The 115,343-nt window shown below is 52.5% G+C and carries 102 protein-coding genes and 2 pseudogenes (2 of these 104 only partly in view); 16 read left to right on the top strand and 88 right to left on the bottom strand.

Going from position 1 to position 115,343, the window contains the following annotated elements; genetic code table 11:
• The 12 genes and pseudogenes from rsxE to INF30_RS01535 form a co-directional block, all read right to left on the bottom strand.
• Positions 1–713 carry the 5' portion of an electron transport complex subunit RsxE gene (rsxE, locus tag INF30_RS01590; protein WP_226394019.1) on the bottom strand. 4 nt of this gene lie to the left of the window's left edge, so the window shows 713 of its 717 coding nt (coding positions 1–713); it begins with the start codon at positions 711–713; its stop codon lies off the left edge, out of view.
• 12 nt (positions 714–725) lie between these two features.
• On the bottom strand, positions 726–1,310 hold the full coding sequence (locus INF30_RS01585) for an RnfABCDGE type electron transport complex subunit G (protein ID WP_226394018.1): 585 nt from the start codon (positions 1,308–1,310) through the stop codon (positions 726–728).
• A complete protein-coding gene (locus tag INF30_RS01580) occupies positions 1,310–2,263 on the bottom strand; it encodes an RnfABCDGE type electron transport complex subunit D (protein ID WP_226394017.1) in 954 nt (317 codons plus the stop codon). The genes INF30_RS01585 and INF30_RS01580 overlap by 1 nt, the downstream gene beginning before the upstream one ends.
• 28 nt (positions 2,264–2,291) lie before the next feature.
• Positions 2,292–3,614: an electron transport complex subunit RsxC gene (gene rsxC, locus INF30_RS01575; protein WP_076777457.1), complete on the bottom strand. Its 1,323-nt coding sequence runs from the start codon at positions 3,612–3,614 to the stop codon at positions 2,292–2,294.
• Between the two features lie 199 nt (positions 3,615–3,813).
• A complete protein-coding gene (gene rpsA, locus INF30_RS01570; protein ID WP_226394016.1) occupies positions 3,814–4,914 on the bottom strand; it encodes a 30S ribosomal protein S1 in 1,101 nt (366 codons plus the stop codon).
• Positions 4,895–5,161, bottom strand: a pseudogene (locus INF30_RS14825) (4-hydroxy-3-methylbut-2-enyl diphosphate reductase); the annotation flags it as partial. The pseudogene INF30_RS14825 and the gene rpsA, both read right to left, overlap by 20 nt.
• Before the next feature lie 16 nt (positions 5,162–5,177).
• A complete protein-coding gene (gene cmk / locus INF30_RS01560) occupies positions 5,178–5,834 on the bottom strand; it encodes a (d)CMP kinase (RefSeq protein ID WP_226394015.1) in 657 nt (218 codons plus the stop codon).
• A 26-nt stretch (positions 5,835–5,860) separates the two neighbouring features.
• On the bottom strand, positions 5,861–6,301 hold the full coding sequence (locus INF30_RS01555; RefSeq protein ID WP_076777460.1) for a YcxB family protein: 441 nt from the start codon (positions 6,299–6,301) through the stop codon (positions 5,861–5,863).
• 33 nt (positions 6,302–6,334) lie between these two features.
• The gene (locus INF30_RS01550; protein WP_226394014.1) at positions 6,335–7,564 is read right to left on the bottom strand and encodes a BaiN/RdsA family NAD(P)/FAD-dependent oxidoreductase; all 1,230 of its coding nucleotides are present in this window, start codon (positions 7,562–7,564) and stop codon (positions 6,335–6,337) included.
• Positions 7,557–8,495: a MurR/RpiR family transcriptional regulator gene (locus tag INF30_RS01545; protein WP_076777462.1), complete on the bottom strand. Its 939-nt coding sequence runs from the start codon at positions 8,493–8,495 to the stop codon at positions 7,557–7,559. Before INF30_RS01545 ends, INF30_RS01550 begins: the two co-directional genes overlap by 8 nt.
• A 118-nt stretch (positions 8,496–8,613) precedes the next feature.
• Positions 8,614–9,699, bottom strand: coding sequence for a M24 family metallopeptidase (locus INF30_RS01540; protein ID WP_226394013.1), 1,086 nt, complete (start codon positions 9,697–9,699; stop codon positions 8,614–8,616).
• 28 nt (positions 9,700–9,727) lie between these two features.
• Positions 9,728–11,515, bottom strand: a complete 1,788-nt coding sequence (locus INF30_RS01535) for an aminopeptidase P family N-terminal domain-containing protein (protein ID WP_226394012.1) — start codon at positions 11,513–11,515, stop codon at positions 9,728–9,730.
• A gap of 266 nt (positions 11,516–11,781) precedes the next feature.
• Here INF30_RS01535 and pepI point away from each other — a divergent pair, with 266 nt between their 5' ends.
• Complete coding sequence (pepI, locus tag INF30_RS01530) at positions 11,782–12,675, top strand: proline iminopeptidase (protein WP_076777464.1); 894 nt, start codon at positions 11,782–11,784, stop codon at positions 12,673–12,675.
• 13 nt (positions 12,676–12,688) lie between these two features.
• On the opposite strand, the gene INF30_RS01525 is transcribed toward pepI, so the two are convergent.
• From INF30_RS01525 to INF30_RS01505, 5 genes are all read right to left on the bottom strand, one after another.
• On the bottom strand, positions 12,689–14,677 hold the full coding sequence (locus INF30_RS01525; RefSeq protein WP_076777465.1) for a 2-isopropylmalate synthase: 1,989 nt from the start codon (positions 14,675–14,677) through the stop codon (positions 12,689–12,691).
• A 122-nt stretch (positions 14,678–14,799) separates the two neighbouring features.
• Positions 14,800–16,059, bottom strand: coding sequence for a D-alanyl-D-alanine carboxypeptidase family protein (locus INF30_RS01520; protein ID WP_408639743.1), 1,260 nt, complete (start codon positions 16,057–16,059; stop codon positions 14,800–14,802).
• A gap of 60 nt (positions 16,060–16,119) precedes the next feature.
• Positions 16,120–16,689, bottom strand: a complete 570-nt coding sequence (gene scpB, locus INF30_RS01515) for an SMC-Scp complex subunit ScpB (protein ID WP_076777467.1) — start codon at positions 16,687–16,689, stop codon at positions 16,120–16,122.
• A 1-nt stretch (position 16,690) separates the two neighbouring features.
• Positions 16,691–17,485, bottom strand: coding sequence for a segregation and condensation protein A (locus tag INF30_RS01510; RefSeq protein ID WP_076777468.1), 795 nt, complete (start codon positions 17,483–17,485; stop codon positions 16,691–16,693).
• A gap of 72 nt (positions 17,486–17,557) precedes the next feature.
• On the bottom strand, positions 17,558–18,142 hold the full coding sequence (locus INF30_RS01505) for a TetR/AcrR family transcriptional regulator (RefSeq protein ID WP_076777469.1): 585 nt from the start codon (positions 18,140–18,142) through the stop codon (positions 17,558–17,560).
• A 167-nt stretch (positions 18,143–18,309) separates the two neighbouring features.
• Here INF30_RS01505 and INF30_RS01500 point away from each other — a divergent pair, with 167 nt between their 5' ends.
• Positions 18,310–19,188: a DegV family protein gene (locus INF30_RS01500; RefSeq protein WP_226394010.1), complete on the top strand. Its 879-nt coding sequence runs from the start codon at positions 18,310–18,312 to the stop codon at positions 19,186–19,188.
• Here INF30_RS01500 and INF30_RS01495 read toward each other — a convergent pair.
• Positions 19,185–20,060 (bottom strand): metallophosphoesterase, encoded by an 876-nt coding sequence (locus tag INF30_RS01495; RefSeq protein ID WP_226394009.1) that lies wholly within the window; start codon positions 20,058–20,060, stop codon positions 19,185–19,187. The genes INF30_RS01500 and INF30_RS01495 overlap by 4 nt on opposite strands.
• 119 nt (positions 20,061–20,179) lie before the next feature.
• Positions 20,180–21,376, bottom strand: coding sequence for a D-alanyl-D-alanine carboxypeptidase family protein (locus INF30_RS01490; protein WP_226394008.1), 1,197 nt, complete (start codon positions 21,374–21,376; stop codon positions 20,180–20,182).
• A gap of 146 nt (positions 21,377–21,522) precedes the next feature.
• On the opposite strand from INF30_RS01490, the gene INF30_RS01485 reads away from it, so the two are divergent.
• Entirely contained in the window at positions 21,523–22,668 is a 1,146-nt protein-coding gene (locus INF30_RS01485; protein ID WP_226394007.1) for a DUF4317 domain-containing protein, read from the top strand.
• Between the two features lie 25 nt (positions 22,669–22,693).
• On the opposite strand, the gene INF30_RS01480 is transcribed toward INF30_RS01485, so the two are convergent.
• Positions 22,694–23,236 carry a prolyl-tRNA synthetase associated domain-containing protein gene (locus INF30_RS01480; RefSeq protein ID WP_226394006.1) on the bottom strand — a complete coding sequence of 181 codons (543 nt, stop codon included), beginning with the start codon at positions 23,234–23,236 and terminating at the stop codon, positions 22,694–22,696.
• A gap of 132 nt (positions 23,237–23,368) precedes the next feature.
• On the opposite strand from INF30_RS01480, the gene INF30_RS01475 reads away from it, so the two are divergent.
• Entirely contained in the window at positions 23,369–23,953 is a 585-nt protein-coding gene (locus INF30_RS01475; RefSeq protein ID WP_226394005.1) for a Maf family protein, read from the top strand.
• Between the two features lie 40 nt (positions 23,954–23,993).
• On the opposite strand, the gene rpsU is transcribed toward INF30_RS01475, so the two are convergent.
• The 10 genes from rpsU to INF30_RS01425 form a co-directional block, all read right to left on the bottom strand.
• A complete protein-coding gene (rpsU, locus tag INF30_RS01470) occupies positions 23,994–24,170 on the bottom strand; it encodes a 30S ribosomal protein S21 (RefSeq protein WP_004222305.1) in 177 nt (58 codons plus the stop codon).
• 121 nt (positions 24,171–24,291) lie between these two features.
• Positions 24,292–26,928: an alanine--tRNA ligase gene (gene alaS, locus INF30_RS01465; protein WP_226394004.1), complete on the bottom strand. Its 2,637-nt coding sequence runs from the start codon at positions 26,926–26,928 to the stop codon at positions 24,292–24,294.
• A gap of 124 nt (positions 26,929–27,052) precedes the next feature.
• Complete coding sequence (locus tag INF30_RS01460) at positions 27,053–28,567, bottom strand: 4Fe-4S dicluster domain-containing protein (RefSeq protein ID WP_076777477.1); 1,515 nt, start codon at positions 28,565–28,567, stop codon at positions 27,053–27,055.
• 125 nt (positions 28,568–28,692) lie between these two features.
• On the bottom strand, positions 28,693–31,080 hold the full coding sequence (locus INF30_RS01455; RefSeq protein WP_226394003.1) for a homocysteine S-methyltransferase family protein: 2,388 nt from the start codon (positions 31,078–31,080) through the stop codon (positions 28,693–28,695).
• Positions 31,077–31,727, bottom strand: a complete 651-nt coding sequence (locus tag INF30_RS01450) for a vitamin B12 dependent-methionine synthase activation domain-containing protein (protein ID WP_226394185.1) — start codon at positions 31,725–31,727, stop codon at positions 31,077–31,079. Before INF30_RS01450 ends, INF30_RS01455 begins: the two co-directional genes overlap by 4 nt.
• A gap of 109 nt (positions 31,728–31,836) precedes the next feature.
• Positions 31,837–33,273: a glycogen synthase GlgA gene (gene glgA, locus INF30_RS01445; RefSeq protein ID WP_226394002.1), complete on the bottom strand. Its 1,437-nt coding sequence runs from the start codon at positions 33,271–33,273 to the stop codon at positions 31,837–31,839.
• Between the two features lie 75 nt (positions 33,274–33,348).
• Positions 33,349–34,140, bottom strand: a complete 792-nt coding sequence (spo0A, locus tag INF30_RS01440; RefSeq protein WP_076777480.1) for a sporulation transcription factor Spo0A — start codon at positions 34,138–34,140, stop codon at positions 33,349–33,351.
• Positions 34,141–34,254: 114 nt separating this feature from the next.
• Positions 34,255–35,322, bottom strand: a complete 1,068-nt coding sequence (gene spoIVB, locus INF30_RS01435; RefSeq protein ID WP_076777481.1) for a SpoIVB peptidase — start codon at positions 35,320–35,322, stop codon at positions 34,255–34,257.
• A gap of 92 nt (positions 35,323–35,414) precedes the next feature.
• Positions 35,415–35,996, bottom strand: coding sequence for an ANTAR domain-containing response regulator (locus INF30_RS01430; protein WP_076777482.1), 582 nt, complete (start codon positions 35,994–35,996; stop codon positions 35,415–35,417).
• 36 nt (positions 35,997–36,032) lie between these two features.
• Positions 36,033–37,259 carry a glutamine synthetase family protein gene (locus INF30_RS01425; RefSeq protein WP_330391081.1) on the bottom strand — a complete coding sequence of 409 codons (1,227 nt, stop codon included), beginning with the start codon at positions 37,257–37,259 and terminating at the stop codon, positions 36,033–36,035.
• A gap of 476 nt (positions 37,260–37,735) precedes the next feature.
• On the opposite strand from INF30_RS01425, the gene INF30_RS01420 reads away from it, so the two are divergent.
• Genes INF30_RS01420 through INF30_RS01405 form a run of 4 tightly spaced genes read left to right on the top strand, consistent with a single transcriptional unit; the run spans position 37,736 to position 47,486 of the window.
• Positions 37,736–39,829, top strand: coding sequence for a glutamine synthetase III family protein (locus tag INF30_RS01420; RefSeq protein ID WP_226394001.1), 2,094 nt, complete (start codon positions 37,736–37,738; stop codon positions 39,827–39,829).
• Between the two features lie 45 nt (positions 39,830–39,874).
• Positions 39,875–41,455, top strand: a complete 1,581-nt coding sequence (gene asnB, locus INF30_RS01415) for an asparagine synthase B (protein ID WP_226394000.1) — start codon at positions 39,875–39,877, stop codon at positions 41,453–41,455.
• Between the two features lie 34 nt (positions 41,456–41,489).
• Positions 41,490–46,010: a glutamate synthase large subunit gene (gene gltB / locus INF30_RS01410; protein ID WP_226393999.1), complete on the top strand. Its 4,521-nt coding sequence runs from the start codon at positions 41,490–41,492 to the stop codon at positions 46,008–46,010.
• Positions 46,011–46,031: 21 nt separating this feature from the next.
• On the top strand, positions 46,032–47,486 hold the full coding sequence (locus INF30_RS01405; protein ID WP_226393998.1) for a glutamate synthase subunit beta: 1,455 nt from the start codon (positions 46,032–46,034) through the stop codon (positions 47,484–47,486).
• Positions 47,487–47,717: 231 nt separating this feature from the next.
• On the opposite strand, the gene recN is transcribed toward INF30_RS01405, so the two are convergent.
• The 35 genes from recN to gpr form a co-directional block, all read right to left on the bottom strand.
• Positions 47,718–49,391, bottom strand: a complete 1,674-nt coding sequence (recN, locus tag INF30_RS01400) for a DNA repair protein RecN (protein WP_226393997.1) — start codon at positions 49,389–49,391, stop codon at positions 47,718–47,720.
• 27 nt (positions 49,392–49,418) lie between these two features.
• Positions 49,419–49,868, bottom strand: a complete 450-nt coding sequence (argR, locus tag INF30_RS01395) for an arginine repressor (protein WP_076777488.1) — start codon at positions 49,866–49,868, stop codon at positions 49,419–49,421.
• Between the two features lie 4 nt (positions 49,869–49,872).
• Positions 49,873–50,703, bottom strand: coding sequence for an NAD(+)/NADH kinase (locus INF30_RS01390; RefSeq protein ID WP_076777489.1), 831 nt, complete (start codon positions 50,701–50,703; stop codon positions 49,873–49,875).
• 3 nt (positions 50,704–50,706) lie between these two features.
• Positions 50,707–51,516, bottom strand: coding sequence for a TlyA family RNA methyltransferase (locus tag INF30_RS01385; RefSeq protein WP_226393996.1), 810 nt, complete (start codon positions 51,514–51,516; stop codon positions 50,707–50,709).
• Between the two features lie 36 nt (positions 51,517–51,552).
• On the bottom strand, positions 51,553–53,451 hold the full coding sequence (gene dxs, locus INF30_RS01380) for a 1-deoxy-D-xylulose-5-phosphate synthase (RefSeq protein WP_226393995.1): 1,899 nt from the start codon (positions 53,449–53,451) through the stop codon (positions 51,553–51,555).
• Between the two features lie 12 nt (positions 53,452–53,463).
• The gene (locus INF30_RS01375) at positions 53,464–54,369 is read right to left on the bottom strand and encodes a polyprenyl synthetase family protein (RefSeq protein ID WP_076777492.1); all 906 of its coding nucleotides are present in this window, start codon (positions 54,367–54,369) and stop codon (positions 53,464–53,466) included.
• A complete protein-coding gene (xseB, locus tag INF30_RS01370) occupies positions 54,356–54,595 on the bottom strand; it encodes an exodeoxyribonuclease VII small subunit (protein WP_076777493.1) in 240 nt (79 codons plus the stop codon). The genes INF30_RS01375 and xseB overlap by 14 nt, the downstream gene beginning before the upstream one ends.
• On the bottom strand, positions 54,580–55,815 hold the full coding sequence (xseA, locus tag INF30_RS01365) for an exodeoxyribonuclease VII large subunit (RefSeq protein WP_226393994.1): 1,236 nt from the start codon (positions 55,813–55,815) through the stop codon (positions 54,580–54,582). The genes xseB and xseA overlap by 16 nt, the downstream gene beginning before the upstream one ends.
• 23 nt (positions 55,816–55,838) lie before the next feature.
• Positions 55,839–56,237, bottom strand: coding sequence for a transcription antitermination factor NusB (gene nusB, locus INF30_RS01360; RefSeq protein WP_076777495.1), 399 nt, complete (start codon positions 56,235–56,237; stop codon positions 55,839–55,841).
• Entirely contained in the window at positions 56,238–56,621 is a 384-nt protein-coding gene (locus INF30_RS01355) for an Asp23/Gls24 family envelope stress response protein (protein ID WP_033125536.1), read from the bottom strand.
• 124 nt (positions 56,622–56,745) lie between these two features.
• The gene (locus INF30_RS01350) at positions 56,746–58,350 is read right to left on the bottom strand and encodes a peptide chain release factor 3 (protein ID WP_076777496.1); all 1,605 of its coding nucleotides are present in this window, start codon (positions 58,348–58,350) and stop codon (positions 56,746–56,748) included.
• A 156-nt stretch (positions 58,351–58,506) separates the two neighbouring features.
• Positions 58,507–59,202 carry a lamin tail domain-containing protein gene (locus INF30_RS01345; RefSeq protein ID WP_226393993.1) on the bottom strand — a complete coding sequence of 232 codons (696 nt, stop codon included), beginning with the start codon at positions 59,200–59,202 and terminating at the stop codon, positions 58,507–58,509.
• A gap of 98 nt (positions 59,203–59,300) precedes the next feature.
• Positions 59,301–59,957 (bottom strand): SpoIIIAH-like family protein, encoded by a 657-nt coding sequence (locus tag INF30_RS01340; protein ID WP_226393992.1) that lies wholly within the window; start codon positions 59,955–59,957, stop codon positions 59,301–59,303.
• 12 nt (positions 59,958–59,969) lie between these two features.
• Positions 59,970–60,590 carry a stage III sporulation protein AG gene (locus tag INF30_RS01335; protein ID WP_226393991.1) on the bottom strand — a complete coding sequence of 207 codons (621 nt, stop codon included), beginning with the start codon at positions 60,588–60,590 and terminating at the stop codon, positions 59,970–59,972.
• Positions 60,577–60,954, bottom strand: coding sequence for a stage III sporulation protein AF (locus INF30_RS01330; RefSeq protein WP_226393990.1), 378 nt, complete (start codon positions 60,952–60,954; stop codon positions 60,577–60,579). The genes INF30_RS01335 and INF30_RS01330 overlap by 14 nt, the downstream gene beginning before the upstream one ends.
• A gap of 29 nt (positions 60,955–60,983) precedes the next feature.
• Entirely contained in the window at positions 60,984–62,183 is a 1,200-nt protein-coding gene (locus INF30_RS01325) for a stage III sporulation protein AE (protein WP_226393989.1), read from the bottom strand.
• Positions 62,180–62,566 (bottom strand): SpoIIIAC/SpoIIIAD family protein, encoded by a 387-nt coding sequence (locus INF30_RS01320; protein WP_076777501.1) that lies wholly within the window; start codon positions 62,564–62,566, stop codon positions 62,180–62,182. Before INF30_RS01320 ends, INF30_RS01325 begins: the two co-directional genes overlap by 4 nt.
• Before the next feature lie 35 nt (positions 62,567–62,601).
• A complete protein-coding gene (spoIIIAC, locus tag INF30_RS01315) occupies positions 62,602–62,796 on the bottom strand; it encodes a stage III sporulation protein AC (protein ID WP_076777502.1) in 195 nt (64 codons plus the stop codon).
• A gap of 9 nt (positions 62,797–62,805) precedes the next feature.
• Positions 62,806–63,324 carry a stage III sporulation protein AB gene (locus INF30_RS01310; protein WP_076777503.1) on the bottom strand — a complete coding sequence of 173 codons (519 nt, stop codon included), beginning with the start codon at positions 63,322–63,324 and terminating at the stop codon, positions 62,806–62,808.
• Entirely contained in the window at positions 63,321–64,238 is a 918-nt protein-coding gene (spoIIIAA, locus tag INF30_RS01305; protein ID WP_226393988.1) for a stage III sporulation protein AA, read from the bottom strand. The genes INF30_RS01310 and spoIIIAA overlap by 4 nt, the downstream gene beginning before the upstream one ends.
• 160 nt (positions 64,239–64,398) lie before the next feature.
• Positions 64,399–66,486, bottom strand: coding sequence for a polyribonucleotide nucleotidyltransferase (locus tag INF30_RS01300; RefSeq protein WP_076777505.1), 2,088 nt, complete (start codon positions 66,484–66,486; stop codon positions 64,399–64,401).
• 204 nt (positions 66,487–66,690) lie between these two features.
• Positions 66,691–66,957 carry a 30S ribosomal protein S15 gene (rpsO, locus tag INF30_RS01295; protein ID WP_033125523.1) on the bottom strand — a complete coding sequence of 89 codons (267 nt, stop codon included), beginning with the start codon at positions 66,955–66,957 and terminating at the stop codon, positions 66,691–66,693.
• Positions 66,958–67,089: 132 nt separating this feature from the next.
• The gene (locus INF30_RS01290; RefSeq protein ID WP_226393987.1) at positions 67,090–68,016 is read right to left on the bottom strand and encodes a bifunctional riboflavin kinase/FAD synthetase; all 927 of its coding nucleotides are present in this window, start codon (positions 68,014–68,016) and stop codon (positions 67,090–67,092) included.
• Positions 68,017–68,047: 31 nt separating this feature from the next.
• Complete coding sequence (truB, locus tag INF30_RS01285; RefSeq protein WP_226393986.1) at positions 68,048–68,956, bottom strand: tRNA pseudouridine(55) synthase TruB; 909 nt, start codon at positions 68,954–68,956, stop codon at positions 68,048–68,050.
• Positions 68,957–68,959: 3 nt separating this feature from the next.
• Complete coding sequence (locus INF30_RS01280) at positions 68,960–69,949, bottom strand: DHH family phosphoesterase (RefSeq protein WP_076777508.1); 990 nt, start codon at positions 69,947–69,949, stop codon at positions 68,960–68,962.
• A complete protein-coding gene (gene rbfA / locus INF30_RS01275) occupies positions 69,930–70,316 on the bottom strand; it encodes a 30S ribosome-binding factor RbfA (RefSeq protein WP_226393985.1) in 387 nt (128 codons plus the stop codon). Before rbfA ends, INF30_RS01280 begins: the two co-directional genes overlap by 20 nt.
• A gap of 38 nt (positions 70,317–70,354) precedes the next feature.
• A complete protein-coding gene (infB, locus tag INF30_RS01270; RefSeq protein ID WP_226393984.1) occupies positions 70,355–73,117 on the bottom strand; it encodes a translation initiation factor IF-2 in 2,763 nt (920 codons plus the stop codon).
• 26 nt (positions 73,118–73,143) lie between these two features.
• On the bottom strand, positions 73,144–73,431 hold the full coding sequence (locus INF30_RS01265) for a L7Ae/L30e/S12e/Gadd45 family ribosomal protein (protein WP_456298481.1): 288 nt from the start codon (positions 73,429–73,431) through the stop codon (positions 73,144–73,146).
• A 10-nt stretch (positions 73,432–73,441) separates the two neighbouring features.
• Entirely contained in the window at positions 73,442–73,696 is a 255-nt protein-coding gene (gene rnpM / locus INF30_RS01260) for an RNase P modulator RnpM (RefSeq protein WP_076780855.1), read from the bottom strand.
• Between the two features lie 32 nt (positions 73,697–73,728).
• Positions 73,729–74,997 carry a transcription termination factor NusA gene (gene nusA / locus INF30_RS01255; protein WP_076777512.1) on the bottom strand — a complete coding sequence of 423 codons (1,269 nt, stop codon included), beginning with the start codon at positions 74,995–74,997 and terminating at the stop codon, positions 73,729–73,731.
• Between the two features lie 17 nt (positions 74,998–75,014).
• Complete coding sequence (gene rimP, locus INF30_RS01250; protein WP_226393982.1) at positions 75,015–75,482, bottom strand: ribosome maturation factor RimP; 468 nt, start codon at positions 75,480–75,482, stop codon at positions 75,015–75,017.
• Between the two features lie 218 nt (positions 75,483–75,700).
• Positions 75,701–77,941: a DNA gyrase/topoisomerase IV subunit A gene (locus tag INF30_RS01245; RefSeq protein WP_226393981.1), complete on the bottom strand. Its 2,241-nt coding sequence runs from the start codon at positions 77,939–77,941 to the stop codon at positions 75,701–75,703.
• Positions 77,942–77,957: 16 nt separating this feature from the next.
• Positions 77,958–79,880, bottom strand: coding sequence for a DNA gyrase/topoisomerase IV subunit B (locus INF30_RS01240; protein WP_076777515.1), 1,923 nt, complete (start codon positions 79,878–79,880; stop codon positions 77,958–77,960).
• A 101-nt stretch (positions 79,881–79,981) separates the two neighbouring features.
• A complete protein-coding gene (locus INF30_RS01235) occupies positions 79,982–81,166 on the bottom strand; it encodes a stage II sporulation protein P (protein ID WP_226393980.1) in 1,185 nt (394 codons plus the stop codon).
• A 76-nt stretch (positions 81,167–81,242) separates the two neighbouring features.
• Positions 81,243–82,199, bottom strand: a complete 957-nt coding sequence (gene gpr / locus INF30_RS01230; RefSeq protein ID WP_226393979.1) for a GPR endopeptidase — start codon at positions 82,197–82,199, stop codon at positions 81,243–81,245.
• Between the two features lie 184 nt (positions 82,200–82,383).
• On the opposite strand from gpr, the gene rpsT reads away from it, so the two are divergent.
• Complete coding sequence (gene rpsT / locus INF30_RS01225) at positions 82,384–82,647, top strand: 30S ribosomal protein S20 (RefSeq protein WP_076777518.1); 264 nt, start codon at positions 82,384–82,386, stop codon at positions 82,645–82,647.
• Between the two features lie 70 nt (positions 82,648–82,717).
• Here rpsT and INF30_RS01220 read toward each other — a convergent pair whose 3' ends face one another.
• The 4 genes from INF30_RS01220 to INF30_RS01205 all read right to left on the bottom strand — a co-directional run bounded on the left by INF30_RS01220 (position 82,718) and on the right by INF30_RS01205 (position 87,053).
• On the bottom strand, positions 82,718–83,359 hold the full coding sequence (locus tag INF30_RS01220; RefSeq protein WP_226393978.1) for a type I phosphoribosyltransferase: 642 nt from the start codon (positions 83,357–83,359) through the stop codon (positions 82,718–82,720).
• 191 nt (positions 83,360–83,550) lie between these two features.
• On the bottom strand, positions 83,551–84,570 hold the full coding sequence (gene ilvC, locus INF30_RS01215; RefSeq protein WP_226393977.1) for a ketol-acid reductoisomerase: 1,020 nt from the start codon (positions 84,568–84,570) through the stop codon (positions 83,551–83,553).
• 65 nt (positions 84,571–84,635) lie between these two features.
• Positions 84,636–85,175 (bottom strand): acetolactate synthase small subunit, encoded by a 540-nt coding sequence (gene ilvN / locus INF30_RS01210; RefSeq protein ID WP_076777522.1) that lies wholly within the window; start codon positions 85,173–85,175, stop codon positions 84,636–84,638.
• An 87-nt stretch (positions 85,176–85,262) separates the two neighbouring features.
• On the bottom strand, positions 85,263–87,053 hold the full coding sequence (locus INF30_RS01205; RefSeq protein ID WP_226393976.1) for an ABC-F family ATP-binding cassette domain-containing protein: 1,791 nt from the start codon (positions 87,051–87,053) through the stop codon (positions 85,263–85,265).
• Between the two features lie 219 nt (positions 87,054–87,272).
• Here INF30_RS01205 and INF30_RS01200 point away from each other — a divergent pair, with 219 nt between their 5' ends.
• Complete coding sequence (locus tag INF30_RS01200; RefSeq protein ID WP_226393975.1) at positions 87,273–88,154, top strand: MerR family transcriptional regulator; 882 nt, start codon at positions 87,273–87,275, stop codon at positions 88,152–88,154.
• Here INF30_RS01200 and crcB read toward each other — a convergent pair.
• Positions 88,093–88,455 (bottom strand): fluoride efflux transporter CrcB, encoded by a 363-nt coding sequence (gene crcB / locus INF30_RS01195; protein ID WP_226394184.1) that lies wholly within the window; start codon positions 88,453–88,455, stop codon positions 88,093–88,095. The two genes, INF30_RS01200 and crcB, sit on opposite strands and share 62 nt — an antisense overlap.
• A 143-nt stretch (positions 88,456–88,598) precedes the next feature.
• Complete coding sequence (locus INF30_RS01190; protein WP_076777525.1) at positions 88,599–90,074, bottom strand: carbon starvation CstA family protein; 1,476 nt, start codon at positions 90,072–90,074, stop codon at positions 88,599–88,601.
• 208 nt (positions 90,075–90,282) lie between these two features.
• Here INF30_RS01190 and INF30_RS01185 point away from each other — a divergent pair, with 208 nt between their 5' ends.
• Both INF30_RS01185 and INF30_RS01180 read left to right on the top strand, forming a co-directional pair.
• Positions 90,283–91,188, top strand: a complete 906-nt coding sequence (locus INF30_RS01185; RefSeq protein WP_076777526.1) for an AAA family ATPase — start codon at positions 90,283–90,285, stop codon at positions 91,186–91,188.
• Between the two features lie 23 nt (positions 91,189–91,211).
• Positions 91,212–92,978, top strand: a complete 1,767-nt coding sequence (locus INF30_RS01180) for a vWA domain-containing protein (RefSeq protein WP_226393974.1) — start codon at positions 91,212–91,214, stop codon at positions 92,976–92,978.
• 60 nt (positions 92,979–93,038) lie between these two features.
• Here INF30_RS01180 and INF30_RS01175 read toward each other — a convergent pair whose 3' ends face one another.
• The 4 genes from INF30_RS01175 to INF30_RS01165 all read right to left on the bottom strand — a co-directional run bounded on the left by INF30_RS01175 (position 93,039) and on the right by INF30_RS01165 (position 96,340).
• The gene (locus INF30_RS01175; protein WP_076780860.1) at positions 93,039–94,163 is read right to left on the bottom strand and encodes a DUF362 domain-containing protein; all 1,125 of its coding nucleotides are present in this window, start codon (positions 94,161–94,163) and stop codon (positions 93,039–93,041) included.
• Positions 94,164–94,213: 50 nt separating this feature from the next.
• On the bottom strand, positions 94,214–95,125 hold the full coding sequence (locus INF30_RS01170) for an EamA family transporter (protein WP_076777528.1): 912 nt from the start codon (positions 95,123–95,125) through the stop codon (positions 94,214–94,216).
• Positions 95,126–95,235: 110 nt separating this feature from the next.
• Positions 95,236–95,367: a hypothetical protein gene (locus tag INF30_RS14585; RefSeq protein ID WP_264176825.1), complete on the bottom strand. Its 132-nt coding sequence runs from the start codon at positions 95,365–95,367 to the stop codon at positions 95,236–95,238.
• Positions 95,368–95,467: 100 nt separating this feature from the next.
• Positions 95,468–96,340, bottom strand: coding sequence for a DegV family protein (locus tag INF30_RS01165; RefSeq protein WP_226393973.1), 873 nt, complete (start codon positions 96,338–96,340; stop codon positions 95,468–95,470).
• Positions 96,341–96,525: 185 nt separating this feature from the next.
• Here INF30_RS01165 and INF30_RS01160 point away from each other — a divergent pair, with 185 nt between their 5' ends.
• Positions 96,526–97,872, top strand: coding sequence for a uracil-xanthine permease family protein (locus INF30_RS01160; protein ID WP_226393972.1), 1,347 nt, complete (start codon positions 96,526–96,528; stop codon positions 97,870–97,872).
• An 84-nt stretch (positions 97,873–97,956) separates the two neighbouring features.
• On the opposite strand, the gene INF30_RS01155 is transcribed toward INF30_RS01160, so the two are convergent.
• The 6 genes and pseudogenes from INF30_RS01155 to INF30_RS01130 form a co-directional block, all read right to left on the bottom strand.
• The gene (locus tag INF30_RS01155) at positions 97,957–98,832 is read right to left on the bottom strand and encodes a YitT family protein (RefSeq protein ID WP_226393971.1); all 876 of its coding nucleotides are present in this window, start codon (positions 98,830–98,832) and stop codon (positions 97,957–97,959) included.
• 169 nt (positions 98,833–99,001) lie between these two features.
• Positions 99,002–99,619: a flavodoxin family protein gene (locus tag INF30_RS01150; protein ID WP_076777532.1), complete on the bottom strand. Its 618-nt coding sequence runs from the start codon at positions 99,617–99,619 to the stop codon at positions 99,002–99,004.
• Positions 99,620–99,640: 21 nt separating this feature from the next.
• A complete protein-coding gene (locus tag INF30_RS01145; RefSeq protein WP_226393970.1) occupies positions 99,641–101,536 on the bottom strand; it encodes an extracellular solute-binding protein in 1,896 nt (631 codons plus the stop codon).
• Positions 101,533–102,375, bottom strand: coding sequence for an ABC transporter permease (locus tag INF30_RS01140; RefSeq protein WP_226393969.1), 843 nt, complete (start codon positions 102,373–102,375; stop codon positions 101,533–101,535). The genes INF30_RS01145 and INF30_RS01140 overlap by 4 nt, the downstream gene beginning before the upstream one ends.
• Before the next feature lie 489 nt (positions 102,376–102,864).
• Positions 102,865–103,953 (bottom strand): annotated as a pseudogene (locus INF30_RS14580) (ABC transporter ATP-binding protein); the annotation flags it as partial.
• 27 nt (positions 103,954–103,980) lie between these two features.
• A complete protein-coding gene (locus INF30_RS01130; RefSeq protein ID WP_087172956.1) occupies positions 103,981–104,514 on the bottom strand; it encodes a helix-turn-helix domain-containing protein in 534 nt (177 codons plus the stop codon).
• Positions 104,515–104,728: 214 nt separating this feature from the next.
• On the opposite strand from INF30_RS01130, the gene pepT reads away from it, so the two are divergent.
• On the top strand, positions 104,729–105,952 hold the full coding sequence (gene pepT / locus INF30_RS01125; protein ID WP_226393968.1) for a peptidase T: 1,224 nt from the start codon (positions 104,729–104,731) through the stop codon (positions 105,950–105,952).
• Positions 105,953–106,024: 72 nt separating this feature from the next.
• Here pepT and INF30_RS01120 read toward each other — a convergent pair whose 3' ends face one another.
• Both INF30_RS01120 and INF30_RS01115 read right to left on the bottom strand, forming a co-directional pair.
• Positions 106,025–107,110, bottom strand: coding sequence for a M24 family metallopeptidase (locus tag INF30_RS01120; RefSeq protein WP_226393967.1), 1,086 nt, complete (start codon positions 107,108–107,110; stop codon positions 106,025–106,027).
• A 44-nt stretch (positions 107,111–107,154) separates the two neighbouring features.
• Entirely contained in the window at positions 107,155–108,450 is a 1,296-nt protein-coding gene (locus tag INF30_RS01115; protein WP_226393966.1) for an MFS transporter, read from the bottom strand.
• 371 nt (positions 108,451–108,821) lie between these two features.
• Here INF30_RS01115 and INF30_RS01110 point away from each other — a divergent pair, with 371 nt between their 5' ends.
• Complete coding sequence (locus tag INF30_RS01110) at positions 108,822–109,541, top strand: helix-turn-helix domain-containing protein (RefSeq protein WP_226393965.1); 720 nt, start codon at positions 108,822–108,824, stop codon at positions 109,539–109,541.
• Between the two features lie 121 nt (positions 109,542–109,662).
• Here INF30_RS01110 and INF30_RS01105 read toward each other — a convergent pair whose 3' ends face one another.
• From INF30_RS01105 to INF30_RS01095, 3 genes are read right to left on the bottom strand one after another with little or no spacing between them, the layout of a single operon-like run.
• Complete coding sequence (locus tag INF30_RS01105; protein ID WP_226393964.1) at positions 109,663–111,156, bottom strand: Na+/H+ antiporter NhaC family protein; 1,494 nt, start codon at positions 111,154–111,156, stop codon at positions 109,663–109,665.
• A 57-nt stretch (positions 111,157–111,213) separates the two neighbouring features.
• Positions 111,214–112,263 carry an aldo/keto reductase gene (locus INF30_RS01100; RefSeq protein WP_226393963.1) on the bottom strand — a complete coding sequence of 350 codons (1,050 nt, stop codon included), beginning with the start codon at positions 112,261–112,263 and terminating at the stop codon, positions 111,214–111,216.
• A 27-nt stretch (positions 112,264–112,290) separates the two neighbouring features.
• Entirely contained in the window at positions 112,291–112,632 is a 342-nt protein-coding gene (locus tag INF30_RS01095; protein ID WP_087172952.1) for a TIGR04076 family protein, read from the bottom strand.
• Between the two features lie 683 nt (positions 112,633–113,315).
• Between INF30_RS01095 and INF30_RS01090 the strand changes: the two genes are divergently transcribed.
• On the top strand, positions 113,316–113,615 hold the full coding sequence (locus tag INF30_RS01090; RefSeq protein ID WP_226393962.1) for a hypothetical protein: 300 nt from the start codon (positions 113,316–113,318) through the stop codon (positions 113,613–113,615).
• A 320-nt stretch (positions 113,616–113,935) separates the two neighbouring features.
• Here INF30_RS01090 and INF30_RS01085 read toward each other — a convergent pair whose 3' ends face one another.
• Together INF30_RS01085 and INF30_RS01080 are read right to left on the bottom strand one after the other, a co-directional pair.
• The gene (locus INF30_RS01085; protein WP_157888405.1) at positions 113,936–114,121 is read right to left on the bottom strand and encodes a hypothetical protein; all 186 of its coding nucleotides are present in this window, start codon (positions 114,119–114,121) and stop codon (positions 113,936–113,938) included.
• A gap of 209 nt (positions 114,122–114,330) precedes the next feature.
• A protein-coding gene (locus INF30_RS01080; protein ID WP_226393961.1) for an acyltransferase crosses the window boundary here: on the bottom strand, positions 114,331–115,343 show its 3' portion. 1 nt of this gene lie beyond the right edge of the window; the window shows 1,013 of its 1,014 coding nt (coding positions 2–1,014); its start codon straddles the right edge of the window (only 2 of its three bases are visible, at positions 115,342–115,343); it ends in the stop codon at positions 114,331–114,333.

Below are 115,343 nucleotides of genomic sequence, written 5' to 3'. Positions count from 1 at the left end.
TCCTTATCTTTTCCGGCTGCTGACGGGCATCCGCCGCATGTGGCACAGTCTGCGCCACAGCCAGACTGGATCTTGGAAGCATCTTTGCCCTTCTTCTCCATGTTGATCTTCACCTTGTTCTGAATAGCAGCAAGGAAAGCAAGTACAAGGAACGCGCCAGGAGCCAGGATGAAGATCGTGATAGGCGTGTATCCGGCAGCTCCGGTAGCCTCATCTGCCAGCGGAAGGATCTGATAGCCGAAGATCTGTCCTGCACCGAGGATCTCGCGGACCATACCGATGGCGATCAGAGCCACGGTAAATCCAAGTCCCATTCCAAGTCCGTCGAAAATGGACGGAAGCACCTTGTTTTTGGAGGCATAGCTCTCTGCACGGCCGAGGATGATACAGTTTACAACGATCAAAGGAATGTAAATACCCAGGGAGTCGTAGAGTCCCGGTGTAAAACCTTCCATCATGAAATCTACAATAGTTACGAAAGATGCCACGACTACAATAAACGCAGGCATACGGACAGAGTCCGGTATGATCTTACGAAGCATGGAGATCAGCATGTTGGACATAACAAGTACAAACGTTGTGGAAAGTCCCATGCCGATACCGTTCGTCGCTGAGGTCGTCACCGCAAGTGTGGGACACATACCAAGCATCAGAACAAAAATCGGGTTTTCATCTATGAGACCATTTTTCAGTCTCTCGCCACATTCATTCATCTCAACTACCTCCTAAAACGCATTCTGGAAGTAACCAAGCGCTGCATTTACCGCACCGGTCACTGCCCTTGTTGTGATGGTGGCGCCGCTGATGGCATCGATCGGCTCGCCCTCGCCGCCGTCTTTGGAAACATAAAACTTATCAGTCTGCACACCCACATACTGTCCGTAGAAAGACTCATTCTGAGCATTCATTCCAAGACCTGCCGTCTCGCTGATGGAGAGGAAGGAAATGCCACTGACTGTTCCATCTGCTGTGATGCCGACAACTACCTGTATGTCGCCGCCGTATCCCTCGCTGTCAGTTGCTGTGATGACATAGCCTGTCTCACCGCCATCAACAGTGCAGACCTCATCGATTGTAGCCTCAACGCCCAGGTCAGCAATTACCTGATCAGCCACATCTGTATCTACATCCGCCTCTTCAAAGGCATCCAGGTCCGCATCCGGGAACACAGCCTGCCATGCCTCTTTCTTCGCGTTCTCCTGGGACTGTGCGATAGGAGCTTTTGTCACCTCGTAGGCAAGTCCGAGAAGAAGGCCGGATACCAGTGTAATTACTGTAAGAATAATTGTATTTTTGATGATCTTATTCATTATTTCTCTCCTCCTTTACCGAACGGTTTTGGAAGAGTAACCCTCTCGATCAGCGGAACCAGAAGGTTACTGATGATGATGGCATAGGAAACACCCTCTGCAGATCCGCCGAAGATACGGAACAGACCTGTCAGAACACCCAGGCAGATACCGTACAGGTACTGCCCCTTCTTTGTGATGGGGGATGTGACGTAATCCGTCGCCATGAACCAGGCGCCCAGCATGAGACCGCCGCCGCACAGATGGGCTGTCAGGTAAGTGGGATCAAAAAATCCGATCTCCGGATGTGCCACATGACCAAAGATACCGACAAAGATCACAAAGGTCACAATGTATGTACCCGGTATGCGCAGATCAATAACGCCCATCAGGATCAGGAAGATCGCGCCGATGATAATGGCGATGACAGATGTCTCACCGATGGTTCCGGGAATGGTTCCGATCAGCATGTCCATAGTGTTGACCTGATCCAGAGCTCCGCTCTTCACATAGGAAAGCGGTGTAGGTCCTGTAACACCGTCATAGACAAAGCTTGTCATGGGGCCGGTGAAGGACAGAAGAAGGAAACATCTGGCACCAAGAGCCGGGTTCATAAAGTTCTGTCCAAGTCCGCCGAAAAGCTGCTTTACGATCAGGATGGCAAATACGCTGCCCAGAGCACCCATCCACCAGGGAGCTGTAGGAGGCATATTAAGACCAAGGAGCATACCAGTGACAACCGCACTGAAATCTCCGATCGTGACTTTTTTATGCATCAGTTTTTCATAGATATATTCTGTAAGCACAGCCGCCGCCGTTGTGCTGACCATCATGATCAGGGCGGGCAGTCCAAAGTTGTACACTCCGAATGCAGTTGCCGGAAGCAGTGCAATGACTACCATGAGCATGATATTGCCGGAGGTCACTTTGGAACGTATATGTGGTGAAGATGAAATGTTAAATGAATTCTCCACGTTTGTTCACCTCTTCCTCTCTTATTCTTTATTTCTTTTTCTTGCGGTTAGCAAGCGCAATTTTTCTCATAGAACCAATGGACTGCTTTAACTGACGTTTTGCAGGGCATACATAACTGCAGCAGCCGCATTCCACACACTCGAGTCCGCTGAACTTTTCAAACTTCTCCTCATCGTGATGCTCTGCGTAGTCTGCCAGTCTGGAGGGGATCAGTCTGCTTGGGCAGGCATCCACACAGCGTCCGCAGTTGATACATGCTGAAGGCTCCATTTCTGCCACCGCATCTCTGGAAAGACAGAGAATGGAGGAAGAAGTCTTTGTGACAGGAGTGTCCAGTGTGAACATGGCAAATCCCATCATAGGACCGCCGGAGATCACTTTCTTCGGCTCCCCTTTAAATCCGCCGGCAGCCTCCACCAGCTCTGCCTGGTTTGTACCAAACAGTACTTTAAAGTTGCCCGGCTCGTTTACAGCATCTCCGCTGACTGTCACGATACGCTCCATAGAAGGAAGCCCTTTTACAACTGCCTGGTAAATGTTGATCATAGTTTCTACGTTGTCCACAACGCAGCCTGCGTCCGCCGGAAGCATGGAGGAATTGATGGCTCTTCCTGTGGTAGCATAGATCAACTGACGCTCAGCTCCCTGGGGGTACTTTGTCTTCAGCGCCATCACTTCCATACGGGGCTCATCTTTTACCAGTTCTTTTAGTTTTGCGATACAGTCAGGCTTGTTGTCCTCCACTGCAAAAATACCCTTTGCGTTGTCAAACAGGGAAAGGACTACCTTCATACCGCCGACCAGCAGTTCCGGTGTCTCCATCATCCTGCGGTAATCTGCTGTAATATAGGGCTCGCACTCTGCACAGTTTGCAATAATATAGTCGATCTTCTCAGGCTCCTTCGGTGAGAGCTTTACCCTTGTCGGGAAACCTGCGCCACCCATGCCGACAACACCGGCTTCGCCGATGGCGTTCAAGATCTCCTCTTTTGTCATCTCGCCGAGCGGTTTCACCGGAGCGTACTCCACTTCTGTATACTCACCGTCGTTTTCAATGACAATACAGTTTACTTTTGCCCCTGTGGGGTTGAAATGGGGTTCGATCGCTTTGACTGTCCCTGAGACAGACGCATAGATGGGGGCAGATACAAATCCGCCGGCCTCCGCGATCTTCTGTCCCTTTAATACATGATCGCCCACTGCTACAACTGGAGAGGCCGGGGCGCCAATATGCTGAGAAAGCGGATAAACCAGGTTTCCCTTTGGCTTAATTTCGACAATAGCCTTGTCTTTTGCCAGACTTTTGCCATCATCCGGGTGTATACCACCCTTAAATGTCAACAATGCCATCTCTTTTTTCCTTCCTTCCTACTATAATCTGTATATACTATACAAGAAAAACCCGGCTTCTTCTAGTTTTTCCGGCATTTTTCTTGTATATTTCGAAGTACATCTTGTCGCATTTTTAACAATACTGCACATGAAAAGAAAGAGACTATAACATAGTCTCCATCTTTTTATACATTATATATTTGTGCGAAAATACGCTTTACTCTTCTTCTGTCTCGGCTTCAGCTGATGTCTCCTCTGCCTGCTGTGCACTCTCAAGAGCTTTCATGCTCAGGCTGATCTTCTTCTCTTCCTCGTTGAGATCTACGATCTTAGCTGTGATCTCCTGTCCGACTGTAAGAACATCAGAAGGTTTGTCAACGTGAGCTCTGGAAATCTGTGAAACGTGAAGCAGAGCATCTACTCCCGGTGCAAGCTCAACAAAAGCGCCAAAGTCTGTCATACGGGCAACTTTGCCTGTGATGACTTTGCCCACAGCGTAATCTTCCGCTGCGTTTGCCCATGGATTGGTCTCCGGGAATTTCAGGCTGAGCGCAATCTTCGTGTCATGGATATCCTTCACGAGAACGGTTACCTTCTCGCCAACCTGGAATACCTTCTTCGGATTCTCCACTCTTCCCCATGACATCTCAGAGATGTGGAGCAGCCCATCTACGCCGCCAAGATCGATAAAGGCGCCGAAGTCTGTCACATTCTTGACTGTACCTTCTACCCTGTCGCCAACCTGCAGTTTCTCGAACAGCTCTTTCTGCTTCTCTGCTTTTCTTGCAACGAGGAGCTGTCTTCTGTCACCGATGATACGGTTTCTTCTCGGATTAAATTCGCTGATAACAAATTCGATCTCCTGATCCTGATATTTGTTCAGATCTTTTTCATAAGTATCGGAAACCAGGCTTGCAGGGATAAATACTCTGGCTTCATCGATCACAACGGAAAGTCCGCCGCCGAGGATCTGGGTAACGGGAGCCTTCAGCACTTCTTTGTTCTCAAATGCTTCTCTGAGACGCTCATTTCCCTTCTCAGCCGCAAGCCGTTTATAAGTGAGCAGCACCTGACCTTCGCCGTCATTTACTTTTAATACCTTTGCTGTCATAGTATCGCCCGGGTTTACGATCGTAGTCAGATCCACGTTAGGCTCATTGGTATACTCGCTTCTTGTAATGATGCCATCTGCCTTGTAACCTATATTTAAAATGATCTCATCAGGCTTTACGTCGATGACTGTACCATCTACCACTTCCCCGTTACGTATTGTCTTAAAAGACTCTTCCAACATCTGTTCAAAAGTTAATTCTGACATTATTTTGAACCTCCTCAATTATTTTGTTGGGCGTGGATGCCCTGCTGTAATACCTACTGTTTCCACGGACCTTAATTGATTCATATCAAAATCGTCAAGTGTCTGTATGTAGTACGTATTGTTACATGCATGATCCACAATGCCGTTTTACAGCACAGTAAATCGTATCTAAAACAGTTATATCATACCCCTTTTTCGAGATAATTTCAACTAAATCTTTGAATTTAATGTAATTATATGTCGTTTGGAGTTCTGCGTATATTTCAGCGGCAGAGAGCGAGAATGGCATCTGCCACCTGCCTTATAGTCATGTCCGAACTGTCCACCCGCACAGCGTCTTCTGCCTGACGCAGAGGGGAGATCTCCCGGTTCATATCTCTTGTGTCCCTGTCGATGATGTCTTTCTCGATCTGTGCCAGATCACAGGGGATCCCTTTCTCAGTCAGCTCATCATATCTTCTCTTTGCCCTGGTCCGGCTGCTGGCCGTCAGGTAGACTTTCACGTCTGCGTCAGGCAGGACACATGTGCCGATGTCTCTTCCGTCCATCACCACATCCTGTCTGCGGGCCAGCTCTCTTTGCAGGGAGAGCAGCTTTTCCCTCACTTCCGGGATGGCGGAACTTTTGGAAGCCATATTCCCCACTTCCTCAAGCCGCAGCCTGGAAGTGATATTCTCTCCGTTCAGGTAGATCTGCTGCTGTCCGTCCTCGTAGCCGATGGAGACTTCCGCATCCTGGCACGCTTCTTTGATCTTATCTGTCTCCTCAGGGGAGATACCTCTGTTCAGAAAGTGTACTGCCAGTCCCCTGTACATGGCTCCTGTGTCCACATAGATATATCCTTTTTCTTTTGCCACAAGCCGGGCGATGGTGCTCTTTCCCGCACCTGCCGGTCCGTCGATCGCTATATTGTAACCCATAACTTCTGCTCCTTGTTCTGTCTGTTTTAGAGATGCTCTACGCTGCCGGCCTTTGTGCATTTTTTCAGAAGGAATTCTTTCAGGTCCGCCAGGCTGTGTCCCTTTACGCTTCCCTTTTTCAGAGCGATGAACCCGTCCTTTTTCCTTTTCTTTCCGGCCACCAGAGCAAGGGTGGTATCTGTCTCGTATATGCCTTCTATCTCATCGTAGGTAAACTCCTGAGTAACATCCCCCGTCACACAGGTGAAACGATCCTCATAGAAGCTGACTTTCACAAGACGCTCTTTCCGGCTGATCTTCTTCAGCTCCGCCCAGCGTTTCTTTGCACCCTCGTAGGCCTTTGTCCTGATGTCCTGGATCTTGAAGGGCCCCCAGGCTTTTGTGTTTCTGTATTTATAGAGAGCCGTGTACATTTCGTTCACAATTTTGAAAGATTCGCTGTATTCCATATAGTATATTGGTTCCATAATATCATTCCTTTTCCTGTAGATTCTTTTGTGCTAGGGGATGCTGCTCCCTGCCATGTAGGCAGTGGACCAGGCGATCTGAAGATTAAATCCTCCCGTCACCGCGTCGAGATCCAGCACTTCCCCCGCAAAATAGAGCCCTTTTGTTATTTTTGACTCCATGGTGGCCGGATCGATCTCCCGCACCGAGACGCCGCCCTTCGTAATGATGGCCTCGCTCCAGCCCCGCAGGGACACGACCGTCACCGTCAGATCCTTGATCAGACATACAAGGGCTCTTCTCTCCTCCCGGGAAATATCGTGGATCTTCTTTTCCGGAGGGATGCCTGACAGCTCCACCACCACAGGGATCAGTTTGGAGGGGAGAAGTTTCCCCAGGGAGTTCTTGAACTGTCTGTTCTTCTGTTCCCCGAAATCTCTGAGTATCCTCTGGTCCAGCTGCTCCTGGGAGAGGGCGGGCTTCAGGTCGATGTGGAAGGTCAGGGGACCTTTCTCCAGCCTCGGCCCCACTTCGCTTGTGGCGCTCAGGATGACAGGGCCACTGAGGCCGAAATGAGTAAAGAGCATTTCGCCGAAATCCCGGTACACCTCTTTCTTACCGTCCTTCACAGTCAGCTGTATGTTTCTCAGGGAGAGCCCCATCAGATCTCCCACCCACTTTTCTTTGGCTTCCACCGGCACAAGGGAAGGGAAAAGAGGGGTTACTTTATGTCCCGCATCCCGGGCAAACCGGTATCCGTCCCCCGTGGATCCTGTCAGGGGATAGGAAAATCCGCCTGTTGCCACGATACAGGCGTCACCCTTTTCCTCCCTGCCATCAGCGAGGGTAATACCGGCGACCTGCCCGTTCTCCACAAGAAGACTCTTTACCTCAGCGTGGAGATGAAGGTGTACTTGGAAAGCCTTCATCTGCTGTTCCAGGGTGCGGATCACGTCAGAGGAGTGATCGGAAGAGGGAAAGACGCGCCCGCCCCTCTCTATCTTTACAGGCATGCCGTTCTCCTCAAAGAAACGGATCACATCCTGGTTTGTGTGGGTGTAAAAACTGCTGTAGAGAAATTTCCGATTGCTCTTTACCGCCTGGAGCATCTCTTCTGTATCGCAGTCATTTGTCAGGTTGCACCGTCCCTTGCCTGTAATAAAAAGCTTCCTGCCCGCCCGGTCGTTTTTCTCGAACAAGTGGACCTGATGTCCCTGCCGGGCAGCTGCAAGGGCCGCATACATGCCGGCCGCGCCGGCGCCGATGATCAGAACTTTACTCATGATTTGCCTCTTTGTCCTCATTTCTTCCTGCTGGAGACAGCTCCACTTTGCCGCTTACCTTGTCCAGCTCATCCCCGCTGTACACCTGATATTCGTCCCAGATCTCCTCCAGCATTTCCAGAGTGGAGACCACCTCCTTCTGCTTTTTCATGCACAGAGCAACCACCAGTGCATTGACCACGCTTAAGGGGGCCACCAGAGAGTCCACAATGGAGGCCATGTCGCTCCTGGCGATCAGGTTGCAGGAGGAGTAAAGATTCATGGGTGAGTGGATGCTGTCTGTCAGGGTAATGACCTTTGCCTTCCGGTTGCTGGCAAACTCCAGCGCCTTCAGGGTTCGCATGGAATACCTCGGAAAGCTGATGCCGATAATCACATCCTCCTCTCCGATGCGGATGAGCTGCTCGAAGATCTCACTGGAGCTGTTGGTGCTCACAGCCGTCACATCTTCACAGAGCAGATTGAGATAGAAGCTTAAGAAACTGGCCAGAGGCGCACAGCTCCGTATACCCACCACATACACTTTTCTTGCCTTTAGGATGGTTTCCACAGCCAGCTCGAATGCCTCGTGATCAATACTTTCCATGGTAAGTTTGATTTTTTCGATATCAGACTGAAGGACAGAAGCCAGAATCTCTCCCTGGGTGATACGCCCGTAGGTCACTTCCATGCGCTGGATGGAATTCAGGCGGGTGCGGACCATCTCCTCAAGGGCCTTCTGAAAAGCCGGATAGCCGGAATACCCAAGGGCTGTAGCAAAGCGTACTACGGTAGACTCGCTGACTCCCACTACCTGTCCCATTTTGGCTGCTGTGAGGAAGGCAGCCTTGTCGTAATCCCTGCGAATATAATCCGCCAGCTTTTTTTGTCCCTTGCTGAATTTTGCGTAACCATCATCAATTTTCTGCAGTAATTCGTTGTTTGTTCCCATTTTACAGGTCCCTTTTCTTTATAGTCACAAGAGGACATAGAACCTCCGGTTCCTGTCCTCTGTGTATATTCACTGTACTATTATAAATCCTGTCGGTCCGGTCCGCAAGTAGAAATCCTTACTCTTCCGGCACAACGATCAGATCCTTTGTAAAGCGGTTGAGCACCTCGCAGCCGTCCTCTGTGATGAGGACAAGATCCTCGATGCGCACGCCGATACCCTCATCGGGCAGATAGATGCCCGGCTCCACGGAGAAGCACTGTCCCGGTCTGATGATGTCTGTGTTGACAGATGATACGTCGCCGAATTCGTGGTCCTCCAGACCGATGGAGTGTCCGGTGCGATGTGTGAAGTACTGTCCGTAGCCCTTCTCCTCAATGTAATTTCTCGCGGCAAGGTCCACGTCGCACATCCGGTTGCCCGGCTTCGCGGCGGCGATCCCCCTCAGGTTGGCCTCCAGGACGATGTTGTAGATCTCCCTCGCCCGGTCTGACACCTCTCCGATGAAAACGGTCCTTGTCATGTCAGAAGCGTAGTTGTCCTTGAAGCCGCCGATGTCGATGACCACGCAATCGCCCCGTTTTCCCTTTGTGTCATCTGTGGCGTGGTGGGGGTCCGCCCCGTTCTTTCCGTAGGCGGTGATGGGGTCAAAGGACACGCCCTCACAGCCTGCCTCCTTGTAAATCTCCCGAACCCTGTGATCCAGCTCCATCTCGCTCAGCCCCTTTGCCACAAGGGGAATGACCTTCTCCATCACGCTGTCGTTGATCCGAGAGGAGATCCGCATCAGCTGCTTCTCCTCCTCATCCTTGATCATGCGGACCTGGTCAACGATCCAGGAGGCGTTGACAAAGCCGCTTCCGCCACCCAGCTCCTGGAGGCGGAGGAGAAATCTGGCTGGCCAGTTCTTGTCCACGCCCATGACGGCATCCCTGTCCACGCAACGGCTCAGGATCTCCACCGCATCCTCCACGTCGTCGTACCACACAAGCTCAACGCCCAGATCCCTCTCCTGGGGAAACAGCTTGTTGATGATCATCCTGTGGTTCCCGTTCACATTCAGGTACAGAGCCAGCATCCTCTCGCCCGGATGGATCCACTTTCCTGTCAGGTAGAAGATCGCTACCGGATCAGAGATGATCATCTGAGGAATGTTGTTTTCTTCCATTGACTTTAAGATTTTCTCAATTCTTCCCTTGTTCATACCATACACACCTCTCTATTATTATTGCCTACACAGCTCTTGTGTAATTTTCAAGCCATGCCCTCTCCTCCTCGTCGAGGAAAGGGGAAACCTTCTCATACACCGCACTGTTATAGTTGTTCAAAAGACGTCTCTCCTCTTCTGTCATCATACCCGGCAGGATGGCGTCCAGATCCATCGGGACAAATGTGATTGTCTCAAAATACATGAACTGCCCGTACTCGTTCCGAAGCCCCTTCCGTGTCAGCAGCTCATTCTCCAGTCGGATCCCGTACTCGCCCTCCAGGTAGATACCTGGCTCGTCCGTGACCACCATGCCATCCTCAAAGGGTTGAATCTCACCTGCCCGGAACTGCCAGCGGAAGCCTGTAGGCGGCTCGTGTATGTTCAGAAGATAACCGACGCCGTGACCCGTCCCGTGGTTGAAGTTCAGGTTCCTGTCCCAAAACGGCTTTCTGGCGAGCATGTCCAGCGTCATCCCGGTGGCGCCGTGCAAAAATTTTGCCGATGCAAGCTGAAGGTTGCTGATAGCCGTCAGCGTGAAGTGTTCCTTCATCTTGTCCGTCACGTCGCCCAGAGCATAGGTCCTCGTGATATCGGTAGATCCTTCATAAAAGCCCGCGCCCGTGTCGGTCAGAAGAAAGCTTCCGCCTTCCAGGCGCACGTCTGTCTCTGGCGAGGATGTATAGTGCACGATGGCCCCGTGCTCGCCAAAGGATACGATAGGTTCAAAGCTTGGACGGATAAAATTTCCCTGCTGCGCCCGCAGTTCATCCAGCTTCCTGGAGGCGCTCAGCTCTGTGATCACCTCTTTGTCGTAGTTCTCCTTGACCCATTTCATAAATTTAACGTGGGCAACGCTGTCCTTGAGCTGCGCTTTACGGATATTGTCGATCTCCGTGGGATTTTTGACGGCCTTGAAGAGGATCTCCGGGTTGCGCATCTCCACCTTTCCCATCTTCCCGGGTATGTTTTTCCAGAGCGCGTAGTTCAGTCTTGCCGGGTCGATGAGGACAGTAGCGCCCTCGTCCAGCTTCTTCACATCCTCATAGATGTCGTTGTAGGGGTGGAACACAACGCCGTCCCCCTCCAGCTTCTGCCGCAGCTCATCAGAAAACTTGGACGCGTCTGCATAGAGATCCATCCGATCCATCCCGATCACTGCGTAGGATAGCACCAGCGGGAAAAATTCGATATCGTTTCCTCGGATGTTCAGCGTCCAGCATATATCATCCAGCGTGGTCAAGATATGGCAGTCCGCTCCCACCTCACGCATAAACCCGCGGATCCTCTCAAGCTTTGAGCCGCGGTCCTCACCCGCATACTGGAGCGCAAGCTCCCATGCCGGCTCCTCTGAGAGAGCCGGGCGGTCTTCCCATATGTCCGCCGCCAGATCCCTCTCGCAAAAGACAGATCCCTGCTTTTTAGCGGCGATCTGCTCGTAGAGCTTCCCGTCACCCAGGGAAACGCATCTTCCGTCAAAGGCGATGACGCCCCTCTCCGGAAGACTGTCGTTTAAGAAATGCTCAATGTCCGGCACTCCAGGCTCGCCCATCTTCATGAGCCTGACCGGCGTCCCCTCCAGCTCCTTTGCAGCCTGGATAAAATATCTGCCGTCCGTCCAGAGATAAGCCTCGTCCGCTGTAAAGACGGCCGTGCCCGCAGATCCGGTAAATCCGGTGAGAAATTCTCTTATCTTAAAGTACTCTCCCACGTACTCACTCTGATGGAAATCAGCCGTGGGCACGATGTAGACATCCACCTTGTTCTGACACATGATCTCGTGCAGTTTCCGAACTCTCTCGGTTATATCCATGACCTTTTCGCCTCCATTATTATAATTTTGCATTAATTATCAATCCACTATCTGTCCCCGCAGGGCGGCCTTCAAAGGCGCACCAGGCGCGGACGAGATTATTTTACAGTATAAACCATGGTTTGTAAACTCAAAACCGCCGCCCAAAATTTTTGAAAACATTGACTTTTATGGATCAGATCCCCTTGTCATGCCTTGTCAAACAAAATCCTCTTATGCTATTCTTATGCTGTACTGAACAGACAGATCATCAGGAGGTAAATGACATGAAGATCACAGAAGGATATATGCCTTATCTGGGGTATCAGACCTATTATCGGATCGTCGGTGAATGCAGAGACAAAAGAAAGCCTCTTCTCCTTCTTCACGGCGGCCCTGGATCTACTCACAATTACTTTGAAGTGCTGGACGTCCTGGCAGACACCGGTCGGTCCATCATCTCCTACGACCAGCTTGGATGTGGAAATTCTTATGTGGAAGGTCACCCGGAACTCTGGTGCCAGAAGACCTGGGACAACGAGCTGATAGAGCTGAGAAAACACCTGGGTCTGGATGAAGTCCACCTTCTGGGGCAGTCCTGGGGCGGTATGCTGGCTATCGAGTATCTCTGCGACTATCATCCCAAAGGCGTTGCCTCAGTCATCCTCTCCAGCACGCTTCCTTCTGCCAGTCTGTGGGCAAGGGAACAGCACCGGATGATCCGCCTGCTTTCAGAGGAGGACCAGGAGGCCATCGCAGAAGCAGAGCGGACCGGCCATTTTGATTCGCCCGGATACCTGGCTGCCAACAGTCGTTTTATGGAGCGCCATTGTGATTCTCTCTTCGGCGATGTGCCAGAATGTGTGAGCAGACCCAAGAGGGCCGGGAAGGAGGCCTATCTTTACGGCTGGGGCCCTAACGAGTATAATCCCACAGGTTCCCTTGGGAACTGGGAGTACACGGACAAGCTGGACCGGATCAACTGTCCGGCTCTCATTATCAGCGGTACAGATGACCTTTGTACGCCTCTCATTGCCAAGACTATGTATGACCGCATACCAGACGCAAGGTGGGAACTCTTTGAGGGATGCCGCCACATGTGCTTTGTGGATGATACTGAAAAATATATACGCCTTCTTGCAGAATGGCTGGACCAGACAGAAAAAAACGGCTGCGTGTAAGCAGCCGTTTTTTCTATTTCATGTTCCGGAACTGTACCGGCGTCATATTGTATGCTTTTTTAAAGAGACGGTTAAAATGCTCCACATTCTGATACCCAACAGACAGGGCAATATTTTCCACTGTCATGCTGCTGCTCTTTAAGAGCGCCCTGGCCTTCTTCATTCGGATCTTCTTTACGAGGTCACCGAAGGTCATGCCTGATTTCTCCCGGATGTACTTTGAGAGATAAGGCTTGGAAAGGTAGAACTTATCTGCCAGATCATCCAGTGTCACGTCAATATAGTTGGCCTGTATATAGTTCATGATCTCGATCATGCGGGCGTCCTTCACCGGATCGGTAGTCCTGAGCTCCTCGATCTTATTCACCGCAACGATAAGGGCCTCGATGGACGCGCGGATGATGTCCGCGTCAATGCCCACACCCCAGAAGGTCTTCTCGTGGGAGATGATGCCCACATAGGCAACCGCTTTGGAGGATGATCCTCTTGTGAGAGAGTGCTCCTCATAGTAGCGCAGCTCATAGCTGATATTAAAGTACTGCTTAATGGCGTTGCTGACGGCATCCAGACGCCCGTTTCCGGAGGCAGTCACGATCTGCTCGTCATTTCCATGGTGAATGGTGGCGTCCGCGATGATGCCGTCCGCCTGACGGAAATGGCACTCATCAATGGAAAAGATGGTCTTGGCATTCACATAGTTATCTGTAAAGATCTGGTATACCCACTCCGGCGTCAGCTCTTTGTGGGCTTTGTCGGAAACGCCCTTTACAAGGTAGCCTACTTCCTCGCGCATCTTCTCCGGAAGATTGATGCCGTGGCTCTGCTTCAGAATATAGTTCACGCCGCCTTTTCCGGACTGGCTGTTGATGCGGATAACGTCTGAGTCATACCGTCTTCCCACATCCTGGGGATCGATGGGCAGATAGGGTACTGTCCACTTGTCGCACTTCTTCTCCTCTCTCCAGGACATGCCCTTGGCGATGGCATCCTGATGAGATCCGGAAAACGCAGTGAAGACAAGCTCGCCTGCATAGGGCTGGCGCACATCCACCGTCATCCTTGTCAGACGCTCATAGGCCTCTTTGATCTCCTCCATGTTGGAGAAGTCCAGCTTCGGATCCACGCCGTGGGAGAACATGTTCATACCAAGAGTGATGATATCCACATTTCCTGTCCGTTCTCCGTTTCCAAAGAGCGTACCCTCAATCCTGTCCGCCCCTGCCAGGATACCCAGCTCAGCTGTGGCCACGCCGCAGCCTCTGTCGTTGTGGGGGTGAAGGGAGAGGATCACGTTCTCTCTGTAGGCCAGATGTTTGTGCACGTACTCCAGCTGGGAAGCGAAGACGTGGGGCATGGCGTTCTCCACAGTTGTGGGGATATTGATGATCGCCTTGTTGTCTGCCTGGGGCTTCCACACGTCCAGGACAGCGTTGCACACTTCCACTGCGTAGTCTACTTCTGTACCCGAAAAGCTCTCCGGGCTGTACTCAAAAGTAAAGTTCCCCTCTGTCTCGTCTGCCAGCTTCTTCAGAAGCTCTGCTCCGTCTATGGCAATCTTCTTGATCTGCTCTTTATCTTTTTTGAACACCTGGTCTCTCTGCGCTACAGACGTAGAATTGTAAAGGTGGATCACCGCGTGAGGCGCTCCCTTTACAGCTTCGAAGGTCCGCTTGATGATGTGCTCCCTGGCCTGGGTCAGTACCTGGACCGTCACGTCATCCGGGATCATATTCCGCTCGATCAGAGCGCGCATGAAGTTATACTCTGTCTCGGAGGCAGCCGGGAAGCCCACCTCGATCTCCTTGAATCCCACTTTGACAAGCAGTTCAAAGAACTCCAGCTTTTCATCCAGGCTCATGGGCTCGATGAGAGCCTGGTTGCCGTCCCGCAGATCCACGCTGCACCAGATAGGCGGCTGGTCTATGTATTCTTTTTTCACCCAGTCATAGGTGACTTCCGGCGGCATAAAATACTGCCGTTCATACTTCTCAAAATTTTTCATGTTCCATCTCTTCCTTTCAGCAGCACAAAAGCTGAATATTTATCAACTTTGTTGTTCTTTTTTAATACTCGTCTATCCTATCACACATATACCCAAAATAATAGTGACAAATTTAATCATTTTTATTGACTTATTTTATTCTTTCCTGCAAAAAACCGGACAATAATCTGATCCAGGCACCACAGAAGGTCTCTCTCCGGCACACTGATGGCTGCTTCCACTTTCTGCCGCCCCACCTCGAATTCTCCTATGCGGTAAAGGATCTCCCCCACCTCCTGTCCCTCTTCCACAGGCGCATCCAGTTCTGCCGGGAGTTTGACCTGTGCGGTGACAGCCTCCTCACCTGCCATGAGAAGCTCTTTTTGAAATGGTTCAGAAGACAGGAGGGCCAGTGCATCACTGCCCAGGCTTCCGGAGGGCGGCGCTCCGCCGGATACAGGAAGAGAAGGAAGAGACGGGTCCAGAGTAATGGTCTCATATTGGTAATGATTGATTCCGTACTGCATCAGCTTTTTTGTGTCCTCCCACTTGTACCCTTTGTTATTTGGCCATCCACAGGCCAGAAGTGCTACGATAAAGGTGCGCCCGCCGTTTTCCAGGGCTCCTACATAGCAGTAGCCGGCATCCGTCGTGAAGCCTGTTTTCCCGGTGAGCGCTCCCTCCATCATGGAGAGGAAGGCATTGTGATTCTGAAGTGAGAAGCTCCTCTGCCCTGAGAGGTCTGTAAAAGAGTAGCTGTCTGTTCTTGTGACAGTAAGAAATGCCTCCCTCTTTGGCGATTCCATGATACAGTATCTGAGGATCCGGGCCAGATCCTCTGCCGTTGCAGAGTGGGTTCCCCCTTCGTCGGACGCATCCAGCCCGTTGGGAGTGATAAAATAGGTGTCCTGACAGCCAATCTCCTCCGCCTTTTTATTCATCAGCCCGGCAAACGCCTCCACACTCCCGGCTGTGTTTTCCGCGATCACCACTGCGCTGTCATTGTGGGATTCCAGCATGAGGGAATAGAGTAGATCTTCCAGCAGATAGGTCTCTCCCTCCCGCACATCCAGGCGGACTTCCGGCTGGGAAGCTGCCTTTTCTGACACGGAGCACACCAGATCCGGTTTTCCTTCCTCCAGTGCCAGGATACATGTCATGATCTTTGTGGTGCTGGCTATAGGCCGGGCTGTATTCCCGTCTTTCTCAAATAAAACACGCCCGCTGTCAGCATCCATAAGGACCGCGGACCGGGCGTAGAGCTGTGCCAGTTCCTCCGGCGTCTCCTCTTCATCCGCCTGGGAAGCTGCCCGGCAGAAGCAAGGGCAGGCCGCCAGGGCCAGGGTGAAAAGAACAGATGCCAGAAAAAGACCGGCTTTCTTTTTTCGTTTTATCATATACATCACGACCCGAAGAACATAGACAGTTAACTTATATGTATGTCTTCTGTCCGGGAAATATGTCTATACGTCCAGCTTGAGCTGAGCTTCCTCCTCCGCTTCGTGCTTGAAATTCTCGATCTGTTCCGGATTGAGGCCCGGAAGGTCTTCCAGAGAATGGATGCTGAAACGCCGCAGAAACTCTTCTGTCGTTCCAAACAGAATGGGCTTGCCTGGCGCATCCAGCCTTCCCACCTCACACACGAGATCGTACTCCACCAGCTTGTTCACTGCATGGTCTGACTTGACGCCACGGATCTTTTCGATCTCCAGTTTGGTGACCGGCTGCCTGTAGGCAATGATAGAGAGAGTCTCCAGCTGCACATCTGTGAGCACATATCTTCTTGGCTGCTTTGCCACCTTAATGAGGTACTCGTACATCTGGGGCTTTGTGCACATCTGAAAGGAGTCTTCCAGTTCGATGATGTGGATCCCTCTGTCATCGGTCTCATATTTATCCATCATATTGTGGATCACTTTCCGGGTCGTCTCCTCGTCATGGCCAATGGCTGACGCGATCTTGGAGAGCTCTACCGAGTCCCCCATCGTAAAAAGGATCGCCTCTATGATCCCCTCTAATCTGCTGATCTCCACTTTACACTTCCCCTTCTTCCCTTTGCTCTTCTTTCTGTGTCTCCTTTTTGCCGCATATCATAGAGGTGATAAGGATATCGTCAAAAGGCTGCTCCTGCATAACTTTGATCTTGCCTGTCTTCATCAGCTCCAGCACAGCCAGAAAGGTGACTACCAGCTGCACCTTGGACCCCTGCTTTGAGAGCAGCTGTCGGAAACTGAAGGAGAGGTGGGCCCCAGCGTACTCCTCCACATAGCCCAGCTTCTCCGGCAGAGAGACCTCCTCCTTCTCGATCTTTCCAAAACGGCTTCGGATGGGATCGATCTTTTCCGTCTGCCTGCGCATCATCTCCCGGAAGATCCTGTTCAGCTTTGACAGTGTCAGTCCGTCCAGAAGCCTGTCCAGATCCACCGGCTCCACATAGTCCTGCACCTCCTCCGGTATATCCGGTTCCCGGTACAGGGACCGCTCTCCCTCCACCTGCCTGTCCCGCAGTTCATAGGACATATATTTGTACATCTTGTACTGGAGCAGCTGGTCCACCAGCTCCTGCCGGGGATCTTCCTCTTCCCCCTCCTCATTCACTTCCTTGGGAAGAAGCATCCGGCACTTGATATCCAGCAGCGTGGCAGCCATGAGAAGGAATTCGCTCATCACGTTCAGGTCTTCCTGTTCCATGGCGCGGATATATTCCATATACTGATTCGTGATCTCCACAATAGGAATGTCGTAGATATCTATTTTATTTTTATCAATGAGGTGCAGAAGAAGGTCCAGAGGACCTTCAAACACCTGCAGCTTTACCTCTAATCCCACAGACACCCTCCGCTCTTTTTGAACTTAGCTTTACTATTATATATGACCTTTGCGCTTTTCTCAACAGTTTTTCTAAAGCTGGATCAGCACCCTGGACCGCAGTACGCCCATGAGCAACTCTTTTGCCTCCCGCCTGAGTCTGTCCACAGGAACCTTCTCTGCGTGCCCCTCGTTGAAAAAGCCGATGATGCCATAACAGAGAAAACCAGCGATCTGCTTTGGAGAGAACCGAAGACGGCTCCGGTTTTTCATCCGCTTTGTATGATCTTCTACTGTCTCAAGGACAATGCTGTAAAAGGCAAAAGCCAGGTAGGGATTGTGCTCCGGAGCAGTATAGCGAAAAAAATCATAGTGGCTGTAGTACAGCTCCATAATGGCGTCCAGGATATTGCAGTAGCTGATCACCTCATCCCGGCCCGGATTGTTCTCCTGCTGCATTTTCTCATAGTCTTCCGTGCCCAGGGCAACCATATCCTGGAAGATCTCGTCCACCAGAGCATATTTATCGCTGTAGTGGGAGTAGAAGGTGATGCGGCTGATCTCTGCCCTTGCACAGAGCTCCGTAATGGAGATCTGCTCGAAAGGCTGCTCCGGCAGCATGGAGATAAGCGTGCCTTTCAGATTTCTCTTTGTCTTGGTGATGCGTCTGTCTTCCATAACATTTCCCTCAAACTGTATAAATAACTGACAAAACAGAATGGTCTGTAATTGAGTTTTATTAAACCATCTGCTATAATATTTTAACATCTGTTAAAATATCGGTCAATGTGTAAGATATTTTATGTTTTGTAAAGCTATATCTTGGAACTGCAAAGGAGAATACTATGTCAGACATTGCTATTATGACGGACAGCAACTGCGGGATCATGCCGGGATGCGAGCCTTTTCCCGACATCCATATCATCCCTATGCCTGTCCTGATCGATGGTGAGACTTTTTATGAGGGAAAAAGTATTACAGCCGAAGAGTTTTACCGGCAGCTTGCCTCCGATGCCGCTGTCAGCACTTCTCTCCCCTCCCCCGGGGATGTGATGGATATGTGGTCCTCCCTTCTGCGGGATTACAAAGAATTGGTGTATATTCCCATGTCCAGCGGCCTCTCCACTTCCTGTGCAAGCGCGCTGGCTCTTGCATCTGAAGGAGAGTTTGAGGGGCGTGTGCATGTGGTGGACAACCACCGGATCTCCGTAACCCAGACCCAGTCCGTGCTGGATGCCCACTTTCTGGCGGAAGAAGGAAAGACAGGACGCCAGATCAAGGAGCATCTTGAAGAGGAGGCGCTGGACGCCAGTATCTACATTGCCGTGGACACGCTGAAGTACCTGAAACGGGGCGGACGCATCACTCCTGCTGCGGCTGCGGTGGGCACCGTGTTGAACTTAAAGCCCGTCCTCACGATCCAGGGAGACAAGCTGGATGCTTTCGCCAAAGTGCGTGGCATGAAGGCTGCTTTCCGCACCATGTGCAAGGCGGTAGAAAAAGACATAGACACCCGCTTTTCCCACTTGAGGGACGCCGGTGTCCTCAAGCTGGGCATGGCTGAGACGGCCATGAGCGAGGAGGATTTTTTATTCTGGAAAGAAAAATACAGAGAATATTTCCCGGACATGGAGATCGTCCACTACCCTCTCACCATGAGCATTGGCTGCCATACAGGGGCAGGGGCTCTGGGAGTAGGTGTGTTCCGGGTGCACCGGCCTTAATCCCGTTTTCCGATGAGTGAGAAGCAGACAAGCTCTGCCATATTGTAGAGACGGACATTGACTGTGTGGGTACCCAGCCCCCGGCTGACCACACAGCTTTGCCCGTCTTTTTTTGTGTACATATCCCCCGAATACCTGGGAAAAAGCTGCATCTGGGGTGTGATGACGCCTCCCAGGACGGGCAGGCGCACCACGCCGCCGTGGAGATGCCCGGAAAGGACAAGGTCCGCTCCCCATTCCCAGTACGTATCCATGTAGGCCGGCGTGTGAGCCATAAGGATGCGGTATCCTTTTTTGGGCGACTCTCCGACTCTCTTATTGATTTCCTCCACCTGCAGCTCCTCTCTGCCGAAGTGTCTGTAGCAGGAAAGCGGGATCTCAAGGCCGGTGATAGAGGCCTGAAAGCTGCCCTTCCGGAACAGGCAGGTCTCATTTTCCAGGACACGGATCCCTCCCTCTTTCAGGGCATCCCGGTATCTATCATATCTATCTCCGTACAGCTCCGTGTTCTCCTTCATCTTCTGTTCATGGTTCCCGTTTGCGGCATAGACAGGCGCCACTGAGACAAGGCGACGCATGAGTGCGAGAGCCGTCCTGTCAGTCTCCGGCTGTGTGCGGGTCAGCATGTCGCCTCCTGCCAGGATAAAGTCCGGGCGCTCCTTCTCGATCTGCTCCAGAAGCTTTTTGTTCTCTTTTCCGTATTCTTTTCCGTGCAGGTCAGAGAGGAAGAGACATCTGATCTCTCTGCCGCTTTCCAGCCCTGGCACTTCCATCCTGTAGCGCCTCACACGGAAAGTTGATAATTCTCTCGCCATCTCCCCGGCACATATGAGAGCGGATGTGCCAAGCAGGGCCAAAGGCTTCTTCCACATTTTCCTTTCCTCCGTCGTATGCCCCGTGTCATTCGGGCAGTTCTGGTAATGATTATATAGTCTGTACTGATATTTTGCAACTTATCTTCCGCCGCTCCCGCCTATCCTTTCACTGTTTACTATGCCGGAAAGAACAGCTCCAGCGTCTGTTCCAGACAGTTCAGGTAGCTGGCCTTGGGAACCTCTTTTGCCGCTACAATGTCCACTTTGCCGATCTCGGTGCCATCCAGAAAGTACACGACGCTCCCGGCAAAGTCCCCGGTCTTTACAGGGGCCTTCAGCTTCTCTTCTGTCTCATACTTTTTTTCAATGGCCGCCAGATCAGCTCCGTCAGTGTCCACATACTGAAAGGGCTCCTTCTGCCGGACAGGCACCTGCCTCTCCCGGCCGCCTTCCACATCCACAGGCTCCAATGCCTGTATTCCCTCATCCACATATTTCACAGTCCTTCCAAAACCATAGTCCAGAAGAGTCACTGCATCTTTAAACCGCTCTTTGGACGTCTCGGCTCCCATGACCACTGCAACCATCTCCATATTATTCTTCTTGGCTGTGGCGGACACACAGAAGCCGGCGTCGTCTGTGGAACCGGTCTTAAGGCCGGTGGCGTAGGCGTACTGGCGGATCAGCTTGTTTGTGTTTGCCAGCGTGAACGTGCTGCTTCCCTTTGCTGTTGTATGGGTAATATCCTCCATCCAGATGGAGGCGTAATCCCGGATCTGCGGGTATGTAAGGATCAGTTCTCTGGACATGGCCGCAATATCCCGCGCCGTAGTCAGATGCCCGTCGGCATCCAGGCCATTGCAGTTGACAAAGCTGGTACTCTCCATCCCCAGACCGGCAGCCCTCTCGTTCATATGCCTGACGAACTCCTCCTCGCTGCCCCACACATGTTCTGCCATGGCCACGCAGGCGTCATTGGCGCTGGCCACTGCGATGCACTTGATCATCGTGTCCACGGTCTGCACTTCACCAGGTTCCAGAAACACCTGGGATCCGCCCATGGAGGCCGCATACTCGGATACAGTGACCTGGTCTGCCAGAGAAATCTTACCCTCCGAGAGGGCGTCGAAGATCAAAAGCAGGGTCATGATCTTGGTCACACTGGCAGGAGGGCGCTTTTCATCCGCGTTCTTCTCGTAGATCACTTTCCCTGTAGATGCCTCTGCCAGAAACGCGGAGGGTGAGCTCACCTCAGGTCCGGCTGTATGGGGCTCTTCTGCACCGGCTTCTGTGCCGGCCTCGGGGGCAGCTTTGATAAGGACAGGCTGAAGGAGCAGCGCCCCGCACAGAAGAGCCGTCAAAAATCGCTTCATATGCACATCTCTCCTTGCATATATCGTCTGTTACTAATATATTTTTATTCTTTTCACTTATTCCCATCTGTGTTAAAATAATTACTCCGGAATTTATCTCGCAGAAGAGAGATGACAGCTGATTTTATAAAGAAAAGGGGTATTTCATGAATAAAAAAGAAGTTCTGGAAATCCGGAAGCAGTTTTCACCGCAGAACTGTGCTATCACACGCATCTGCGGCTGCTACGTGGACGGAGACAAGGAAAAGAAACTGGAATTTAAGGAGGCCTTCCTCTCCCTTCCCGAGGAGGAAGAATTCAAGTATTTTGACCTGTTTAAGAGGACTTTGTCCGGCACAGTGGGGAAGAATCTTCTCAACATGAGTTTTCCGCTGGATGAAGAGTTAAAGGGCGGCGCCCAGGAGTTCCTGATGCAGCTCAAGGACGGCAAACTCACGGATGATATGCTTGTCTCTGAATTTTATGACAAGGTGATCGAGAACTATGATTTTGGGGAGCACTATCTGATCCTTCTCATCCACGCTGCTTACGACGTGCCGGGAAAGGCGTCTGACGGAATGGAGATGTACGACGCCTCTGACACGGTTTATGATTACATACTGTGCAGCATCTGTCCGGTCTCTCTGTCCAAGGCAGGGCTCTGCTACAACGCAGAGCACAACAGCATCGAGGACCGGATCCGGGACTGGATCGTAAACGACCCGATAAGTGGATTCCTCTTCCCCGCTTTCAATGACAGGGCCCAAGATGTGCACAGCCTTCTCTACTACTCCAAGAAGCCGGAAGAGCTGCAGGAAGTCTTTCTCACCCAGGTACTGGGATGCAGCCAGGTCTTAAGCGCCGGTACGCAGAAAGAGTCGTTCCAGGCCATGATCGCGGACACACTGGGCGAGGACTGCTCATACAGCGTGATCCGCAACATCCATGAAAATCTGAACACACTGATCGAGGAGAATAAAGAGGAGCCGGAACCCCTGGAGCTGGGCAAGCTGGAAGTCCGGCGTCTGTTCTCTCTGAGCGGCGTGCCGGAGGAGAACCTGGAAGGTTTTGACCGGGAATTTGACGAGACAGTGGGCGAGAAGGCCTCTCTTCTGGCCTCCAACATTGCCAGCACAAAGAAATTTAACATCAAGACCCCGGACATTGTGATCAATGTCAATCCGGACCGGACAGACCTGGTGGACGTCAGGATCGTAGACGGGCGGAAATGCCTGGTGATCCCTGTGGATGACCAGGTGGAAGTCAACGGCATTGAAGTCAGGATGGACCCGGAGGCAGGGATAGAAGGATAACGGATCCCCTGCTGTATGAACCTTTTTAGAGTTCCACGATTCTTGGCCTGTGATGGGTGTAGGGGAGAAACTTCTTTAAAAGATCCTGGGTCTTAAATTTCAGGTGGGTAGTGTTGATGCCTGTATTGCAGACAAACCACTCTGCCTGCGCCACCTCCTTGTCGATGATGAGCTGCACATAGTCGTCCTCGTCATTCAGAAGACCCACCACGCTGGCAGAGCCGGGCGTGCAGCCGATATGTTTCACCATCAACTCCGGCGGGGCAAAAGACATGTGGGACACGCCCAGCTTTTTGCTGAAGGACGATGTGTCGAATGGTTTGTCATCAGGCATGAGAAGAAGGAAGAAAGAGGTCTTTTTCTGATTGCACAGAAAGACATCCTTCCGCACCGGAGCCTGCAGAACTTCACCGATCTCGGCGCACTCCTCCATAGAAGAGGCAGGGTCATTGTCTACTCTCTCATAGGGGATGCCAAGCTTTTTAAAAACCTTGTACACTTCCTGTTCCAGTGGAACTCTCTCAGACACATTGTCCGGTGGAGTGGTTGTGATTTCGCTGATATACATAGGGGTCTTTCCTCCATTTCATTTTTGTCTTATAATAGCTATTATAGTGCACCGGCCCGGTCTTTCGCAAGACAGAGAATAATTTTTGCCCGGCCGGTATCAAAAAACAGTAAGGAAAGGTTGTGATCAGCAGTGAAATATATACTTGCCTCTGCATCTCCCAGAAGAAAGGAGCTTCTTGCTCAGGCCGGATTTACTTTTGATGTGTGCCCTTCCGGCGCAGAAGAAAGAATCGAAGGAGAAAGTCCTGCTAAGATCGTGGAAGGACTGGCAGCCCTGAAAGCCCGGGATATCTTTGACAAGTCCTTAGGCTCCATGACGGAAGACTTCACTGTCATCGGGGCGGACACCGTGGTGGCCTACCAGGGCGAGATCCTGGGAAAACCGACTGACCAGGAGGAGGCCCTGGCCATGCTCTCCATGCTGGCAGACCGGACGCATCAGGTCTATACCGGTGTCTGCCTCATCCAGATGAAAGGCGAAAAGAAATATACGCGCACGTTCCACGTCTGCACCCAGGTTACTTTCTACCCGGTGAGCAGAGAAGAGCTGCTCTCCTACATCCGGACCGGCGATCCCATGGACAAGGCGGGCTCCTACGGGATACAGGGGCCTTTTGCCGTTCATATAAAGGAGATACAGGGAGATTACAACAATGTGGTGGGACTTCCCATTGCAAAGCTGTACCATGAGCTGAGAGAGATGGAAGAGATATAAAAAGATGACACGCAAAAGCGTGTCATCTTTATTTTGCACATTAGTTATATTTACGTTTTCTTGCAGCTTCGGATTTCTTTTTGCGTCTTACGCTTGGTTTCTCGTAATGCTCTCTTTTCCGAATTTCCTGCTGAATACCAGCCTTTGCGCAGCTTCTTTTAAATCTGCGTAAAGCGCTGTCCAACGTCTCGTTTTCTTTAACGATTACATTTGACATAGTCTCACACCTAACCTCCCCTCCAGCCCTATATTGTGCATCATACGACTGTTCGGGTATATTTATTGCACTACATTAGATTATAGCACATTTTTCCTGGACGTCAATCATTTTTTTCGTTTTAGAGCTGGTTTTCCAGTACTTCTTTTGCTTTCTCCAGGGCTTCATCAATGCCAGCCGGGTTCTTGCCGCCTGCCTGAGCCATATTCGGACGGCCGCCTCCGCCTCCGCCGACGCAGGATGCGATGACCTTGATCAGGTTGCCTGCATGGGCTCCTGCTTTGACAGCTCCGTCTGTGGCTGTGGCCATCAGGTTTACTTTGCCGCCTGCATCAGAAGCGAGCACAACTACGCCTTCTCCCAGCTTCTCCTTCAGCTGGTCGCCCAGGTCTCTGAGGCCGTTCATGTCAGCGCCTGGTGCCTTGGCTGCCAGGAACTTCATTCCCTTCACCTCTGTCACCTGGTCTGTCACATCTCCCATGGACTCTTTGGCCAGCTGGCTCTTCAGGCTCTCAACCTGGCTGTGGAGCTCTTTGTTTTCAGAGATCATGTGGGACAGTCTCTCCTCCACCTTGTCCGGTGTGGTCTTGAGGAGCTTTGCCGACCTTTCCAGCTTCTCTTCCAGCTCATCATAGTACCGGAGAAGCCCCTTGGATGTGAGGGCCTCGATCCTGCGCACGCCGGCAGCCACACCTGTCTCAGAAATGATCTTGAAGGCAGTAATGACACCCGTGTTGTCCACATGGGTTCCGCCGCAGAACTCTTTGGAGAAATCGCCCATGCTCACAACCCGGACGATGTCGCCGTACTTCTCGCCAAAGAGGGCAGCCGCTCCTGTCTTCTTTGCCTCCTCGACGGGCATGTTCTCAGCCTTTACCGGCAGGCAGTTCATGATCTGCTGATTGACGATGTTTTCCACCTTTTTCAGCTCTTCCTTTGTCATGGCTGAGAAATGGGTAAAGTCAAAGCGGAGTCTGTATTCGTTGACAGAAGATCCCGCCTGCTCCACATGTGTTCCCAGCACCTGGCGGAGCGCCTGCTGAAGAAGGTGTGTCGCGCTGTGGTTCCTTGCGGAGAGCGCACGCTTCTCTTCATTGACTTCCAGGGAAACCTTGTCTCCCACTTTCAGCATACCGCTCACAACATGGCCTACATGGCCGATCTTTCCTCCCAGGAGCTTGATGGTGTCCTCCACCTGGAACACGCCGTCCTCTGTGCGGATCACGCCATTGTCCGCCTCCTGGCCGCCGCTTGTAGCGTAGAACGGAGTCTCATCTACAAACACGGTGCCTTTCTCGCCGTCAGAGAGTGCGTCCACGACTTCATCCTCTGTAGTGAGGACTGTGATCTTAGAGCTGTATGTTAAATGGTCATATCCCACAAATGTGCTGGTCACGGAAGGATCGATGGACTCGTACACGGTCACGTCAGCGCCCATATAGTTTGTCTCGCCGAAGGTTCCCTTCGCCCGCTCTTTCTGAGCTTTCGCCGCCTTTTCAAATCCCTCTTCGTCAATGGAGAATCCCTTTTCTTCCAGGATCTCTCTTGTAAGATCCACAGGGAAACCGTACGTGTCATAGAGACGGAAAGCCTCCTCGCCGGAGAGAACCGTGCTTCCGGACGCTTCCATCTGAGCCTGCAGGCCCTCCAGGATGGAAAGTCCCTGGTCGATCGTCTTGTTAAACTGCTCCTCTTCCTTTGTGATCACCTTGAAGATGAAATCTTTCTTCTCATCCAGCTCCGGATATCCGTCCTTGGATCCGTCTATAACGGTCTGGGCCAGCTCCACAAGGAATTCGCCCTGGATGCCGAGGAGACGGCCATGACGGCAGGCGCGGCGGAGAAGCCGGCGCAGCACATAGCCTCTTCCGCTGTTGGAGGGCATGATACCGTCGGAGATCATAAAGGTTACGGAACGGATATGGTCTGTGATGACACGGATGGAGACATCTGTGGCGTAATCCTTCTCATATTCTTTGCCTGCAAGGCGGCACACGTGCTCACGGAGAGCACGGATGGTGTCTATATCAAACATGGAGTCCACGTCCTGTACGATGCAGGCAAGACGCTCCAGTCCCATTCCTGTGTCAATGTTTTTCTGCTCCAGCTCTGTATAGTGGCCCTGGCCGTCATTGTCAAACTGGGTAAATACATTATTCCAGATCTCCATATACCGGTCACATTCACAGCCTACTGTACAGTCCGGCTTTCCGCAGCCATACTTCTCGCCCCGGTCATAGTAGACTTCTGAGCAGGGACCGCAGGGTCCGCTTCCGTGCTCCCAGAAGTTATCTTCTTTGCCAAAACGGAAGATGCGCTCCTCGGGAATCCCGATCTGTTTGTTCCAGATCTCCCAGGCCTCATCGTCATCCACATACACAGAAGGGTACAGGCGGTCCGGGTCAAGACCTACCACTTCTGTTAAGAACTCCCATGTCCAGGCAATGGATTCTTTCTTAAAATAGTCTCCAAAGGAGAAATTGCCCAGCATCTCGAAGAATGTACCGTGGCGGGCCGTCTTTCCCACATTTTCAATATCGCCTGTGCGGATGCACTTCTGGCAGGTGGTCACTCTCTTTCTGGGCGGGATCTCCTGACCTGTGAAGTAAGGTTTCAAGGGCGCCATACCGGAATTGATCAGAAGAAGGCTTTTATCGTTGTGGGGCACAAGCGAGAAACTCTTCATCGCAAGGTGCTCCTTGCTCTCAAAAAATGTAAGGAACATTTTTCTTAATTCATTTACACCGTATTTTTGCATAGTTTCCTCCTAATTTTTCAAACTAACATCTAATTATAAAGAGAACCCCGGCGTTTGTCAACGCCGGGGCCTGTCAGACTTATGCCGCATGCGGCTGCTGTTCCGCTCTCATCTCTTATCCGTCTTATTTCAGCTCGATCTCTTCCAGTTCCTTGGGCGGCACCTGTTTGGAGGATGCCTTTACGAAATCCTGGATCTTCTTCTGCGCTTTTGCAACCGGGATATTGGTTCCTGCTCCGGCCACACATCCGCCCGGGCAGCCCATGCCTTCGATAAGGCAGCCGTTCATCCGCCCTGCCTTTGCCAGGGTCAGGATCTTCTTACAGTCAGCCAGTCCCTCCGCGTGCTCAATATGTACCTCCACGTCCGGATAGTAGGTATTGACACATTTTTTGATAGCGTCAGCCACGCCGCCTGCCACTGCGTAACCACGTCCTGCTCCGGTGGCGTTGTGGAAGGAGGACTCGGCAGCATACTGGCTGAGATCAATATCCTTTGCGTCAAACATGGCCTGAAGCTCCTCAAAAGTTACTACGAAATCCACATCACTGCGAACGCTTCTTCTCATGGCCTCCAGCTTCTTGGCCGCACAGGGACCGATGAAGACCACTTTGGCATTCGGGTGCTCCTGTTTGATAGTCCTGGCTGTGGCCACCATGGGAGTCAGCTCCTGGGACACTTCATCGATCAGATCCGGGAAGAACTTCTTGGCCAGCATTGCCCAGGATGGGCAGCAGGATGTGAGAAGGAAGGGCAGCTCTCCTGTCGTCACCTTCTCCACATAGTGGTGGGCCTCCGCAATAGCTCCGATATCTGCGCCCAGCGCCACCTCATACACCTCTTTGAAGCCCAGTTCCATGAGAGCAGCCTTCAGGTTTCTCGGCGTGATGTTATCTCCAAACTGTCCATAGAATGCAGGCGCGATCTCGGCGATAATATGATCTCCTTCTTTCAGTGCTCTCGCCAGCTGGAAGATCTGTGACTTGTCGGAGATAGCGCCAAAGGGGCAGCTGACCATGCACATGCCGCAGGACACGCATTTATCGCTGTCGATGTAGGCCCGGCCCATCTTGTCAGACGTGATCGCACCCACGCCGCATGCCTTCTGGCAGGGACGCTCCTTCTTGGCGATGGCGTCGTAGGGACAGACGGATTTGCACTTGCCGCACTTGATACATTTGGACTGGTCAATATAGGATTTTCCCTTCACAAAGGAAATCGCTCCTTTGGGGCAGACTTCCATACAGGGGTGGGCCAGACATCCCTTACACATATTGCTGACCTCATATCCCTTCTCCTCACAGGCCTCACAGGCAGATGGGATAACCTGCATAAGCGGCGGCTCATAATATTTATCGGAGATATTACTGGCCTCCACACCTGCTGTCAGATGGACAGGTTTATTTTCCGGACGGAGCGACAGTCCCATGGCCAGCCGGAGTCTCTCCCGGACAATCGCCCTGGCTCTGTACACACTCTCCCTGTATTTTATTTTTGTGTCCTCGTTTACCATTTTGTACGGAATGGCTTCCATGTCATCGTTCAATGTCTCCGGGTTGGACTTAAATCCAAGCCTGGCAACCTCCTCGAATACTTTCCGGCGCAGTCTCCTCACCGTTGTATCCAATCCTCTCATCATAAAGCGGTCTCCTCCTGTAATAGAACTTGCCCCCTCAAAAAGGGTCATTTAACACTACCACTATAGCCAAATGTTAATTTTCTGTCAAGGAGACAGCGTGTATAAAATAAGAAACATTTTCCGTCCTATTTTTCAAACAGACGCTGGGCGTAGTAGACAGACTGCATGGCGTCTTTCCCATAGAAGTCCGCCCCGATCATATCCGCGTACTCCTGGTTCAGCACAGCGCCTCCAACCATCACTTTGCAGTCCGGTTTCTCCTTCCGAAGCTGGCGGATAGTCTCTTCCATGCTTCCCACAGTGGTGGTCATAAGGGCGGAGAGACCCACCAGACGCACATCCTCGTCCAGTGCGCGCCTGACAATATCCTCAGGCGGAACGTCTTTCCCCATATCGATCACATCGAAACTGTAATTTTCAAGGAGCACTTTCACAATATTCTTTCCAATATCATGGATATCTCCCTTGACTGTGGCCAGGATGATCTTCTCCTTCTTCTTTGCGGAGCTGCCGCTCTCCTCCAGTTTGTCTCTGAGCACAGCAAAGGCATTTTTAGCCGCATCCGCGCTCATAAGAAGCTGGGGGAGAAAGACAGTGCCCTGCTCAAAGCCCTTCCCCACCTGGTCCAGCGCCGGGATCAGCTCACTGTCGATGATCTCCAGAGGCTCCCGCTCTTTTACCAGCTCTCTGGTGAGGGCGGAAGCGTCTTCTTTCAGCCCCTTCTCGATCGCATCTTTCAACGTGAGGGAGGATGCCACAGGTGAGGCACTCTGATCTGCCCGGGCATTCCCAAACTCCCGGATATAATCCTCGCAGTTGCTGTCATAGCCCATCAGCGCACAGTAGGCATAGTAGGATTTCCTCATCTCCTCTGATGCGGGATTGATGATCCCGGCTGTAAGGCCGCTCTGAAGAGCCATGGTATAGAAATGAGCGTTGATGACCGGGCGGCAGGGAAGCCCGAAGGATATATTGGAGACACCCAGCACCGTGCGGACACCGTATCTCTCCCGCACAAGGCGGAGGGCCTCCAGGGTCGTTTTAGCCCCCTCCGGGTCAGAGCTGACCGTCATGGCCAGCACATCGATGACAATATCTTTCGGCAAGATTCCGTACTTGGCAGCCTCTGCTATGATCTTTCCGGCGATCTTCGCCCTCCCTTCGGCGTCTGCAGGAATCCCCGCCTCGTCCAGGGTCAGTCCCACCACCACGCCTCCGTACTTTTTCACAAGGGGAAAGACCTGGTCCATGGACTCCTGCTTGCCGTTGACGGAATTGATCATAGGTTTGCCGTTGTACATCCGCATGGCAGCTTCCATGGCAGAAGGCTCTACTGTGTCGATCTGCAGGGGAAGGCTTGTGATGCTCTGGAGTTCCCCGATCACTTCCTTCATCATGGCTGTCTCGTCAATATCCGGCAGTCCCACATTGACGTCAAGGATGTGGGCTCCCTGCTCTTGCTGTGCAACAGCCTCCTTCAGAATGTAATCCATGTCATGGTCTTTCAGCGCCTGCCGGAATTTCTTTTTCCCTGTGGGGTTGATGCGCTCCCCGATGATCACCGGTTTCTCACCCAGCACCACCGCTCTTCCGTAGGAGGAGACAATGGTATCTGTCTTCCTGACGGGCAGCCCTGCTTCCATTCCCCTGCACAGGCTGGTCATCTGCCGGATGTGAGCCGGGGAAGTGCCACAGCAGCCGCCGATCGCGCAGGCCCCCATCTCCACGATCCGCCTCATGGAAGCGGCAAATTCCTCCGGGGCAACATCATACACGGTGCGGCCGTCTCTCTGTCTGGGCAGGCCTGCATTTGGCTTGACGATTACCGGCAGAGAGGTATACTTCATGATCTCCTCCAGGATGGGAAGCATCTGCTCCGGTCCCAGTCCGCAGTTGATGCCAAGAGCATTCACCCGGAGGCCTTCCAGCATGGCGACAGCAGCTGCCACATCTCCGCCTGTCAGGAGCTTCCCTTTCTCGTCAAAGATCATGGTGGCAAAGACCGGGAGGGAGGTGTTCTCTTTCGCCCCCAGCACAGCGGCTTTCATCTCATACATGTCGCTCATCGTCTCGATGTGGATGAGATCGGCACCGGCGGCCTCCCCGTACCTGGCGGCCTCCCCGAAAGCTGCCAGCGCGGTCTCAAAATCCAGATCTCCCAGAGGCTTTAAGAGCTTTCCTGTGGGACCTATATCCATGGCCACATAGACCTCCCTGTCATCGTGGACCCCAAGATAAGCCCCCTCCTTGGCGCTTACCACAGCTGCTGTGATGATATCCTCCAGATCATAGTCACCGCTGTGGAATTTGAGGGCGTTTGCGCCGAAGGTGTTAGTGAGGACAATGTCGCTGCCAGCCTCAAAATACTGCCTGTGTATGTCCACGATCTCCTCTGTGTGCTCCAGATTCCAGACTTCCGGCAGTTCTCCCGGGCGAAGCCCTTTCTCCTGCAGGAGCGTCCCCATGCCGCCGTCAAAAAAAAGCAGCTCTTTTCCTAGTCTTTCCAGTATCATCCTTCGTTCCTCCGATATATACAGTCTTTCTTTTCGCATGCCTCACACCCTTTCCTGTGGCAGGGCTCCTGCTCGGCAGATACTCCGATCACAGCTGTGACGGATTTTACCGGAGTCAGCATAGAGCTTTCTGTCATGGAAAGGCCGATCCTTTTTGGCGCTTCCAGCATGGACAGGATCTGCCTCTGGTGGGTGATGGAGAAATCACCATAACCGGGACTGAATCTGGGCCGCAGGTATTTTCCCTCCCGCTCCAGCTCCCGGCCGATCTCTTCCTGTTCCCCGTCCAGATATTCCTCCAGCATGGCAGCTGCGCAGGCCTGGGTCACCACAGCACCTGCCATGTCAGTGAGGGACTGACGGCGCATGAGAAGATCCACCCCGGCTCCCAGCGTCGCTCCAAGGACTACTGCCTGACAGCATCCTTTCATATTCCTGCACAGGCTTTTGCTGTGGATCTTCATCCCGCCTATATTGAGGGAATCCTCCCCCTCCGGATTCAGGTCAAAGATACGCCAGACGATCCTGGGAGAGGCGGCGGTTTTCAGCTCCTCAAAGGAGCGGGCCACCATGGCCAGCGTCGCCTCGTCCGCCTCCTGTCTCCCAAATCCCAGATAGCGGACCGCCTCCTTGGTTCTCGCGTCCATCATGCTCATGTTCTGTCCTTTCTGTTTTTGTCTTCTTGTGCGTCAGAATAAAGAAGCTGCCGCGCCAGATAAACAGGTGCGGCAGCTTAAAATCATCCTGTCATGCATTCTATAGTTCGTCGTAAAGCTTCTCGTATTCTCTTGCAGAATGGTTCCATGAGAAATCCTGCTCCATGGCTCTCTCAACAATCTTGTTCCAGTCTCTCTTGCGGTCGTAGAAGATCTGCTCCGCATAGCGGACAGTGGCCATCATCTCGTGGGCATTGTAATTGCTGAAGCTGAAGCCGGTTCCGGTCTTCTCGTACTCATTGTAAGGCTCCACCGTATCCTTCAGACCGCCGGTCTCACGGACGATGGGCAGGGTGCCGTAGCGCAGGCTCATAAGCTGGCTCAGGCCGCAGGGCTCAAAGAGAGACGGCATGAGGAAGGCGTCGCAGGACGCGTAGATCTTGTGGGACATAGGCTCTGAATAATAAATGTTGGCAGAAACTTTTCCCGGATACTTCCACGCATAGTGACGGAACATATTTTCGTATTTTGCCTCCCCGGTTCCCAGAGCCACGATCTGGATGGCATCCTGACAGAGCTCATCCAGCACGCAGTCGATCAGGTCGAATCCTTTCTGATCTGTCAGCCTGGAGACAATACCGATCATCATTGCATGATTGTCCCGCTCGAGATTCAGCTCTTCCTGGAGAGCGACCTTGTTCTTTACCTTTTCTTTCCTGAAATTCTTGACAGAGTAATTGCGGGCAATATGTTTGTCCGTCTCCGGATTGTAGTCGTCATAGTCAATACCGTTCACGATACCGGACAGGCTGCCTGCGCGGGCGTTCATAAGTCCATCCAGTTTTTCCCCGTAGAACGGCGTCTTGATCTCCTCGGCATATGTACTGCTGACAGTTGTAATGCGGTCAGCATACACGATACCTCCCTTCAGGTAATTGGCGTCCTTGTATGCTTCCAGCTTGTCCGGCACAAAATAGTAGGAAGGAAGACCTGTAATATCCTGCACTCTCTTTGTATCCCAGGTGCCCTGGAATTTCAGGTTGTGGATGGTCATGATGGTCTTGATCCCACGGTAGTACTCGTTTCCGTAGCGGAAATTATCAAGAAAGATGGGGATCAGTCCGGTCTGCCAGTCATGGCAGTGGATGATATCCGGGCGGAAACCGATCACCGGAAGCGCGCTCAGCACAGCCTTGGAGAAAAAGGCAAATTTCTCAATATCCGCATACATGTCGCCGTAGGGCGCCCACCCGCTGAAATAATACTCATTATCTATAAAATAGAATGTAATTCCCTCGTACTGCAGCTCGAGAATTCCCACGTACTCTGTACGCCAGTTCAGATCCATGTAAAAATGTGTCCTGTACTGCAGCTGATTTCTCCACTCTTCTTTCATACAGAGATATTTCGGCAGCATGACACGGACATCATATTTTTCTTTGTCAAAATATTTCGGCAGAGATCCAACTACGTCTGCCAGTCCGCCTGTCTTGATAAAAGGCACGGCCTCGGACGCTGCAAAAAGTATTTGTTTCATGATATTTTCCTCCCATCCTTACGGTATATAGGTATATATAGTTATTATACCGTATTTTTATTCAGATGAAAAGGGTTATCTGTTTTTATATTCCAGGCGCAGCGTATCTGCGATCAGCGCGATAAACTCGGAGTTTGTGGGCTTTCCCTTGCCATTGCTCACCGTGTATCCGAACAGTTCATCCAGAGTGTCCAGCTTTCCTCTGCTCCAGGCCACCTCGATGGCATGCCGTATAGCCCTCTCCACCCGGCTGGCCGTTGTCTGGTGATGTTTGGCCACTGTGGGATAGAGAACTTTCGTCACGGCGTTCAGCACATCCATATCTTCCACTGCCATCATAATGGCGTCCCTCAGATAGTGATACCCCTTGATATGGGCGGGAATGCCGATCTCGTGGATCATATCCGTCACCCTTGTCTCCAGGTTGGCCTCCTCCTGCTCCGGACTTTGGGCAGCAGCATCCAGGCCGTGGATATAGCTCGTCCTCCCCTTCTGGGTGACCTGCTTGATCCGCTCCAGGATCACCTCATTCTTAAAAGGCTTCATAACATAGTACATGGCCCCTTTGTTGAAAGCGTCCTCTGTAATCCGCTCCTGGCCCACAGCTGTGACTATGATAAAATACGGGCGTTTTTTCAAAGTTTTGTCATGGTTGACGGCGTCCATCACGCCAAGTCCGTCCATTTTAGGCATGATCAGATCAAGCAGGACAACATCCGGCTCTTTTTCCCGGATCACCCGGCACATATCCTCACCGTTGTCCGCCTTCCCCACAAGGCTCAGGTCTTTATCGCTGCTGACGATTTCGCCAAGCAGCTCCAGAATTCTCTCGTTGTCGTCGGCGATTGCTACACGAATCTCTCCCATTCCATAAATCCTCCTATCTATTCTTGAAAAACTGTCAAGGAAAATTATAGAATTACAAGAATGCGAAATCAAGGATTTAGGGTCGGAAGATCTCGACACCTTCCCACTATTTTCTTAACTTTCGATATGTTTCAACATGTCCTGGATAAAGATGCCGTATCCCTCCTCCGGGCTGTTCACAAACACGTGGGTCACCGCTCCGATCAGCTTCCCGTTCTGGATAATGGGACTGCCGCTCATTCCCTGGACGATCCCTCCTGTGAGCTCCAGCAGCTTTTCATCTGTCACTTCCAGCATGATCTTTTTGTTCGCTTCCTGGGCATTCCTGTCAACTTTTGTAATACGGATCTTGTAATCTTCCACCGTGCCGCTGACCGCACAGCGAATGACGGCCTCCCCCTCTTGTATCTCACTTTCGTCGCCGGCTGGTTCCAGAGGCCGGGTGTCTGTGAAGAGGGTATCCACTCTGTCCAGCGTACCGTAAATGCCGTCCTCTGTGTTCTCATTAATACTTCCAAGAATATTGTAATTGTTGTAGATGATCACGCCTTCCATGCCTCCCGGCGTCCCGTCTTTTCCCTTCTTAATATCCTTGATGCTGGTGGTGTAGAGAAGACCGTCGGAGGCGTCCAGAAGCTGGCCGGTATCTGTATCCCTGATGCCGTGCCCCAGCGCCCCGAACTGGCTGTCCGCATTCAGGAAAGTGACTGTGCCAAGTCCCTGGGCATTATCCCGCACCCAGATCCCCAGCTTGTACTCATCCCTGCCGCAGTGGACCGCCTTCATGCGGATGGCGATTTCCTGCTCATCCCGGCGCACCTTCAGCACCACTTCCTCTTTGTCCAATGCGGCCACTGCCTCCACCAGCTGGGATTTGTTCGAGATCTTCTCATCGTCGAGGCCAATGATATAGTCTCCCTCCTGTACCAGATCTGCAGCCGGCTCATACTCCTGTCCATCCTCCCCCTCGATCTTCTCTGTCCCCAGCACCAGCGCTCCCTCTGTCTCCAGATAGATCCCCACAGGCATACCTCCGGGGATCAAAAGCTCATCGGAAGTGTCCGCATTTACTTCTTTTTCCAGACTGGCCCTGCTCTCCTCGATCAGGTACCAGCTTCCTCCCACCGAAATGGTGAACACAAGGATCATGATCAAAATTCGTCTGTACCAATATCTTCGCATACTATCGTCTCCATACTGCCGCCCCTCATGTGGAGGCGTTTTATCGTTAGTATGCGAAGGAGGAAAACTTTTACACTGGTAATAAATGGCTGTCAGTTCTCCCTGAGGATCTCCTCCGCGATCCGGATCTTTTTCACGCACCGGTCCATGGCTGCTTTTTCTATATATCTGTGGGCATCCGGCTCGCTCATCTTCCGCTGGTCCACGAGAAGCCATTTGGCCCGGTCAATGGTCTGCTGTTCCTGCATCCGCTCCTTCATCCTGCGCATCTCTTTCTCCAGCTTTCTGATCTTCATCTGGACCGCGCTCAGCATTTTGACGGATGTGTAAAGGCTCTGCCGCGTGGTGGGCCTTGCCAGGGTGACGATGCCGTAGTCCTCCACCTGGGAAGACACCTGCTCGTACATCTCTGCCTTGACCAGAAGCAGGATCCCTGTCTCATGCTGCTCTGCTATGTCAACGGCGGCCTGTATGCCGAAATCATCTTTCAGCGGTGTGTTGATGATGAGGATATCGTAAGTTTGGCTGACCAGCATCCGTTTTGCATCCCCCATGGTGGACACGTAAGAGATATCTCTGTACTGAGGGCCGGGGAGCACATCCTTCACCACGGAGGCCATCTTGTCTGACGCAGAAGCCACCAGTACGCGGTATGCCGCTTTTTCTGCTGTCATGTTCTTCCCACTCCTTTATCTTTGTCCATATATCTGTCAGTGTGTCTCAGGCGGGTTCTTGTAGGCAGCCAGATAGCTTTCCGGCAGCACCCGTTTCACGAGGGTGCCTGCAGCTGCCGCGTCCCAGGCCTCCCCCCGGCTCTCCGGCAGTTTTTTCAGCTGGTCTGTCACATCGTGGTCTGCTGTGTACAGATTGACATTGGCCGGTTTCTGGAGAGGCAGCTTTCTCTCAATGCCGTCCATGCCGGCGTAGATCAGAAGGGCAAAGGCGAGATAAGGATTGGCTGTGGGATCAGGGGAGCGAAGCTCGATCCTCTTCTTCCCGCTCTTCACGGCCGGGATGCGGATCAGCTGGGAGCGGTTTTCCGGGGACCAGGTCACATATTTGGGCGCTTTCTTCTCCCCCAGCCTCCGGTAGGAGTCCTCTGAAGGATTCAGGAACAGGGTGATCTCACGTATATGCTCCAGGATGCCTGTCATAAACTGTCCATTGCAGTCCGATCCATCCTCGCATCTCACTGACATATTGATATGCATGCCGTTGCCCGCATATTCCTTGATAGGTTTCGGGGAGAAGTCGGCGTACAGTCCGTTGCCCATGGCGGCCGTACTCACCACCCATTTAAAGGAAGCCGTATTGTCTGCGGCAGTGAGGGGATCGCTGTACTGGAAATCGATCTCGTTCTGCCCCGGCCCTTCCTCGTGGTGGGAGGCCTCCGGCTCGATGCCCATGTCGATGAGGGTAAAGCAGATCTCCCGGCGGATATTCTCTCCTTTGTCCTCCGGGGCCACATCCATGTAGCCGGCCCTGTCAAAGGGGATCTTTGTGGCATTTCCATTCTCATCCGTCTGGAAAAGGTAGAATTCCACCTCCGTTCCAAAATCGATCTTCAGCCCCTTCTCCTTTGCTTTTTCCACGGCTTTCTTTAATATATAACGGCTGTCCTTCTCGTACAGGGTTCCATCCGGGTAACGGATGTCGCAGTACATCCTGGCCACCCTGCCTGTGGAAGGCCGCCACGGAAGAATAGAAAAGGTGGACGGGTCCGGGTGGAGAAAGAGGTCGCTCTTCACTTCACCGCCAAAGCCTGCCACAGCGGAGGCGTCAAAAGAGATCCCCTCCTTAAAGGCCCGCTCCAGCTGACCGGACATGATAGAAATATTTTTCTGCACGCCAAAGGCGTCAAAAAAGGCAAGCCGGATAAATTTCACATCCTCCTCATCCACGAATGTCATAACCTTTTCGTACTGATACATATCCATATTCAATCCTCCTTTTATATCTGCATATGATAAAAAGGCGCCTTCTGAAAGAGAAAGATACGCATACGCGAGAACTTTCTCTACCTTCAGATGAACGCCTTTGCCCATATTCTCTGTCTCTCATATTTCTTCTGACACAGGATATGCATTTTCACCTGCACACTATGTCATTACAGTAAAAAATATAGCGGATTTCCTTTTCCATGTCAACTTTTGAGGGGACGTCCTTGTGGATTGTACGGAAATAAATACAAGAAAACATTTGACAAATCATTCTCCCGGCAGTATAGTTACAGGCAAAGAACGGCAACGGTGTCGCAGAAATTACCCCTTTTTTCTGCGCGCCGTTTTTTCTTTTACTTTTGTATGCGGCAATGGAGTCGCTTCTTTCGCCCCGGGGATGGCCACACTGGGACGAAGGAGTCTCCATTGCCGCTTTTTTAATTCTAATTAAAATGAAAAGGAGTCAGAGAGTCATGAGTACAGCAGCAGAAAAATTTGGTTCAATGGTTTTCGATGAGTCTGTCATGAAGGAACGCCTTCCAAAGGAGACCTTCCGGCAGCTTCAGCGCACGATGAAAGACGGAAGGAGCCTGGACATAAATATTGCCAACGTAGTCGCCAACGCCATGAAAGACTGGGCGATTGAAAAGGGAGTCACACACTACACCCACTGGTTCCAGCCCATGACAGGCATAACAGCCGAAAAGCACGACAGCTTCATCAGCCCGGATGTGGACGGAAAAGTCATCATGGAATTTTCCGGCAAAGAGCTGGTGCAGGGTGAACCGGACGCCTCCTCCTTCCCGTCGGGAGGACTTCGGGCCACCTTTGAGGCCAGAGGATACACAGCCTGGGACCCCACAGCCTACGCCTTCATCAAGAACGGTGTCCTGTGCATCCCCACGGCCTTCTGCTCCTACAGCGGCCACGCGCTCGACAAGAAAACGCCTCTTTTGCGGAGCATGCAGGCCATCAACCGCCAGGCTCTCCGGGTTGTGCATCTCTTCGGAAATGAGGATGTGAAATCCGTAAAGACAACGGTAGGCCCGGAGCAGGAATATTTCCTGGTAGATAAAAAGTATTATGAGGAAAGAAAAGACCTGATCTACACCGGCAGGACCCTCTTCGGAGCACCCGCTCCCAAGGGCCAGGAACTGGAGGACCACTACTTCGGCACCATCAAATCCCGCGTCCAGGCATATATGAAGGAACTCAATGAAGAACTCTGGAAGCTGGGAATCCTGGCCAAGACAGAGCACAACGAGGTGGCTCCCGCACAGCACGAGCTGGCGCCCATCTTCACCACTACCAACATTGCCACAGACCACAACCAGCTGATGATGGAGCTGATGCAGCGGATCGCCAAGAAGCACGACCTTGTCTGCCTTCTCCACGAGAAGCCCTTTGAGGGCATCAACGGAAGCGGCAAGCACAACAACTGGTCTATCTCCACGGACACCGGCATCAATCTTCTTGAGCCCGGCGACACGCCCTCCGAGAACGCCCAGTTCCTCCTCTTCCTCTGCGCGGTCATCAAGGCTGTGGATGAGTACCAGGATCTCCTGCGCCTGTCCGCCGCTTCAGCCGGAAACGACCACAGACTGGGGGCAAACGAGGCGCCGCCGGCCGTCATCTCCATGTTCCTTGGCGATGAGCTGACCGAAATCCTCAAGGCCATTGAAAACGAAGAGTCCTACGACGGAAAGGAAAAAGAGCTGATGCGTGTCGGCGTACACGTTCTTCCCAAGTTCCCCAAAGACTCCACAGACCGGAACAGGACATCACCCTTTGCCTTTACCGGAAATAAATTCGAGTTCCGCATGCTGGGCTCCTCCGCTTCCATCTCAGGCCCCAACGTGATCCTGAACACGGCGGTGGCAGAAGAGTTGAAGCAGTTCGCCGACATCCTGGAGAGCGCGGACGATTTCGAGACCGCCCTCCACGACCTGATACGGGATACAATCCGGGACCACAAGCGGATCATCTTCAACGGAAACGGCTACGACGACGCATGGCTTGAGGAGGCCGAAAAGAGAGGTCTTCTGAACCTGCGCACCACGCCGGACGCACTGCCCTGCTTCCTCCACGAGAAGAACGTGAAACTGTTCACCTCCCACAAGGTGTTCAGCGAGGAAGAAATGCAGTCCCGCTATGAGATCATGATGGAAAATTACGTGAAGGTGCTGCACATCGAGGCCCTGACCATGGCCGAGATGGCTGAGCGGGATATCCTCCCGGCAGTCAGTGGATACGCACACTCACTCACGGATACTGTACTCGCAAAGCGCTCTCTCGGAGCTGAGATCGACACATCCTATGAATACAGCACAGTCAAGAAGATCTCCTCTCTCACTGCTTCCGCCTACGAGAAGCTGGAGACATTGAAGAGGGTTGCCAGCGAGGCAGGAACCATTTCCGATTTCGAGAAGGAGGCCTTCTACTACAGAGATATGGTCATCCCGGCCATGGACGCCCTCCGCGGCGACATGGATCTGCTGGAGACCATGACAGACACATCTGTATGGCCATTCCCGACTTACGGAAAGCTGCTCTTTGGCATCATCTAGGCAGAGCGCCTGATTTATAAAAATCAAATCCCGGAGGTAACATCTATGTGTTCAATCATGGGGTACTGTTCACCCAGTGCCGATCACGATCTATTCAAGGAGGGATTTGACCGCACCATCTCGAGAGGACCGGACGACAGCCGGATCATCGATACCGGCTTCGGCCTTCTCGGTTTTCACAGACTTGCGATCATGGGACTTACAGGAGAAGGGATGCAGCCCTTCTCCCTTTGCGGTCATACCCTTGTATGCAACGGAGAAATATATGGCTTCAGAAAAATGAAAAAAAAGCTGGAGGAGAAAGGCTATACCTTTAAGAGTGACAGCGACTGCGAAATCCTTCTCCCCCTCTACAAGGAATACGGGACAGACATGTTTGGCATGCTGGATGCAGAGTACGCTCTCATCCTCTTTGACGGCGACACGAGATCATACATAGCGGCAAGGGACCCCATCGGGATCCGCCCTCTCTACTATGGCTATGACAAAGACGGCGCCGCTATTTTCGCAAGCGAGGCCAAGAACCTGGTGGGACTGACCGATAAGATCATGCCCTTCCCGCCCGGACATTACTATAAGGACGGGGAATTCATCTGCTACCGCGATATCACTGCGGTTTCCTCTGTCTGTACGGATGACACGGAGGAGGTCTGCAGGAACATCCACGACAAGCTGGTGGAAGGCATCCGCAAGAGACTGGACGCGGACGCTCCCCTTGGCTTCCTCTTAAGCGGAGGCCTGGACTCCTCTCTCGTGTGCGCTGTGTCAGCCCGCATCCTTGGCCGCCCCATCCGCACTTTTGCCATCGGCATGAGCGAGGACGCCATTGACTTAAAGTACGCAAAGGAAGTGGCGGACTATATCGGCAGCGACCACACAGAGGTCATCATCACAAAGGAGGATGTGCTTCATGCCCTGCCGGATGTCATCAAAGCTCTCGGCACATTTGACATCACTACCATCCGCGCTTCCATGGGCATGTACCTTCTCTGCAGGGCCATCCACGAGAAGACAGATGTGCGGGTCCTCATGACCGGAGAGATCTCAGACGAGCTCTTCGGCTACAAATATACAGACTTCGCCCCCTCACCGGAGGCCTTCCAAAAAGAGTCTGTCAAGAGAGTCCACGAGCTCCACATGTACGATGTGCTCCGGGCTGACCGGTGTATCAGCGTGAACTCCATGGAGGCACGTGTTCCCTTCGGCGACCTGGATTTTGTCTCCTACGTCATGGGCGTGGATCCATCTAAGAAAATGAACATCTATAACAAAGGAAAATATCTTCTCCGCCATGCCTTTGAGGGAGACTATCTCCCCCACGACATCCTGATGCGTGAGAAGGCCGCCTTCTCCGACGCAGTGGGCCACTCCATGGTGGATTATCTGAAGGAATACGCAGAGGGCTGCTATTCCGATGAAGAATTTGAAGAAAAACGGAAACAATATACACATGCAGCTCCCTTCACAAAGGAGTCCCTCCTGTACCGGGAGATCTTTGAGAAGTACTATCCCGGACAGTCTGAGATGATCACGGACTTCTGGATGCCCAACAAAGAGTGGGAGGGCTGCGATGTGGATGATCCTTCCGCAAGAGTACTCTCCAACTACGGAGCAAGCGGCGTTTAGACAAAAGCGCCGCAACACGAAAGGAGTTTTCTATATGAACCAGGAAAATCAAACTTTATATCAGAGCAGTTTTGAGCACGATGCCTGCGGCATCGGAGCTGTTGTCAGTATCGACGGCGTAAAGGAATACAAAATTCTGGACGACGCCCTTACGATCGTAGAAAAACTGGAACACCGCGCAGGCAAAGACGCCACTGGACAGGTTGGTGACGGAGTGGGGATCCTGACGCAGATTTCCCACTCCTTTTTTTCCAAAGCCGCCGCACAGGCAGGCATTTCCCTGGGAGATGAGAGGGATTATGGCGTAGGCATGTTCTTCTTCCCCCAGGACACACTGAAGCGGAATTTTTCCCGGAAAATGTTTGAGGTCATTTTAGAAAAAAGCGGCCTTAGACTGCTTGGCTGGAGAAAGGTGCCGGTCCACCCGGAGATACTGGGAGACTACGCCAGAGAGCGCATGCCCTACATCATGCAGTGCTTTGTGGAGAGGCCGGCGGACTGCCCAAAGGGCATCGACTTTGACCGCCGTCTCTACATCGCCAGAAGAGAGTTCGAGCAGAGCTGCGAGGACACCTACGTGGCCTCCCTCTCCTCCCGCACCATCGTGTACAAGGGCATGTTCCTTGTGGGACAGCTCCGCCGGTTCTACGACGACCTGCAGGATACGGACTATCGCACGGCTATCGCCATGGTCCACTCCCGCTTCTCCACCAACACGACACCCAGCTGGGAGAGGGCTCACCCCAACCGCCTGATCCTCCACAACGGGGAGATCAACACCATCCGAGGCAACGCGGACCGCATGCTGGCCAGGGAGGAGACCATGCACTCTTCTGTCATCTCAGACGACATCGACAAGGTACTTCCGGTCATCGGCAGCAGCGGCTCTGACTCCGCCATGCTGGACAACACCCTGGAGTTCCTCTACATGAACGGTATGGACCTTCCCCTGGCCGTCATGATCACCATCCCGGAGCCCTGGAGGCATGACCGGTACATGGATGAGAAGAAAAAAGATTTCTACCACTACTACGCCACCATGATGGAGCCCTGGGACGGCCCTGCGGCCATCCTCTTCTCAGACGGAGATATCCTGGGTGCTGTGCTGGACCGGAACGGACTTCGTCCCTCCAGGTACTACATCACAGACGACCGGCACCTCATCCTCTCCTCCGAGGTGGGCGTGCTGGATCTCCCGGCGGAGCACGTGGTGGAGAAATCCAGGCTGCAGCCGGGAAAGATCCTCCTCGTGGACACGAAGAAGAAAAAGCTTATCTCTGACGAGGAGTGCAAGGAGTACTACTCCACCCGCCAGCCCTACGGCGAATGGCTGGACCTGAACCTGCTCTACTTAAAGGACATCCCGGTCCCCAACAAGAAGGTGCCGGTCCACAGCCAGGTGAGAAGGGACCAGCTCTACAAGGTCTTCGGCTACACCTACGAGGACGTGAAGGATGTGCTCCTTCCCATGGCGACAAACGGGTCCGAGGCCACAGCCTCCATGGGGACTGACATTCCCCTGGCTGTGCTGTCGGAGAAGCATCCGCCTCTCTCCCACTATTTTAAACAGCTCTTTGCTCAGGTGACCAATCCGCCTATCGACTCTCTCCGGGAGGAGATCGTCACAGACACCACGGTGTACATCGGCTCAGACGGAAACCTGCTGGAGGAGGCGAGCGGCAACTGTACTGTGCTGGAGGTGAAGAACCCCATCCTCACCGGTGTGGACATGATGAAGATCAAGTCCCTGGACCGCCCGGGCTTTAAGAGCGCCGTGGTCTCCCTTCTCTATTTCAAGAATACCTCTCTTGAGAAGGCGCTGGACCAGCTCTTTGTCAGCTGCGACCGGGCCTACACGAAGGGGGCCAACATCATCATCCTCTCCGACCGGGGCGTGGATGAGAACCATGTGGCCATCCCCTCCCTCCTGGCTGTCTCCGCCATGGAGCAGCACCTGATCCGGACAAAGAAGAGGACCGCTGTCTCCATCATCCTGGAGAGCGGCGAGCCCAGGGACGTGCACCAGTTCGCCACCATCCTTGGCTACGGCGCCCGGGCTGTCAATCCCTATCTGGCTCACGAGTGCATCTCCGAGCTCATAGACAGGGGTATCCTGGATAAAGACTACCACACAGCCATCCACGACTACAACGAGGCTGTTCTCCACGGCATCGTGAAGATCGCGGCTAAGATGGGCATTTCCACCCTCCAGTCCTACCAGTCCGCCCAGATCTTCGAGGCTGTGGGCATCAGCAAGGAAGTCATAGACAAATACTTTACCAACACTGTCAGCCGGGTAGGCGGCATCAGCATGAAGGACATCAATGACGACGTGATCGCCCGCCACAACAAGGCCTTTGATCCGCTGGACCTGGGCGTGGATACCACGCTGGACAGCACCGGCTTCCACAGGCTGAGAAGCGGCGAGGACAAGGAGGACCACCTCTACAATCCCGCCACCATCATCGCCCTCCAGCAGGCCACACAGAACGGCGACTATGACAGGTTTAAGGAATATACGGCCATGGTGGACGACGAGACCCGTCCCCACACCCTGCGGGGTCTTCTGGCCTTCCAGTTCCCGGAGGACGGGGGCATCCCCATCGACGAGGTGGAGCCCGCCTCTGAGATTGTCAAGCACTTTAAGACAGGGGCCATGTCCTACGGCTCCATCTCCGAGGAGGCCCACGAGTGCATGGCCATTGCCATGAACCGGCTGGGCGGCAAGTCCAACTCAGGCGAGGGCGGCGAGAAGCCGGAGCGCCTTGGAACGGAGAAAAACAGCGCCATCAAGCAGGTGGCCTCAGGGCGCTTTGGCGTCACAAGCGAGTACCTGGTGAGCGCAAAGGAGATCCAGATCAAAATGGCCCAGGGCGCAAAGCCCGGAGAAGGCGGACATCTGCCCGGTAAGAAGGTATACCCCTGGATCGCAAAGACCCGCTACTCTACCCCAGGCGTGTCCCTGATCTCCCCTCCGCCGCACCACGATATCTACTCCATCGAGGATCTGGCGCAGCTCATCTATGACCTGAAGAACGCCAACAGAAAGGCCCGGATCGCTGTCAAACTGGTGTCCGAGGCAGGCGTCGGCACCATCGCCTCCGGCGTGGCCAAGGCAGGCGCCCAGGTTGTGCTCATCTCCGGCTACGACGGAGGTACAGGAGCTGCGCCCCAGAGCTCCATCCATCACGCGGGACTTCCCTGGGAGCTGGGCCTTGCTGAGACGCATCAGACGCTGATACAGAACCACTTGAGGAGCCGTGTAGTCATCGAGACAGACGGCAAGCTCATGAGCGGCCGGGATGTGGCCATTGCCGCCCTGCTTGGCGCTGAGGAGTTCGGCTTTGCCACCGCTCCCCTTGTGACCATGGGCTGCATGATGATGCGTGTCTGCAATCTGGACACCTGCCCTGTGGGCGTTGCCACCCAAAACGAGTGCCTGCGCAAGCGCTTCAAGGGCAAACCGGAGTACGTCATGAACTTCATGCTCTTCATGGCCCAGGAGCTGCGGGAGATCATGGCAAAGCTTGGCTTCCGCACTCTCTCTGAGATGGTGGGACACACGGAATGTCTGAAGGTGAGGGAGAACTGTACGATCCCGAGGGCGAAAAAGGTAGACCTCTCAAGGATCCTCTGCTCCTCCCCGGAGGGCAGCGCAGTTCACTTCAACCCGGAGGATGTCTTTGACTTTGAACTGGAGAAGACCGTGGACGAGGCCATTCTCCTGCCCCGCTTTGAGAAGGCTCTGAAGAGCGGCAGGAAGCACAGCGAGAGCATCCGCGTGAACAGCGTGAACCGCTCTGTGGGAACCATCCTGGGATCCGAGATCACGGCCGCCTTCAAGAACACACTCAAGGACGACACCTTCAAGGTACACTGCACCGGAGGCGGCGGGCAGTCCTTCGGCGCCTTTATCCCCAAGGGTCTGACCCTGACGCTGGAGGGAGACGCCAACGACTACTTCGGCAAAGGCCTGTCAGGCGGAAAGCTGATCGTGTATCCGTCCAGACACAGCACTTTTAAGGCCTCCGAGAACATCATAATCGGAAACGTGGCCCTCTACGGCGCCACATCCGGTAAGGCCTATGTGTGCGGTGTGGCCGGCGAGCGCTTCTGCGTCCGCAACTCCGGCGCCACAGCAGTGGCCGAGGGCTGCGGCGACCACGGCCTGGAATACATGACAGGAGGCTGCGCGGTGATCCTTGGAAAAACCGGCAAAAACTTTGCCGCGGGCATGAGCGGCGGCACAGCCTATGTGCTGGATATGGATCACCAGCTCTACAAAAAGCTGAACAAGGATATGGTAACCATGTCTGAGGTGACAGAAAAGCACGACATCGCAGAGCTGAAAAATATACTGAAGGACTACGAGAAGGAGACCTCTTCCGCTCTCGCAAAGGATATCCTGGAGCATTTCGGAGACTATCTGCCGGGATTTAAGAAGATCCTTCCCAACGATTACCAGCGCATGCTCCACGCCATCAGCAAGTACGAAGAGAAGGGTCTCTCCCACGAAGACGCGGCGCTTGAAGCATTTTACGAGATCCAGAAATAGTCCAAAGGAGGAAGACTGACTATGGGAAAACCAACTGGTTTTTTAGAATATAAAAGAATGGATAATTCATCCTGTGCTCCGGAGGAGCGCATCAAGAATTTCAATGAATTTCATCCCCCTCTTTCCCCTGAGGAAAGAAGGCTCCAGGGGGCACGCTGCATGAACTGCGGCGTTCCCTTCTGCCAGTCTGCACTGCAGCTGAAAGGCATGGTGACAGGCTGTCCGCTCCACAATCTGATCCCGGAGTGGAACGACGAGGTGTTTCACGGGAATTACTCCCAGGCGCTCTCCCGTCTGCGCAAGACCAGCAGCTTCCCGGAATTTACCGGAAGAGTCTGCCCGGCTCTGTGCGAAAAGGCCTGTGTGTGCGGCATGCACGATGATCCGGTCACCATCCGCGACAATGAGCTCTTCATTATAGAGACAGTCTTTGCTGAGGGAAATATGAAGCCCCGCATCCCGGCGGTGCGCACGGATAAGAAGGTGGCCGTGGTTGGGTCCGGTCCCGCCGGCCTGGCAGCCGCCGACCAGCTGGGCCAGAGAGGCCATCATGTGACTGTCTTTGAGAGGGAGGACCGTGTGGGAGGGCTCCTCATGTACGGCATCCCCAACATGAAGCTGGACAAATCCATCGTGCAGCGCCGGGTGGATCTTATGACTGCGGAGGGCATAGAGTTCGTGACCGGAGCCAACATCGGCGCCGACATCCCGGCACAGAAGCTGCTGGAGGAGTACGACGCTGTGGTCCTGTGCTGCGGCTCCAAGAGAGCCAGGGACCTAAACGGTGAGGGCCGTCAGGCGGAGGGCATCTACTTTGCCGTGGACTTCCTCACAAGGGCCACAAAGCACCTGCTGGACGGCACTCCCTGGGTGTCTGCAAAGGGCAAAAAGGTCATCATCGTGGGCGGTGGAGACACCGGCAACGACTGCGTGGGAACCTGCATCCGCCAGGGCTGCGCCTCTGTCACACAGATCGAGATGATGCCCAAGGCCCCGGATGAGCGCACCCCATCCAATCCCTGGCCGGAGTGGCCCAAAATCTGCAAGACCGATTACGGGCAGGAGGAGGCCATCTACTGCTTTGGCCACGATCCCCGGATCTACGAGACGACCATCAAGGAGTTCCTGACAGACGACAAAAACCAGCTCACAGGAGTGAAAACGGTGAAGCTTGCCTTCAAGGACGGGAAAATGACAGAGGTAGAGGGAAGTGAACAGATCCTGGAGGCAGACCTTCTCCTCATCGCGGCAGGCTTTACCGGATGTGAGTCCTATGTGTCAGACGCCTTCCAGCTTGACCTCACACCCAGAGGCGTGGCCGCCACTGCCCCCTCCTCCTACAGGACAAACACCGAAAAGGTATTTGCCGCAGGCGACATGCACAGAGGCCAGTCCCTTGTGGTCTGGGCCATTGCCGAAGGCCGGGAATGCGCCAGAGAAGTGGATGAATATCTGATGGGATATACGAATATGTAAGAGAAGTGTTAGTTGTGTCTCGAATGACGCAGACGCCCACCTTGCTTTGCCGAGCGGATGGGCGTTTTCCTTTTTCTGGATACTGTTTTTCTATACATGAAGCAACACAAATAAATTACTTTGTATGTAACTTCAAATACAGCGACAGTATCCAGCAGACTTATTTGAAATACTGCACTGGCGATCAATGCCAGGAATAAAATAAATTGTCAACTCATTATTTAAACAGATTTATTTCCCGCTGCGGGCCAGCTCTCTCATCTCCCTTGCATTCTCAAGGACAGTATCCGTGATCTTTGCGCCTCCCAGTATTCTGGCCAGCTCCTCCACCGACTCTTCGTTGGAGAGCTGGCGGATATCTGTGTGGGTCTTTCCCTCATACACTGTCTTCTCGATCAGATAGTGGGCATCCGCCTGGGCGGCGATCTGAGCCAGATGGGTGATGCAAATGACCTGATGGGTTCTTCCGATGACAGCCATCTTCTCGGATACTTTCTGAGCCGTTCTGCCGCTGATCCCCACATCGATCTCATCGAAGATCAGGGTGGGGATCTCATCTTTATCTGCCATCACAGTCTTGATGGCCAGCATGATCCTGGACAGCTCACCGCCGGAAGCGACTTCAGCCAGCGGCTTCAGGGGTTCACCGGGGTTCATGGAGATCATGTAGGAGATGTCATCCTTTCCGTTTGCCGTGTACTCCGGCAGACTGGAAAAATCGATCTGGAACCGCACATCCGCAAAATTCAGATCCTTAAGTCCCTCTGTGATCTTCTCGGAAAAGAGAAGGCTCTGCTCCTTTCTGAGTCTTGTCAGTACTGTTGTGTTCTTCTCCAGATGCTTGAGAGCACGCTCATATTTCTCCTTCAGTTCCTCAAGATAGCGGTCATAATCATTCAGGACAAGGAGACGGCTCTTTTTCTCCTCACAGTACACCCTGATCTGCTCTATCGTACTGCCGTACTTTGTCTTGAGTCGGTTGATCTCATTGAGCCTGTTCTCAGTCTCTGCAAAATCTTCGTCAGAAAAGTCAAGAGACTTTTCGTAGTCTGCAAGCTCTCTGTTGAAATCATTCAGAAGGCTGTCCACTTCCAAAAGCTGGTCGTACAGTTCCTTTGCAGCTTCATCCAGACCTGCTGCTTCGGCAAGACTTCTGATGGCGCGGCTCAGCGACTCGCTTGCGCTATCCCCATCTTCGCTGGTGTAGCCGTGGGCTTCATGGACGCCCTCCACGATCTTTCTGCTGTTGACCATGCGCCGGTAGCTCTCTTCCAGCTCCTCGTCCTCTCCGTCCTGCAGAGCCGCCTCCTCGATCTCCCCTATTTCAAATTCCAGGAAGGAAGCCTCTTTGGCCCGCGCGGCCTCATCCTGATCTGCTTCCTCCAGCTCTTTTTTCCACTTCTTGTACTCCTGGAAAGAGACGAAGACTTTCTCTTTTGCCTCCAGGATCTTTTCAGAGGCAAAGGCATCCAGGATCTCCAGCTGTCTCTTCTTGTAGAGGAGAGACTGGTGCTCGTGCTGTCCATGGATGTCGATCAGGATCCCTGCCGCCTCCTTCAGAAGAGAGATGGGCACCGTCTCCCCGTTGATCTTGCTGGTGCTGCGCCCCTCCATGAGCCGCCGGCTCAGGACAACAGTCCCCTCCTCCGGGAAAATATCCAGCTTTTTCAGTCTCTCTTCCTGCTTTTTATCTTCAACAGTAAAGGTCAGTTCCACAAATCCATACTGCGCTCCTTTCCGCAGAATGTCCGTGGAATATCTGGCCCCAAGAGCGAGACTGACCGAACCGAGGATGATGGATTTCCCCGCTCCGGTCTCCCCTGTCAGTATATTCAGCCCCTTTTGGAAGTCAATCTCCACCTCGTCGATCAGGGCGAGATTTTTCACATGTAAATTCTGTAACATACAGCCTCCTGTATCTTCTATAAGCCTTTAAGAAATGATTTTACTGATCTTATCCATGACGGCGATGGTATCATCCACACTGCGGATCACACAGATAATGGTGTCATCTCCCGCCACACTCCCGATGATCTCACTCCACTTCATGGCATCGAGAGCAGCACATACAGCATTGGCCATGCCCACTACCGTCTTGATCACAAGGATATTCTGGGCCATATCCATAGAGGCATATCCGTCTCTCAGTACGCGGATATATTTTTCGCTCATCTCCGATTCACCCTTCTGGTGGACCGCATATTTCTGTCTCCCGTCATCCGTGGGAACCTTGGTCAGTTTCAGATCGCGAATATCCCTGGATACAGTGGCCTGAGTTACCTTAAATCCTTCCTTGTTCAGGTATTCTGCCAGTTCCTCCTGTGTCTCGATCCTGTATTTACTGATGAGTTCTACAATCTTTGCGTGTCGGTTGATCTTCATGGTACTAATTTCCTTTCATCTTTCTGCGCATGATTTCAAGAAAGCTGACTTTGCTCAGCTTCATCAGCTTAGTCACGTGTTCTGATCTGCGTACCAGGATCCGGTCCCCGGTGCGCATCTCCACCACATCCGCGCCGTCAAATGTGGCAAACACTTCCTCTTCTCTTCCGTTTCTCCCCATTCCAATCTGCACAACGATCTCGTCATCCGCAGACAAAACAATGCTGCTTGTATTCAGGGCGTGGGAGCAGATGGGTGTGAGGACGATGAGGGATGCCGTGGGCTCCACCACCGGCCCCCCTGCTGACAGATTGTAGGCCGTGGAACCGGTAGGGGTGGAGATGATCATGCCGTCCGCCTCATAGGAATTCAGAAGAGATCCATTTACATAGAGATCAAAATGTATAACCCTCAGGTTTCCCTTACGTGAGATGACGATATCATTGAGGGCCACATCCGGTTTCATTCCCTGGAAATGTCCCTCCAGCATCATCCTGTCCTCAATACAGTAGTCGCCCTGCAGGATCTGGGCCAATGCTTCCTCCAGCCTGGGCGGGTCTACCTCTGTCAGATATCCCAGCGTTCCCATATTGATGCCAAGGATCGGGATCTCGCTTTTTAATATTCTGGCCACCTCTATAAGGGTTCCGTCCCCGCCGATGACAATGGCGCAGTCCGCGTCTTCCGGGACAGACTCCCGGATGATATTTTTTCTGTCATCCCTTTTTGAGAACAGGCAGGTCTTGCCCGCGCCCTCAAGGATCCGCCGGATCTTCTCGGTTACACGCCCATCCCTGTCTTTCCCATCGTTCGTCACTATATAAAACCGTTCCATCTTCTAACCTCGCAGTGCTTCAAATGCTTCTGACACAACAGTCTTCACATCGATCTTTTCCTCTACAGCCGCCTCCTGTGGCTGGCATTTTTCCAGGTGAACCAGATACTCAATGTTTCCCTCAGGTCCTTTGATAGGGGAGAATGTCAGGTCCAGGACTCTGAATCCGATAGACAGGGCATAAGCGATCACATTGTCAATGACTTCTATGTGGGTACTCTTGTCCCGCACAACGCCTTTCTTTCCCACTTTTTCTCTGCCGGCCTCAAACTGGGGCTTTATGAGAGCTGTGATCTGCCCATTGTCCGTCAGATAGTCCCGGATCGGCCCCAGCACTTTTGAGAGCGAGATGAAGGACACGTCTATGGAGGAAAAGTCGATAGGCTCACCTAAGTCCTCCGGCTTCACGTAGCGGATATTTGTCTTCTCCATGCAGACAACCCGCTCGTCCTGGCGGAGCTTCCAGTCCAGCTGGCCCCGTCCCACATCGATGGCGTATACCCTGACTGCGCCGTTCTGCAGCATGCAGTCTGTAAATCCTCCGGTGGATGATCCCACATCCGTGCATACCTTGCCCTCCACGGACACATCAAAGCACTTCAGTGCCTTCTCCAGCTTCAGTCCCCCCCTGCTTACATAGGGAAGGGTATGGCCGCGGACTTCGATCTGCACGTCCTCCGGGAAGGTGGTTCCCGCCTTATCTTCCTTCTGCCCGTCCACATACACGATGCCGGACATGATGATGGCCTTGGCTTTCTCCCTGGAACCGGCCAGGTTCCTTTTCACAAGCAATACATCCAGACGCTCTTTCATGGCTGTTCTCCTGTCTATTTCTATCATCCTGTTTGTTTATATTTCTCTCTTGCCGACTGTCTTCCGGGTGCAAGCAAGAATATACTCTGTCACAATGCGCTTTGTCATGGAGGGGGCGTCCAGGAGGACCTCCCTGCGCAGAACGTCCACGCTGCCGTGCTCAATATAGTCGTCCGGCAGCGCCAGGTTCAGCACCTGTACAGGCAGATCATGCTCGGAGACATACTCTGTCACCCGCTCCCCGAAGCCTCCGCAGAGGATATTTTCCTCTATGGTGACGATCAGGCTGTGGTTTTTTGCCAGTTCCTCGATCATCTGCTCATCTACAGGCTTGACGAATCTGGCGTTGACGAGGGTGCAGTTATACCCCGTCTCCTTGATGAGCCTGCGGGTTTTCAGAGCCTCCTCAAACATGTGTCCTACACTCACGATAGCGATGCTCTCCTCCTCGTAGATCACCTCGCTCCTGCCGTACTGAATAGGCGCCCGGAACTCCTCGCAGCCGTCATAGGCTGTGCCCCGCGGATACCTGAGGGCCACCGGACCGTCATAGTCAACGGCAAAGCGGAGCATGTCCGCCAGCTCCCAGCGGTTCTTGGGGGACATGACTGTCATATTGGGAATACCGCCCAGGTAGGACAGGTCAAAGATCCCCTGATGGGTCTCCCCGTCGCTTCCCACAAGACCCGCCCGATCTACCGCAAAGACAACCGGCAGATTCTGCAGTCCCACATCATGTATGATCTGGTCATATCCTCTCTGGAGGAAGGAAGAATACACGGCAAATACGGGTTTGATCCCCCCTGCCGCCAGTCCGGCAGCAAAGGTGACCGCATGGCCCTCCGCGATCCCCACGTCAAAAAACCGTCTGGGAAAGCGGCGCCGGAACTCGGAAAGCCCAGTGCCGTCAGCCATGGCAGCGGTGATGACCGCCACTTTCGGATCTCTTTTCCCTATGTCACAGATTACTTTCGAAAATATATCCGTATAGGTATCTTTTTTTGCAGTCCCTAATGGTTTCCCTGTCTCAATGTCAAATGGTCCGGTGCCGTGGAAGCGGGCCGGCTCCTGCTCTGCAGGCTTGTACCCCTTGCCCTTCTGGGTGAGGACGTGGAGGAGCACAGGCCCCTCTACCTTCTTTGCCTCCCGCAGGGCCCGGCACAGCATGGGAATATCGTGTCCTGGAATAGGGCCTAAGTAAGTGATCCCCATATCCTCAAAAAGCATGCCCGGCACCACAAGCTGCTTGATGCTGTTCTTGGTTCTCCGGATCTGCTCGATAATGGAGTCCCCTGCCACCGGGATCCTGTGCAGGGTGTTGGTAACCCCTTTTTTCAGTCCTGTATAGATGTCGGCTGTCCGGAGCCGGGCAAGGTAATCGGACATGCCCCCCACATTCTCTGAGATAGACATATAATTGTCATTCAGTACAATGATAAAATTCGTCTTGATCTGGGCCGCGTTGTTCAGCGCCTCATAGGCCATGCCGCCTGTCATGGCTCCGTCTCCAATGACAGAGATGACGCTGTAGTCTTCCCCGAGCAGGTCCCTGGCCTGCACATATCCAAGTCCGGCTGAGATGGAAGTGGAACTGTGGCCTGTGTCAAATGCGTCGCAGGCACTCTCTTTTCTCTTCGGGAAACCGCTCATGCCTCCATACTTGCGCAGATCATCGAACCCGGCTCTGCGCCCGGTCAGGATCTTGTGGGTGTAGGACTGATGCCCCACATCCCAGATCATCTTGTCCTCCGGGAGCTGGAATACCCGGTGCATGGCAATGGTCAGTTCCACCACGCCCAGATTGGAGGCCAGATGTCCCCCTGTCATACTGATCTTCTCTATCAGGAACTGCCTGATCTCGCCGGCCAGCTCCTCCAGCTCCTGGGGCTTCAGTTTTTTAATATCATTTTCTCTCTCGATCCGATCTAACAACATACCTGTCGCTCCTTATTTTTCCCTGTGGATCAGCTTTTCGATGAGCCACGCCAGATACCCGTTTTCTCCGGGAAGCTCTCCAAGAAGCCCCACCGCTTCCATGGAAGCGGACTCCACCAGTCTCCCCGCCTCCGCAAGACCTACCAGGGTCACATAGGTGCTCTTCTCGTTCTTCTCATCACTGTGGACCGGTTTGCCAAGCACCTCGCTTGTGCTGGTCACATCCAGGATATCGTCCTGGACCTGGAAGGCAAATCCTATATTTGAGGCGATCTTCTCCACCTTCTTCACATCTTCATCCGAAGCTCCGGCAAGGATGGCTCCGATCATCATGGAGCTCTCGATGAGGGCTCCCGTCTTCAGTTCATAGATAAAATCCAGGACCTCCCGGGAGACGGCATGTCCCGTCTCTTTCACATCCACCACCTGGCCGCCGATCATACCGTAGATGCCCGCTTTCCCGGCCAGGACACGGAGGGCTCTGCCTGCCAGCAGCGCCTTGTCCGGATACTGCTCAAAAGCCAGGGACGCTGTCTCAAAGGCAAAGTTCAAAAGAGCATCCCCCGCAAGGATCCCCATATCCTCCCCGTAGACTACATGGGTGGTCTTTCGTCCCCTGCGGTACTCATCGTTATCCATGGCCGGCAGATCATCGTGCACAAGAGAGTAGGTGTGGATCATCTCTATAGCCGCCATAAATGGCTCAATGATCCCGCTCTCTCCGCCGAACAGGCGGTAAGTCTCCTGCATCAGCATGGGGCGAAGCCGCTTGCCGCCTGCCATAAGGCTGTACTCCATCGCCTCCATGATGACCTTCTGCATTCCCTCTTTCCGGGGCAGATAATTTTTAAGTATGTCTTCTATCTCCTCTACCTTCCGGTCTCTTTCTCTCTCATAATCTATCTTACTGCAACTCATGGGCCTCTCCTTTTTCATCCAGAACCTGTATCTGTTTCTCCACTCGGTCTATCCTGTCACTGCATGCCTTCAGCATATCCATTCCCCTGTGGTAGAGCTGAAAGGACTTTTCCAGGGAAGACTCTGCCTCCAGCGCTCCCGTCACTGCCTCCAGCTCCGAGAAAAGCTGCTCCAGTGTCTTCTCGTCCTCCACGGGAGCCGTCTGTTCTTCTATTCTCTCTTCCATGCCGTTCCTCCTTCATCCTGCACATCCTCCACTCTGGCCCGGATCACACCGTCCGACACATAGATGTGCAGCTCCATGTCTTTTTCCACCTGGCGGATGCTCTTTACCGCCTCCCGGCTGCCTCCAGACTCCTTCTCCACATAGGAGTAGCCCTGATTCAGCTTTCCGGCTGGGGACAGGCCCCGCATTTTTTCAATATAAATGGCAAGCTGGTGTCTTGCCCTCTGTATCTTCTGTTCGATATCACGCCGCATGGCATCCTCCAGATCCACCAGGATCTGGCGCTTTTCCCGCAGCTTGTTGCCGGGGTGCAGATACCGCAGCCTGGCCTCGTACTTCTGGAGACGCAGACGGCTCACCTGTATCTGCCGGTCCATCTGCCGGTTCATCTGAAGGGCTGTCTCCTGCAGGCGCTGGTCAAAAAGACGGATATCCCAGACTGCCAGCTCCGCCGCAGCCGAGGGCGTGGGTGCCCGCAGATCTGCCACATAGTCGGCAATGGTGATATCTGTCTCATGTCCTACCGCCGAGATCACGGGCACAGAGCATTCAAAGATAGCTCTGGCCACTATCTCCTCATTGAAGGCCCACAGATCTTCGATGGAGCCGCCGCCTCTTCCCACGATCATCACATCCACGCCGGCCTGCTCCAGCATGTGTATACCCTTTACAATGCTCTCACTGGCTCCCTCTCCCTGCACCTGGGCCGGGTAGAGGATCAGCTGTACATAGGGGTTGCGCCGCCTGCTGATATTCATAATATCCCGTACCGCCGCCCCGGTGGAGGCCGTCACCACTCCCACCCGCATGGCAAAGGGAGGAATCGGCTTTTTGTACTCCTGCGCAAACATGCCCATCTCTTCCAGCTCTTTTTTCAATGCCTGGAACTTCTCATACAGAACGCCCTCTCCGTCCAGGCGTATCTGCCGGGCATAGAGCTGGTATGTGCCGCCCCGCTCGTACACACTGACCGATCCAAAGACGATCACCTGCTGTCCTTCCGCCATACGAAAAGAGAGCCCTCCACGCTGCCCTGCAAACATGACACAGGCAATCGTTCCGGACTCATCCTTCAGTGAAAAATATATATGACCCGACGTATGGTACTTACAGTTCGACACTTCGCCCTTAACGTAAATGCGGTTCAGCATGAAATCCTGGGTGAACATATTCCGGATATAGGCATTTACCTGTTTTACTGTATAAACATTTCCCGCCATGATCTGTCAATGCACCTCTCGTCTCAGTCTGCGATCCTGGCCAGAACGCCGTTTATGAAAGAGGGACTTTCGTCTCCGCCAAACCGCTTGGCAAGCTCAACAGCCTCATTGATGGCCACGGATACAGGCACGTCATCGTCCCACTTCATCTCATAGACAGCCAGCCGCAGGATGGTCAGATCCACCTTGTTCATTCTGGTGGTCTTCCAGCCTGTCGTATGCTCATTGATCAGTCTGTCAATCTCTTCTATGTGCTCTGCCACAGCCTGAGCTTTCTTCTGGATATATTCCCTGTCCTTCTCCTTCGCCTCCTCGAGCTGGTCAAAGTACATCTCCAGCTGCTGGGGCATCTCATCTGCGGTGTTGAACTCCAGGCCAAACACCATCTTAAATATATGTTCCCTTGCCTCTGTTCTCTTCACTTATGCTTCCTCCGGAACATCCACGCCTGCGATGCGGATATTGACGTCCGCAACGGTAAGGCCTGTCATATTTTCAATGGCTGCTTTCACTTTCTCCTGCACTTTCTGGCAGATGTCCATGACGTTGTAGCCGTATTTTAAATTCAGCTTCAGAGACACGGTGACGATCCCCTCCAGCACGTCCACCTTGACGCCTTTTGACAGGGATTTCATGCCCAGCTTGCTGATCAGCTCTCTGGTGGCATTGCCGGACATGGACGCCACACCGTCCACTTCCATGGCTGCAAGACCGGCGATGATGGCAACCACCTCGTCAGCGATCTTTACTTCTCCGAGATTTTCATCTTCTTTTATTGTATAGGTACTTCTCTCATCTTTTCCCATAAAAATGACCTCCATATTTGTGTTACAAATTCACATTACATTATTAATATACATTATAACAAAATTATATGCAAATGCCAACACTTTCGGCCTCTTTCCTGTGAGGCTTTTCGGCTCTGCGCCGCTAGGAACGGCCGAACTCAGAGAGGATGAGTCCCTCATTCCGATCCAGTGTCATGCGGATACTCCACTCATTGATAAAGAGAAGCAGTGGGCGGTCTTTGAGGTCTTTGATCTTCTTCATGTCGGAAGTACCCACAAGGCGGTCCAGATCCAGCTCTTCGTTCTCGATCCACCGGATGTGCTCATAGGGAAGCGTCTCCAGGCGGATCTCCACCTTGTACTCATTTTCCAGTCGGTATTTGAGCACGTCAAACTGCAGGACGCCCACCACGCCCACGATGATCTCCTCCATACCGGTGTTGTACTCCTGGAAGATCTGGATGGCTCCCTCCTGGGCGATCTGACTGATCCCCTTGATAAACTGCTTTCTCTTCATAGTGTCCACCTGGCGAACTCTCGCAAAATGCTCCGGCGCAAAGGTGGGGATCCCCTCAAAGGCAAACTTCTCCGGGGAGGCAGTCAGAGTATCTCCGATGGAGAAAATGCCCGGGTCAAACACGCCGATAATGTCCCCCGCATAGGCGTTCTCGATGATCTTTCTCTCGCTGGCCATCATCTGCTGAGGCTGGGAGAGACGCACCTTTTTCCCGCCCTGGATGTGATGGACTTCCATACCGGCGTCGAATTTGCCGGAACAGATGCGCATAAAGGCGATCCTGTCCCTGTGGGCCTTGTTCATATTTGCCTGTATCTTGAACACGAAAGCGGAGAAATCCTGCTCTTCCATCGGGTTGATCTCCCCCTTGTCTGACTTTCTGGGAAGGGGGGAGGATGTCATGGAAAGGAAGTGCTGCAAGAAGGTCTCCACGCCGAAGTTGGTGAGAGCAGAGCCGAAAAACACAGGCGACAGCTCGCCTCTGCTGACCAGCTCCTGGTCAAACTCAGCGCCCGCCCCGTCCTGGAGCTCGATCTCTTCTTCCAGCTGCAGTCTCTGGTTTTCATCGATGAGCCAGGTAATCTCCGGGTCATCGATCTTCACCTTCTTGACTTCTCCCTGTGTCGTCCCCTTCTTCGTGTCGGAGAAGAGCTCCACCTCTCTCTCTTTCCGGTCGTACACGCCCTTAAAATTCTTCCCTGATCCAATAGGCCAGTTAATGGGACAGGTGGCGATACCCAGTTCATTTTCAATGTCATCCAGAAGCTCAAAAGTGTCCATGGCTTCCCGGTCCATCTTATTGATAAAGGTAAAGATGGGGATGTGGCGCATGGTGCAGACTTTAAACAGCTTTCTCGTCTGGGCCTCCACGCCTTTGGAGGCGTCTATCACCATTACGGCAGAGTCCGCTGCCATGAGGGTACGGTAGGTATCCTCCGAGAAGTCCTGGTGCCCTGGTGTGTCCAGGATGTTGATGCAGTAACCGTCATACTCAAACTGCAGGACAGAGGATGTGACAGAGATACCTCTCTCCTTCTCGATCTCCATCCAGTCCGACACAGCGTGCTTTGCGGTGGCCTTTCCCTTCACGCTTCCCGCCTGGTTGATGGCTCCTCCGTAGAGCAGGAACTTCTCTGTCAGGGTCGTCTTTCCCGCATCCGGGTGGGAAATGATGGCAAAGGTGCGGCGCCTTTTGATTTCATCTTTCATCTGTTTTGTCAATTCCGGCATGATATAAGCTCTCCTCTATATTTTCATCTACATCAGATAGTCGTTTTACTCCGAATATACAGTTTACCACAGGTCATGCTGTGTGTGCAATTACTATCGAACAAAAAAAGGATCAAGGCTTTCCTCGCTTTGATCCTCTTCTTATACATCCTCTTTTCACCGATCCTCCCCGTCCGCAGCACCGTAGGAGCTGCGGGGCTCATAGCGGTCTTCATATTCCGGCGAGACGCCGTCCCCCCAGTAGAAGGTCCTCAGGCCATTTCCACCTCTGCCGCTTCCTCTGTCAGCTTCCAGGCTGATGACCGAGGTGCTGGAGGAAACCATATACTGACAGCTGCTTCCCTCTGTGGACAGTACATCTGCCAGGCTGCCTCCCTCATAGAGCTTTATTGTGACCGTAGCCTGATCATCGATCACAAGATCCTGCCATTTTCTGTTAAAGCTCTGTATCTGATAGGCCTCTTTCCTGCATGTATTATCTGCGCCGCACACAAGATAATATCCCTTTGCCGGGATAGTTCCGGCAAGCCCGATGGTCTTCTCCGTCCGCATGCCGTCGCTGTCCACAGTGGAACCGGCCTTTCCCTCCTCGCTCCCGGAGCTGTAGCCCAGTATGTATCCTTCCAGGCTGACTGCCTTGTCCCCCGGATTGTAAAGTTCCACATAGTCGCTGGAAAAGACGCCCTCGCTGCCGCCGGCTCCGTAGAACTGGGAAATGACCACCTGCTCCGCCGGCGCTTCCGCACCGTTGGATCTCATCCCGTACATGCCGGCCAGACCGGCCGCCACCACAGCTGCGGACAAAATTTTTATAAACGCCTTTCGGAGCGCTTGCTTTTCTCTTCCTGTCATCCTCTCATTCCCTTCCTGACCCTGGTATCTTTGTTTGCCCTTATCTTAACAGCTCCAGTTCAAATCCATCTTTGCTTCCCGTTAAATCTTTGTAAAGATCACTCCGCAGTATTGATGGGCGTGATGACGATGTTCTGGGCGGCAATCCCGGTTTTCCGGGTGATGATATCCTCAATCTGGGCCCTGTTCGCGTCCGAAAGCTCCGAGGCGTTGACCACCACATCCGCGCTGTCCGCCGTAAGGCTGACGACAGCCTCGTCAAACCCTTTGGAAGCAAGAAGTGTCTCAGCTGCGGCCTCCTTCTCTGCTAAGTCTGTCATCTGGACCATCTGGTTGACAGCGTCCTGTTTTTGCTCATCGCTTAAATTCTGATTGTCGATAATGGAGAGCAGATCCTCTTTATTCTTAGCGCGCACCTGTTCCCTTGTCACCTTCGCCTCGGCCACCACGGCGCTGGCATCTCCGCTTGTAAGTACAGCCTCCCCGGGAGTGCCGTCCACACTTCCATCATCCGCGCCCTCCTCTGTCCCTGCAGCCTCCGCGTCCGCATCCTGGCTCTCAATGTCACCTGAGCTGGCCGACACATCCTCCTCCGATATGTCCAGGAGCTCCTGGCTGGCCAGATCCCCGCTTGTCTGGGCAGCTGTATCCTCCTCCCCGAACAGCCGTCCCGAATAGTTCAGGTACCCGGCGGCAGCGATCATAACCGCAAGAGCCGCAATGATAATCTGGTTTTTCCTGAATATTTTTTTCACTCTGCTACCTCCTTAATTTTCATTGAGCTTCATTACCTTAATTTTATGCGTGTCTACATTAAATAATGCCTGCACCGCCTCTGTTATATTCTGTACTGTAACAGGCTCATCTCCGCCCTGGGCGATCACCACAACGCCCTCCACAGTGGGAGTCAGTTCCTTGGTCACATAGGGCTCCTGCCCGGAGGAGGTCCCGCTTCCATCCTCCCCGAAAACAGTGGTGCCGCTGGAGCTGTTCCTGGATGTAGTGCGGGTGCCTCCCTGGCTGTCCTGCTCTGTCACCGTCTCACTCTCTTTCTCCTCATCCTTCTCCACGACTTTCTCAGAAGTGGACCGAAGCGTCACCATGACTTCCACCTCCCCCACGCCGGAGACCTTCGAGAGCACATCTTTCAGTTTTCGCTCCATATACTCCGCATAGTCCTCCTCCCCGGGCAGCACGCCGCCGGACTGCTCCCCCGCTGCGCCGGATCTCTCACTCTCCCCGCTTCCATCCGAGACCGGAAGGGTGATCACAAGCAGCAGCACGCCAGACAAAAGAAGGATCAGCAGGCGGTCCTTCCGAAGCCACGTGCTGCCGCCCTTCCCTTTGGTCATCTTTCCCCACCATTCTTTCAACTTATTCCTGTCCAATCCTGATCTCCTCCACACTGATCCTGTTATCATCTCCTTCTTCCTCCCCGGTTTCCTCTTCTTCGCCCAGTCCCGCCTCTTCCTGGCTGCTGCTTTCTGCACCTATATTTTCCAGGTAAGCGCCTGCCTCCCGGATCTGCCGGAGCTCTTCTTCGTAAGCAGTTCCCCGGTACACCGAGAGAAATTCCTCTCCCATGCCGAGCATCTCCATGACAGGATGCAGAAGAAGGAGGACCAGCAGAAGGCCGGTAAAAAAGCGGATATATTTCCTGTACGCCTGTCCCGGTATTACATGCGTAAGAACAGCAGAGAACACCATAAAGTAAGCAATGCTTCTGATCCATTCATACAGCTGTTCCAGCATTCCATCCCTCCTTTTCCCGCCGCCTGCTCTTATGTGCTGTTTGTGGTAGCCGCCACGATGGCAATGGTCAAAAGAAAGAGCATGCCTGCTGTGAAGACCAGACGCATCAGAAGCTGGCAGGCATCTGCCATGCCTCCAATACAGCCCACCAACCTTTTGTCCGACACAGGCTGCAGAACCGCGGCAGCCAACTTGTACATGAGCACCATGATGCCAGCCTGCACCAGAGGTACTGCACAGAGTGAGAAGCAGATGATTGCCCCTGCTATGCCAATGCCGTTCTTCACCACCACAGCTGTCCCCAATATAACTTCCGCAGTTCCACCAATGGCATCCCCCACTCCCGGTATGGCTTCCACGCCCCTGGTGAGGGCGCTTCTCTTCACGCTGTCAACAGCCGGGGCGATCAGCCCCTGTATCGTGTTCAGCCCTATGACCAGCGCCAGCAGTGTCTTCAGCGTCCAGGACACCACCGTCTCGATCAGCTCTGTAAACCTGGACAAATACTCCTCCTGGGAAAGGTAGTTCAGCACCTTGATCATCATGTACACGTGGAGTGCCGGAAGCAGGAAATTCACCATAAACACTTCCACCAGAAGGATGACAAGGAGGGCCAGATTATAGAACGCTGCGGCAGTCATGCTCCCCTTTGCCAGGGAGACAGCGATAAAGTACACCGGGCAGAGTGCCTTCATAAATGCTGTCAGTAGGCGGATCCCGTCCTCCACCCAGGCCGCCGCGCTCTGAAAGGCTCCCAGGCATAGAGCGATCATCAGTATGTAGAGCACATAGAAGCTGATCTCTGATATCTGGCGCGCCTGAAACACATCGGCGAAATTGGTAAACATGGCGGCGATCACCGCAATGAGGAGCATGTGAACCAGGCTTTCCCGGTTTACCTGCAATGCGTAGAAAAGCTGGTCTGATAAAAGCTGCCCCAGAAGATCCACAGACACAGACAGATCCCCTGTGACGATACTCCTGACTGTCTCGCCGAAGTCCATCTTCTCCTCAGGGAAGATCTCCTCCAGTGTCTCATTTATGGCGTCAAAATCCAGCTCCTCCTCCAGCATCTCTTCCGCCCGGGCCGTCTCTGATCCATCCTCCTCCCCGGAAAGATCTGCGGCCAGACACCTCACAGGCGCAAGGAGCGTAACGGCAAGGAGCAATATAAGAAAGATAGCTGCCTGTACAAACGGGGATCGGCTTTCCTTTCTCCCGCGGTTCATGCCAGGAAGTCCTTTATCATTTCCAGAAGGGAGAAGACCACCGGGAGTCCCAGCACAAGAACCGCCAGTTTGGCAAACACTTCGATCTGCTGGGCGATGGTCTGGTATCCTGCGTCCCTGCACAGTGCGGAGGAAAATTCTGCCACAAATGTGATCCCCAGCATTTTCAGGAGCATCTCGATGTAGACCGGCGCCAGGTCTATGTAGGCTGTAATCTCCTGAAGCCGCTCCGCCACCACCGAAATCCTGCCAATGACAGAGAAGAAGATGAGAAGGCTGATGCCCGCACATATGTATATCCCATATTCTGTTTTTCCGCCCTTGAACTGGATAGCCAGAAGCGTTCCCGCCACGCCCAGCAGAGCGATCTGCACAATGTCCATCTCTCATCACCTTTTGTCTTCCCGCGGCAGCTTCCCTACAGAGAAAACAGATCCTGTATAGCCGCAAACAGGTCATAAATGTAGGGCACGATCCAGAACAGGACAAGGAGGAGGCCTGCCAGGCTTGTGAGAAAGGCCTGCTCTTCTCTGCCGCTGTGCTTCAGCACCTGGCTCAGCACAGAGACAAGGATGCCAACCGCCGCAATTTTAAATATCAGATCTACTTCCATCTTCTCCTCCTATATCAGCAGGATCGCCAGCAGGATGCCGCCGGACATTCCAAGGACCCTGTAAAGTTTTTTCTGTGTCTGCATGGTACGCTGCATTTCCTCCATCCTCCCTTCCAGATGTTCCACATACATCTGGAGGTGGGAGATCTGCATCTTCACATCTGCCGTGCCAAGATACTGTCCCAGGTCATACAGTCTCTTTTTCTCTTCCTCTTTCAGCGCCAGTCCTCCCAGATGCTCTCTGGCCGTCTCCTCCCAGATACCGGGAAAACTGCCCTCCGTGCGCAGGTCCATCTTTTCCTGGAGACATGTGAGCCAGGATGCGTAGGGTTCCTGCTGTGTGTCTGCAATGAGGAGGAAAGCCTCCGACAGGAAGGACCTGGCATACCGGATCTCCCCCTGGAGCATGTGCATGATCCTGCGGATATCCTGAATCTGTCTGTACTCTTCCTCCAGCGCGTCCGCGGCCCGGAAGCCAAACAACGTGGCCGCTCCGATTACCATAAGGCCCCCTGCCAGCCGGATCATTCCTCTCTCCTAACCGGTCTTCCGTACTCGTCGTATATGCCTTCCACCTGTCCTCTGCCGGCCAGGACAATATACCTCTCGAACCTTTTTTCGTCGATCATTTTTCTGGATACCGGTTTCTTCCTGAGCTCTTCCACAGAAGAACCGTGCATGGTGGCGATCAGCTTACATCCGCAGTGCATGGCGTACTCGATAGCGTGCACGTCCTCCTGGGCCCCGATCTCGTCCACAGCGATCACCTGGGGCGCCATGGAGCGGATCAGCATGATCATCCCCTCCGCCTTCGGGCACCCGTCCAGCACATCGGTGCGTATCCCCAGATGATTCTGCGCCACGCCCCTGTAGCAGCCCGCGATCTCCGAGCGCTCATCCACCACACCCACGGTCATCCCTTTTACCAGATAGCTGCCATCTGAGATCTGCCGGACCATATCCCGCAGCAGGGTTGTCTTCCCGCATCCGGGCGGAGACAGGATCAGGGTGTGCGCAATCTGCCTGTTGCGCGTCACGTAAGGCATGACCTTGTCCGCACATCCCTGGACTTCATGGGAAATCCGGATGTTGACGGATGAAATATATTTCAGGTTTTTCACGTGCCCTCCGTCCAGTATCACCTGTCCGGTCATCCCCACTCTGTGTCCTCCCTCGATGGTGATAAATCCCTGCCGCATCTCCTCCTCGCAGGCATAGAGGGAATAGTTGCTGGTATAGTCCACAGCCTCCCGCACATCCCTGGCTGTCACAGTATAGGGATGTCCCCCTCCGGGGATCTTCTCCTCGCCAAGGCAGCGGATCAGCAGCGGCTGGCCGGTCCTTAGCTTGATCTCCTGGAGATCATCATAGTCTTTAATTTCCTGATCCAACACATGCCGCACCCTCTCCGGGAGGATTCTCCATACTCTTTCTTTCTGCATCTTTGTCCACCTCTTTAACCCATATATATGTTGCGGACAATCATTTATTCACCCTGTTTTCAAAATGTTTTTCTGTAGAAATGAAAAAGGGCATGCCCCAAAGCCTGTTTAAGAGGCTTTGAGACATACCCTTATATTATCTGTTCTGTATGGCGGGATCTTACTCTGCCACGTCCTTCATGCTGAAGGAGAAGCGTCCCATCTTGTCTTTTCCAAGGCATACGACCTTCACAACATCGCCCAGGGTGAGCACGTCCTCCACCTGTTTGATGTGCTGTTTGGAAATCTTGGAAATGTGGACCATTCCCTCTTTTCCCGGAGCAAACTCGAGGAAGGCGCCGAACTCTTTGATGCTGACAACTTTTCCTTCCAGCACCTGGCCTGCCTCGAACTCTGTGACAATGATCTCGATGAGGCGTCTTGCCCGCTCCATAGCATCGCTCTCTGTTCCACAGATGGATACGGATCCGTCGTCCTCAATATCGATCTTCACGCCGGTCTCCTCGATGATGGCGTTGATGGTCTTTCCTCTCTGACCAACCACATCGCCGATCTTCTGCGGATCGATCTGCATCTGGATGATCTTCGGCGCGTACGGTCCCACTTCCGGTCTCGGCTCAGCGATAGTCTTTGACATCACCTCGTCAAGGATGTAGGTCCTTGCCTTCTTTGTGGCCGCAATAGCCTCCTCAATGATAGGTCTTGTCAGACCGTGGATCTTAATATCCATCTGAATCGCTGTGATACCTTTGTGTGTACCGGCCACCTTGAAGTCCATGTCTCCGAAGAAGTCTTCCAGACCCTGGATATCTGTCAGCACCAGGTAGTCATCATCTGTCTCGCCTGTCACAAGACCTGCTGAGATACCAGCCACAGCCGCCTTAATGGGCACGCCTGCCGCCATCAGGGACATGGAGGATGCACATACGCTGGCCTGGGATGTGGATCCGTTGGACTCAAACGTCTCGGACACAGTACGGATCGCGTAGGGAAACTCACTCTCGCTGGGAAGCACAGGTATGAGGGCTCTCTCAGCCAGAGCTCCATGACCGATCTCACGGCGTCCCGGTCCTCTGGAAGGTCTTGTCTCACCTACAGAGTAGGACGGGAAATTATAGTGGTGCATGTAGCGCTTGGATGTCTCATGTTCATCCAGTCCGTCAAGGCGCTGTGCCTCGGACAGCGGCGCCAGAGTTGTCAGTGTACAGATCTGTGTCTGTCCTCTTGTAAACATGGCAGATCCGTGTACTCTCGGGATCAGATCCACTTCCGCGGAAAGCGGACGGATCTGGTCGATGGCTCTGCCGTCCGGACGCTTGTGATCTTTCAGGATCATCTTGCGCACAGTCTTCTTCTGATACTGATATACCGCCTCAGGCAGCTTTGCCAGATACTCTTCGTTCTCTGCGAAAGCCTCCTCCAGCTTTTCTGTCACCTGGCGGATATTCTCTTCTCTTGTCTGTTTATCGTCCGTAAATACCGCTCCCTCCATCTCTTCCGGAGTAACGATCTTCTGGATGTCATCAAACAGTTCCTGGGGAACAGCGAAACTCTCGTACGCGTGCTTCGGCTTGCCGCACTCTGCAACGATGGTCTCGATGAAAGCAATGACTTTCTGGTTCAGCTCGTGAGCTGCGAAGATAGCCTCGATCATCTGTGCCTCCGGCACTTCGTTGGCTCCCGCTTCGATCATGATCACTTTCTCTTTTGTGGAGGCAACAGTCAGGGCCATGTCAGAGACCTCTTTCTGCGCTGCTGTCGGGTTGAACACGAACTCTCCGTCCACAAGTCCTACCTGTGTAGCGGAGATAGGGCCGTCAAAGGGGATGTCGGAAATGCATGTTGCAATGGCAGCTCCCAGCATGGCTGTCAGCTCTGGTGAGCAGTCCTGATCCACGGACAGAACAAGGTTCTCCAGTGTCACGTCGTTTCTGTAGTCTTTCGGGAAGAGAGGACGCATGGGACGGTCAATGACACGGCATGTCAGGATGGCGTTTTCAGAAGCCTTTCCCTCACGCTTGTTAAATCCGCCCGGGATCTTTCCCACAGCGTACATTCTCTCATTATACTCCACACTCAGGGGGAAGAAATCGATCCCCTCTCTCGGTTTCTCAGATGCAGTCGCCGTACACAGGACTGTTGTGTCGCCGTAGTGCATGAGCACCGCGCCGTTGGCCTGCTTTGCCACTCTGTCCACATCGACACGGAGTGTTCTTCCGGCTAATTCCATTTCATACTTCTTATACATGGCGTTCTCCTTTAAAAAATATTATTCAGCCGGGGCAGGCAAAACCGAAACTACTGAAAAACATATTTGCCGCCGCAACTGTGCTTTTCAGTGGTCTCGGAATTTATCCCTGCCCACAATCTAAGATATTATATCATAGAAACGACCGGCAGGCAAGAAAAAGGAACACCCATTTTGGGTGTTCCCTTCTATCTTCCGGCCGGATTATTTTCTCAGGCCAAGTCTCTCGATCAGTGCACGATATCTCTCGATATCCTTCTTTTTCAGGTATGCAAGAAGTCCTCTTCTCTGTCCAACCATCTTCAGAAGTCCTCTTCTTGAGTGATGATCCTTCGGGTTAGCCTTGAAGTGGTCTGTCAGGTCGTTGATCCTTGCTGTCAGGATAGCGATCTGTACCTCCGGAGAACCTGTGTCTCCCTCTCCTCTTCCATACTCAGCGATGATCTGTGCTTTCTGCTCTTTTGAAATCATGTTTCATTTCCTCCTTTTTCTTATACATGGCCAGGTATTAAGTAATGGTCGGAGTCTTCCTCTTACCGAACACCGGCTGTTCTTTACCACTTGCGTAGTATAGCATACGCAGATGGGAAAGTAAACACTTTTTTATTTTAAGCGGGCGAAAAATTCTCTGCCGCAGGCGATATCCTGCTCCACATGCCGTTTCATCTCCGCCACATCCCGGAACTTCTGTTCCGGCCGACGGAAGGACTTAAAGCGGATCTTTACCTGTTTCCCATAGGCATTGTCACTGTAGTCCAGAAGATAGCTCTCAATGAGCATCCTGCCGTTGTCTGTCACCGTTGGCTTGACTCCCAGGTTTCCGATGGCATTGTACCATTTTCCATCCACTTCCACCTGCTCCAGATAGACACCGTTGGGAGGGAGCAGCTTCTCTTTGGGCGGCTCCACGTTAAACGTAGGAAAGCCCAGCGTGCGGCCCAGCTTTTTCCCGTGCTCCACGGTACCTTCCACCCCGTAGGGGTATCCCAGAAGCGTCTCCACGAGATCCATTTTGCCGGCTGCCAGCGCCTCCTTCACAAAGGTGCTGCTGATCTCCCGTCCTTCATAGCGCTCCTTGTCCACCACTTCCAGCTGGTAGTTGTACTGGTCCTGGTATGCGGCAAGCATGTGGATGTCTCCTCTCTTTTGATGTCCAAAGTGAAAGTCCGTGCCCACCACAACATAGTCCGCGTGGAAAAGCCCGGCCAGCACATCCCGGATAAAGTCCTCTGCACTCATCTGGCTGAAAGTCTCTGTAAAGGGGCAGTCCACCAGATAGTCCACCTGGTCCTCCAGATGCATCTGCCGCTCCGCTTTCGTCATCAACACCTGGTAGGGGCGCTCCAGACGACGGTACAGAGGCTCCATGTCAAAAGAGCAGACAATGCTGTTGATACCGTCCATCCTGCTATATTCTGTTACCCGCTCCACCAATTTCTGGTGTCCTCTGTGCAGGCCATCAAACTTTCCAAGCGTCACGGCGCTCCTGCCTGTTCCGCTGAAAGCCTCCAGTCCATTTATATACTGCATTGCGATCCCTTCTTTGTCGTCAGTCCTGCCCCTAAGGGCTGAAAAACATTTTTTCATTCTTGTATAGATTACTTTTCTGCTGATAGCGGTACAGAGCGATAAAACGGCCCGAGCAGTCGTACATGCGCACCACATCCCCGTCCTTTATCTGCGTCGCTTCTCCTGTCTGTCCCTGCAGGCGCAGCGGATTGCCGTTGTACAAAAGCGCCTCCAGATGTCTCGGCACATCCACTCTGGGACAGGTCTCAAACACTCTGTCCACCGGTATCAGGTGTTCTGCAAGAGCGCCCGTATCCCGGTACTGCTGTAGATCGGAGAGCTTCAGGCTGTCCTCTATCCTGAAATTCCCCACTCTGGTACGCAGCAGCTCCTCCATGCATCCGCCCACGCCCAGCATCTCCCCGATGTCATCACAGAGCGTGCGGATATAAGTGCCTTTGGAGCACTCCACTTCCAGCCAGACGCGGGGAAGCTCCATCTTCTGTATCTCTATCCTGTGGATCTGCACTTTCCGGGCTTTGCGCTCCACAGTCTTTCCTTCCCTTGCCAGCTCATAGAGCTTCTTTCCACCCACTTTCAGGGCAGAGTACATGGGAGGCGTCTGCATGTAGTCTCCGAGGAAGCTCTTCACTGCTCTTTCCACATCCTCCGGGGTGAGGCCGGAGGCATCTCTTTCTTCCAGACAGGCGCCGGAGATATCCTGCGTATCTGTCCTTCGCCCAAGCAGCAGCACAGCCCGGTATGTCTTGCTTTTATCTGTCAGTACGCCGCACACCTTGGTTGCTTTTCCCAAACATACGGGAAGGACGCCCTCCGCATCCGGATCCAGCGTCCCTGTATGCCCGATCTTCCTCTGACCTGCGATCCCCCGCAGTTTTGCCACCACATCGTGTGATGTGTAGCCTTTCTCTTTGTAAACATTGAAAATGCCGTCCAACATGTATTATGCCTCTTCAGTCTTCGTTTCTTCCTGTTCCAGCTGGCGGACGATCTGCCCTGCCAGGTTATTGATCACATCGTGCACCGTCCCGGGCATGGTACAGCCGGCCGCCTTCACGTGGCCGCCCCCGCCGAAATATTTCGCCACTTTGCTCACATCCACCTTCTCTTTGGAGCGCAGGCTGACTTTGTAGACATTGGGCTCCAGCTCGTAGAGGAAAATGGCAACCTCCACGCCTCTTGTGACCCGCAGCTGGCTGACAATGCCGTCCAGCTCTTTTGGCGTCACACCGTAAAACTTCATGACAGACTGGGACACTGAGGAAAAGATACACTGCCCATGCATGAAGACAATACTTTCGAGAAGGGCTCTTCCCAGGATCTGGTTCTGCGCATAGCTCTTCTCATAGTAAGTGCGCTCAATGATGGAGGGGGCATCCACTCCCTTCTCCAGCAGCTCCGCTGCGATCCGGAAGGTCTCCGGACCTGCGCAGGAATACTGGAACACGCCGGTATCGTGGACGATCCCTATATACAGTGCCTCCGCCATTTCCTTTGTGATCTTCTCCCTGTCGAGAAGACGGAAGATCAGCTCCGAGGTGGAGCTTGCATCCGGCACAATATAGTTTTCGTCTGCAAATGCCTGGTTGCTGATATGGTGATCCACACAGAATGTCTGGCCCGCACGCTCGAACAGAGGCCTGGAAAAACCCAGACGCTCAGCGTCCCCGCAGTCCAGACAGATAAACAGGTCACATGTCTGCTCCGGCTGTACCTCATGTCGGATTTCCCCTGTTCCCCGGATAAAGGAGAAATGAGAGGGGATCTCCTCCAAATATACTTCAGTCTCTATGTCTCTATAGTTCTCCTTCAAATACTGGTAAAGTCCCATGCAGGCGCCGACGCAGTCGCCGTCGGGCCGCACGTGTCCTCCTATCGCAACAGAGGTCTTACCCTCAAGAAGTTCTGCCAGTTTATTCTGCATCCTCCGCATCTCCTTTTTGATCCATGCCTTTGGTTACATCTGCTATCTTCTTGGACATATTGACGCCGTACTCAATGGACTGATCCAGGATGAACCGGATCTCCGGCGTGTTTCTCATGTTTAGTCTGTGTGCCAGTTCTCTCCGGATATACCCTTCTGCACTTTTCAGACCGGCGAGGGTATCCGTCTGGGCATTCTCATCGCCCAGCACACTGATGTACGCCTTGCAGGTCTTCAAGTCCGGAGCCACCTCCACAGCGACAACAGAGGTCCACGGTGCAACCCGCGGATCCTTTATGCCGCCGCGAAGGATATTGGAGAGTTCCCTTTGCACTTCTGTGTTGACTCTTGTATTTTTAATGCTGTTCTTTCTCATAGATCTCTCTCCTTTTCGCGGCAGCCAGGCAAAAAAGCCTATCTGGGGATCTCTACCATCTTGTAGGCTTCCACCTGGTCTCCCTCTTTGATATCATTATAGTTTTCAAAGACAAATCCGCACTCATAGCCGGATCTCACCTCTTTGACATCATCCTTAAATCTCTTCAGTGATGCAAGTTTTCCGTCGTAGATGACCACGCCATCACGGATGATCCTTGCCTGGCAGTCTCTCTCAAATGTGCCGTCCAGTACATAGGCTCCTCCGATAGTGCCAACGCCGGAAGCCTTGAATGTCTGACGGATCTCCGCATGACCCAGCACCTTCTCTTCGAAGACAGGATCCAGCATACCCTTCATGGCAGCCTCCACATCCTCGATGGCATTGTAGATGACGCGGTACAGACGGATATCCACGCCTTCTCTGTCAGCAGTCTCCTTGGCCACAGCATCCGGGCGCACATTGAATCCAATGATGATGGCATTGGACGCAGAGGCAAGGCTGACATCCGACTCGTTGATAGCGCCCACGCCGCCGTGGATGACTTTTACGACCACTTCGTCGTTGGACAATTTCAGCAGGCTCTGCTTCAGGGCCTCCACAGATCCCTGCACGTCGGCTTTCACGACAATGCCAAGCTCTTTCAGATTGCCCTCCTTGATCTGGGTAAACAGATCGTCAAGAGACAGCTTGGATTTTGTCTCCTCCAGAAGTTTTGCCTTGTTCTGGGAGATAAATGTATCTGCAAAGCTTCTTGCTTCTTTCTCGTTCTTGCATCCCACAAGCACTTCTCCTGCGTTGGGGACATCGTTGAGACCCAGGATCTCCACCGGCATGGAAGGACCTGCCTCTTTGACGCGCCTTCCCTTGTCGTCCATCATGGCTCTCACTTTTCCGAATGAACTTCCGGCAGCCACCGGATCGCCCACCCGCAGGGTTCCTTTCTGTACCAGAACCGTGGCAACCGGACCTCTTCCTTTGTCCAGCTGGGCCTCGATCACAAGACCTCTTGCGCGGCGGTTGGGGTTGGCCTTCAGCTCCATCATCTCCGCTGTCAGGACGATCATCTCCATCAGATCGGAAAGTCCATCGCCCGTCTTGGCGGATACAGGAACAAACACGGTGCTTCCGCCCCAGTCCTCGGGGATCAGCTCATGCTCTGCCAGCTCCTGCTTCACGCGGTCAATATTGGCGCTTGGCTTATCGATCTTGTTGATAGCCACGATGATCTCAACGCCGGCTGCTTTCGCGTGGTTGATGGCCTCCACTGTCTGAGGCATCACGCCGTCATCCGCAGCCACAACGAGGATGGCAATGTCCGTGGAATTGGCTCCGCGCATACGCATGGCTGTGAAAGCCTCATGTCCCGGTGTATCAAGGAAGGTGATCTTCTCTCCGTTGACTTCCACCACGTAGGCGCCGATATGCTGTGTGATACCGCCTGCCTCTCTGTCGGTTACGTTGGTGTGGCGGATGGCATCCAGAAGAGAGGTCTTTCCGTGGTCAACATGGCCCATAACGCAGACCACCGGCGGACGTTTCTTCATCTTCTTCTCGTCCTCCTCCTCTTCCTTGAGGAGTTCCTCGATCACGTCCACAACCTCTTCCTTCTCACAGAGGATCTCAAATTCAAGAGCGATCTCCTCCGCTGTATCGTAGTCGATCTCCTGATTTACTGTGACGATCTTGCCCTGCATGAACAGTTTCTTGATGATAGCGGAAGGAACAACTTTCATCTTGTCAGCCAGCTCCTGGATGGTCAGCACTTCAGGAATAATGATGGACTTGATCTGCTCCTCCTGTTTCTGCTCTTTGTGCTGGGGCTTCTGAAGCTGGTTCTTGGGCTCCTGTTTCTTTCCTTTGCCCTTTGTCATCCTCTCGTCTTCATCGCCGCGGTAATCTTTCTTCTTGTAGTCATCCTTTCCTTTTCCTTTGGCTCTCTGGGGTTTCTGTCCCTCCAGAGCAGGTGCGGGAATGGATGTGTTCTTTCTGGACTGGCGGTCCTTGCCGTCTCCAAAGCGGCCGCCCCGATTCTCACGGCTGTCACGCCTGTCGTCCCTTCTGTCGCCTCTGTCACTGTCAAACGGCCTGCCGGAGCGCTGTCCGGGCCTTCTGTCGCCTCTCTCGCCGTTTTCGCGTCTGTCATCTCTTCTGTCCTGCCCTGGTCTTCCTTGCGCACGGCCATCTCTTCTGTCACCTCTCTCGCCGTCAAACCCTCTGCCGGGACGCTGTCCCTGGGGTCTCTCCTGGCGGCCTGCCGGACGTCCCTCTGTCCTCGGTCTGTCACTATGGGTTCTCTCTGTCTGCGGCTTCTCAGAGGTCGCTCCCGGACGTCCTGCCGGGCGGGCAACACCCTGCGCTCTCTCGGCTGCACCTGCCGGACGGGGGCCTCCCTGCGCTCTCTCAGCTGTGCCTGCCGGGCGGGCGCTCCCCTGGGGTCTCTCTCCCTGGGGTCTTGCTCCCGGGCGGCCGCCCTGCGGTCTATCGGACGGTGCTCCCGGGCGGGATCCTGCTCCACGCTGCCCCTGCTGGGGTCTTCCCTGACGCATCAGATTTTTCCCATCCCGGCTGTTCTGTGGCCTGAAGACATGGACAATATTCTTTTTCTTCGGGGCTTCCTCTTTTTTCGGAGCCTCCTCCTTTTTCTTGCCAAAAGCCTTTCTGAGCATCTGGGCGTCATCATCTTCCAGAGAACTCATGTGGCTTTTTACTTCTATATTCTTGTCTGCCAGAAACTCCATCAGATCTTTGCTGGATCTGTCAAGCTCCTTTGCAAGCTCATACACTTTAATTTTCGACATGCAATTACCTCCTCTATGCAGCATCATTATCTTTCCGTATCAAGATGTTTCATGATCCCTTTTGCAAACCCGGTATCCAGGACTGCCAGGGATGCCCGGAATTCTTTTCCCATGGCATGGCCCAGCGTATCTTTATCTGCGTAAAAACGGATGGGCACTTCGTAATACTCACACATATTCCGGAATTTTTTCTTTGTATTATCCGATGCATCTCCGGCGACGATCACAAGGGCAGCTCTGCCTGTCTTTACTTCCTTTTCTGTACAGAACTCTCCGCTTGCCGTCTTTCCCGCCTTTGTCGCAAGTCCGATCATGGACAGGGCTTTATTTTGACTCAATCTCTCTCATCTCCCTTTCCAGCATCTCATAGACGTCCTGGGGGATCGCCTGTTTGAACGACCGCTCCAGTCCTTTCTGCCTGATCGCTTTCGCCAGACAGTCGGAGGAGGGGCACAGATAAGCGCCTCTTCCGTTCTTTTTCCCGGTGGCGTCCAAAAGGAATTCTCCTTCCTGGGTCCTGATAACACGCAGCATCTCTTTTTTACTCTTCATTTCCTGGCATCCCACACATTTGCGCATGGGGATCTTTTTATTACTGTTCAAATGATCACCTATTCTTCCGTCTCATGGAACTCTATTTCATCCGGGTCGTCTCCGTACGGCTCCTCGTCGTAGCTGCCTTCATCGTAGCTCTCCTCACCGTAGCCTTCTTCTTCATACCCGTAATCATCTTCATAGTTCTCGCCGTAGCTGTCATCGTAGTCCTCGTCGTAGCCTTCCTCGTACACTTCTTCCTCGTATACGCCCTCGCCAAGCTCCATGTAGTTCTCCGGAAGCTCGCCGGACTCGATGGCCTGTGTCTCGCTCTTGATATCGATCTTGTAGCCTGTCAGTCGTGCTGCCAGCCTTGCGTTCTGTCCCTCTTTGCCGATGGCCAGGGAGAGCTGATAATCCGGCACGATGACGCTTGCTGTCTTCTCATCGGGATCAGCCATAACAGAGATAACCTTTGCCGGGCTCAGGGCATTCTCGATCAGGATACCCGGGTTCTCATCCCAGTTGATGATGTCGATCTTCTCACCTCTCAGCTCATTGACAATAGCGTTTACTCTGGCTCCGTTCATGCCGACGCAGGCGCCCACCGGATCCACATCCGGATCATTGGACCAGACAGCGATTTTTGTACGGCTTCCCGCCTCACGTGCGATGCTCTTGATCTCCACGATGCCGTCCTTCACCTCGGTAACTTCAGCCTCAAAGAGACGCTTCACCAGCTCAGGATGGGTACGGGACACCAGGATCTTCGGTCCTTTCGTCGTATTCTTAACCTCCACAACGTACAGCTTGATACGCTCTGTGGGCTTGAACACTTCGCCTTTTACCTGCTCGTTCTCTGTCAGCATAGCATCCGCCTTGCCCAGGTTGATGCTGATGTTCTTTCCTACATAGCGCTGCACGATACCGGTCACGATATCTTTCTCTTTTTCAAAATACTGGTCGTAGATCACCTTTCTCTCTTCCTCGCGGATCTTCTGGAGGATCAGGTTCTTGGCGTTCTGCGTTGCGATACGGCCAAAAGATTTGGACTCCACCGGAATCTGAACCACATCGCCCAGCTCATATTTGCTGTCAATATTCTTTGCGTCCTCAAGGCTGATCTCTTCTACCTTGTCTTCCACTTCCTCAACAACCGTCTTCTCCTGGAGAAGTTTGTAATCACAGGTCTCTCTGTCCATGATGACCTTGATGTTGTCTGCCTTTCCAAAATGGTTCTTGCAGGCATTGATGAGAGAATTCTCAATGGCATCCATCAGCGTATCTTTGCTGATATCCTTCTCCTTTTCCAAAATATTCAACGCTTCCAGTAATTCTGTGTTCATGTGACTTTCCTCCTAAACTAAAAATCGAATGCCAGACGAATAAGCGCGATATCGCCTTTCTCAAATGTTTTTAAGCTTCCATCTTCCATTTCTATTGTTACAGTGTCCTTATCATAATCCTTAAGGATCCCGGTGAATTCTTTTTTCCTGTCCACCATGCGGTACGTGCGGATCTCCACTTCCTGTCCAAGGCTTCTCTTAAAATCCTTCTCCTTTTTCAGGGGACGACCAAGCCCCGGGGAGCTGACCTCCAGGATGTAGGCCTCGTCAATGAAATCCTTCTCATCCAGTATGTCAGACAGTTCCCTGCTGACCATCTCACAGTCATCCACATTGATGCCTCCCAGCTTGTCAATGTAGGCCCTCAGATACCAGTTACCGCCCTCCTTGACATACTCTACGTCCACCAGTTCAAATCCGTTCCTCTCTATAATAGGAAGAAGGATCTCCTCGGTCTTCTGTTCATACGTTTCTCTCTTCGCCAATGTAAAACCTCCTATCGTACCTTGCGCGCCAGGCAGGCGCTGATAAAGACATAGATCCAGCGGAAAATATATGAAAAATGGAAAAGCTCCCTATCATATAAAGAAGAGTGAACTTTCGTCCACTCTTCTGCCGCATGCTTATGTAACTGGCATCTAGTATAGCACTCCTTTTTTCGGAAATCAAGGGGTTTTACATAGATTTTGCCAATATTTCTTATTTATCCCCGATTCTTCACTCCCTGGGTATCTCTCTTTCCGATCCGCAGGCGGTTCAGCGCCACTTCCTTCTCCTTGTAGACAGCCTTCGGATCTTCGCCGTCCTCAAACAGGTAAGCTGCTTCCAGCTCGTCGTTCTTTTTCAGGCGGATCCCCCGGACGCCCACAGCCCCTTTCTTCTTCTCGGACACTTCTTCCGCCGGGAAGCGAAGGAAATAGCCGTCCCGGGTCTGCAGTACCACGTACTGATTGTCGTTGATCACTGCCACTGCGGCAAGAGAGTCGCCCTCCTGCAGCTTGGTGGCCGCTATGGTTCTCTTGGATACCTGGAACTCTGTTCCCGCCACTTTCTTCACCATTCCCTGCCTGGTGGCAAAGAACAGCATGGCAAAGCGCATCTGCTCCGCGTCGCACATGTAGACAATCTCCTCGGAAGTGCTGTCAAAGTTGCTCATATTGTCTATGGGCTGGCCTTTGTCACGGAATTTTCCGTAGGGCACATCCAGCACCTTTACCTGGTGCATTTTTCCTGTGTCGGTGAAAATACAGATCTTTCCTGTGTTGAGACAGGTCAGGACAAACTTGTTCTCGCTGTCCGCTGCCTCCCTGTTTCTCTCATAGGTGGACGTGTCCACGCACCTTGCGTAGCCGAAACGGTCCATCAGGAACACCACTTCCTGCTCCTCGATCTTCTTCTCCTCGAAGACCGCCTCTTCCGCATTCTCCACCACGGTTTTTCTTGGAACAGCGAATTCCTTTTTAAAGGCGTCCAGCTCCTCTATGATGACGTCCGCCATGGAGTCATAATTGTTCAGGATATCCTCATACCGGGCAATGTTGGCAAGCGTCTCCTCATGCTCCTTCATCAGGGCGTCTATCTCCAGTCCGATGAGACGGTACAGGCGCATCTGCAGGATGGCGTCCGCCTGGCGCTCTGTGAACCGCAGCATGGATGCCATCTTCTTTGAGATCTTTGACTTGAATGTAATGTTTTCCGTAATGCCCTGGGTGAGACAGGCCTTCGCATCCTGGACGCTGCGGCTGCCCCTAAGGATCTCGATGATCAGGTCAATAACATCGCAGGCTTTTATGAGACCTTCCTGGATCTCTTTTTTCTCCAGCTCTTTTGCCAGGAGAGTCTTATATTTTCTGGTGGCCAGCTCAAACTGGAAATCCACGTGGTGCTCGATGATCTTCTTAAGGCCCATGGTCTCCGGGCGCCCGTCCGCCACAGCCAGCATGTTGACGCCGAAGGTGTCTTCCAGCCTGGTCTTCTTGTAGAGCATGTTGGTCAGGTTTTTGACATCCGCGCCCTTCTTCAGCTCAATAACAATGCGGATACCTTCCTTGGAAGACTGGTTGGAGATGTCCACAATATCCCCCGTCTTCTTCGTCTCCACAAGGGCGCACACATCATTGAGGAACTTTCCGATGCCGGCGCCGATCATGGTGTAGGGGATCTCTGTGATGACAAGGCGCTGCTTGCCGCCTTTCATGTCCTCCACTTCCACTTTGCCCCGGATCTTGATCTTGCCCACACCGGTCTCGTAGATATTCAGAAGGTCGTCTTTGTTTACCACGATGCCCCCTGTGGGGAAATCCGGACCTTTCACATATTTCATCAGCTGTCTTGTGCTGATATCATCGTTTTTCATATAGGCTTTCACCGCATCGATGACCTCGCCCAGATTGTGGGTGGGGATGCTGGTAGCCATGCCGACGGCAATTCCCTCCGCCCCATTGACCAGAAGGTTGGGAACACGCACCGGCAGCACTTCCGGCTCTTTCTCCGTCTCATCAAAGTTGGGGACAAAATTGATAACGTCCTTGTCCAGATCCTGGAGGAACGCCATCTGGGTAAATTTGGCAAGTCTTGCCTCAGTGTACCTCATGGCAGCCGCCCCGTCTCCTTCTATGGAGCCAAAGTTGCCGTGGCCGTCCACAAGCACCATGCCCTTCTTGAAGTCCTGGGCCATGACCACCAGGGCCTCGTAGATGGAGCTGTCCCCGTGAGGGTGGTATTTACCCATGGTATCTCCCACGATACGGGCGCATTTTCTGTAGGGCCTGTCCCAGCGGATGCCCAGCTCATGCATATCGTAGAGAGTACGTCTCTGGACAGGCTTCAGCCCGTCCCGCACATCCGGGAGAGCCCTGGCAATGATTACGCTCATGGCGTAGTCGATATATGATTTTTTCATCAGATCAGAGTATTCTGTCCGTATGATCTGTTCTTCCGGCATATCTCTTTACTCCCTTCTATATGTCAAGTTCAGCCTCTGTGGCATTGTCGTAGATAAACGCACGCCTCGGCGGAACCTCGTTGCCCATGAGCATCTCTGTCACACTGGAAGCCATGCGGGCGTCCTCGATCTCCACAAGCTTCAGGATGCGGGTCTTAGGGTTCAGCGTGGTCTCCCAGAGCTGCTCCGCGTCCATCTCGCCCAGACCTTTGTATCTCTGGAGCGTGAAGGGACCGTCGTGAGTCTTCCTGTACTTTTCCAGCGCTTTATCGTCGTAGAGATACTCCTCTTCCCCCTTCTTGGGCATGGCTTTATAGAGAGGCGGCATGGCGATGTAGACATGTCCCTCGTAGATCAGCTCCGGCATAAAGCGGTAAAAAAGCGTCAGGAGCAGGGTGGAAATATGAGCTCCGTCCACATCTGCATCCGCCATGATGATGATCTTGTCATATCTTAATTTGGAAATGTCAAAGTCGTTTCCATACCCTTCCGAGAAGCCGCAGCCAAAGGCGTTTATCATGGTCTTGATCTCCGCGTTGGCCAGGATCTTGTCAATGCTGGCCTTCTCCACGTTCAGGATCTTTCCACGGATGGGAAGGATGGCCTGGAACATGCGGTCTCTTGCCGTCTTTGCGGAGCCTCCCGCAGAGTCTCCCTCCACGATAAAGATCTCACACTTAGAGGCGTCCCGGCTCTCGCAGTTAGCCAGCTTCCCGTTGCTGTCAAAAGAATATTTCTGTTTTGTAAGAAGGTTGGTCTTGGCGCGCTCCTCCGTCTTCCTTATCTTGGCCGCTTTCTCCGCGCAGGACAGGACTTTTTTCAGGTTGTCCAGATTCCGGTCAAAGTACCGGACGATCTCGTCTCCTGTCACCTTGCTGACCGCCTTGGCCGCGTCCGGGTTATCCAGCTTGGTCTTGGTCTGCCCCTCAAATCTCGGATCCGGATGTTTGATGGAGACGATGGCAGTCATGCCGTTGCGGATATCCGCTCCGGTAAAGTTGGCGTCTTTCTCCTTCAGGATACCCAGCTCTCTGGCATACTGATTCATAGCTGTCGTGAAAGTTGTCTTGAAACCGGTGAGATGGGTTCCGCCCTCCGCATTGTAGATATTGTTGCAGAAGCCCAGCACATTCTCGTGAAATTCATTGACATACTGAAAAGCGGCTTCCACCTCGATGCCGTCCGCTTCCCCTTTAAAGTAGACCGGCTCATGGACCGTCTCTTTTTTCTCGTTCAGTTCCCGGATAAAGCCCAGGATCCCGTCCGGCTCATGGTAAGTGATCTTCTCCGGCTCCGGTCCCCTTTTGTCTTCATATATAATAGTAAGCGAAGGATTGAGATAAGCCGTCTCGTGCATGCGGCTCTTGACTTCTTCCCCCCGGAACTTTGTCTTCTCAAAAATGGTGTCATCAGGCAGGAAGTTCACCTTGGTCCCGGTCTTCTTGGTCTTTCCGATCTTGGGAAGGAGTCCGTCCTCCAGCTCCACTACAGGCACGCCCCGCTCATACCGGTCGTGGTGGATATACCCCTCCCTGCTGATCTCCACATCCATGTAGGTCGAGAGGGCGTTCACGACAGAGGAACCCACACCGTGAAGTCCTCCGCTGGTCTTGTAGGCAGAGTCATCAAATTTTCCGCCGGCATGCAGTGTGGTATAGACGATGCGGGCTGCCGGCAGTCCCTTTGCATGCATGCCCACAGGGACGCCGCGGCCATTGTCGCTGACCGTGCAGGAACCGTCCTTCTCCAGCGTCACCCGGATCTCGCTGCAGTAGCCTGCCAGATGCTCATCCACCGAATTGTCCACCATCTCATAGATCAGGTGATTCAGTCCTTTCGTGGAGACACTTCCTATATACATGCCCGGCCGCTTGCGGACAGCCTCCAGGCCTTCCAGTATAGAAATACTGTCTGCATCATATGTGTTCTTATTTGCCATGTTCCTTCCGATCCTTTCTCTCCCATTTCTGGTATTTTTCTACACACTGTTTCAATATTAGCACAAAATGTAGGGCCTTGCAAATAAAACAGCGCGTGTTTCTAGCCCACCAGTACCGTGTGGAGCAGATCAGCCAGCACCTCCATAGCATTTCGCATCTCCTCCACGGTGTTGGTCTGGGCGCCAGCCTCCACCAGAAGGGTTTTAGGCATGAAATGCATGTTATAGCGGTAGCCCCTCAGATAGATCCGCCTTGTAAATCCAGGGTATGCATTGTTCGCCGCCACCTGCATCTGCAAAGAGAAGGAGAGGTTATCCTGGATATAGGGATTGGCCAGATAGTCGATCTCCCCGTTGGCCCGCGTCTTGCTCAGGCCGTTAAAGAACATGATCTGTGCCGTGGGCTTCCCATTCACCTCGGTCACCAGGTGCGTCCCTTCATTCACACCGTCTCTGTGCAGGTCAATGACCACTTCAATGCTTGGATTTTCCTCCAGGATTTTCTGCAGATCCGGCTTTGCCAGATCATAGGCAAGGCTCCGGTCCAGCTTTCCGTCTATCAGGTCGTAGACGCCTGTGTGATGCATGGTAGGGATATGGTAGGTATCATTTAAAAGCGTGGTAAGATAATCCCCGATCCCGACAATGGAAGTAGACGGATCTCCCTCCACTGAGTCTGCAAACATCTCCTGGGAGTGGGTGTGGTAGATCAGAATCTTCGGCCCCTCTGTGCTCTGGTCGATCTTCATGTTTTTACTCAGAAGATCCGCTCCATTCAGTTCATCGGGCCGTATCATGGTGGTGCTGTCCACTGTGTAGAAATTGCCCAGCAGGTAATCGAAGTTGCTCATTTTTTCGATAGAAGTATCTATCGGCGTGCCGGAAGTATGTATGGTGGTCTGGGCGGAGTCGTCTGTTCCGCTGACCAGCGTTCCGTCCGCTCCCACTTCATTCTCATCCCCTGCCTGCTGGGCCAGGATCAGCCGATATGTGGCGTCGTCCTCCACATCTGTCTCCTCCGTTTCCTGGCTGTCCACGTAACTTCCAATAGGCGCCAGCAGGCGGATGCCGCCTGCCAGCAGACTCTGGACAGAAATGTCCATCTTGCGTTCTGCACAGGATGCCCCGGGCAGGTACATCTTCTCCGACTGCCCCAGCAGGATCTCTGCCATCTGCCCTCCTATATGATCCAGCGGATGAAATCCCGCCTGCACGGTCCCGTAGAGGGCCAGTACAAGCAGGATCACTCCCATTGCTATTCTGTTTAATCTCCATCTTTTTCCCAACAGCTCTCCCACCTGCTCGTCTCATATTATTCGGTCCGTTCTGCCGCTTTTACACTATATGAGGCTTCTGTCAGCATTATGAGCAGCATAGCTGGTTCAGCGCCTCTGATATGGTGTAGCTGATCCTCTTTACCGTCTCATCCACATCTTTCGGCGTGACAAACATGCCGTTCAGATGCGGGGCGATCAGCTCCTTGACAAGTTCATATTTTTCGGCACCATTGTATCCCTGCAGGACCACCCCCACCCCTTTCAGCGCCTCCGACTGTTCCATCTGTGCGATCAGATTTTCCATGGCGTCATTGACGATCGTAGCTGCGTCCACCACTGTGGGCACACCAATGGCAATGACAGGAACTCCTACAGTCTCTTCTGTGATCGCATTTCTCTGGTTTCCCACCCCCGACCCCGGGCTGATCCCTGTGTCTGTGATCTGGACGGTGCGGTTCAGCCTTTTGGAGTTTCTGGCAGCCAGGGCGTCTATGGCGATGAGCGCATCCGGCCTGGTCTCCTCCACCACACCCCTGATGATCTCTACCGTCTCCATGCCGGTCTGTCCCATGACTCCGGGCACAATGGCACTCAAAAGACATACCCGATCTTTTCCCATGGCATATTTCCCGTATTCTTTTACAATGTGCCTTGTAATATTCAGATTGTCCGCCACGTACGGTCCAAGTGCATCCGGCGTCACCTGGCGGTTTCCCAGTCCCGCCACCAGGACGGAGAAATCTTCTTTTCCTATATCCAGGAGCTGTCTGAGGAATTGCAGGATCTCTGCCGAGACTTCTCTGTGATATCCCTCATCCGGCACGGTCAGCTCCGGGGCCTCCAGGGTGATATACGTTCCCACTGGTTTTCCCATGATCTTTGCGCCATTTTCAGTCTCGATCCTGACCGTTGTCACTTTGATATTCCTTCCCTCATCGTTGTTTTCTTCCAGCACCACTCCGGGGATCTCCACATTGTCCGCCTCAAATCGTTCTTTTTGTTCCAGTGCCAGGTCTGTCCGGATACTGTACTTCTCAATCATGTCTGATACCCTCACTTCAGTCTCTGTTTTTATTGATAGTTTTTGCAATATTTTAAGAAATATGTATTGACATCCCGGAAACCTTGGCATAAAATAAACTAGTATGTTTCGTTAGAACGTCCGTGTCCGGCTCTAACGAACGGTCATCGATTAATTTCGAAATAGTTTTATGGAGGTGGACAAGTTGGCTAACATCAAATCTGCTAAAAAAAGGATTTTAGTAAACGAAACAAAGGCTGCTAGAAATAAGGCAATCAAATCTAAAGTTAAGACCTGCGTGAAAAAAGTTGAGACAGCCGTTGCAAACAAAGATGCCGCTGCTGCTGCAGAAGCTCTTAGAGTTGCTACAATCGAGATCAACAAAGCAGGAAGCAAGGGTGTTTATCACAAGAATACCTGCGCAAGAAAGATTTCCCGTTTAGCAAAAGCTGTTAACGGAATTGCTTAAGAATAAAGAGATTAAAAAAAGACAACCATACCGTCAGTGGTTGTCTTTTTTATTATCCGCACTACTCTCTTTACAGCGCCGAGTGTCCATAGCTGTTCACGAAAGCATCTACTTTCTGCCCCGCCGTGCACATGGGACAGTTTCCATCCGAATATTTCTCGTAACCAGGCACATCCTTCTGCGTAAACACTGCATTGATATCCATCCCAGCCACTTTTGAGACAAGACTGAACGCGGCGCAGATTCCGTTCACTCTTCCGCCGTAATACAGAGTGCTCTCAATGGCCTGCATCATAGTCTTGCCTGTTGTGATAAGCCCTGCCACGATCAGGATATTCTGTCCCTCGATCATCCTTCTTGTGTTGTCACGAAAGATCATCTGTCCGGCTTTGTCCGTCTCGGGCGACACAACGGAAATATTCTTTCCCGTGTTGATGGACACCGTTCCCGGTCTGGAGAGAATGTCTGCGATAAAAGTCCCGACAACTTCCATGCCGTCAAGGCACACAACAGTATCTACCTCTGTCGTGGCCAGATACGGCTCTGCCATTACTTTGGCTGTCTCTCTCGCATTGTTGCACCTGGACTTCATGGTAGACAGGTCAATGTATGTGTTGACGTGGGAATGCGTCGTCACAAAATGACCTCTCATAACTTTCACCCTTGCTTTCGGGTTTTTCCAGGAGCGTAGATCCTCAAAATGCACATCCATATTCCCAATTCCTCCCTTCTGCTGCAACTTATTTTTCCTTTTTTCTGCTAATTCGTATTTTATCATAAATTAACAGAAATTGGAATATTGTCAGATATATTTTTGTACATCTCTTAACAAAAAAGGCATCCCCCGGAGTGTTCTGCCCCGGAAGATACCTCTCTTAAACTCTTATAAATCTGTACCACGGATTAGTTGTTGATCAGTTTGTCCTCGCCGTTCCAGCTGTAAAGCTTTCTGATCTCCTCGCCGACTTTCTCTGCCGGATGCTCTGCAGCCAGTTTTCTCATAGCCTTGAAGTGTACCTGGCGTCCTGCATCAGACATATCTGTAAGGAAGTCTTTTGCAAATGTACCGTCCTGGATGTCAGCCAGGATCTTCTTCATAGCCTTCTTTGTATCCTCTGTGATGATCTTCGGTCCTGTGATGTAATCACCGTACTCTGCTGTGTTGGAGATGGAGTATCTCATGCCGGCGAAACCGCTCTGATAAATAAGGTCCACGATGAGCTTCATCTCATGGATACACTCAAAGTATGCGTTTCTCGGATCATATCCTGCCTCGCACAGTGTCTCAAATCCAGCCTGCATCAGAGCACATACGCCGCCGCAAAGAACAGCCTGCTCACCAAAGAGGTCTGTCTCTGTCTCTACGCGGTATGTAGTCTCAAGAAGTCCAGCTCTTGCTCCGCCGATGGCAAGACCGTATGCAAGTGCGCGGTCCCATGCCTTTCCTGTAGCATCCTGCTCAACAGCGATCAGACACGGAGTTCCTTTTCCAGCCTGGTACTCGCTTCTTACTGTATGGCCGGGAGCCTTTGGAGCGATCATGGTAACGTCAACATTCTTCGGCGGTTTGATGCATCCGAAATGGATGTTGAAGCCATGTGCAAACATCAGCATGTTGCCTTCCTCAAGGTTCGGCTCAATGTCTTTTTTGTACATATCAGCCTGCAGCTCGTCATTGATCAGAATCATGATCACGTCTGCCTGCTTTGCAGCCTCTGCTGCTGTATAAACCTGGAAGCCCTGTGCCTCTGCCTTTGCCCATGATTTGCTTCCCTCATAAAGTCCTACGATAACGTCACATCCTGACTCCTTAAGGTTCAGTGCGTGTGCATGTCCCTGGCTTCCGTATCCGATGATCGCGATCTTCTGTCCTTCCAGTGCTGCCAGATTACAGTCTTCCTGATAAAAAATTCTTGCTGCCATTTTAACATTCCTCCTAAAATATGATGATTTTATATTGTTAAAGGATATTGTCCTTTAGCGGTCAACTATGCCTCATCGTCCGCAGACCATGTCTTCTTCTGTCCGTCCTCGTCGATAAATGTAATATCTTTCATTCCGCGGGACAGCCCGGTGATACCTGTTCTTGCCAGCTCCAGGATCTCATATCCGTCCAGCAGATTTAAAAACGCCTCCAGCTTTGACTGGTTTCCGGTAAGCTCCAGCATCAGAGAACCTTTCTCAACATCCACGACTTTGGCCCGGAAAATGTCCGCCACAGAGATGATCTCCGCTCTCTGGGCTGCGTTGGCCCTCACTTTCACCATGATCAGTTCACGGTAAACGGACTCTCCTTCCTTCAGCACCTTGATCTCGATCACGTCCTCCAGCTTGCGTACCTGCTTCTCGATCTGGGAGAGGATCAGCTCATCTCCGCTGGCCACGATGGTGATCCGCGTAAATCTGGGATCCGCCGTCACGCCTGCCGTGATGCTGTCGATACTGTATCCCCTTCGGCTGAACAGGCCGGAAATACGGCTCAGTACACCTGGATTATTATCTACGAGCAATGAATATACTCTTTTCATACCTGCACCTCTTCTCTCTTGATTTTCAAAAACAGAGTGCGTTCTGTTTTTTAATAATAACAAGGATCCACACTTTTGTCAAGCGGTTTACCCCTGTTCCGCAATTTTTTCTGCCAGCTCTGTCAGATAGACCCATCTTTCCATTTTTTCATCCAGCTCTTCCTGCACCCTGTCCTTTTCCTCCATCAGCTCTTTCAGCTTCACAGAGTTTGTGGCATTGGCCATGATATCTGCATCCAGCTTCTCAATCTTTTCTTCCAGCGCCGCGATATCTTCATCGATGGTCTCATATTCTCTCTGTTCTTTGTAGGAGAATTTCAGCTTTGTACTCCGCGGCTTTTTCCAGTCTTTCTCCTTTCCAGCCTCAGCTTTTCTGTCGCTTCCGGCCCCTGCTTTCACATCCGGGACAGACTGGCCCCTGGCCTGGATATAGTCCGTATATCCGCCTTCATACTGTGTAAGCGTTCCATTGCCGGAGAACTCAAAAATCCGATCCGCCACATTGTCCAGGAAATACCGATCATGGGAGACGGTCACCACAATCCCCGTAAAAGAGGAAAGATAGTCTTCCAGGATCGTCATAGTAGGAATATCCAGATCATTGGTACACTCATCCAGCACAAGGAAATTGGGATTAGACTGCAGAATCCCCAGCAGATACAGCCTCTTTTTCTCCCCGCCGGACAGCTTTTCAACCGGGGAATACTGCATTTCCGGTGTGAAAAGGAAGCGCTCCAGCATCTGGGATGCAGTGATCCTGCCCTCTTTTGTCTGCACATATTCACCGATATCTTTCACATAGTCAATGACCCGCTGTTTTATATCCATCTGGGGCAGCTCCTGGGAAAAATAGGCAATGCGCACGGTCTCTCCCACTTCCACCTGGCCCTCATCCGGCTCCGTCTGCCCGGCAATGATCTTAAGAAGCGTAGATTTTCCGCAGCCGTTAGGTCCTACGATCCCCACTTTCTGGTTCTTGAGAAAAATATAGTCAAAATCACGGATGAGGATCTGCTCTCCGTATGCCTTGCTTACATGGTGGAGTTCCACGGTTTTCTTTCCCATTCTTGTCTCCACGGAATCAATCCGTGCCGTCTCTTCCGCCACAGGTCCTGTCTGATTTTTCAGCGCTTCCAGTCTCTCCAGTCTGGCTTTCTGCTTGGTGGTTCTGGCGCGGCACCCCCTCTTTGCCCACTCCAGCTCCATACGCAGCACGCTCCGGCGCTTTCTCTCAGAGGCAAGCTCCATCTCCTCACGGGCCGCTTTCTGCTCAAGGAAACCGGAATAGCCGGCCTCGTAGCTGAAGATCTTTCCGTCATCGATCTCCAGGATCCGGTTTGTCACCTTATCAAGGAAATACCGGTCGTGGGTCACCATCAGAATGGTCCCCCGGAAAGCTTTCAGATACTCCTCCAGCCAGCCTATCATCTCTTGGTCCAGATGGTTGGTAGGCTCATCCAGAAGAAGCACGTCAAAGGAATCGGCCAACACCTTTGCCATGGCCGTCCTCTTTTTCTGTCCCCCGGACAGGGTATCGATGCGGGCCTCCCAGTCTGTGATGCCCAGTTCATTTAAGTTACTCTGCACTTTCCAATCCACATTCGGATCCCCGGTGAAGGCCCAGGAGGACACAGTCTCCTCCTCTCCGAACTGCGGCGTCTGAGAAAGGTACGCCATGCGGATGCCGTTCTGTGTAATGATCTGTCCCTCATCCGGCGTCTCAAGACCTGCCACAAGTCTTAAAAGGGTGGTCTTACCGGTTCCGTTCAGTCCGATAATGCCTGTCTTCTCCCCCTCCTGCACACCACAAGAAGCGTCCTCAAAGATTGTTTTCCCGCCAAATATTTTGCTGATGTGTTCTATGTTGATGATATTCATAAGTAAAACCTCTCCATATATTTCCTGCCTCTGCAGGGCATCTTTAGGCGCACAAAAAACACTGCACCCGACGCTATTTTATCTAATTTCCCTTCTCCCTGCAAGTATCCGCAAAAAAGGCTGTCGGCCGTATAGATTTTTGTGTTTCCTATTGACTGTTCCCCGGGGGAACATGCTATAAAGGAAGCACAGAAACGTATGAAACCGGAGGATGACAGCATGAAAATCAAGGAAGCTGAGGAACGGACCGGGCTGACCCGCAAGGCCATCCGGTACTATGAAGAAAACGGGCTGATCCACCCGACCCAAAAAGAAAATGGATATAAAGATTACGACAGCGCAACGATCCAGCGCCTCCTGATCATAAAAAAGCTGCGCCTGCTGGATTTTTCCGTCACCGAAGTCCGCCTTTATCTGAGCGGCGGCGCTCCCTCCTCCATTCTGGAAGAAAAAATCCAGTGCAAACAAAAAGAACTGTCCAGGACAAGGCAGTCCCTCCGCCTTCTCCAAAAGCTGAAGAACGGCGCGGATCTGGCGCATCTGGATGTGGAAGGTCCCCTTCTTGGGGACACACTGGATCGGACACAGCGCATTCTATCCGGCAATCTTCTGTTCGCCCTTGCCAACCTGTGCTCTTTTCTGGTCATCACGGGCATCCTTATTTTTCAGGTGACACACAGCCCTGCCTTCACTCTGCCGCCACCGGTTCTCTTTCTACAGTGCTTTCTCACTGTCGTTCTGGGACTCTGGAAAACCCGGCTCAAGTCAAAGGCTCTTGAAAGAGGCGTCTTTCTTCGAATGATCATGCCCGCTGAAGCAGCCATGATGTTTCTGCTGTGCGCCTTTACCTTTGCCGTGGCCGGCCAGATGGTGCTGAGCCGGATCTGGCTGATCCACAGGGCGCTGGCACAGATGGACGGCAGCCCGTCCATGACCGCAGTCATTCTTCTCCAGGGCCTGTGCCTGCTCCTCTACGCAGCGCTGGATCTGACTATGGTTGTCCTGCCTTTCACTTCAGCCATGCGGACCCAGGCAGAATTTACCACCGGGAGGCAGCCCACATCCCGGCAGCCACGCCTGCAAGACAGAACACAACGCTGAGGAGCACATACAGCGCGGAAAGTCCCGTCTCACCCTTCTCCAGAAGCTGCCAGGCCTCCAGGGAGAAGGTGGAAAAGGTCGTAAATCCACCGCATACACCTGTCTTCAGAAACAGGATCAGCCCCTCCGGCGCCTGCCTTTTGGCAGCCGCCCCTGCGATCAGTCCGATGGCCAGGGCACCCAGTATATTCGTCACAAGCGTCAGCACCGGAAAGGTTCCCCGGTACGGCAGGAGGCTGACAGCGTACCTGAGCAGGGCTCCCACCGCCCCTCCAAGTCCCACAAAAACAAAACCTGTCATCTGCATATTCTTTAACCTCTTCTTACAATTTTACAATGCGTATTTACAGTGCGCACCATATCATTATAACACACCAAAGGACAGGGACCAAAACAGGTTCCTGTCCTTTATAAGTCTTAAAGTGTATATGGTTTTGTTAGAATTTACGCTTTCTGTGCTTTGCGCGCCGCACGTTTTTTGCCGTACCAGAGGATGAGGCCCACATAGGCAGCCGCCGCCACGATACCGATCACGTAGGCTGCGCCCCACGGTACATTGAAGCCAATCTTGGCATTGACAATGTATGTGATGGTGACAAACGCATACCATGCGCCCGGGATCAGAGGCATCCAGACAAATCTCGCTTTTCCGTTCTCAAACATCCAGACAGAGATGGCGATGAACGCGAACAGGGACAGGGTCTGGTTGGACCATGCAAAGTATCTCCACAGGATGTTGAATCCTTCCGCGTTGCTCTTCGCGAACACGAGGATCACAGCCACAAGGATAAAGATGACAGCAGCCAGTCCCAGACGTTTCTTCACATTCTTCTGGTCAATATGAAGGGCATCAGAAACCGCCATACGAAGGGAGCGGAGCGCCGTGTCGCCGGATGTGATGGGAAGCACGATAACACCCAGAAGGGCGATAACGCCGCCCACAGGTCCAAGGATATCCTTGCAGACAACGCCAATGGTAGCTGTAGCCAGTCCCGCGTCAGCAGCCTGCAGGCCCAGGTTGTAGACACCCATGGCGCCGGCAGCCCACACCATAGCGATGAAGCCCTCCAGGACCATCATGTTGTAGAATGTCATGCGTCCCTGACGCTCACTCTTCATTGTACGGGAGATGATGGCTGTCTGGGTGGAATGGAATCCAGACAGGATACCGCACGCAACCGTGATGAAGAAGATCGGGATAAAGTGGTTCGCGCTGAAGTAGTCACCATAGGATACAAGCGCGCCGTTCCAGCTGTCCCAGAGGTTGATCAGCGGATAGCCCTTCACGAAGAGGCCGATAAACACACCGATAGCAGAGAACAGAAGGATTGCTCCGAAAATCGGGTAGATGCGTCCAATGATCTTGTCAATGGGGAATACAGTAGCCACCAGATAGTAAACAAAGATCACACCGTAGATCACCCATGTGGATACGGATGTAGCTGATCCATCAAATCCGAATACCTGTGTAGCTGCGATATCGCCAGGTGTATAGATAAAAACAGCTCCTACCAGGAGAAGCAGCAGGCTGCAGAAAATCTGGTAGAACGTGTACACACCCTTATTGCTGTACCTGCGGATCATATCCGGCATCTGTGTTCCGCCGTCACGCAGACAGATCATACCGGAAAAATAATCGTGCATGGCACCGCCGATAATATTTCCGATAGGAATCGTAATAAACGCGATAGGTCCGAACAGAATACCCTGGATAGGTCCAAGGATAGGACCAGTACCTGCAATGTTCAGCAGGTTGATCAGACTGTTCTTCCACTCTCTCATGGGAACGTAATCAAGACCGTCCTGTTTTGTGTAGGCAGGAGTCTTCCTGTCATCAGGACCAAAAACATGCTCGCAAAATTTGCCGTACAGCGCAGCGCCGACGAACAAAATGGCGAGACCGATAATAAAAGTTGCCATATGTTTCCCTCCTTTTTCTCATTCCATATGTTACACTTTTATGCACCACTTTAGTGTAACAGCGTGAATTTCAAATGTAAATGAACTATTTTAATCAGCATACCTTGATCTTTTTTAATCTTTTTCGCAATATTCTGACTTATCTTCTCATTTTACGTGCCGGGTGCTATAATGTATCTGTCATTTTACGAGGAAGCGAGGAACCAATGTGCTGAAATTTTTAGAGGAAGAACAGATCGATCCGCGGGTCATTGAAGGGATCAGAGAATTCCGCCGCAGGTTTGTACCGGAGGCAGACGACACTGTGCTGCCCCGCTATTTTTATTACGGAAAAGAAGTCTGGGAACAGGCTGCCCAGGCTCTTCTTGCAGGGGAAAACCTGCTTCTTGCAGGGGCCAAAGCCACAGGAAAAAACGTACTGGCAGAAAATCTGGCCGCCGCTTTCGGCCGCCCGGTGTACAATGTGTCTCTTCATATCAACGCCGACGCCGCCTCCATGCTGGGAACTGACACATTTAAAGACGGGGAGGTGAGTTTCCGCCCCGGCCCGGTCTGCGAAGCTGCCACGGAGGGTGGTTTCTGCGTGCTGGACGAGATCAACATGGCCAGAAACGAAGCCCTGGCCGTGCTCCACTCTGTCCTGGACTTCCGCCGCAGCATCCAGATCCCCGGCTATCAGAAGATCCGGATACATCCGGCTTCCCGCTTCATCGCCACCATGAACTACGGATATGCGGGCACGAGGGAGCTCAACGAGGCACTCTCCTCCCGCTTCATGGTCCTTGCCATGCCGGAGATTGCAAAGGAGGATCTGTCCCGGCTTCTGGAAAAAGAATTTCCATCCATGAAGCCGGAGTATGTAAAGCAGTTCACTTCCCTGTTCATTGATATAAGGGATAAATGCAGAAGCGGGGAGCTGACGGAGAAAGTCCTGGATCTGCGGGGACTCACCGGAGCCCTGCGGATGATGGAGGGCGGCCTTGCCCCCTGCCAGGCGCTGGACATGGGCATCACAAACAAAACCGCCGATGATTACGAGCAGTCTCTTGTGCGGGACATCATCTCCTCCCGGATCTCCAGAAAGGCCGACAGGGATACCATCTTCACAGTGTAAAAGGAAGGCAGGATACATATATCATGGAAACAAAGAAGCTGCCCCGCCCGGAAAGGAGGGCGCTGAACATTATCTGGACCGCCGCCGGCGACTACTCTTTCACGCCCGCCTTTACAGCTTTCACCCAGGACGGAGAGCCGGATTTCTACATGAATTCCATCATCGGATATGTGCATAAATGGTATGACCCGGACATTATGAATGATCTCTTTGACCGCATCAGCAGCTCCGCTTTCAGCGAGACGCTGGACGGCCTTTTGTGGGTAGCTCTGGAAAACTGCGTCTACGAAAAGGAGGTGGCAGACCGCCCGGTCCTGACGGAGCTGCGGCGCCGTCACGCAGAAGAATTCTTCGCCTGCGAGCTGACACGTTCCCGTCAGCAGTGGATGGCCCAGAACAGCCTTGTCTACGCGCTGCAGGCTGCCCGGTGCCGCCTCGTGCTGGGAAAGGACATGGGCCTTGCCAATCCCTGGGAGCGCAGCCTTTTTCTGGCTCTTCAGTACGACGGCTCCCTGACAGCCCAGGAGATCGCGGACAGGACCATCCAGGTATTCCGCCGTTTCTTCCACGCCGGCTTCTCCTCCGGACCTGGCCGCCTTTCCATTCTCGGGAAAATGCGAAATAAAATGCACCAGTTCCTTCTGAAAAAACTGCCCTCCCGCCTGGTGCGCACAGACACCCTTCTCATGACCGGAACCGCCGCCGCAAATGGCCGGGTGGCGGAAGGACGCCGGGGCCTGGATGCCAGGCGCCGCAGTCCCGCGGCACAGAGGGCTGACCGGCTCTATATTGAAGGATGCTTTGGCAGACCGCTCCTGTCTGATGAAGAGCATCATCTGGTGGAAGATCTGCTCTGTACAGGCGCCCACGCGGACTCCCACCTCTATTTTACAGACGGAAAGCAGAGCCCTGCCCCCTCTCCGGATCCGGCCATCCAGAAAGTGCGCCGGGACGCCAGGGAGCAGATGCACAAAAACAAAGCCCACTTCCAGGGCAGATACCGGCTCTACAAGGGAAGCATCACCCGGCTTTCCCAGCAGATCCGGAACTGTCTCCTTGTCTACCCCCAGCCCATCCGTGTCCGCAGCCGCTCCGGAAGGCTCTATCCCTCCCAGATTTGGAGAGGGCTGTATCTGCATGATCCCCGGGTCTTCATGGACACGCTGAACGAGGCGGAGGCAGACTTTTCCGTGGATCTGATGCTGGATGCCTCCGCGTCGAGACTGGAAAGCCAGGAGATCATCGCCGCCCAGGGCTACGTCATAGCCAGAAGCCTGCAGCTCAACCGGATCCCGGTGCAGGTCTTTTCCTTTTTAAGCGTCCGGGGATGCACGGTTATGCAGAGGTTTGTGGACTATGACGGGACAGGCAAAGGCTGTGCGGAGCAGATTTTCCGATATTTCGCCGCTGGCTGGAACAGGGACGGACTTGCCCTTCGAGGCGCCGGCCATCTTATGGAGGGTTCCCCGGCAAAGAACCGGCTTCTTATCATTCTGACGGACGCCAGCCCCAACGATGACCGCCGCATTCCCCCGGATCCGGCCGCCAGAAGGCTTGTCAGCCAGGATTACTCCGGCCGCGCCGGCGTGAAGGATACCGCCGCCGAAGTCCGTGCTCTCCGCAAAAAGGGCGTGCACGTGTGCGGGATACTGACAGGGACAGACGGAGACACAAAAGCCGCCAGGGAAATCTTCGGCACCGAGTTTGTCCGCATAGAAAAGATGGAGCGCTTCAGCGAGGCCGCCGGCGTGCTCATACAAAGACAGATACAAAAGCTGACCATGCACTAGGGAATGGGATCCCGGACATGGCCAGCTTTTTTTCATGCTGAAACTCTTGTTCCAGACTCTTTATTTTACTTCAATTAGTTCATATTCCCGTGTGCCGATGCCGATCTTCTCCGCGTGAGCCAGGCAGGTCTCCCACTCGCTCTCCGGCGTGGTGTTGACAAAGTGGTCGTGGTGATCGCAGAAATCATGCTCGTGCATCCGGTCGTCAAGAAGGCTGCCCGGGATGGGCTGCTGTGCATTGCAGGCGTCCGCGCAGGCCTGGTCCAGGGCCACCGGATCAAAGCTTGCGAACATGCCCACATCCGGCAGGATGGGAAGATCATTCTCCGCATGGCAGTCACAGTACGGAGACACATCGATGACAAGATTGATGTGGAAGCTGGGTCTTCCGTCCAGCACCGCCTTGGAGTACTCGGCGATCTTCATGTCCAGATCTTTCACAGCTGAGCTGTTTTCATTGTAGATAGCGTCAAAGTTGCAGGCCCCCAGACACCGTCCGCAGCCCACACATTTACTGTGGTCAATGCTGGCCTTCTTCTCGTGGAAGGAGATGGCGCCGTGGGCGCAATTCTTTGAACAGACAGTGCAGCCCACGCAATGTTCCTGGTCCACGGTAGGTTTTCCGCTGTTGTGCTGCTCCATCTTTCCGGCCCGGCTGCCGCAGCCCATGCCGATATTCTTCAGCGCGCCGCCAAATCCGGTGGCCTCGTGCCCTTTGAAGTGGTTCAGACTGATAAAGACGTCCGCGTCCATGATGGCCCGGCCGATCTTGGCCTCCTTCACAAGTTCCCCGCCTTTCACGGGTACATAGGCCTCGTCTGTTCCTTTCAGACCGTCTGCAATGATGATGTGACAGCCTGTGGAGAGCATGTTGAACCCGTTCTCAAAGGCTGCACTCAAATGCTCCAGGGCATCCTTTCTTCTGCCCACGTACAGCGTGTTGCAGTCTGTAAGGAAGGGGCGCCCTCCCAGCTCTTTGATGACATCCGCCACAGCCTTGGCATAGTTGGGACGCAGGTAGGACAGATTGCCCGGCTCGCCAAAATGGATCTTGATGGCCGTCATTTTCTTCTCGAAATCAATGTCCCCGATGCCCGCCTTTCTGATAAGTTTCTGGAGCTTTCCGGGAAGGTTCGTTCCGGGAAGAGCCCGAAGGTCCGTGAAATACACTTTTGCTTTTTCCATGTCTTTCTCCTTTTTATTTATCATTTTTATTTATATCTTTTCAGCTAAGGTCAGGCCTTTTTAAGACCCGGCACAGACAGAAGCAGCACGGCTCCCAGGATGCAGACGATGCCCAGCACATCCATCCCGGCAAACACCACGTGCATCATAAGGGCTGAGGCTATGGTGGCTGTCACAGGCTCCACCGAGGCCAGCAGACTGGCCTTTGCCGCCCCGATCATGCGCACGCCCTCCATATAGAAGGAAAAGGACAGCACAGTCCCCAGCACGACGACCACTGCCATCGCTCCCACTGCCTCCAGATCCCAGTGCCCCACAACATACCAGGGATGGGTAAAAGCGGACAGGGCAATGCCTCCCACCAGCATTCCCCAGCCTATGACGCAGAATGTCCCGTACTTTTTCATCAGCTTTGCAGGAAGCAGGTTGTATACCGCCATCATCACCGCCGACATAAGTCCCCAGGCAAGGGCCTTTCCGGAAAGGGACATGGATCCCGGATTTCCGTGAGTCGCCAGAAGAAACGTCCCTGCCAGTGCCAGGACGAGAGCCGCGATCTCAAAGCCCCTGGGACGTCGCCTCATTCTGACAGCCTCATACCCGAGAATCAGGACAGGCGCTGTGTACTGCAGCACAGTGGCCGTCCCCGCGTTGGACAGTTCCACCGCCGTATAGTAGGAAAGCTGACACCCCGCCATACCCAGAATGCCAAAAAGAATCAGAGTGACGGCGTCTTTTCTGTCTGTCCAGATCTTCCAGAATGTAGCCCGCTGTTTCACAACCACGGTGGACAGAAGCAGGATGCCCGCCAGCACAAGACGCACGCTGACAAGCCACCTGGCATTGGTCCCCTTGTATTCAAATAGAAACTGCCCGAAGACGCCTGCCAGTCCCCAGAAAATGCCGCCGATCAGGGCGATAGCCATGCCCCGCAGCGCCTCTCTTCGCTCCATGTTCGTCATAATATCTGCCTCTTCATCTGTATTTTTTCAGAACAGAAAAATTCCCATATCTCCCTTTTTTCGGGGACTGATATGGGAATGCTTTCCTGCCTGCTATTGCGGCAACTGTTCTAGTGCACCGCAGCGTAAGGTTTTCTTTTGAAAACTTCCTTTGCCCTGGGGTCCACTTTTGACTCCATGGTATAGTAGGATCTCATCAGATCCGCTTTGATCCTCTTGCGGCTTCTTCTCTCTTTACGCATCTTTATCAACCTCGCTGTCTTAAAATTGTTGCTATAAGAAGAGTAGCATATCTTTGTCACAAAAGGATTAAGCCTTTGTCAAATCAAAGTAAAGCTTTCTTTATTTTACGGTTTTCCCATAAAAGATCAGCCCGACTACCCCGGGACCCGCGTGGGTGCCGATACTGGGGCTCACGTCGTTGATCACTACATTTTCAAATCCAAGTTCTTTTACATGCTCCTGCACGGCAAGGGCATCGTCTATACAGTCACCGTGGACAATGGCCACAGGCCTGTCCTTTCCGAAATGCTCTGTGTCCAGACACTGCTCCATTCTGGTCACAAGGGTTTTGAGAGCCTTTTTTCTGCCCCGCACAGTGCCGTCAGACTTCAGTTCCCCGGTGGCTGTCACCGTAAGGAGAGGTTTGATATTGATCATGCTTCCCACAACGGCTGTCGTCTTTGAGACACGCCCTCCCCGCTGCAGATGGTGAAGGTCGTCCACTGTAAAGCACACATTGACATGCGCTCTCTCCTCTGCCAGGATATCGTAGATCTCCTCCATGCTCCTGCCTTCCTCTTTAAGCTGCACTGCCCGCATCACGGACACGCCCTCTCCCAGGGAGGCATTGAGTGAGTCGAACACAAGGATCTTTCTTTCCGGATAGTCTTCCATCAGATCCCGGGCCGCCACCTGCACGTTCTGGCAGCTGCCGCTTAACGCGCTGGAAAACGCAATGTGAAGTATATCTTTTCCTTCTTTTAATATCTTCGTAAATTTCTCCCGTATCACTTCCGGATTGTTGGCCATGGATTTGGGAAGCTCTCCCTTCCGCATCGTCTCATAAAATTCCGACGGTTCCATCTTTATCTCGTCTCCGTACACCGTCTCCCCGAACATATAATACTGGGGTATGACAGGGATGCCATGCTGTACCAGAAATCCTTCCGGCACATCTGAGTTGGAGTCTGTTGTAATCACAAAATCTGCCATTCTATAATCCTCCTTGCAAAATACCGCTTTGCCCATTATATCGCATTGGGCAGGAATTTGCCAGTGATTTGATTTTCTTCTTTGCATTTTCTCTGTTTAGTGATAAAGTAATAAGGTAGTTTCCATGGCAGAATACGACATGGAGACAGAAGGTAAATCTAATTCATTATACTTAGGAGGAAATTATGTCTGCTTCAAATTCATCTGTCAGCAAAAAACATGCGTCTGTCTTTGAGCTGAGCGGTGTTCCGGCGTTCGGACAGGCTCTTCCCCTGGCACTGCAGCACGTAGTCGCCATGATCGTGGGCTGCGTCACTCCGTCCATCATTATCGCAGGAGTGGCCGGGATCAGCGACAGCGACCGCGTCATCCTCATACAGGCCGCACTGTTCTGCTCCGCCATCAGCACGCTTCTGCAGCTCTTCCCCTTTATTAAATTCGGGAACTTTCAGCTTGGAAGCGCTCTGCCTGTCATCATGGGTATCAGCTTTGCCTATGTGCCAAGCATGCAGGCCATCGCAGGCACGTACGACATTGCCACCATTCTGGGCGCCCAGGTAGTGGGCGGCGTCATTGCCATTATCGTTGGTCTTTTTATCCGAAAGATCCGCGTCCTGTTCCCGCCCCTTGTGACAGGAACTGTGGTCTTCACCATCGGTCTGTCTCTTTACCCCACAGCTGTCAACTACATGGCCGGCGGAACATCCAGCGAGACTTACGGTTCCTGGCAGAACTGGCTGGTAGCCTTCTTTACGCTGGCTGTCGTGACAGGGCTGAATCACTTCGCGAAAGGCTTTCTGAAACTGGCCTCCATCCTGATCGGTATTATAGCCGGCTACATCCTTGCCATTCCTTTCGGCCTTGTGGATCTGTCGGGTGTACAGTCCGCCGGATGGTTCCAGCTTCCCCAGCCCATGCATTTTTCCATGAGCTTTGAGCCCTCTGCCTGTGTGGCTATCGGTCTTCTCTTTGCCATCAACTCCATCCAGGCCATCGGAGATTTCTCCGCCACCACATCCGGAAGTATGAACCGCATGCCGGAGAACAAGGAACTCCAAGGCGGCATTGTCATGTACGGAATCAGCAACATCCTGTGCGCGTTCTTCGGAGGACTTCCCACAGCCACTTACAGCCAGAACGTAGGTATCGTCACCACCACCAAAGTCATCAACCGGTGCGTGCTGGGACTGGCAGCCATCATTCTGATGATCGCCGGCTTTGTGCCGAAGTTCTCCGGACTTCTGACCACCATCCCACAGTGCGTGCTGGGCGGCGCCACCATCTCCGTGTTCGCCTCCATCGCCATGACGGGTATCAAGCTGATCTTCCAGGAAGAGATGAACTTCCGCAACACGTCCATTGTGGGACTGTCCGTTGCGCTGGGCATGGGAATCACCCAGGCTTCCGGCTCCCTGGCAGCTTTCCCGGAGTGGGTAACGACTGTATTTGGAAGCTCACCGGTAGTGATTGCCACACTGATGGCTATTCTTCTGAACATCATACTGCCAAGGGAAGAGAAAAAAGAGAAATAAGCTCTTCCTCGCGGCATGGCAATCAGATTGCTTACAAGAAGAGGGTATCCCCCGGGTCACTTTCTGGCCCGGGGGATACCCTCTTTATTCAATATTTTCATCATCCAGTCTGTGAAAATCTCTGTTATTTCCAAATACGTGGATCAGCGGAAGGACCTTGATAAAGCACTCGTAGTTTCCCTCCTTGATGAATTCCCTGAGCTGCACATATTCCCTGGAATTGCAGACACAGCTCATCTGCACCTTCGGCTCCCTGGAATAGCCACCCATGGCATCGCTGTAGATCGTCACGCTTTTGTGGATCTTATTGATAACAAAATCCTCGATCTTTTCCATATCCTTTCCGATCATCTGCACATCGTACAACTTGGGCCCCAGATTGAACACTATGTAGTTCATACTGTTCACATATATGAGCTGCCCCGCAAAAGCGTAGGCCAGCTGGTCCAGGCTGAAAGCCAGCATCATAAATAGAAGGATGATGATCTCTTCAAAATAATAGATCTTTTTCAGCTCAGTGGATTTCCATATAGTCTTCTTCAGGATCTTGGCCACTGTGTCGTCCCCGCCGTAGGAAAAACCGATTCTGTAGGGAATGCCGATCCCCACGCCGTAGAGGACGCCAAAAGCCGCCAGGGCGATCAGCTTCTCCTCAAATATGATCTGCACATCCACAAAACTCAGCACCCACAGGACCATAGGGTACAGGATGGAAAGGATGATAATGTTGGATGCATCCTTTTTCCCCAGGGTCATCCAGGTAACGATCAGAATGAGAATAGTAATGGCGTAGTAGATCAGTGCATAATTGATCCCCGTGAAATGCTCAATGGTCATAGAAATACCTGTAATCCCAGGTGCTGCCAGGCCGTTGGGGATCATGATCCAGTTGGTGGCAATACTGCAGCACAGACACCCAAGGATCAGAAGAAATGCTCTAAAAACCGGTGATTTTTTCATGGTACTCTGCGCAGGACCCCCGCATCCTGCTTTCCTCCTCATCCGTAATGATATACCTTTCTTCCATGTTATTCTGAACCCTTCGCTTTGTCAAGGCAGGGGCTTTTTCATTTTAACACTTTCGACAAAATATGCACTTTCTTTGCTCTGGCACATTTGCCGGCGCCTGCTAACGCACAAAATTCGTGTGTATGCTCTCTTCTTTTTCCGGCAGTCCATACTTTTCCTTCCCAAGAGCAATGCTCTTCATAAGGAAAGACATATTGGCCGCAAGGGTCCGCATGGTCTGCAGCCCTTCTGCATCTTCCAGCGCCTCGCCCGGCATCTGGCCGTGGACACTGTTCCAGTACTGGCTGGAAGCCACCGGCATGCCACAGATGGTAAAATACTTGTTCAGCTCGTCAAAGGTGGCGGACAGGCCTCCTCTTCTGGCTACTACCACGCTGGCTCCCACTTTCATTCTCTTTTCAAAATGGGTGCTGTAGAACAGCCTGTCAAGGAAAGCGATGAGCGTGGCGTTGGCGGAAGCATAATACACAGGGCTTCCCACAACAAGGCCGTCGCACGCCTCGAATTTCGCCGCCGTCTCATTGACAAAGTCGTCAAAGACACATTTTCCTGTGTTGTGGCAGGAGCGGCAGGCGATGCATCCCCTTATATCCTTGTTTCCGATATGGAGGATCTCCGCCTCGATCCCTTCTGCGTCAAATACCTTCTTCATCTCTTCCAGAGCAACAGCCGTGTTGCCCTTTGCGTGAGGACTTCCATTGATCATTAATACCTTCATGCTGTCATGTTCCTCCTTTTTCTAACCTGCGTTGCTGGCGGCAATCTTCACACGGCTCCACAGGTCGCTGATGATCTTCTTTGTATTTTCATTGTACACAAACACTTCGTCGTTCTCATTGCCTGATCTGGGGATGTAGGCGTTGATACCCTCATAGTCGCCGCCCTCCCCGGACAGCACCTCCATAACCTCCTGGTTGGCGGAGGTGTAGCCCACGTAGCTGGAGTTGTCGTAGGCCCCGTCGTAGTCGCTGGCGAAGTTGATGAACGCGTGGGCCAGATCCGGATTTTTCGCGTTCTTGGGGATGACCATGGCATCGGACCAGAGGTTTGTGCCGGTCTCCGGCATATAGTAGCCCATGTCCTCATTCTCCGCCATGACATAGGTGGCGTCTCCGGAGTAGATCAGGCCAAGCGCCTTCCTTCCCTGTGCCATGTTGTCGATGATCTCATCTGTAACGATCTCCGTGTCCATGGTCTCCACACACTGTACCAGCCAGTCGTAGGCCTCCTGAAGCTCCGCCTCGTTCTCCGTGTTCATGGAATAACCAAGAGCTTTCAGCGCCATCATAAAGGAATCTCTCTCTGAGTCGTACAGGTACACATCTCCCTTGTACTTTTCATCCAGGAAAATGTTGTATCCTTCTCTCTTCAGATCCTCGATGTCCACCTTTGTCTTATCGTACACAATGCCCACTGTGCCCCAGAAATAGGGAACAGAATAGTCGTTGTCAGGATCATATGGCAGCCCCAGGACATCGCCGGAAAGCTTGTCAAAGCAGTCCAGCTTGGATTTGTCCAGCTTCTGCAGATATCCCTCCTGGATCAGCCGCTGGATCATGTAGTCGCTGGGTACAAGAAGGTCGTAGGACTCTCCGTTTGCCACCTTGATGTACATCTGCTCATTGGAGTCAAAGTTCTCCATGACCACAGTAGCCCCTGTGGCCTCCTCGAAATCACCGATGATATTTTCGCCGGTGTACTCACCCCAGTTGTAGATGTGCAGTGTCTGCCCCTCAAAAGGACGGTCTCCGCCGGCTCCCCCTCCTGCCCGGAAGGCAAAAAGTCCGACTACCAGGGCAAAGCAGACTGCCAGAACCGGCACCACCTTTCTCTTTCTGCCCATCTCCGCCTTCCTGCTTCTCTTTGCCGCAATGACAGGGGCAATGTTGATGATAAGGAGCACCACGGTGATGATCACCACCACCAGAGTGGACACCGCGTTGATGCTGGGATTGACGCGCTTGCTCATAGTGTAGACCACAATGCTCAGGTTCTTCACGCCCCGCCCTGTCACAAAGTAGGAGATGATGAAATCATCCACAGACATGGTGAAGGCGATCAGCGCGCCTGAGACGATGCCCGGGGTGATCTGGGGCACAATGACTTTTGTCAGCGCCTTGAACGGGGTGGCTCCCAGGTCCATGGCCGCGTCCGCCAGGTTGGGATCCAGGGATCGGATCTTTGGCATGACGGACAGCATGACATAAGGGATACAGAAAGCAATGTGGGCCAGCAGCATGGTCATGTAGCCCTTCTCCACATTGAATGTGATGAAAAGAAGCATAAAACCGATGGCTGTCACGATCTCCGGGTTCATCATGGGGAGATTGTTTACCTGCTCCATGACATTGCGCACAATCTTCCTTGAGCTGGAAAGTCCGATGGCCGCCACCGTACCCACCACTGTGGAAACCAGCGTTGCAATGATGGCCACGCTGAAGGTGGTGTAGAGGGCCGTCATCATGTCATTTGACTCCAGCATGTGCTGATACCATCGCAGGGAAAAACCTGTAAAGCTGGTCAGCGATTTTCCTTCGTTGAAGGAGAAGACGATCATGTAAAGGATGGGAAGATAGAAAAATGCGATCGCCAGGATCATCAGGATCTTCCCGAAAGGACGCCTGTTCTTTTTCATGCTCTCTCCCCCTTTCCTCCCTGGTTGCGAATCTCGATCTTGCGCACCGCCATCATCATCAGCATCATGATAATGGCCATGATCATGGATATGGCGCTTCCGAAGTTCCACTCACCTACTGTGATGAACTGGTTCTCGATCATATTTCCGATGAGGAAATACTGTCCTCCGCCCAGCAGCTTCGGGATAAAGAAGGAGCTGACTGCAGGCAGGAATACAAGCGTGATGCCGTTGATAACGCCGGGCAGGGAGAGAGGCAGGGTCACCCGCCTGAATGTCTGCACCGGGCTGGCCCCCAGATCCGCGCTGGCCTCCAGAAGGGAGTGGTCCATCTTGGACAGGGACGTCTGGATCTGCAGGATCATAAAAGGCAGGAAGTTGTAGACCATGCCAAGAAGCACAGACCCCTCCGTGTAGAGAAGCTCCATATCTCCCAGCCCGAAGATCCCCAGAATGCGCTGGATAAGACCTCCCTCGCTGAGAAGGCCGATCCAGGCGTAAGTACGCACAAGCATGTTGATCCACATGGGAATGGTGATGCACAGGATCAGCACATTCTGTACTTTCTCACTGCTCCTGGCGATAAAGTAAGCCACAGGATAGCCAAGGATCAGGCAGATAATGGTGGTCTTCACAGCGATCAAAAGGGAACGCCACAGGATCAGGAGGAAATCCGGATCCGTGAAGAACTTAATGTAGTGTTCCAGCGTAAAGGAAAAAGATATGATGCTGTTTCCCGGCTCCATGAAGGAGTACATGGCGATCAGCGCCATGGGAAGCACCAGCATCAGCGCGGCCCACACAATGTAGGGCACTGCCAGTGTTGAAAATCTTTTCATTTAAAATACCTCCCTGGACATGACATGGATATCCTCCGGGAAGAAGGTAAGACCCACCTCCTGTCCCTCTTCCGTGTAATCTGTCGTATGAATCTTGAACTCCCGGCCTGTTGTGGAGAAGGTGATCTGGTAGACGCCTTCTTTTACGTTCTCCGGCTCGAAATCATAGTCCACGCCAAGATCCACAGACTCATCCTCGTTGCTCAGCTTCCATCCCTGTGCGCCGGCCCAGGTCTTCAGATCTGTGTCAAGAGCCTGGGACTCTGTGATCTCGTCCACAGTCTTGAAGAAGTTGAAGGCCATGACACCCTCGTTTGCCTTCTCGTTCTTGACAAAGGGCTGGTCCACCACGTAGATGGTCTTCTCGATACTTGTTCCGCTGGATGTGGCAAAGGTAACCGGGTACTTTCCTTCTTCTTTCTCCAGACTGTACTCCACCTTTGCGATGGAAATATACTCGTCCGTCTCCGGATCCCATGCCTGGGCGTTGGACAGGGCGATGATCTCCTTGTCGTCCAGTGCCTCCACATCGTCGATATCCACATAGAAGTCGTTGGCGCTGATCATCTCTCTGCCGTCCTCGCTCTTTACATCCTGGTTCCTTATGACGCGCATGTTGACTGTCACGCTGGTACCGGGCACGGTCTCCACCATGATCTCATAGTGCACGCCCTTAAAGAGCACGCTCAACACCTCGCCTGTCATCTTGCCGTCCTTCACATCCACAATGTCGATATCCTCGGGACGGATGACCACGTCCACGGGTTCATTTTCCTTGAAGCCAAAATCCACACAGTCAAAGGTGATGTCGTCAAAGCGCACCTTGTAGTCCTCCGGCATGACTGCCGGGATGACGTTGCTCTCCCCGATAAAGTTGGCCACAAACCGGTTGGCAGGCTCATTGTAGATATCCTGGGGGCTTCCCACCTGCTGGATCTCTCCGTTCTTCATGACCACGATCTTGTCAGACATGGTCAGGGCCTCCTCCTGGTCGTGAGTGACGAAGATAAAGGTGATCCCTACCTCCTGCTGGATTCTTTTCAGCTCGTACTGCATCTCCTTTCGGAGCTTTAAGTCCAGGGCGGCCAGTGGCTCGTCAAGAAGCAGGACCTTGGGCTCGTTTACAAGGGCCCTGGCAATGGCCACCCTCTGCTGCTGTCCGCCGGACAGAAGGGTGGTATTCTTGTCCTCAAAGCCCTCCAGGCCGATGAGCTTCAACATCTTCATCACCTTCTGGTCGATGACGTCCTTGCTCATCTTCTTGATCTTCAGCCCAAAGGCGATATTTTCATACACACTCAGATGGGGGAAAAGGGCGTATTTCTGGAACACGGTGTTCAGCTCCCTCTCGTAGGGCGGCTTTTTGCTTATCTCCTCCCCGTCAAAGATGACAGAACCCTCGTCCGCATCCAGAAATCCTCCCAGGATGCGCAGCAGGGTAGTTTTTCCGCATCCGCTGGGCCCCAGCAGGGTGACAAATTCATTTTCGTATATATCAAGGTTGATCCCCTTCAGAACGATCTGTCCGTCAAAATTCTTTACAATATTGCGGAACTCTATCAGTTTTTTCTCTTCCATCTCACTTCTCCTTCCTGTAAGAACATGCTAAAACATGGGCGGCGTGGTGATCCAGAGCACTCTGGCATCACTGCTGCCGTGGTTGTACAGATAATGGCTTGTGGTCCCGTCCAGGTAGAAGGTCTCCTTCGCCTTCACCCTGTACTTCTTGCCTCCCTGTACAATGGTCACGCTCCCCTTGAGCACATATCCGAATTCCTGCCCCTGGTAGGCGGACATGACCTGGCTCTTTTTGCGCGGGTGCAGCGTCAGAATGATGGGTTCCATCTGGTTCTTCTGGGCATTGGGGACGATCCACTCGATGGTGCAGTCCTCCTGCTCATCCACAAAGAAATCCTCTGTCGGAAAGACGATCTGCTTTTCTTCCTCCTCCCGGAAAAATTCAGACAGACTGCTGCCCAGGGCTTCCAGAATATCCTCCAGAGTGGCAATGCTGGGGGTCGTCAGGTTCCTCTCCACCTGGGACAGAAATCCCTTTGTCAGCTCGCTCCTGGATGCCAGGTCTCCCAGGGTCAGGTCGTTCTGCAGACGAAGTTCTTTCAATTTTTTTCCAATATCCACCTGTGCGCCTCCTGTTTTCTAATACTATACTTTTCGTTAAAAATTAATGAACCTTCTCTATTATACATAGCTATGGCTAAAATGCAATAGCTTTTGACGAATTTTTATCTTTTCTGTTCGCCCTGTTTTGCCCGCTTGACGCCCCTGCATTCCAGAGCTAGAATAAAGAGGCAGCCTGCTGCTATGACACAGACAAGGAAAGGAAGGAAAGCTCATGAAAGCCTTTGAAAGACTCTTAAGATATGTGGTCATCCCCACCCCCAGCGACGAGGGCAGCGGCACATCCCCCTCCAGCGCCTGCCAGTTTGACCTGGCAAAGCTCCTGACAGAGGAGATGACGGCCCTTGGCATCCAGGACGTGCGCCTGGACGAGCACTGCTACGTGTACGGCCGCATCCCCGCCACGCCGGGGTATGAAAGCTGCCCCAGGATTGGGTTTATCGCCCACATGGACACAGTCAGCGACTACTGCAGCGCCCCCATCCGACCCGTTCTCCACGAGAACTATGACGGGAAGGATCTGCCCCTGGGCACAAGCGGGCGCACGCTTACTGTGAAGGATTTCCCCCACCTGCCGGACCTGGCGGGGCGCACCCTCATCAGCTCTGACGGAAATACGGTGCTGGGCGTGGACGACAAGGCCGGCATTGCCGAGATCCTCACCATGGCAGAGCGCCTGCAGGACGAGAGCATCCCCCACGGCGCCATCTGTATCGCCTTCACCCCGGACGAGGAGATCGGCGCCGGCACCTCCCGTTTCGACGTGGAGGGCTTTGGGGCGGACTACGCCTACACCCTGGACGGGGACACGGAAGGGGAGATCCAGTACGAGAACTTCAACGCCTGCAAGGCAGACTTTGAGATCACCGGCTTTGCGGTCCACCCCGGCTCCTCCAAGGACACCATGATCAACGCCTCCCTGGTGGCCATGGAGATCAACCAGCTGCTGCCCGGCATGGAGACTCCCAGAGGCACGGAGGACTACGAGGGCTTCTACCATCTCACGGGCATGTCCGGAGATGTGGCTTCCGCCCAGCTCCACTACATTGTCCGGGACCACGACGAGCACCTCTTTGAGGCGAGAAAGCGCACTCTCCGCCTGATCGAGAAAAACCTGAACGAGAAGTGGGGGCCGGGCACGGTCAGGCTCACCATCACGGACCAGTACAAAAATATGGCCAGCGTCATCGCGGACTGCATGCACCTCATCGAGAACGCCAGGAAGGCCTGCCAGCTTGCAGGCGTCACGCCCCGGGTCCTGCCCATCCGGGGCGGCACGGACGGGTGCCAGCTCAGCTTCATGGGACTGCCCTGTCCCAACCTGGGAACCGGCGGCCACGCCTACCACGGCCCCTACGAGCATACCACTGTGGAGGGCATGGACCAGGCTGTGGACATACTCATGGAGCTGGTGAAGCTGTACGGGCAGATGCGGTAGATTTGAGGAGGGACATGCAAAAGGAAAACCCCGGAGGTGTGCCAGACCTCCGGGGTTTTCCTTGCTCATTATTTAATCATTTCCTACAATTTGCAGGTCTTTTGGATATTTTGTCAACACTTCACAGCCATCTTCTGTCACTATGACGAGATCCTCGATCCTTACACCCACATCATCCTTTAAGTAGATACCTGGCTCGATAGAGAAACACATGCCCGGCTCAGCGATGAGATCACATGAAGCACTTGCCTCCGGCGGCTCATGAACGGTCATGCCAACGCCGTGACCTGTACGTGTGAGGAATTTGTCCCCATATCCGGCATCAGATATGACTTTCCTGGCAACCGCATCAATGTCAGACATTTTCACACCCGGCTTTACAAAATCTATTGCTGCCTGCTGAGCCTTTTTGACAATTTCGTATACCTTCCTGTGTTCTTCTGTGACAGATTTATAGAATACAGTCCTTGTCATATCGCACCAGTAATTATTGATCGGAGCCCACAGATCAAACAGAACGGCATCGCCTTCTTTTAACGTTTCTCCCGCAACCGCTCCGTGATGCGGCTCAGCCGCATTTTTCCCGTAGCAAACATATTGAAGCTGCATATCCTGCACAGCGCCATGCTCTTCAAAGAATTCCTCGATCATGTCGGAAAGCTGTTTTTCATCTAAAGCGGGATCAATATGGTTGATGGCAAACTCAACAGCCATATCATTTACCCGGGCCGCCTGCCTCAGAAGCTCTCTCTCCTTCTCGTCCTTCCTGGCCTTGCACCAGTCTACACAATCCGAGCCAATTACAGGAATGAGGTCATCTCTTTCCTGCAGAACAGAGATTGTATGCTTTGAGGCCCAGTTTTTGTCAAAACCTACTTTTCCCGGCTCCAGCTCCTTCGCTATAAGTGCATATGGATTTTCTCCATCCGCATAGTAATGCATTGTCATGCCGTCCATCGGATCAAAGCAGAACAGGTTATTCATAAAAGCATGTATTTCACCGTTGTCCTTGATCAAAATGGCTCCGCATCTTTCCATAGGATTTACGAAGCGTCCGGTCAGATAAAAAATAGACGGATCATCTCCCACCAGAATCTGTTTTAATCCCACTGTTTTCATGTTGCTGATTACATTCTGCACTCTCTGTTGATCTAACATTTTTCTTTCCTCCATTCCTTTCCAGATAAAAAGATGTTCAAAAGTTACTTGTTTTTGTCTTCTTTTCTCAGCCGTGCAAGCTCAGCTCTACGCTCCTTTGTACATGCTCTGAAAATGAGACAGGCGATAAATCCAATAGCAAGAAGCACCAAAAAGCCGCCAAACATGTAACGGTATCCAAGTACACCATCGAAAGTTGAAAGACACCATCCGTTAAACAGGGGCATTACGCTTTCAGCGCCATAGCCAAGCGGCGTTATGATAAATGTTGCCGCGCCCATTGTCTCAACCGGATAGCTGCCTTCCTCCATAACAGCATAGTGTAAAGCCTGGGCCGAATACATGGACATACATAAAATAGCGATAAACAAAATCAGCAGCCACATATAATTCATGGACTGAGGCATCAGCATCAGACCGGCCACACCAACCATCATCAGCGCTATATCAGCCAGCATCATGGCAGACAGTCCCTTTCGGTCCGCTATCTGGCCGCCGATCCAACAGCCTGCAAATCGGAATCCATTTGCCGCATATCCCATAATACCTGCCAAAGCTGCTGACATGCCGAAGGCCGCTGTACAGTAAGGCACAACATATGTATAGCTTATAATAACACCATATGTAGCAAACATGATGATGACCAGCATCCAGGTTGTAGGCATTTTAAGCGCATGAAGCACTTCCCGTCCAAAGTTGGTCTTTTTCTCGCCTTTCTCCTTTGTAAAGTCAGGCAGTCTGTTCCTGAGTGCAAAGTAGCAAATAACACCTACGATAATGGCCTCTAGATCATAAAATATGATAAGTCCGGTCATACCTGCATGATCACCTACCACGCGACAGGCCGCAGTAAAAGCTGCCATGATCACAATACCTGAGGCGAAGTTTAAAATGCCCCGCCCCATGTCAAACAGAGCATAGCCTCTTGCCTGCTCTTCCGGCCGGCTTAAACTGCGCAGAACCTTCATCAGGGGATTCCAGAAGGTCAGTATTGTCGTGATTCCCCATATTGCGTAAACAGCTACGTGTACAGGAAATGGCGGTTTTAAAAGAAGAATTAATCCAGCTACTCCTGTTACGATCAGAGATCCCGGGACAACAATCTTCAGCGGGGCCCGGTCAGCTACCCAGCCTCCTAAACAGTATCCTACGATTGCCAATGCTCCATATGCACTTCCCAGCATACCCATCTGCATATCATTAATACCAAAGTATGCTAAATACGCATCATAATAGTAGCTGCGAAAATATGGCAAAAGATAAACACTCATTCCTGCCAGCGCAATCAACAGAATGATAATTCTGTTTTTCTTATATCCTGCCTGGGTGTTCTGCTCCATATCACATTCCTCCTTCTCTCGTATCTCACTTTCCTTTTCTGTGTTGTGATTCCTCTTTGCATATCTGCAGTTATACTTTTCAAAAGGATGTTTTAAAGATCTTTGTTATATTATAAACAAACTTTTGTTCCTTTTCTATTCGCCAAAATTCTCCTTAAAATCCGCTTTATTTATTATTTTTTTCTTTAAACGAAATTTTTTATCGTTTTTTTCTATTAAAATTTAAAATAAACCTGTTTTTTAATTATTTTTACTTTCACAAGCATTTTAAAGCAATCTTTGTTGTATTTTTGTCAATTCACAGATAAAATAATAAAACACATCAACGTTCCAACAAAAACTAGATATTATTGTTAAAAAGGGTGATTTTTGTGTCAGTAAGTCAGAAAATTGGAGAAAGAATTAAATTTTTCCGCAGACAACGCCATCTTTCGTTAGAAGAATTTTCCAAGCTTATATTAAAAAGTCCTTCCACATTGTCAAAATATGAATCCGGAAAAATTGTATTAGATATAGAAACTCTTTTTGAAATCGCAGACGCTTTGAATATTACGGTTAATCAGCTTGTGGATTTCGACAGGTCAGTAGCTCCGACGAATACCAATTTCCTTTCATCCGGCAATTTCTTTCAGCAGTCGGATCTCTTTTATATGTATTCCTATTTCGGAGTGGACAAAAAATTTTATGATTGTGCCCTGAAGATCGTAAAAGATAAATACGAAACAGGAAAAGCCAGCGACAAAATCATTTTATATTACGATATTGAAAGCACTAAAAACTATTCAAAATCAGCTTTCATTTATTATGGAAGCATAAACTATTATGATTCGCATGTGACAATGCGGCTGGATAATCCACATAATGTTTCGGATCAAATCTATATTTATGCGAAATCTCCCTTTCATACACACGGAACATCCAACGGCCTCTTATTAGGACTTTCCGAATCGCTCCGCAGTCCAACCTCTTTTAAGGTTATCTTTTCCTTAAGTCCCTTAAAGGAGGATTCCAAACTGAAAAGCGAGCTGACCATCTCCACCAGAGATATACTTTCGGAAATCAGGCGCACCAACTGCCTGCTGATATATTGATCGATCAATAGCCTTTGTTTTTACAAAGTCAATAACCGCAGGGTTTGCATATATCATGTAAATCCTTGCGGTTATTGACTATGAGCATCCGTTCATCGAAGATCCAAAGATGTCTCCACGCTTATTCAAATTTCATCACTCTTCCAGCTGCCCCGGACATTATCCCGCTCTTCCCCCTCACAGGCTCGCCGTTCTCACCCTCAAAGTCTCTGCCCCATCCTGTGATGACAGAGAAAAGGAGAACGAGGAACAGCATCATGCTGTAGAACATGCTGCCTCCCACCTGTGTGACGGTGAGGGGCGCCGCCATGTCGTAGCCCTCTGTCAGGGAGGTCCCTATGAAGACAAACACGCTGAGGAAGGGAACGTTCAGCACAATGGCATTGGCGAAGCCGTCCAGCAGGTTGGCCCGGCGGTAGGGATGGAGCCCGGCCCGCTTGCCGATCTCATTCTGTATCTTTCCAAAGGTCGCCATGGAGGCGCTGGTCACGCCGCCAAAGATCAGGGTGGTGACCGAGATGCCAAGCATCATGGCCACCTCCGCGCCTCTCGCGCTCTTTCCGAGGCGGCCCTGCAGGATTACCTCCGCGATACGGTCCAGAACGCCTGCTGCCGTGAGCACGCCCATGATGCCGTACACGGAGAGCACCAGAACTACTGTAGCCATCATACCGCTGATGCCGTCTGTCAGAAAGCCTGCCGGAACCCCGTCCTGAATGGAGATCACATCGGCAAAGGTGAGAAGTCTGGATGCCAGGCCGATCACTGTGCCCAGAAGGATGCCGGCTGTGATGGCCTTGTAAATGTTTCTCGTCTTCACCGCAAGCACCAGCATGACTGCCACAGGTATGAGCATGATCAGGGTGGACGGGTTCATATTTCCCGCCAGGATCTCCTCTCCTCCTGTCCCTGCGGTCCCGCCTCCGCCGAACGCCCAGAACAGGACAAAGGACAGCGTGGCTGCCACAAGGGAATATTTCAGGCGGGTGGACACGCATCCTCCCACATCCGCTGTACCCGGCCGGTTCCTGTACTCCTGGGTCCCGGCTGAGATGATGGTGGTGTCCGATATAGGCGCCAGATTGTCACCGAAGATAGCGCCGCCCACGATGGCCCCGGCCAGCACCGGCGCGTTGCTCCCCAGCAGGATGCCTGCCGGGTAAAAGATGGGGAAGCAGGTAAACATGGTCCCCAGGGAGGAGCCAGTGGCAGTGGCAATGACGCAGACAGCGAAAAAGGTAAATGCCGTAAAGAGCCCGCCGCTCACATGGAAATAATCTGCCAGCCATACAAAGCCGGAGGAGATATCAGCCGCCTTGATCATGGAGGCAAACATGCCGATGATCAGAAGGAGGATACCGATGGACACCGCTTCCTTGGCCCCCTCATAGACCGCCTCCCAGAAACGGTCATACTGTCCCTTTTTCACAAACATGGCCCCCACGAGAAGCCCCACAAAGGCTCCCATGGCCAGCGCGTACATCTCAAACGCCTTAAAGACGACAAAATAGAGGATACAGAAAAAGAGGAAGATCACCACCGGCAGAAAAGCCATGGCCCATCCGCCGCGAAATTCCAGTCTTTCTTTTGTCTGCGTGTTTTTCTGCTGCTCCATAAAAATACCTCCTTCTATAATGTTTATTCCGCATGTTCCTTATTCTGTTACATTCTCTTACTCTTCCTCACTCAGGTTCATCCACATGATGCTCCTGTACTTGGACCCCACGGTCCTCTCCTGCTGGAAGGGCTCGCCCTCCACTGTGGGGTACTGCTTAAGGAAGCTCCGTATCCTCTGTATATCTTCCTCAGAGAGCTCAAAGGAGAATATCCCCATATTAGCCTCCACGTGGCGGCTGTTCCTGACGCCGATGATGGCGGCTCCCACACCCTCCTGGCTCAGGATATACCGGGATGCCACCTGGGAGATGCCTACGCCGTATTTATCAGCGATTTCCTTCAGTATGAGGAGAAGCTGCTGATACCCGTCCCAGCCGAGGGAGTCCTCGATGACCTGCATGTATTTCACCTGGGACCTTGTCTCCGGCTCCTCCATCTTCTTTCCGATCCATCTCTCCGCCAGAAATCCGCCGGACAGGGTTCCGTAGCAGAGCATGGGGATGTGATGCTGCTTCAGGTAATCCAGATATCCTTTCTCCGGCCTTCTGTCGAACACAGAGTACTGGGTCTGGCTTGTGACCACAGGAATCCCCGCATCCACCAGCTCTGCCAGATGAGCCGTGTCGAAATTGGTGACGCTGATGTTGCGGATCTTCCCCTTCTCTTTCAGCCTGCACAGATATCCGGCTGTCTCCACGCATCCCGGCACATCGTAATCCCACCAGTGGAACTGCACCATGTCCAGTACATCCCTGTTCAGCCTCTTAAGGCTCCTGTCAATGATCTTTTCCGTGTACTGGAAATCCACTTTGTCCAGCATATCCAGGTCCGGTACGTATTTCGTGTGTATCTGGATGTCTGCCGGGGAGACGCCGCTGCCGTTTTTCAGCTCCAGCACGAATTTCCCCAGGAACTCCTCCACCCCTGTGTAGATGTCGCCGCAGTCAAAGGTGGTAAATCCTCTCTCGGTCAGCATGTGGAAGGCCCGCATCACATCGCCAAAATCCAGATCATTCTTGATGGTGTGCCCCTCAGAGAGCTGCCAGCATCCGTTGATCACTCTGTTTATCTTATAGCCGTCTGTAAGTTCGATCTTCTCTGTCATAGTCTGTCTTCTCCTTTTTTGTGTCCTTTAATCTTCCCCTCTGTACAGAGGTTCCACTGTACACTCGCCGTGACTGAATTTTCTCTTCCCGATGCGGGTGATCTTAAATCTCGCCCCGCAGTTCGGGTCCGGACAGGCAATGACGCTGTCCGAGAGCATCCAGTCGTTCTGATCCAGCACCCGCTGCTTCGCAGGCAGCAGGGGGAGCAGCGCGCTCAGGGCGTACATGGAAAAGGAATTGTTTTCCGGAAAGACAAGATTTTCTCCTATCACCAGAAAATGATCTCCTTCCTTATGGCTGCACACCATGGGCTTCTCTGACCCGATCACTTCCACCTTCAGGTCATAGAGCATAAAGCTGTCATCCATTTTCTCACCTCCAGACTGTCTTCCTAGTGCACCCGGCTGACAGATTTTCTGCAACAGTGGAGCCCGAAGGACTTTCCTGTAAAATAAAAAAACCCGTCCTTGAAAACACTTCAAGGACAGGTAAAAACCTGCGGTACCACCCTGTTTGACAAATCATATATGATATGCCCACTCTGCCGGAATGCCATCACATCCCTGGCCCACTAACGCTGGCCTTGCGTCTCGGCTACTGGGAAGCCGCCCGCAAAAACTGTTCAGATGCAGACCTCTTCTTTTCACTTCGCCCTCCGGGGCCCACTTACTGCCACTGACGTCTCTTCGGCTTCCACCATCCCGAATTCGCTGCAGACCGTTTGACAATACAACTTCCCCGTCTCCGGTTTATGGTAGTAAGTATAGCACCGGACATACTTGTCTGTCAATTTGTTTTTTTATCAATTGTTTTTTGAAATTGTTTTCTCAACTGCTCTTCATCAACTTCACCAGCCTGCTTGTTCCCAGCCGGTCAGCCCCCAGCTCAAGCCCCCCCGCTGTCCGTGACCAGCTTCTGTGCATTTTCCAAGTAATTGATCATCGCTTTCACCTCTTTCTGTGCTATAATTTTATATCATACGGAAAGATGTTGTCAGTATCTTTTTGAAATAGTTAAAAAGGCATCCATTTTCTCCAAGGAGGCGGTGTAAATGAAGGCAAAGAAAAAACGACTGCTGTTTCTTTTGGCCGTAGCCATCCTGCTGTTTCTGCTTATTTTCTGGTTAAACCCCACTGTATTTGCCAGGGACGGCCTGCTGACACGGCTGCCTGTGGACGACTATCTGGTCCAGTGGGACGCGGGCTCCACCAGGCGCCACGACGCCGACATTGACACTCTCTGGCTCTTCTGTATCAGCTCCGGGGATGTATCCGTTCAGAGAGAAGATGACACCGTTTTCCGGGTCACTGTGGGAGACCGGAAATACTATTTTACCATCGTCTCCACGTGACAGAAAAAAACTCTGTGCAGATCCATTGTCTTTCATCTGCACAGAGTTTTTTCTAGCTGCTCCGGCCGCCAGAATGCTGTACATCCCTGCATGCTCCCACAGTGCGGCCACGAATAACACGGTTGCTGCGAGAGCGGCTGTCATCCCGCTGATCAGGACAGAGCGGTAAGGCGTAGTCTGCACGGTTGTCGGCTCTGCCACCCTCCTGCTCTCACAGACGGTCATGGCAATGCCCAAAACCGCAAGTACTGCGACCAGCACAAGCTCCATTACAGTCCGGCTGTCCATAAAGCATCCCCCTCCTTCACCTGCCGCCGGCTCTACGACGGCTCGATCCCTTCCACTTCAAATCTGGTAAGCCAAGGATATTCTATATAATTCACAGCTATTTCCTCCGAAGTCTTCACCCCTTCCGCTGGGTAATACACGTATCCCACCTCGCTCTTTCCTGCCACATAGCCCTTTGCTTCCATGGCTCCCTTATCCTCTCGGGTAAAACTTACCACGATCTCCTTGTACGGAGGCGCACATCAGCTGGTGTATTCCTCTACACTCAGCACCAGATCACTCCACCCCAGTTTTGCCATATATTCTTTGGCCTGTTCGTTTAATTGTATCATCCGGTCACCTGCCCCCTTTCTCATTTCTGCTGCTTTTATTGTAGTAAGACTGACGGTCCTTGTCAATCAACGACGCGGTAAACCGTGCCGGCAGATCAGGTAATCTTCCTTCCGATCCTGGTCTTCCTCATCAGCCAGACACACAGAAAGGAAACAGCGGCGATCCCCGCCACAAGCGATGGCACTGCGATCCAGGCAGACAGATCATAAGGTTCCATATGCTTTTTGTAATTGTCCAGAAAGAGGATGTGGATCAGGTAGATACCAAAAGAGCACCCGCAGAAAAGATCTATCACCTTTTTTGTCCTCTCCCCTAACCGGATCTTTCCCCTTCCAAGCCGCAGCATAAACAGGAAGAACATGGCAGACGCGAGCACGATCAGAGGCATGCCGTAGGTCAGTGCGCCCTCATAATGGTCCGCCTGGGCTACTGTTGCCCCCAGCGTAATGCCAAAGGCCGCCCCAAGACTTGCCAGACAGATCCCCATTGCCGCCGGCTGGCTGAGGCGGATACGGTCCTTGTATTTATAGAGATAGTATCCCGCGTACAGATAGTAGACATAGACCCTGTCCCCTATCAGAGGCGGATCGTAGTAAAATTCGCCATGCATCAGCCACAGGAGATAATTGGCGAGCACCGTTCCTGTTGTCACCACAAAAAAAGCCTTCTCCAGCTTCTCGCTGAAGTTCCTGCACATCACCTGCAGAAATGGCAGAACAAGATAGATGGGTATCATGGCATACAGATACCACAGGTGTGCTTCCACAGGCTCATAGAGAATGGTCCGCAGATCAAACTCCGATTTCATGTAAAAGGTATTCCACAGATAGTAGACAAGGCTCCACACCACAAGTACGGTAAAAAATCTGAGAAGTCTCTTCACATGCTTTTCAAGGGGCTCATCCCTCCCCATGAGAAGCGCCCCGGTGATCATAAAAAAGCAGGGCACGCTCACTCTCGCAGCGGTATCCACCACAAGAGAAAAAAGATATTCCCTTTCAGGGATCTCCCCGTAGCCGCGGCAAAAATAATTGCTCACATGTATGGCGATCACCAGGACAAAGGATACCATACGTATCAGTTCCAGATTGTAATTTTTTTCTCTCA

The organism is Claveliimonas monacensis (assembly GCF_014982975.1).
In the GTDB taxonomy this organism is placed as follows: domain Bacteria; phylum Bacillota; class Clostridia; order Lachnospirales; family Lachnospiraceae; genus Claveliimonas; species Claveliimonas monacensis.
The sequence above is the reverse complement of the archived record's forward strand: the minus strand, read 5'-3'. Positions and strand labels throughout refer to the sequence as shown.

Bases quoted from the DNA above. Each gene is read 5' to 3' on its own strand.
- INF30_RS01330 (WP_226393990.1), bottom strand. From the start codon at position 60,954: ATGCTGGAACAGCTGTATGAATGGATCAGAAGCATTGCTTACTTTATG.
- INF30_RS01190 (WP_076777525.1), bottom strand. From the start codon at position 90,074: ATGGCAACTTTTATTATCGGTCTCGCCATTTTGTTCGTCGGCGCTGCG.
- truB (WP_226393986.1), bottom strand. From the start codon at position 68,956: ATGTTGGACGGCATTTTCAATGTTTACAAAGAGAAAGGCTACACATCA.
- gltB (WP_226393999.1), top strand. From the start codon at position 41,490: ATGAACCAGGAAAATCAAACTTTATATCAGAGCAGTTTTGAGCACGAT.
- INF30_RS01200 (WP_226393975.1), top strand. From the start codon at position 87,273: ATGAAAATCAAGGAAGCTGAGGAACGGACCGGGCTGACCCGCAAGGCC.
- rpsA (WP_226394016.1), bottom strand. From the start codon at position 4,914: ATGTCAGAATTAACTTTTGAACAGATGTTGGAAGAGTCTTTTAAGACA.
- rpsU (WP_004222305.1), bottom strand. From the start codon at position 24,170: ATGTCAAATGTAATCGTTAAAGAAAACGAGACGTTGGACAGCGCTTTA.
- rpsO (WP_033125523.1), bottom strand. From the start codon at position 66,957: ATGATTTCAAAAGAGCAGAAAGCACAGATCATCGCTGAGTATGGAAGA.
- INF30_RS01350 (WP_076777496.1), bottom strand. From the start codon at position 58,350: ATGCCGGAATTGACAAAACAGATGAAAGATGAAATCAAAAGGCGCCGC.
- INF30_RS01205 (WP_226393976.1), bottom strand. From the start codon at position 87,053: ATGAATATCATCAACATAGAACACATCAGCAAAATATTTGGCGGGAAA.
- INF30_RS01505 (WP_076777469.1), bottom strand. From the start codon at position 18,142: ATGGAAGACAGACGCATCACCAAGACAAAGAGAAATCTGAAAGGCACG.
- spoIVB (WP_076777481.1), bottom strand. From the start codon at position 35,322: ATGCGAAGATATTGGTACAGACGAATTTTGATCATGATCCTTGTGTTC.
- INF30_RS01160 (WP_226393972.1), top strand. From the start codon at position 96,526: ATGTCTGCTTCAAATTCATCTGTCAGCAAAAAACATGCGTCTGTCTTT.
- INF30_RS01310 (WP_076777503.1), bottom strand. From the start codon at position 63,324: ATGATCCGGCTGGCAGGGGGCCTTATGGTAATCGGAGCGGCCACGTTG.
- xseA (WP_226393994.1), bottom strand. From the start codon at position 55,815: ATGGCGGGAAATGTTTATACAGTAAAACAGGTAAATGCCTATATCCGG.
- INF30_RS01500 (WP_226394010.1), top strand. From the start codon at position 18,310: ATGTCAGACATTGCTATTATGACGGACAGCAACTGCGGGATCATGCCG.
- INF30_RS01485 (WP_226394007.1), top strand. From the start codon at position 21,523: ATGAATAAAAAAGAAGTTCTGGAAATCCGGAAGCAGTTTTCACCGCAG.
- INF30_RS01120 (WP_226393967.1), bottom strand. From the start codon at position 107,110: ATGTTAGATCAACAGAGAGTGCAGAATGTAATCAGCAACATGAAAACA.
- argR (WP_076777488.1), bottom strand. From the start codon at position 49,868: ATGAAGATCAACCGACACGCAAAGATTGTAGAACTCATCAGTAAATAC.
- INF30_RS01265 (WP_456298481.1), bottom strand. From the start codon at position 73,431: ATGATCGGACTTGCGACAAAGGCGGGAAAGACGGCAAGCGGAGAGTTC.
- INF30_RS01100 (WP_226393963.1), bottom strand. From the start codon at position 112,263: ATGACAGAGAAGATCGAACTTACAGACGGCTATAAGATAAACAGAGTG.
- INF30_RS01175 (WP_076780860.1), bottom strand. From the start codon at position 94,163: ATGGAAAAAGCAAAAGTGTATTTCACGGACCTTCGGGCTCTTCCCGGA.
- recN (WP_226393997.1), bottom strand. From the start codon at position 49,391: ATGTTACAGAATTTACATGTGAAAAATCTCGCCCTGATCGACGAGGTG.
- INF30_RS01320 (WP_076777501.1), bottom strand. From the start codon at position 62,566: ATGGACATTGTGCAGATCGCTCTGCTGGGCGTGGCGGGAACGCTTCTG.
- INF30_RS01105 (WP_226393964.1), bottom strand. From the start codon at position 111,156: ATGGAGCAGCAGAAAAACACGCAGACAAAAGAAAGACTGGAATTTCGC.
- INF30_RS01245 (WP_226393981.1), bottom strand. From the start codon at position 77,941: ATGCCGGAAGAACAGATCATACGGACAGAATACTCTGATCTGATGAAA.
- INF30_RS01165 (WP_226393973.1), bottom strand. From the start codon at position 96,340: ATGGCAGATTTTGTGATTACAACAGACTCCAACTCAGATGTGCCGGAA.
- INF30_RS01355 (WP_033125536.1), bottom strand. From the start codon at position 56,621: ATGGGAAAAGATGAGAGAAGTACCTATACAATAAAAGAAGATGAAAAT.
- INF30_RS01150 (WP_076777532.1), bottom strand. From the start codon at position 99,619: ATGAAGGTATTAATGATCAATGGAAGTCCTCACGCAAAGGGCAACACG.
- INF30_RS01585 (WP_226394018.1), bottom strand. From the start codon at position 1,310: ATGAATAAGATCATCAAAAATACAATTATTCTTACAGTAATTACACTG.
- INF30_RS01145 (WP_226393970.1), bottom strand. From the start codon at position 101,536: ATGAAAAAGAACAGGCGTCCTTTCGGGAAGATCCTGATGATCCTGGCG.
- INF30_RS01280 (WP_076777508.1), bottom strand. From the start codon at position 69,949: ATGCGGAGGATGCAGAATAAACTGGCAGAACTTCTTGAGGGTAAGACC.
- spoIIIAA (WP_226393988.1), bottom strand. From the start codon at position 64,238: ATGCAGAAAGAAAGAGTATGGAGAATCCTCCCGGAGAGGGTGCGGCAT.
- INF30_RS14585 (WP_264176825.1), bottom strand. From the start codon at position 95,367: ATGCGTAAAGAGAGAAGAAGCCGCAAGAGGATCAAAGCGGATCTGATG.
- pepI (WP_076777464.1), top strand. From the start codon at position 11,782: ATGAAGATCACAGAAGGATATATGCCTTATCTGGGGTATCAGACCTAT.
- INF30_RS01345 (WP_226393993.1), bottom strand. From the start codon at position 59,202: ATGACAGGAAGAGAAAAGCAAGCGCTCCGAAAGGCGTTTATAAAAATT.
- gpr (WP_226393979.1), bottom strand. From the start codon at position 82,199: ATGATTGAGAAGTACAGTATCCGGACAGACCTGGCACTGGAACAAAAA.
- INF30_RS01495 (WP_226394009.1), bottom strand. From the start codon at position 20,060: ATGTGGAAGAAGCCTTTGGCCCTGCTTGGCACATCCGCTCTCATATGT.
- INF30_RS01460 (WP_076777477.1), bottom strand. From the start codon at position 28,567: ATGATGAGAGGATTGGATACAACGGTGAGGAGACTGCGCCGGAAAGTA.
- spoIIIAC (WP_076777502.1), bottom strand. From the start codon at position 62,796: ATGGAAGTAGATCTGATATTTAAAATTGCGGCGGTTGGCATCCTTGTC.
- INF30_RS01220 (WP_226393978.1), bottom strand. From the start codon at position 83,359: ATGGATGTGCATTTTGAGGATCTACGCTCCTGGAAAAACCCGAAAGCA.
- INF30_RS01540 (WP_226394013.1), bottom strand. From the start codon at position 9,699: ATGAACAAGGGAAGAATTGAGAAAATCTTAAAGTCAATGGAAGAAAAC.
- cmk (WP_226394015.1), bottom strand. From the start codon at position 5,834: ATGGGTTACAATATAGCGATCGACGGACCGGCAGGTGCGGGAAAGAGC.
- INF30_RS01155 (WP_226393971.1), bottom strand. From the start codon at position 98,832: ATGAAAAAATCACCGGTTTTTAGAGCATTTCTTCTGATCCTTGGGTGT.
- ilvC (WP_226393977.1), bottom strand. From the start codon at position 84,570: ATGGCAGCAAGAATTTTTTATCAGGAAGACTGTAATCTGGCAGCACTG.
- INF30_RS01115 (WP_226393966.1), bottom strand. From the start codon at position 108,450: ATGGAGCAGAACACCCAGGCAGGATATAAGAAAAACAGAATTATCATT.
- INF30_RS01405 (WP_226393998.1), top strand. From the start codon at position 46,032: ATGGGAAAACCAACTGGTTTTTTAGAATATAAAAGAATGGATAATTCA.
- INF30_RS01555 (WP_076777460.1), bottom strand. From the start codon at position 6,301: ATGGAACCAATATACTATATGGAATACAGCGAATCTTTCAAAATTGTG.
- INF30_RS01490 (WP_226394008.1), bottom strand. From the start codon at position 21,376: ATGAAGCGATTTTTGACGGCTCTTCTGTGCGGGGCGCTGCTCCTTCAG.
- INF30_RS01300 (WP_076777505.1), bottom strand. From the start codon at position 66,486: ATGTATAAGAAGTATGAAATGGAATTAGCCGGAAGAACACTCCGTGTC.
- INF30_RS01375 (WP_076777492.1), bottom strand. From the start codon at position 54,369: ATGAGTTGCAGTAAGATAGATTATGAGAGAGAAAGAGACCGGAAGGTA.
- INF30_RS01520 (WP_408639743.1), bottom strand. From the start codon at position 16,059: ATGTATATGATAAAACGAAAAAAGAAAGCCGGTCTTTTTCTGGCATCT.
- alaS (WP_226394004.1), bottom strand. From the start codon at position 26,928: ATGCAAAAATACGGTGTAAATGAATTAAGAAAAATGTTCCTTACATTT.
- INF30_RS01385 (WP_226393996.1), bottom strand. From the start codon at position 51,516: ATGAAAGAGCGTCTGGATGTATTGCTTGTGAAAAGGAACCTGGCCGGT.
- INF30_RS01140 (WP_226393969.1), bottom strand. From the start codon at position 102,375: ATGAAAAGATTTTCAACACTGGCAGTGCCCTACATTGTGTGGGCCGCG.
- INF30_RS01535 (WP_226394012.1), bottom strand. From the start codon at position 11,515: ATGGATATAACCGAGAGAGTTCGGAAACTGCACGAGATCATGTGTCAG.
- INF30_RS01550 (WP_226394014.1), bottom strand. From the start codon at position 7,564: ATGAGTAAAGTTCTGATCATCGGCGCCGGCGCGGCCGGCATGTATGCG.
- infB (WP_226393984.1), bottom strand. From the start codon at position 73,117: ATGTCGAAAATTAAAGTGTATGAGCTTGCAAAGGAGCTTGACAGATCC.
- INF30_RS01525 (WP_076777465.1), bottom strand. From the start codon at position 14,677: ATGAAAAATTTTGAGAAGTATGAACGGCAGTATTTTATGCCGCCGGAA.
- INF30_RS01180 (WP_226393974.1), top strand. From the start codon at position 91,212: ATGGAAACAAAGAAGCTGCCCCGCCCGGAAAGGAGGGCGCTGAACATT.
- INF30_RS01290 (WP_226393987.1), bottom strand. From the start codon at position 68,016: ATGCAGTATATAAATGGACTGGAGGCTTTCAGCGGAACAGGCAGGAGC.
- asnB (WP_226394000.1), top strand. From the start codon at position 39,875: ATGTGTTCAATCATGGGGTACTGTTCACCCAGTGCCGATCACGATCTA.
- ilvN (WP_076777522.1), bottom strand. From the start codon at position 85,175: ATGAAAAGAGTATATTCATTGCTCGTAGATAATAATCCAGGTGTACTG.
- spo0A (WP_076777480.1), bottom strand. From the start codon at position 34,140: ATGGGAGAGATTCGTGTAGCAATCGCCGACGACAACGAGAGAATTCTG.
- INF30_RS01480 (WP_226394006.1), bottom strand. From the start codon at position 23,236: ATGTATATCAGCGAAATCACAACCACTCCACCGGACAATGTGTCTGAG.
- INF30_RS01090 (WP_226393962.1), top strand. From the start codon at position 113,316: ATGAAGGCAAAGAAAAAACGACTGCTGTTTCTTTTGGCCGTAGCCATC.
- INF30_RS01325 (WP_226393989.1), bottom strand. From the start codon at position 62,183: ATGAACCGCGGGAGAAAGGAAAGCCGATCCCCGTTTGTACAGGCAGCT.
- INF30_RS01170 (WP_076777528.1), bottom strand. From the start codon at position 95,125: ATGACGAACATGGAGCGAAGAGAGGCGCTGCGGGGCATGGCTATCGCC.
- INF30_RS01425 (WP_330391081.1), bottom strand. From the start codon at position 37,259: ATGGATATGTATCAGTACGAAAAGGTTATGACATTCGTGGATGAGGAG.
- rnpM (WP_076780855.1), bottom strand. From the start codon at position 73,696: ATGCGCAAATGTGTGGGATGCCAGGAAATGAAGAGTAAAAAAGAGATG.
- INF30_RS01420 (WP_226394001.1), top strand. From the start codon at position 37,736: ATGAGTACAGCAGCAGAAAAATTTGGTTCAATGGTTTTCGATGAGTCT.
- INF30_RS01095 (WP_087172952.1), bottom strand. From the start codon at position 112,632: ATGGATGACAGCTTTATGCTCTATGACCTGAAGGTGGAAGTGATCGGG.
- nusA (WP_076777512.1), bottom strand. From the start codon at position 74,997: ATGAACACAGAATTACTGGAAGCGTTGAATATTTTGGAAAAGGAGAAG.
- INF30_RS01455 (WP_226394003.1), bottom strand. From the start codon at position 31,080: ATGATACTGGAAAGACTAGGAAAAGAGCTGCTTTTTTTTGACGGCGGC.
- xseB (WP_076777493.1), bottom strand. From the start codon at position 54,595: ATGGAAGAGAGAATAGAAGAACAGACGGCTCCCGTGGAGGACGAGAAG.
- INF30_RS01240 (WP_076777515.1), bottom strand. From the start codon at position 79,880: ATGGCAAATAAGAACACATATGATGCAGACAGTATTTCTATACTGGAA.
- INF30_RS01545 (WP_076777462.1), bottom strand. From the start codon at position 8,495: ATGGGAACAAACAACGAATTACTGCAGAAAATTGATGATGGTTACGCA.
- dxs (WP_226393995.1), bottom strand. From the start codon at position 53,451: ATGTTGTTAGATCGGATCGAGAGAGAAAATGATATTAAAAAACTGAAG.
- crcB (WP_226394184.1), bottom strand. From the start codon at position 88,455: ATGACAGGTTTTGTTTTTGTGGGACTTGGAGGGGCGGTGGGAGCCCTG.
- rbfA (WP_226393985.1), bottom strand. From the start codon at position 70,316: ATGAGAAAGAACAGCATTAAAAATACAAGAGTCAACACAGAAGTGCAA.
- INF30_RS01430 (WP_076777482.1), bottom strand. From the start codon at position 35,996: ATGACAGCAGAAAAAGCGGCATACCGCGTACTGGTGGCTTCTGCGTCA.
- INF30_RS01390 (WP_076777489.1), bottom strand. From the start codon at position 50,703: ATGGAACGGTTTTATATAGTGACGAACGATGGGAAAGACAGGGATGGG.
- pepT (WP_226393968.1), top strand. From the start codon at position 104,729: ATGAAAGCCTTTGAAAGACTCTTAAGATATGTGGTCATCCCCACCCCC.
- glgA (WP_226394002.1), bottom strand. From the start codon at position 33,273: ATGAAACAAATACTTTTTGCAGCGTCCGAGGCCGTGCCTTTTATCAAG.
- rsxC (WP_076777457.1), bottom strand. From the start codon at position 3,614: ATGGCATTGTTGACATTTAAGGGTGGTATACACCCGGATGATGGCAAA.
- INF30_RS01450 (WP_226394185.1), bottom strand. From the start codon at position 31,727: ATGGACGCGAGAACCAAGGAGGCGGTCCGCTATCTGGGATTTGGGAGA.